Source organism: Occallatibacter gabretensis, from assembly GCF_001449115.1.
Lineage (GTDB): Bacteria > Acidobacteriota > Terriglobia > Terriglobales > Acidobacteriaceae > Telmatobacter > Telmatobacter gabretensis.
Window position 1 is genome coordinate 115,344 of sequence record NZ_LAIJ01000001.1, and the last position, 115,343, is coordinate 230,686.

94 protein-coding genes (2 of these 94 cut by a window edge) are annotated in these 115,343 nt (G+C 58.5%); 42 read left to right on the forward strand and 52 right to left on the reverse strand.

Annotation, left to right across the window (positions count from 1 at the left end; genetic code table 11):
• The 3 genes in view from VO84_RS00460 to VO84_RS00470 are tightly spaced (at most 5 nt apart) and all read right to left on the reverse strand, a layout consistent with a single transcriptional unit that may run on beyond the window.
• On the reverse strand, nucleotides 1-25 hold the 5' end (the start) of the coding sequence (locus VO84_RS00460) for an acyl-CoA dehydrogenase family protein (RefSeq protein WP_058185319.1). It extends 1,154 nt beyond the left edge of the window; 25 of the gene's 1,179 nt are visible here — the first part of the coding sequence; it begins with the start codon at nucleotides 23-25; its stop codon lies off the left edge, out of view.
• A gap of 5 nt (nucleotides 26-30) precedes the next feature.
• Entirely contained in the window at nucleotides 31-864 is an 834-nt protein-coding gene (locus VO84_RS00465) for an ABC transporter ATP-binding protein (RefSeq protein WP_058185320.1), read from the reverse strand.
• Nucleotides 864-1,634: an MlaE family ABC transporter permease gene (locus tag VO84_RS00470; RefSeq protein WP_058185321.1), complete on the reverse strand. Its 771-nt coding sequence runs from the start codon at nucleotides 1,632-1,634 to the stop codon at nucleotides 864-866. The genes VO84_RS00465 and VO84_RS00470 overlap by 1 nt, the downstream gene beginning before the upstream one ends.
• Before the next feature lie 192 nt (nucleotides 1,635-1,826).
• Here VO84_RS00470 and VO84_RS00475 point away from each other — a divergent pair, with 192 nt between their 5' ends.
• Together VO84_RS00475 and otsB are read left to right on the forward strand one after the other, a co-directional pair.
• Entirely contained in the window at nucleotides 1,827-4,160 is a 2,334-nt protein-coding gene (locus tag VO84_RS00475) for an alpha,alpha-trehalose-phosphate synthase (UDP-forming) (protein ID WP_058185322.1), read from the forward strand.
• A 25-nt stretch (nucleotides 4,161-4,185) separates the two neighbouring features.
• The gene (otsB, locus tag VO84_RS00480) at nucleotides 4,186-5,055 is read left to right on the forward strand and encodes a trehalose-phosphatase (protein ID WP_058185323.1); all 870 of its coding nucleotides are present in this window, start codon (nucleotides 4,186-4,188) and stop codon (nucleotides 5,053-5,055) included.
• A 38-nt stretch (nucleotides 5,056-5,093) separates the two neighbouring features.
• On the opposite strand, the gene VO84_RS00485 is transcribed toward otsB, so the two are convergent.
• From VO84_RS00485 to VO84_RS00495, 3 genes are all read right to left on the reverse strand, one after another.
• Nucleotides 5,094-6,530 carry a sigma-54-dependent transcriptional regulator gene (locus VO84_RS00485; protein ID WP_058185324.1) on the reverse strand — a complete coding sequence of 479 codons (1,437 nt, stop codon included), beginning with the start codon at nucleotides 6,528-6,530 and terminating at the stop codon, nucleotides 5,094-5,096.
• Nucleotides 6,523-9,504 (reverse strand): ATP-binding protein, encoded by a 2,982-nt coding sequence (locus VO84_RS00490; RefSeq protein ID WP_058185325.1) that lies wholly within the window; start codon nucleotides 9,502-9,504, stop codon nucleotides 6,523-6,525. The genes VO84_RS00485 and VO84_RS00490 overlap by 8 nt, the downstream gene beginning before the upstream one ends.
• A 684-nt stretch (nucleotides 9,505-10,188) precedes the next feature.
• Entirely contained in the window at nucleotides 10,189-10,773 is a 585-nt protein-coding gene (locus VO84_RS00495; RefSeq protein WP_058185326.1) for a TetR/AcrR family transcriptional regulator, read from the reverse strand.
• A gap of 114 nt (nucleotides 10,774-10,887) precedes the next feature.
• Between VO84_RS00495 and VO84_RS00500 the strand changes: the two genes are divergently transcribed.
• Nucleotides 10,888-11,514, forward strand: a complete 627-nt coding sequence (locus VO84_RS00500; protein WP_058185327.1) for an FMN-dependent NADH-azoreductase — start codon at nucleotides 10,888-10,890, stop codon at nucleotides 11,512-11,514.
• A gap of 11 nt (nucleotides 11,515-11,525) precedes the next feature.
• A complete protein-coding gene (locus tag VO84_RS00505; RefSeq protein WP_058185328.1) occupies nucleotides 11,526-11,918 on the forward strand; it encodes a DoxX family membrane protein in 393 nt (130 codons plus the stop codon).
• Nucleotides 11,919-12,122: 204 nt separating this feature from the next.
• On the opposite strand, the gene araD is transcribed toward VO84_RS00505, so the two are convergent.
• A complete protein-coding gene (araD, locus tag VO84_RS00510; protein WP_058185329.1) occupies nucleotides 12,123-12,827 on the reverse strand; it encodes an L-ribulose-5-phosphate 4-epimerase AraD in 705 nt (234 codons plus the stop codon).
• A gap of 102 nt (nucleotides 12,828-12,929) precedes the next feature.
• On the opposite strand from araD, the gene VO84_RS00515 reads away from it, so the two are divergent.
• The 3 genes from VO84_RS00515 to VO84_RS00525 all read left to right on the forward strand — a co-directional run bounded on the left by VO84_RS00515 (nucleotide 12,930) and on the right by VO84_RS00525 (nucleotide 14,673).
• Entirely contained in the window at nucleotides 12,930-13,505 is a 576-nt protein-coding gene (locus VO84_RS00515) for an RNA polymerase sigma factor (RefSeq protein WP_058185557.1), read from the forward strand.
• Nucleotides 13,506-13,525: 20 nt separating this feature from the next.
• Nucleotides 13,526-13,933 carry a hypothetical protein gene (locus VO84_RS00520; protein ID WP_157439633.1) on the forward strand — a complete coding sequence of 136 codons (408 nt, stop codon included), beginning with the start codon at nucleotides 13,526-13,528 and terminating at the stop codon, nucleotides 13,931-13,933.
• A 143-nt stretch (nucleotides 13,934-14,076) separates the two neighbouring features.
• Nucleotides 14,077-14,673 (forward strand): Spy/CpxP family protein refolding chaperone, encoded by a 597-nt coding sequence (locus VO84_RS00525; protein ID WP_058185331.1) that lies wholly within the window; start codon nucleotides 14,077-14,079, stop codon nucleotides 14,671-14,673.
• Nucleotides 14,674-14,973: 300 nt separating this feature from the next.
• Here VO84_RS00525 and VO84_RS00530 read toward each other — a convergent pair whose 3' ends face one another.
• The 4 genes from VO84_RS00530 to VO84_RS00545 form a co-directional block, all read right to left on the reverse strand.
• Entirely contained in the window at nucleotides 14,974-16,215 is a 1,242-nt protein-coding gene (locus tag VO84_RS00530) for a DEAD/DEAH box helicase (protein WP_058185558.1), read from the reverse strand.
• Nucleotides 16,216-16,858: 643 nt separating this feature from the next.
• On the reverse strand, nucleotides 16,859-19,567 hold the full coding sequence (locus VO84_RS00535) for a glycoside hydrolase family 3 C-terminal domain-containing protein (protein WP_058185332.1): 2,709 nt from the start codon (nucleotides 19,565-19,567) through the stop codon (nucleotides 16,859-16,861).
• A gap of 264 nt (nucleotides 19,568-19,831) precedes the next feature.
• Nucleotides 19,832-21,502 carry a family 20 glycosylhydrolase gene (locus VO84_RS00540; RefSeq protein ID WP_058185333.1) on the reverse strand — a complete coding sequence of 557 codons (1,671 nt, stop codon included), beginning with the start codon at nucleotides 21,500-21,502 and terminating at the stop codon, nucleotides 19,832-19,834.
• 231 nt (nucleotides 21,503-21,733) lie between these two features.
• The gene (locus VO84_RS00545; RefSeq protein ID WP_197413841.1) at nucleotides 21,734-22,942 is read right to left on the reverse strand and encodes a DUF481 domain-containing protein; all 1,209 of its coding nucleotides are present in this window, start codon (nucleotides 22,940-22,942) and stop codon (nucleotides 21,734-21,736) included.
• A 316-nt stretch (nucleotides 22,943-23,258) separates the two neighbouring features.
• On the opposite strand from VO84_RS00545, the gene VO84_RS00550 reads away from it, so the two are divergent.
• Both VO84_RS00550 and VO84_RS00555 read left to right on the forward strand, forming a co-directional pair.
• The gene (locus VO84_RS00550; RefSeq protein ID WP_058185335.1) at nucleotides 23,259-24,590 is read left to right on the forward strand and encodes a sugar porter family MFS transporter; all 1,332 of its coding nucleotides are present in this window, start codon (nucleotides 23,259-23,261) and stop codon (nucleotides 24,588-24,590) included.
• 160 nt (nucleotides 24,591-24,750) lie between these two features.
• Entirely contained in the window at nucleotides 24,751-27,519 is a 2,769-nt protein-coding gene (locus tag VO84_RS00555) for a M48 family metalloprotease (protein WP_058185336.1), read from the forward strand.
• A gap of 175 nt (nucleotides 27,520-27,694) precedes the next feature.
• On the opposite strand, the gene VO84_RS00560 is transcribed toward VO84_RS00555, so the two are convergent.
• Nucleotides 27,695-28,954, reverse strand: a complete 1,260-nt coding sequence (locus VO84_RS00560) for a S53 family peptidase (protein WP_058185337.1) — start codon at nucleotides 28,952-28,954, stop codon at nucleotides 27,695-27,697.
• Between the two features lie 287 nt (nucleotides 28,955-29,241).
• On the opposite strand from VO84_RS00560, the gene VO84_RS00565 reads away from it, so the two are divergent.
• The 3 genes from VO84_RS00565 to VO84_RS22340 all read left to right on the forward strand — a co-directional run bounded on the left by VO84_RS00565 (nucleotide 29,242) and on the right by VO84_RS22340 (nucleotide 33,369).
• Nucleotides 29,242-30,852, forward strand: coding sequence for a UbiD family decarboxylase (locus tag VO84_RS00565; protein ID WP_058185338.1), 1,611 nt, complete (start codon nucleotides 29,242-29,244; stop codon nucleotides 30,850-30,852).
• Between the two features lie 20 nt (nucleotides 30,853-30,872).
• Nucleotides 30,873-31,763, forward strand: a complete 891-nt coding sequence (locus tag VO84_RS00570; RefSeq protein ID WP_157439634.1) for a hypothetical protein — start codon at nucleotides 30,873-30,875, stop codon at nucleotides 31,761-31,763.
• Between the two features lie 130 nt (nucleotides 31,764-31,893).
• Nucleotides 31,894-33,369: a YXWGXW repeat-containing protein gene (locus VO84_RS22340; RefSeq protein ID WP_058185340.1), complete on the forward strand. Its 1,476-nt coding sequence runs from the start codon at nucleotides 31,894-31,896 to the stop codon at nucleotides 33,367-33,369.
• Nucleotides 33,370-33,448: 79 nt separating this feature from the next.
• Here the strand turns inward: VO84_RS22340 and VO84_RS00580 are convergent, their stop codons facing one another.
• On the reverse strand, nucleotides 33,449-34,030 hold the full coding sequence (locus VO84_RS00580) for a molybdopterin-binding protein (RefSeq protein WP_058185341.1): 582 nt from the start codon (nucleotides 34,028-34,030) through the stop codon (nucleotides 33,449-33,451).
• Between the two features lie 37 nt (nucleotides 34,031-34,067).
• On the opposite strand from VO84_RS00580, the gene VO84_RS00585 reads away from it, so the two are divergent.
• The 3 genes from VO84_RS00585 (at nucleotide 34,068) to VO84_RS22345 (ending at nucleotide 35,228) form a co-directional block, all read left to right on the forward strand.
• On the forward strand, nucleotides 34,068-34,535 hold the full coding sequence (locus tag VO84_RS00585) for a NuoI/complex I 23 kDa subunit family protein (protein WP_058185342.1): 468 nt from the start codon (nucleotides 34,068-34,070) through the stop codon (nucleotides 34,533-34,535).
• A gap of 88 nt (nucleotides 34,536-34,623) precedes the next feature.
• The gene (locus VO84_RS00590) at nucleotides 34,624-34,992 is read left to right on the forward strand and encodes a hypothetical protein (RefSeq protein WP_058185343.1); all 369 of its coding nucleotides are present in this window, start codon (nucleotides 34,624-34,626) and stop codon (nucleotides 34,990-34,992) included.
• Nucleotides 34,993-35,081: 89 nt separating this feature from the next.
• The gene (locus VO84_RS22345; protein WP_157439636.1) at nucleotides 35,082-35,228 is read left to right on the forward strand and encodes a hypothetical protein; all 147 of its coding nucleotides are present in this window, start codon (nucleotides 35,082-35,084) and stop codon (nucleotides 35,226-35,228) included.
• Nucleotides 35,229-35,266: 38 nt separating this feature from the next.
• Here the strand turns inward: VO84_RS22345 and VO84_RS00595 are convergent, their stop codons facing one another.
• Both VO84_RS00595 and metH read right to left on the reverse strand, forming a co-directional pair.
• The gene (locus VO84_RS00595; protein ID WP_058185344.1) at nucleotides 35,267-36,187 is read right to left on the reverse strand and encodes a small ribosomal subunit Rsm22 family protein; all 921 of its coding nucleotides are present in this window, start codon (nucleotides 36,185-36,187) and stop codon (nucleotides 35,267-35,269) included.
• Between the two features lie 15 nt (nucleotides 36,188-36,202).
• Nucleotides 36,203-40,096, reverse strand: coding sequence for a methionine synthase (gene metH, locus VO84_RS00600; RefSeq protein WP_082661572.1), 3,894 nt, complete (start codon nucleotides 40,094-40,096; stop codon nucleotides 36,203-36,205).
• Nucleotides 40,097-40,255: 159 nt separating this feature from the next.
• Between metH and VO84_RS00605 the strand changes: the two genes are divergently transcribed.
• The 6 genes from VO84_RS00605 (at nucleotide 40,256) to VO84_RS00630 (ending at nucleotide 46,483) form a co-directional block, all read left to right on the forward strand.
• Nucleotides 40,256-41,683, forward strand: a complete 1,428-nt coding sequence (locus VO84_RS00605; RefSeq protein ID WP_058185345.1) for a RapZ C-terminal domain-containing protein — start codon at nucleotides 40,256-40,258, stop codon at nucleotides 41,681-41,683.
• Complete coding sequence (locus tag VO84_RS00610) at nucleotides 41,680-42,411, forward strand: nucleotidyltransferase family protein (protein ID WP_058185346.1); 732 nt, start codon at nucleotides 41,680-41,682, stop codon at nucleotides 42,409-42,411. The genes VO84_RS00605 and VO84_RS00610 overlap by 4 nt, the downstream gene beginning before the upstream one ends.
• 14 nt (nucleotides 42,412-42,425) lie before the next feature.
• On the forward strand, nucleotides 42,426-43,436 hold the full coding sequence (locus VO84_RS00615) for a HEAT repeat domain-containing protein (protein WP_058185347.1): 1,011 nt from the start codon (nucleotides 42,426-42,428) through the stop codon (nucleotides 43,434-43,436).
• 70 nt (nucleotides 43,437-43,506) lie between these two features.
• Nucleotides 43,507-44,667 carry an FN3 associated domain-containing protein gene (locus tag VO84_RS00620; RefSeq protein ID WP_058185348.1) on the forward strand — a complete coding sequence of 387 codons (1,161 nt, stop codon included), beginning with the start codon at nucleotides 43,507-43,509 and terminating at the stop codon, nucleotides 44,665-44,667.
• Between the two features lie 152 nt (nucleotides 44,668-44,819).
• On the forward strand, nucleotides 44,820-45,728 hold the full coding sequence (locus tag VO84_RS00625; RefSeq protein ID WP_231737724.1) for a GNAT family N-acetyltransferase: 909 nt from the start codon (nucleotides 44,820-44,822) through the stop codon (nucleotides 45,726-45,728).
• Entirely contained in the window at nucleotides 45,725-46,483 is a 759-nt protein-coding gene (locus VO84_RS00630) for a lysophospholipid acyltransferase family protein (RefSeq protein ID WP_058185349.1), read from the forward strand. The genes VO84_RS00625 and VO84_RS00630 overlap by 4 nt, the downstream gene beginning before the upstream one ends.
• Before the next feature lie 225 nt (nucleotides 46,484-46,708).
• On the opposite strand, the gene VO84_RS00635 is transcribed toward VO84_RS00630, so the two are convergent.
• The 8 genes from VO84_RS00635 to VO84_RS00670 all read right to left on the reverse strand — a co-directional run bounded on the left by VO84_RS00635 (nucleotide 46,709) and on the right by VO84_RS00670 (nucleotide 55,724).
• A complete protein-coding gene (locus tag VO84_RS00635; RefSeq protein WP_231737725.1) occupies nucleotides 46,709-48,070 on the reverse strand; it encodes an amino acid permease in 1,362 nt (453 codons plus the stop codon).
• A 43-nt stretch (nucleotides 48,071-48,113) separates the two neighbouring features.
• Nucleotides 48,114-49,397 carry a cysteine desulfurase-like protein gene (locus tag VO84_RS00640; RefSeq protein ID WP_058185351.1) on the reverse strand — a complete coding sequence of 428 codons (1,284 nt, stop codon included), beginning with the start codon at nucleotides 49,395-49,397 and terminating at the stop codon, nucleotides 48,114-48,116.
• Between the two features lie 77 nt (nucleotides 49,398-49,474).
• On the reverse strand, nucleotides 49,475-49,966 hold the full coding sequence (locus tag VO84_RS00645; protein WP_058185352.1) for an ester cyclase: 492 nt from the start codon (nucleotides 49,964-49,966) through the stop codon (nucleotides 49,475-49,477).
• A 184-nt stretch (nucleotides 49,967-50,150) separates the two neighbouring features.
• The gene (locus VO84_RS00650; protein WP_058185353.1) at nucleotides 50,151-50,387 is read right to left on the reverse strand and encodes a PDZ domain-containing protein; all 237 of its coding nucleotides are present in this window, start codon (nucleotides 50,385-50,387) and stop codon (nucleotides 50,151-50,153) included.
• A gap of 60 nt (nucleotides 50,388-50,447) precedes the next feature.
• On the reverse strand, nucleotides 50,448-51,860 hold the full coding sequence (locus VO84_RS21945; RefSeq protein WP_082661573.1) for a SpoIIE family protein phosphatase: 1,413 nt from the start codon (nucleotides 51,858-51,860) through the stop codon (nucleotides 50,448-50,450).
• 540 nt (nucleotides 51,861-52,400) lie between these two features.
• Entirely contained in the window at nucleotides 52,401-53,462 is a 1,062-nt protein-coding gene (locus VO84_RS00660; protein ID WP_058185354.1) for a LacI family DNA-binding transcriptional regulator, read from the reverse strand.
• 103 nt (nucleotides 53,463-53,565) lie between these two features.
• Nucleotides 53,566-55,053, reverse strand: a complete 1,488-nt coding sequence (locus tag VO84_RS00665; RefSeq protein WP_058185355.1) for a glycerate kinase type-2 family protein — start codon at nucleotides 55,051-55,053, stop codon at nucleotides 53,566-53,568.
• Nucleotides 55,050-55,724, reverse strand: coding sequence for an alpha/beta hydrolase (locus tag VO84_RS00670; RefSeq protein ID WP_058185356.1), 675 nt, complete (start codon nucleotides 55,722-55,724; stop codon nucleotides 55,050-55,052). Before VO84_RS00670 ends, VO84_RS00665 begins: the two co-directional genes overlap by 4 nt.
• 68 nt (nucleotides 55,725-55,792) lie before the next feature.
• Between VO84_RS00670 and VO84_RS00675 the strand changes: the two genes are divergently transcribed.
• The 3 genes from VO84_RS00675 (at nucleotide 55,793) to VO84_RS00685 (ending at nucleotide 58,631) form a co-directional block, all read left to right on the forward strand.
• Entirely contained in the window at nucleotides 55,793-56,869 is a 1,077-nt protein-coding gene (locus VO84_RS00675; protein ID WP_082661574.1) for a M20/M25/M40 family metallo-hydrolase, read from the forward strand.
• Nucleotides 56,870-56,994: 125 nt separating this feature from the next.
• A complete protein-coding gene (locus VO84_RS00680; RefSeq protein WP_058185357.1) occupies nucleotides 56,995-58,014 on the forward strand; it encodes a methyltransferase in 1,020 nt (339 codons plus the stop codon).
• Nucleotides 58,015-58,067: 53 nt separating this feature from the next.
• The gene (locus VO84_RS00685) at nucleotides 58,068-58,631 is read left to right on the forward strand and encodes a glutathione peroxidase (protein ID WP_058185358.1); all 564 of its coding nucleotides are present in this window, start codon (nucleotides 58,068-58,070) and stop codon (nucleotides 58,629-58,631) included.
• A gap of 53 nt (nucleotides 58,632-58,684) precedes the next feature.
• Here the strand turns inward: VO84_RS00685 and VO84_RS00690 are convergent, their stop codons facing one another.
• Nucleotides 58,685-59,575, reverse strand: coding sequence for an FkbM family methyltransferase (locus VO84_RS00690; RefSeq protein WP_058185359.1), 891 nt, complete (start codon nucleotides 59,573-59,575; stop codon nucleotides 58,685-58,687).
• A gap of 321 nt (nucleotides 59,576-59,896) precedes the next feature.
• Between VO84_RS00690 and VO84_RS00695 the strand changes: the two genes are divergently transcribed.
• The gene (locus tag VO84_RS00695) at nucleotides 59,897-62,059 is read left to right on the forward strand and encodes a thioredoxin domain-containing protein (protein WP_058185360.1); all 2,163 of its coding nucleotides are present in this window, start codon (nucleotides 59,897-59,899) and stop codon (nucleotides 62,057-62,059) included.
• Nucleotides 62,060-62,084: 25 nt separating this feature from the next.
• Here the strand turns inward: VO84_RS00695 and VO84_RS00700 are convergent, their stop codons facing one another.
• The 4 genes from VO84_RS00700 to VO84_RS00715 form a co-directional block, all read right to left on the reverse strand.
• Nucleotides 62,085-64,751: an ABC transporter permease gene (locus VO84_RS00700; RefSeq protein WP_058185361.1), complete on the reverse strand. Its 2,667-nt coding sequence runs from the start codon at nucleotides 64,749-64,751 to the stop codon at nucleotides 62,085-62,087.
• 8 nt (nucleotides 64,752-64,759) lie between these two features.
• Nucleotides 64,760-67,402, reverse strand: a complete 2,643-nt coding sequence (locus VO84_RS00705; protein WP_058185362.1) for an ABC transporter permease — start codon at nucleotides 67,400-67,402, stop codon at nucleotides 64,760-64,762.
• Between the two features lie 9 nt (nucleotides 67,403-67,411).
• Nucleotides 67,412-67,738 carry a PadR family transcriptional regulator gene (locus VO84_RS00710; protein WP_058185363.1) on the reverse strand — a complete coding sequence of 109 codons (327 nt, stop codon included), beginning with the start codon at nucleotides 67,736-67,738 and terminating at the stop codon, nucleotides 67,412-67,414.
• A 91-nt stretch (nucleotides 67,739-67,829) separates the two neighbouring features.
• Entirely contained in the window at nucleotides 67,830-68,855 is a 1,026-nt protein-coding gene (locus VO84_RS00715) for a mechanosensitive ion channel family protein (protein WP_058185364.1), read from the reverse strand.
• 350 nt (nucleotides 68,856-69,205) lie between these two features.
• Between VO84_RS00715 and VO84_RS22695 the strand changes: the two genes are divergently transcribed.
• The 9 genes from VO84_RS22695 (at nucleotide 69,206) to VO84_RS00760 (ending at nucleotide 78,324) form a co-directional block, all read left to right on the forward strand.
• Nucleotides 69,206-69,439 carry a hypothetical protein gene (locus VO84_RS22695; protein WP_197413842.1) on the forward strand — a complete coding sequence of 78 codons (234 nt, stop codon included), beginning with the start codon at nucleotides 69,206-69,208 and terminating at the stop codon, nucleotides 69,437-69,439.
• Nucleotides 69,440-69,482: 43 nt separating this feature from the next.
• On the forward strand, nucleotides 69,483-69,902 hold the full coding sequence (locus VO84_RS00725; protein WP_157439641.1) for a hypothetical protein: 420 nt from the start codon (nucleotides 69,483-69,485) through the stop codon (nucleotides 69,900-69,902).
• A 114-nt stretch (nucleotides 69,903-70,016) separates the two neighbouring features.
• Nucleotides 70,017-72,191, forward strand: a complete 2,175-nt coding sequence (locus VO84_RS00730; RefSeq protein ID WP_058185367.1) for an alpha-ketoacid dehydrogenase subunit alpha/beta — start codon at nucleotides 70,017-70,019, stop codon at nucleotides 72,189-72,191.
• A gap of 87 nt (nucleotides 72,192-72,278) precedes the next feature.
• A complete protein-coding gene (locus VO84_RS00735; RefSeq protein WP_058185368.1) occupies nucleotides 72,279-74,129 on the forward strand; it encodes an ABC transporter ATP-binding protein in 1,851 nt (616 codons plus the stop codon).
• Between the two features lie 22 nt (nucleotides 74,130-74,151).
• Complete coding sequence (locus VO84_RS00740; protein WP_058185369.1) at nucleotides 74,152-75,051, forward strand: YicC/YloC family endoribonuclease; 900 nt, start codon at nucleotides 74,152-74,154, stop codon at nucleotides 75,049-75,051.
• Between the two features lie 40 nt (nucleotides 75,052-75,091).
• The gene (gene gmk / locus VO84_RS00745) at nucleotides 75,092-75,874 is read left to right on the forward strand and encodes a guanylate kinase (protein WP_082661575.1); all 783 of its coding nucleotides are present in this window, start codon (nucleotides 75,092-75,094) and stop codon (nucleotides 75,872-75,874) included.
• A 10-nt stretch (nucleotides 75,875-75,884) separates the two neighbouring features.
• Entirely contained in the window at nucleotides 75,885-76,112 is a 228-nt protein-coding gene (gene rpoZ, locus VO84_RS00750; protein WP_058185370.1) for a DNA-directed RNA polymerase subunit omega, read from the forward strand.
• An 89-nt stretch (nucleotides 76,113-76,201) separates the two neighbouring features.
• Complete coding sequence (gene coaBC, locus VO84_RS00755; protein ID WP_058185371.1) at nucleotides 76,202-77,458, forward strand: bifunctional phosphopantothenoylcysteine decarboxylase/phosphopantothenate--cysteine ligase CoaBC; 1,257 nt, start codon at nucleotides 76,202-76,204, stop codon at nucleotides 77,456-77,458.
• Between the two features lie 2 nt (nucleotides 77,459-77,460).
• A complete protein-coding gene (locus VO84_RS00760; RefSeq protein ID WP_058185372.1) occupies nucleotides 77,461-78,324 on the forward strand; it encodes a uracil-DNA glycosylase in 864 nt (287 codons plus the stop codon).
• Nucleotides 78,325-78,764: 440 nt separating this feature from the next.
• Here VO84_RS00760 and VO84_RS00765 read toward each other — a convergent pair whose 3' ends face one another.
• The 6 genes from VO84_RS00765 to truA all read right to left on the reverse strand — a co-directional run bounded on the left by VO84_RS00765 (nucleotide 78,765) and on the right by truA (nucleotide 85,289).
• The gene (locus tag VO84_RS00765; protein WP_058185373.1) at nucleotides 78,765-79,676 is read right to left on the reverse strand and encodes a DMT family transporter; all 912 of its coding nucleotides are present in this window, start codon (nucleotides 79,674-79,676) and stop codon (nucleotides 78,765-78,767) included.
• Between the two features lie 43 nt (nucleotides 79,677-79,719).
• The gene (locus VO84_RS00770; protein ID WP_058185374.1) at nucleotides 79,720-81,534 is read right to left on the reverse strand and encodes an amidohydrolase; all 1,815 of its coding nucleotides are present in this window, start codon (nucleotides 81,532-81,534) and stop codon (nucleotides 79,720-79,722) included.
• Nucleotides 81,535-81,571: 37 nt separating this feature from the next.
• Nucleotides 81,572-82,078 (reverse strand): hypothetical protein, encoded by a 507-nt coding sequence (locus tag VO84_RS00775; RefSeq protein WP_058185375.1) that lies wholly within the window; start codon nucleotides 82,076-82,078, stop codon nucleotides 81,572-81,574.
• 18 nt (nucleotides 82,079-82,096) lie between these two features.
• Nucleotides 82,097-82,873, reverse strand: a complete 777-nt coding sequence (locus VO84_RS00780) for a hypothetical protein (RefSeq protein ID WP_058185376.1) — start codon at nucleotides 82,871-82,873, stop codon at nucleotides 82,097-82,099.
• 256 nt (nucleotides 82,874-83,129) lie between these two features.
• Entirely contained in the window at nucleotides 83,130-84,419 is a 1,290-nt protein-coding gene (locus VO84_RS00785; protein WP_058185377.1) for a M20/M25/M40 family metallo-hydrolase, read from the reverse strand.
• A gap of 33 nt (nucleotides 84,420-84,452) precedes the next feature.
• Complete coding sequence (gene truA, locus VO84_RS00790; RefSeq protein ID WP_231737726.1) at nucleotides 84,453-85,289, reverse strand: tRNA pseudouridine(38-40) synthase TruA; 837 nt, start codon at nucleotides 85,287-85,289, stop codon at nucleotides 84,453-84,455.
• A gap of 358 nt (nucleotides 85,290-85,647) precedes the next feature.
• Between truA and VO84_RS00795 the strand changes: the two genes are divergently transcribed.
• The gene (locus VO84_RS00795; protein WP_058185378.1) at nucleotides 85,648-87,732 is read left to right on the forward strand and encodes a TolC family protein; all 2,085 of its coding nucleotides are present in this window, start codon (nucleotides 85,648-85,650) and stop codon (nucleotides 87,730-87,732) included.
• Between the two features lie 65 nt (nucleotides 87,733-87,797).
• On the opposite strand, the gene aroA is transcribed toward VO84_RS00795, so the two are convergent.
• The 11 genes from aroA to VO84_RS00850 form a co-directional block, all read right to left on the reverse strand.
• Nucleotides 87,798-89,099, reverse strand: coding sequence for a 3-phosphoshikimate 1-carboxyvinyltransferase (gene aroA / locus VO84_RS00800; RefSeq protein WP_058185563.1), 1,302 nt, complete (start codon nucleotides 89,097-89,099; stop codon nucleotides 87,798-87,800).
• Between the two features lie 89 nt (nucleotides 89,100-89,188).
• Nucleotides 89,189-90,460 (reverse strand): carboxypeptidase-like regulatory domain-containing protein, encoded by a 1,272-nt coding sequence (locus VO84_RS00805; RefSeq protein ID WP_058185379.1) that lies wholly within the window; start codon nucleotides 90,458-90,460, stop codon nucleotides 89,189-89,191.
• A gap of 72 nt (nucleotides 90,461-90,532) precedes the next feature.
• Complete coding sequence (locus tag VO84_RS00810; protein ID WP_058185380.1) at nucleotides 90,533-90,811, reverse strand: hypothetical protein; 279 nt, start codon at nucleotides 90,809-90,811, stop codon at nucleotides 90,533-90,535.
• Between the two features lie 3 nt (nucleotides 90,812-90,814).
• Nucleotides 90,815-91,315 carry a cytochrome c-type biogenesis protein CcmH gene (locus VO84_RS00815; protein WP_058185381.1) on the reverse strand — a complete coding sequence of 167 codons (501 nt, stop codon included), beginning with the start codon at nucleotides 91,313-91,315 and terminating at the stop codon, nucleotides 90,815-90,817.
• Nucleotides 91,315-93,420, reverse strand: a complete 2,106-nt coding sequence (locus tag VO84_RS00820) for a heme lyase CcmF/NrfE family subunit (protein WP_058185382.1) — start codon at nucleotides 93,418-93,420, stop codon at nucleotides 91,315-91,317. Before VO84_RS00820 ends, VO84_RS00815 begins: the two co-directional genes overlap by 1 nt.
• A gap of 152 nt (nucleotides 93,421-93,572) precedes the next feature.
• Nucleotides 93,573-93,995, reverse strand: coding sequence for a response regulator (locus VO84_RS00825; RefSeq protein ID WP_058185383.1), 423 nt, complete (start codon nucleotides 93,993-93,995; stop codon nucleotides 93,573-93,575).
• A 237-nt stretch (nucleotides 93,996-94,232) separates the two neighbouring features.
• Complete coding sequence (gene uvrB, locus VO84_RS00830; RefSeq protein ID WP_058185384.1) at nucleotides 94,233-96,224, reverse strand: excinuclease ABC subunit UvrB; 1,992 nt, start codon at nucleotides 96,222-96,224, stop codon at nucleotides 94,233-94,235.
• A 65-nt stretch (nucleotides 96,225-96,289) separates the two neighbouring features.
• Nucleotides 96,290-96,529 carry a hypothetical protein gene (locus VO84_RS00835; RefSeq protein WP_157439643.1) on the reverse strand — a complete coding sequence of 80 codons (240 nt, stop codon included), beginning with the start codon at nucleotides 96,527-96,529 and terminating at the stop codon, nucleotides 96,290-96,292.
• 44 nt (nucleotides 96,530-96,573) lie between these two features.
• A complete protein-coding gene (locus VO84_RS00840; RefSeq protein WP_058185386.1) occupies nucleotides 96,574-97,125 on the reverse strand; it encodes a hypothetical protein in 552 nt (183 codons plus the stop codon).
• A gap of 112 nt (nucleotides 97,126-97,237) precedes the next feature.
• Complete coding sequence (locus VO84_RS00845; RefSeq protein ID WP_058185387.1) at nucleotides 97,238-99,958, reverse strand: TonB-dependent receptor; 2,721 nt, start codon at nucleotides 99,956-99,958, stop codon at nucleotides 97,238-97,240.
• Nucleotides 99,959-100,199: 241 nt separating this feature from the next.
• Complete coding sequence (locus VO84_RS00850; protein WP_058185388.1) at nucleotides 100,200-100,910, reverse strand: HAD-IA family hydrolase; 711 nt, start codon at nucleotides 100,908-100,910, stop codon at nucleotides 100,200-100,202.
• An 85-nt stretch (nucleotides 100,911-100,995) separates the two neighbouring features.
• Between VO84_RS00850 and VO84_RS00855 the strand changes: the two genes are divergently transcribed.
• Nucleotides 100,996-101,697, forward strand: coding sequence for an HAD family acid phosphatase (locus VO84_RS00855; protein WP_058185389.1), 702 nt, complete (start codon nucleotides 100,996-100,998; stop codon nucleotides 101,695-101,697).
• A gap of 88 nt (nucleotides 101,698-101,785) precedes the next feature.
• Entirely contained in the window at nucleotides 101,786-103,285 is a 1,500-nt protein-coding gene (locus tag VO84_RS00860; RefSeq protein WP_058185390.1) for a FecR family protein, read from the forward strand.
• Between the two features lie 39 nt (nucleotides 103,286-103,324).
• Here the strand turns inward: VO84_RS00860 and rsmA are convergent, their stop codons facing one another.
• A complete protein-coding gene (rsmA, locus tag VO84_RS00865) occupies nucleotides 103,325-104,131 on the reverse strand; it encodes a 16S rRNA (adenine(1518)-N(6)/adenine(1519)-N(6))-dimethyltransferase RsmA (RefSeq protein WP_058185391.1) in 807 nt (268 codons plus the stop codon).
• A gap of 105 nt (nucleotides 104,132-104,236) precedes the next feature.
• Here rsmA and VO84_RS00870 point away from each other — a divergent pair, with 105 nt between their 5' ends.
• Nucleotides 104,237-104,911: an energy transducer TonB gene (locus VO84_RS00870; RefSeq protein WP_058185392.1), complete on the forward strand. Its 675-nt coding sequence runs from the start codon at nucleotides 104,237-104,239 to the stop codon at nucleotides 104,909-104,911.
• 24 nt (nucleotides 104,912-104,935) lie between these two features.
• Here the strand turns inward: VO84_RS00870 and VO84_RS00875 are convergent, their stop codons facing one another.
• Nucleotides 104,936-105,820, reverse strand: a complete 885-nt coding sequence (locus VO84_RS00875) for a hypothetical protein (RefSeq protein WP_058185393.1) — start codon at nucleotides 105,818-105,820, stop codon at nucleotides 104,936-104,938.
• A 28-nt stretch (nucleotides 105,821-105,848) separates the two neighbouring features.
• Entirely contained in the window at nucleotides 105,849-106,664 is an 816-nt protein-coding gene (locus tag VO84_RS00880; RefSeq protein WP_058185394.1) for a GNAT family N-acetyltransferase, read from the reverse strand.
• Here VO84_RS00880 and glgA point away from each other — a divergent pair.
• A complete protein-coding gene (gene glgA / locus VO84_RS00885; RefSeq protein WP_058185395.1) occupies nucleotides 106,663-108,132 on the forward strand; it encodes a glycogen synthase GlgA in 1,470 nt (489 codons plus the stop codon). The two genes, VO84_RS00880 and glgA, sit on opposite strands and share 2 nt — an antisense overlap.
• Here glgA and VO84_RS00890 read toward each other — a convergent pair.
• On the reverse strand, nucleotides 108,129-109,535 hold the full coding sequence (locus VO84_RS00890) for an APC family permease (RefSeq protein WP_058185396.1): 1,407 nt from the start codon (nucleotides 109,533-109,535) through the stop codon (nucleotides 108,129-108,131). The two genes, glgA and VO84_RS00890, sit on opposite strands and share 4 nt — an antisense overlap.
• A gap of 144 nt (nucleotides 109,536-109,679) precedes the next feature.
• Between VO84_RS00890 and VO84_RS00895 the strand changes: the two genes are divergently transcribed.
• Together VO84_RS00895 and VO84_RS00900 are read left to right on the forward strand one after the other, a co-directional pair.
• A complete protein-coding gene (locus VO84_RS00895) occupies nucleotides 109,680-111,011 on the forward strand; it encodes a tetratricopeptide repeat protein (RefSeq protein WP_157439645.1) in 1,332 nt (443 codons plus the stop codon).
• A gap of 283 nt (nucleotides 111,012-111,294) precedes the next feature.
• On the forward strand, nucleotides 111,295-111,657 hold the full coding sequence (locus VO84_RS00900) for a response regulator (RefSeq protein WP_231737727.1): 363 nt from the start codon (nucleotides 111,295-111,297) through the stop codon (nucleotides 111,655-111,657).
• Between the two features lie 27 nt (nucleotides 111,658-111,684).
• On the opposite strand, the gene uvrC is transcribed toward VO84_RS00900, so the two are convergent.
• On the reverse strand, nucleotides 111,685-113,610 hold the full coding sequence (gene uvrC / locus VO84_RS00905; RefSeq protein ID WP_058185564.1) for an excinuclease ABC subunit UvrC: 1,926 nt from the start codon (nucleotides 113,608-113,610) through the stop codon (nucleotides 111,685-111,687).
• Between the two features lie 326 nt (nucleotides 113,611-113,936).
• Here uvrC and VO84_RS00910 point away from each other — a divergent pair, with 326 nt between their 5' ends.
• Entirely contained in the window at nucleotides 113,937-114,665 is a 729-nt protein-coding gene (locus VO84_RS00910) for an OmpA family protein (protein ID WP_058185399.1), read from the forward strand.
• Between the two features lie 206 nt (nucleotides 114,666-114,871).
• Here the strand turns inward: VO84_RS00910 and VO84_RS00915 are convergent, their stop codons facing one another.
• Entirely contained in the window at nucleotides 114,872-115,225 is a 354-nt protein-coding gene (locus VO84_RS00915; protein WP_058185400.1) for a helix-turn-helix domain-containing protein, read from the reverse strand.
• A 93-nt stretch (nucleotides 115,226-115,318) separates the two neighbouring features.
• On the reverse strand, nucleotides 115,319-115,343 hold the 3' end of the coding sequence (gene phoU / locus VO84_RS00920; RefSeq protein WP_058185401.1) for a phosphate signaling complex protein PhoU. The gene runs 701 nt beyond the window's last position; only the last 25 of its 726 coding nucleotides appear in the window; its start codon lies beyond the right edge, outside the window — the gene reads right to left on this strand; the stop codon is at nucleotides 115,319-115,321.

Genomic DNA, 115,343 nt, shown 5'->3' on the forward strand with positions numbered 1-115,343 from the left:
CCACATTCTGAAACTTGAAACCCATCGTTCTTACTCCAGAAATTCGCGTACAAATTCATTTTCACTATGCACCAGCTCATGCAGCGAGCCATCGAAGATCAGCCCTCCTTCATTGAGCATGAGGAAGGTAGTGCTTGTATGCGTTTCGCCCTCGGGGAGCGGGACCATTACGTTTTTTTCCTCGTCGAAGCGGTGCGTGCACATGGTAAACGCATCCTGCAGGCGATGCGTCACCAGCAGCGACGGTGTTTTGTAAACATCGCGCTGCTTGACGATCAGCTCAATGATCGTAGTGGAAGTGACGGGGTCGAGGCCGCCGGTGGGCGAATCATAAAGCAGCAGCTCGGGATAGTGAATCAGCGCGCGCGCGATGGCAACGCGGCGGCGCATTCCGCCGGACAGGCTGGAGGGAAAGAGGGAAAAGGTTTGTTCGAGGCCGACGAAGCGCAGCGCGACGTGAACGCGCTCGTCGATTTCCTCGTCCGGGGTCCGCTCCTGAACAAGCTGGTAGGCGACATTGTCGCGGACGGTGAGCGAATCAAAGAGCGCGCCCTCCTGAAAGACCATACCGGTACGTGCGCGCATGGGGATGAGCTTGTGTTCCGGCAGGCCGGTGATGGTCTCGCCGAGGATGGCCACGGTGCCGGAGTCAGGCTGGACGAGGCCATTGGCAGTTTTGAGCAGTACGCTTTTGCCGACGCCCGCCGGGCCGAGAAGAATGCGCGTTTCGCCGGGAGCGACGGAAAAGCTGATGTTCTTGAGGACCGGTGGCCCGTCAAAGGAGACCGTTATATCGCGAAACTCGAGAACTGGCCCAATGGCTTCGGGCGCGGATTCGACGGGAGATGCGAGCGGCGCATTCATCAGAAGCTGACCAGAACGATGCTGACAAGCAGGTCCACGAAGATGATGAGAACGGAGGCAAAGACCACGGCCTTGATGGTGGACTGGCCGACACCCTGCGTACCGCCGGTTGTCCTCATGCCATAAAAGCAGCCGATGGTGGCAATGATGAAACCGAAGAAGAGCGGCTTGGCAAGGCCCTGCAGAATGTCGCGGAAGTGCAGGTGCTGGTAAGCCATGGAGAAGTACTGGGTGCCGTTCTGGTCGTTCATGAAGACGGTAACGGCTGCGCCGCCGAGGATGCCGCAGAAGTCCGCAACGATGGTGAGAAAGAAGAGCATGACGGTGCAGGCGACGACGCGCGGCGTGGCCAGTTTTCGCATGGGGTCGACGCCGAGGGCACGCATGGCGTCAATCTGCTCCGTTACGACCATGGAGCCGAGTTCGCTGGCCATGGACGAGGCGTTGCGGCCGGAGACCATGATGCCGGTAAGGACCGGGCCGAGTTCGCGAATCATGGACATGGCGACGAACTGACCGGTGACGGCTGTGGCGCCGAACTGCTCAAGCGTAGCTGAGGACTGGATGGCCAGCACGCCGCCGGTGAAAAAGCCTGCGAAGACGACGATGAGGACAGATCCGACCCCAATGATGTCGCACTGAACGATGATGTCAGACCAATAAATGGGTGAACTGAAGAGATTCAGCGCAGCGCGCGTGGCGAACAGGAAATATTCCTGCAGGGAGAGGACAAATTCTTTGGCTGCTCTATCGATGGATTCGATTGCCATTCAGACGACAGAATAGCGCATTAGTGGGCTACCGCAGGAACCTAATTGCTCCAGTGCACTGATTTTGCGTGGCTTCTCTGCCTAGACAGCAGGAGGAGCGATTGGCGCATCTAACCAGAGAAGGCTGCCGGTGTGTCCGACCCAGACCGGCTCATTATTGTTGTTTTCTTCTATTTATTCCGGAGGGTTGGAATGCGGTCTTTTCGTTTACAGTTGATCCTTTCCCTTGTGGTTTGCGTCACTGTGGTTTCGCTGGCTTCAACTTATTTTGAAGTGCTGGCACATAAACATATCCTTCGTCTGGAGCTGGAGCGACGTGCATCCTCGTTTGGTGAAGTCCTACAGCCTTCGTTTGAGCAGGCTTTAGCCACTGCGCAGGGATCGGAGCAAAGTCCTTCTTATTACACTCCGTTGTTTGGCCGGCATGACGGAGCAGTCGCGGTTGCGCTTTACGATGCGCAGGGAAAGCTGCTGGCTGCCTCCGGTCCGGCGTCGGTTCTTTATGCAATCCATCCCGGTCCGATCCAGTCCACTCTGAAGCGTGGGACCAATTCAGCTCAGTTTAGCCATACAGGAAGCTTTGACTGGCTGGAGGAGGCAGTGCCACTCCATGTGAATGGAAATATTGCCGGTGCGCTGGTGGTCATGCAGGATGCGAATGCGATTCGCGCGGAAAACGCCATGGTGTGGCGCCACACTTTCTGGCGGATTGCAGTGTCGGTGGTTTTGATTGTGGGCATAACGGCGCTGATGGTGAGCTGGTTCCTGATGCGCCCGGCAAAGCAGCTGGCGGAACGACTCCGTCGTTTGCGTCTTGGACACGCGGGAGCCGATGAGCGCACTCATGGAAGAGAGATGAGCTTATTTACGCCGCTGGCGCGTGAGATGGAGACAATCACGGAAAGCCTGATTGAGGCGCGGGCCGCTGCCGCCACAGAAGCACGGCTGCGTGACGCGGGCGAGAGCTTGTGGACCGCGGAACGGCTAACGGCGCATGTGCGGCAGCGTGGCGGCACTGGAAAAGATGTGGGCCGCATCTTCGCGGTCTCCAATCGCGAGCCGTATATGCATGTTCGCCAGGGCAAGGAGACTGTGTGCGTGGTTCCGCCGAGCGGACTGGTGACGGCGATTGAGCCGGTTCTTCGCGCCTGCGACGGCGTGTGGGTGGCATCGGGCAGCGGCAGCGAAGATCGCGCGACGGTGGATGAGTTTGACCGGCTGCGGGTTCCGCCGGACGACCCGCGTTATACACTGCGCCGCGTGTGGCTGACGCCGGAGGAAGAATCGCACTATTACGATGGTTTTGCGAATGAGGGGCTCTGGCCGCTCTGCCATATTGCGCATACGCGGCCTATCTTTCGCGCGGCAGACTGGGAGGCGTACCAGGAGGTAAATCGCAAATTTGCCGATGCACTGCTGCATGAGATGGAAGGCAGCGAAGCTCCGTTCGTTTTTGTGCAGGATTATCACTTTGCGCTGTTGCCGCGAATGATCAAGAATGCGCGTCCCGATGCGCGCGTGGCGATTTTCTGGCATATTCCGTGGCCAAATCCGGAGGCGTTCGGTATTTGCCCGTGGCAGGCAGATTTGATCGACGGATTGCTGGGCGCAGATCTGATCGGGTTTCATATTCCGCTGCACTGCAATAATTTTCTGGATACTGTGGACCGGGTGCTGGAATCGCGTACGGACCGCGAACATATGACGGCACGACGCGGAGGCCACGTGACTACGGTGCGCGCGTATCCGATCAGCGTGGCGTTTGATGGATCCAACAGCGACCGGGTTACTGCAAGTCCAACGCTCGATGAACTGTTGCGGCCTTTAGGCACGCAGGCGGAGCGCGTGATTCTCGGTGTGGACCGCATGGATTACACCAAGGGCATTGTCGAGCGGCTGATGGCGTTTGAGCGGCTGCTGGAAGAGCATCCATGGCACCGGGAGCGCGTGACGATGGTGCAGATCGCCGCGCCGAGCCGCACGCGAATTCCGAGCTATATCGAGTTGACCCACCAGGTGGAGTCGCGCGTGGCGGAGATCAATTCGCGCTTTGGCACGCAGAACTGGAAACCGGTGGTTCTGATGGCGCGGCAGTGCAGCCATGAAGAGGTGTCGCAGTGGTATCGCGTGGCGGATTTATGTCTTGTGACCTCTCTGCATGACGGCATGAACCTGGTGGCGAAGGAATATATTGCGGCGCGCGGGGATGAGGACGGTGTACTGATACTGAGCAAATTTACCGGTGCGGCGGTGGAGTTGCGCGATGCGCTGATTGTGAATCCGTATGACATTGACGGCGTAGCCGAGGCGATGCATCGCGGCCTGGAGATGGAGCATATGGAGCGCCGGCAGCGCATGGTCCGCATGAGACGTCATGTGATGGAGCACAACGTCTATCGCTGGGCCGCGTCTGTACTGGGAGACTTGCGCGAGCTGCACATTGAAAACGCAGAGCCCGCCAGCGGGTTGAAGCATGAGCCCATTGTTGTGCGCGTACGCGATGAGCCGCGCCGCAAGAGCGCATAGATAGAGGAGTGGGTAGAGGAATTTTATGACGAACGAAACGTTATCGAAACTGGATCAGTTCTTCGCAAGCTTTGCGAGCAATCACGTTCCGCTGCTTCTGCTTGACTATGATGGAACGCTTGCGCCCTTCCGCGTAGACCGCTCCAAGGCAAAGCCGTTCAAGGGAGTACGTGAGGCTCTGGGGCGCATCCAGGCTGAAAGGCAGACGCGGATTGTGGTCATCACGGGGCGTCCTGCGTGCGAGATTTCGTTGCTGCTGCGCGGTTATCCGCCGGTGGTGGAGCAGCCTGTGGAAGTCTGGGGACTGCATGGAGCAGAGCGGCTGCATCCGGACGGGAGACGCGAGATCGATGAGCCGGCGCCTGAGACACGGCGGACGCTGGATCAGGTGCGTGAGTATCTGCGGCACCACAACCTGGGCGGCGAGTTTGAAGATAAGCCTAATGCGGCGGTGATGCACTGGCGTGGGGCTTCAGCGCGCACAGCGAAGTTTATTGAGCAGCGCACGCGGGAGATGTTTGAGCCACTGGCAGCGCGCCCGGGGCTGAATCTGCTGGAGTTTGAATCGGGGCTGGAGCTGCGAGCGGGACGAAATAAGGGCGACGCGGTGCGTGCGCTTGCAGCGGAGATGCCTGCGGGAACCCCGATTACCTACCTGGGCGACGATTACACAGACGAGACCGCGTTTCGCGCGGTGAATGAGACTGACGCGCCGCATCTGAGTGTGCTGGTTAAGCCAGCGAAGCGGGAGACATCGGCCGAGGTATGGCTGCGGCCGCCGAGCGAGTTAAGGGGGTTTCTGAAGCGGTGGTGGAAGGCCGCGCCGAAGCTATCCAACGCGCGGAGCGCGCCTGCAGAGTGGGGCGATGAAGAGGAACTGGAGCAGGCGAGTTAGAGTTGATCAGGCGGCGTTAGTGGTGGCGGGACGCGCGGCTACTCGCGGATACGTTTACGGATTTCGATGTTGAGGCGCTTGATCTTCTGGTTGAGCGTGGAGAGCGGAATGCGGAACTGCTCGGCGGCATCGGTCTGATTCCAGTTGCAGCGCTCCAGCTTTTCAACGATGATGCGGCGCTCGATGTCTTCTAGGATGTCGAAGAGCGAGGCGTTGGGGTTGTGCTCAAGGAGCGCATCCTGGAAACTGCGGCCTGTGATGTGGCCTGGAAGCAGTTCCGAGCCGATGAGCTGGTTCGAGGAGAGAACGACGCCGCGCTCGATCGCGTTTTCAAGCTCGCGGACATTGCCGGGCCACTCGTAATCAATGAGTGCACGCATGGCGTCCGACGAAAGCCTGCGTAGGGGAAAGCCGTTTTCATTTGAATAGAGATCAAGGAAGTGCTGCACGAGCGGAGGAATGTCCTCGCGGCGGGCGCGCAGTGGCGGCAGATCCACGGTAATGACGTTGAGGCGGTAATAGAGGTCTTCCCGAAATTTGCCTTCGCGCACGGCCTGGCGCAGATCGACATTGGTGGCGGTAATGATGCGGACGTCGACCTGAATTTCCTGGATGCCGCCGAGGTGCATGAAGCGCTTGTCCTGCAGGGCACGAAGGATCTTAGCCTGCGTGTCAAAGCCCATGGTGGCGATTTCGTCGAGGAAGAGCGTTCCGCCGTTGGCGACTTCAAAGAGGCCTTTCTTGGAAGCGACGGCGGAGGTAAATGCGCCCTTGACGTGGCCGAAGAGGGTGGATTCGAGCAGCTCCGAAGGCATGGCGCCGGTGTTAATGGGCACAAAAGGCTTATCACGGCGCGGCGAGTTGGCGTGAATAGCCTTGGCGATTAGCTCCTTGCCGGTGCCGCTCTCGCCCTGAATGAGCACAGTGGAGCGCGAGGGAGCGATCTGCGCTACAAGATCAAAGATGCGCAGCATGGCGTCGCTTTTGCCGACTATGTTGCTGAAGTTATAGCGCTGCTTGAGGGTGCGCTTGAGCTGGAGGTTTTCTTCCTCGGCGCGGCGGCGCGCTACGGCGGAGCGAATGTCGGCGAGGAGCTTCTCGTTGTCCCATGGCTTCTGGACGAAGTTTTCCGCGCCGGCGCGAATGGCTTCAACGACATTGTCCACGGTGCCGTAGGCGGTGATCATGATGACGGGCGTTTCCGGCTGCCGCTCCTTGATGAGCGGAAGCAGCTCGAGGCCGGTGCGGCCGGGAAGCGCCAGATCGAGGAGGATGAGATCGAAGTTGTCGAGCTCGAGAATGCGCAGTCCCTGGTCGCCGTCGGAGGCCATCTTGACGTTGTAGCCCTCAAGGGTGAGGAGCACTTCGAGCGAATCGCGGATGGCGGCTTCATCGTCGATGACAAGGATGCGGGCCGTGGAGGTGCCAGTAGGCGCTGCAGTGGATGTATTGAACGATAGGTCGACCTCAGGCATGGATAGATTTCCTTAATAAGGGGAACTCGAGATGAAAGGTTGTGCCGGAGCCCATCGCGCTCTCGACGTGAATTTTTCCCGCGTGCTCCTGAATGATGCCGTAGGAGACGCTGAGGCCGAGACCGGTGCCGCGCTTGCCGTCGGCTCTGGGGATGGTTTTGGTGGTGAAGAAAGGATCGTAGATACGCTTGAGATGATCGGGCGAAATACCTGAGCCGGAATCTGAAACGACCGCTTCCACGTGGCCGTTGACGAGCGTAGCGACGCGCAGGCGTCCACCGCCGGGCATGGCGTCACGCGCGTTGAGGAGCAGGTTGAGGAAGACCTGCTGCAGCTTTCCGGCGTTGCCCTGGATTTCGGGGAGTTCATCGACGAGTTCGAGATCGACATCGATCTGCGCGGTCTTGAACTGGTGCTCAAGGAGCGAGAGCGTGTCGCGGATGACGGCGTTGAGATTGGTGGCGCGCATCTCTGTGGTGGAGGTGCGGGAGAAATTCAGCAGGCCGTTGGCGATCTCCGCGGCGCGGAAGCTTTGCTGCGTGATTTTCTCAAGCACCGGGCTGAGGCGCTCATCGCCTTTGAGTTGCTTGGCGAGCATCTGCGCATAACTGGAGATGACGGCGAGCGGGGTGTTGATTTCATGCGCGACGCCGGCGGCGAGAAGGCCGATGGAGCTGAGCTTGTCGGCCTGCGTGAGCTGCGTTTCGAGCGAAATGCGCTCGGTGATGTCATCGACGAGGATGATGCGGCCAACGGAGACGAAGTCGCGCGACATGAGCGGCGCGATGGCGATGTTTACAGTGAGTTGTTCTTCAGCGCGGGTCGTCAGGCGGAACTTGTAGAGATGATGGACGCCGCTCTCATTGCGGAAGGCGCTGAGGGCCTCAATGAATTCGGCGGGGAAGACTTCGTGGATCGGACGGCCAAGGGCTTCGGCGCGGCTGAGCGCGTACATGGCCTCCATCTGCGCGTTCCAGCTTTCGATGCGGTCTTCGAGATCGATGGCGAGGATGCCGACGTTGATGGATTCGACGATGTTTTCGTTGAATTCCTTGAGGCGTTCGAATTCGACGATCTTGGCTTCGAGGCGCGTGTAGAGGCTGGCGTTCTGGAGAGCGATGCCGATGTAGCTGGCGAGGGATTCGAGCAGTTCCACGTCTTCTGAAGAGAGAAAGTCGCCATCGAGGGTGCGGCCGAGGCCGATGACGGCGATGGAACGCGTGGTGGCGCCGGTTTGCGATCCGGATCCGTCCTGAACGCGGCACGGGAGATAGTAGTTGAGGTCAAGGAGTGCGGCGGCGCGACGCTCATCCTCCGGCAGGTGAAGAGCATGCTGCGCATTTTCGAGAAAGATGTGGGTGTGCTGGCTGCGGTCGAAGTTGAGGAAGCCGAGAGCGAGGCGTCCGGGCTCGCGGGCTGTATTTGCCTCTTTTGGGAGGCCGTGACTGGCGGCGAGGCAGAGCTGACTCTGACTGGGGTCCGGGCCGCAGTGGAGGAAGATGGCGACGCGTGAGACGAGAAGGGTGCGCGGAAGCTGTTCGACAATGGAGGCGAGCAGCGCGTTAAGGTCGGTTTCCGAGCTCAAGCCGCGGCCGAATTCGATGAGGGCCTTACGATAGTCGTAGCGGTTCTGGTCGAAGATGCGATCGACCCATCCCTGAATGCGGCGCTTGAGCGGCTCAAAGCAGGCGAGGACGAGAACGATGGCAATGCCTTCGCCGTAGCCACGGACGGCGGCTGGAAGCTGATTGTGCGCGAGGCCGGCGACGAGGGCGATGACTCCAAAATATGCGCCGAGGCTGACGCCGGTGGCGAGCGTGTAAGCTACGCCGCGCTTGAAGATGAGGTCCGTATCCATGAGGCGATAACGGACGATGGCCCAGCTGAAGGTGAGCGGAAGAAAGACGAGCGAGAGGCCGGCGAGACGCGTGACAAGGACCGGCATCCTGAGATCGAGCAGGAAGGGAACTGCGAAGAGCAGCGTGAAGGGGAGCACGGCGAGGAGCGTGCCGCGGGTGAGCCACTTGAGCTGCTGGCGGAGGAGCGGCGTGTTGGCCTTGCGATAGCTCCAGATAAACTGCGTGGCTGCCAGGAGATAGAAGAGGCTGAGGTATGCGTAACTGACCTGATCCAGGCGATGCGCGAGCAGACCGGTGGCCTGCCAGCGGGCGATGGCCCAGATCCATAGGGCGAGGACGGCAGTTCCGGGCGCGTAGATGAGCGGGAGAATCCAGCGGCGGTCGGAGTTGCGGAGACGCTCGTCCGGACTGTTTGAGGCGGCGAAGCTGAGCGCGAAGTGGAGGAAGAGCGCAGGCTGAAGGGCTTCCGCGACGTGATTACCCCAGTAGACACTCCAGTCGAGAGTGTCGAACTTGCCGGTGTACTTGAGGGCGTAGAGCGCGAAAGAGACCAGGCAGAAGAGATAGAAGTGCATGGCCCGCGGCGCGGTCCAGCGGCGAAAGAGAACGTAAAGCCCGATGGCGAGATAGATGAGGCCGATGACGCGCTCGGCCTGCGAGAGGCTGCGGTCGGCAGGCTCGGGAATGACGAGCAATGGCGTTTCGAGCCGGTAGCCATCCCGGGTGATGAAGTAGTGCAGACTTCCGAAGGGGCCAACCCGGTAGAAAGCACTCTCGATGTCGCTCAGCCGGGTGACAGGCGCAGACGACGCGTTCCTTGGAGCGGTTGGATTCGATGAGAACTGCTCGAGCTCTTCGATGTTTGTTACGGGAGCAGTGCTGATGGCGGTCAGCAGGTCATTCTGCTTGAGTCCGGCGCGCGCGCCTGGACTGCCGGGGAGCACACGCTGGGCGATGAGGCCGGAACTGCCTGGCGCCTCACCCCACCAGACGCCGTCATCGGGCTGCGCCCAGACGCCCTCCTGCCGGAAGTTCCAGACCGCCAGCAGGACCAGCCCGGCCGTGAAGACGGCCAGAAGCATGGCTTGCAAACGATTGGAAAGATTGGTCTCCATGGTGAAGTGCTGAGCTTACAAAGGTGTGACTAAGAGTGGAAGCACGTTGTATGCCACGAGGCCGAGTGGCTGCCAGGACTTTCCAGTAGACCCCAATTTGATGAGACTACGCAAGTTAAGGACGTTTGGGCGGCCGGATAGTTTTGCTCGGATGCGGGAAAAGGTCAACAGGAAATACAAAAAATGGTATATATAATACCAAAAATGGAATTTCAGTATAAAAATTAGGACCTTTACGGTTAATTTGCGTGCTTTGCACCGAAGCTGGTGCAGGGGGGATGGGGGAGGGGGGTGGGTGGGTGGCTTATGCAGCGGTTGGTTTTGGGAGTGGTGTTACGGAATTGCAAGGCGTGAAGTTGTTGCTCATGGGAAGTCTCCGGGTAAGGATTTTGAGGAAGAAGAAAACGGCATGACCTGAAGCCATGCCGTTCCGTTTTTCTGCTCTATATCTATTGTCGCAAAAGGGCAGGAAATTATGTGCAAAGTGGACGAAGTTTTTTGATGTTTAGAATCAATGATTTAGAAAATAGTTTTTCAAGAAGGGCTTGACAAGTTTTCCACAAGGGGTCGGTAGAGAGAAGACACACGGAAGATTCCTCGACTCACCGCCCCCAGACTGAAGAAAGCGTCTGGGGCCGTGTTCGCTCAGGGTGACACGCTTGAAGGAAGGCCAAGCGGCAATAATTAGATGGAAGCGGCGAGGAAGATCGGCTTTACCAAGGCTTCTATCTTTGCGGCCATTTCCTCGGCTGGAATGCGATCGGGAGTCTGGTACCAGCGGCTGGCGGCTCCGAAGATGGCCCAGGCTGCGGCGGCTGCAAGGAGCTCGACGTCGGTTCCGGGACGGGCCTCATGGTGGGCCGCACCTTCCCGGAATATGTCCTCCACGGCGGGGATGATGGAACCTTCGAGGGGCAGCTTGGTTAATTGAGATGGACAACCCGCTGTGTCGGCGAGGTAATCCAGAACCCCGAGGGATATGGCGCGCAGGGCATTGTCGCAATCTGTAAAAGTAAGTCCGCGGCGCGTGATAAGGCTGCGGAAGCGTGCGGCTGTCATGGCCTGTAGCAGCGCGTTTTTGTCCGGGTAATGCAGATAGAAGGTGCCCCGGTTGAGGCCAGCTTCATCAGCGATCTCCTGGATGGAGATGTCGTTGAGCTCTTTGCGAGTCAATAACCTGGACAACGACTCCATCAACATACTGCGGCTGCGGAGGACACGGGGGTCCGTGGCTTCCGCTATGTCGCCGGATTGAAGTGTGTCGGTCATTGCACTCAAGCATATCGCCTTCTACAGCAATAGATGCTTTTGCGACAGTTGTTGATTTATTTGAATCGACAAATGTTGCATAAACATCATTTGTTGTATTGGAGGATTTTGCTTATGTCTACGCTTCTTCACGTCGATTCCAGTCCGCTTTATGACAGGTCTGTCTCGCGCCAGCTAACCAGTGCGTTCGTCGCCCAATGGAAGGCTTCTCACCCTGGTGGAACGGTCGTCGACCGCGATCTCAACGCTACCCCGATCCCACCTATCACCGGGGAATGGGTGGGTGCAGTCTACACGCCGGAAGAGGCGCGCGCTCCGCAACAGAAGGAACTGCTTTCGCTTTCGGATTCATTACTCGCCGAGCTGGAGCAGGCTGATGAGTACGTCTTCGGCGTGCCGATGCATAACTTTTCTGTGCCTTCGACGTTGAAGCTCTGGATTGACCAGATTGTGCGCGCGGGCAAGACATTTTCCTATGAAGGCGGAATACCGAAGGGCCTGATTACAGGCAAGAAGGCAACGTTCATCCTGGCAACCGGCGGTAATTACGACGCGGGTACGCAAATGGCGTCATTGAACTTTGTGGAACCGTATTTGCGATCGCTCTTTGGCTTTCTGGGAGTGACGGATGCGACCTTTCTCACGGCAGGTGGAACGATGGCGCTGAATTATGGCCAGGACCGCGATGCATTTCTTGCGCCGCACCTTGAGATTGTGCAAACGTATGCGCAGGCGATTTAAAGGAGACGAAGATGAAGATTGTTTCTGTGATTGCGCGCTATCTGCTGGGACTGATGTTTACGGTCTTTGGCCTGAATGGATTTTTCAATTTCATTCCCCAGGGACCGCCGCCGACAAATCCGCTGGTGATACAGTTTTTTACGGCCGTCAGCACCTCGCATTTTGCGTCGTTCTTCTTTGCGGTGCAATTGATTGGCGGGCTGCTGCTGATTTCGGGCTTCTTTGTGCCCCTGGCTCTGACTCTGCTTGCAGCGGAGCTGTATAACATTCTTGCTTTCCACCTGACGCTTTCGCCGGGCATCGCTCCCGGACTGGTGGCGTGCGTGTTGTGGGTGCTGGTGTTTTTGCAGTACCGCGAGAGCTTCAGGGGGATTCTGGCGGCGAAGCCTGCGGCGCAGGGATAAGTTGGCGTGCTATCCGAGGTCCCGAAATCGGGACCTCGGTTACCTGCGGGAAGGCGCAATGCCTTCCCGTTGACTTTTCGGATCGCCATGGAAAGACACAAGAGCTGGCTTATGTGCTATCCCATCCGTGCGCGATGAAACTGCGCACGGATGGGGCACCCATCGTGGTTGCTGAGTAGACGAGAGGCGCTGCTGGCGCATACTTTATCGCTGGCCGTAGGTGGCTTTGGGGCCGTGCTTGCGGTTGAAGTGAAGCTCGTGGACGTGCGTGGCCAGGCCGGATTCGGGGGCTCCGAGGAGCGTCGAGCGGAAGGCGAGGCGAGCGATGTACTCCATAACATCGGCGTTTTCAAGAGCGGCGGCGGCGGATTTGCCCCACGCGAATGGAGCGTGGCCGGCGCAGAGGACGCCGGGAATCTCGAGGGGATTGAGATTGTGCTGACGGAAGTAGCGGACGATGACAGCGCCGGTGTTGAGCTCGTAGCCTGCGGCGGTTTCTTCGGCGGTGAGCTCGTCAGTGCAGGGGATGGGGCCGTGGAAGTAGTCGGCGTGGGTGGTGCCGAGGCAGGGGATGGGGCGACAGGCCTGCGCCCATGAGGTAGCGAACTCCGAGTGAGTGTGGATAATGCCGCCGATGGTGGGGAATTCGCGATAGAGAAGAAGATGGGTGGCGAGGTCGCTGGAAGGACGGAGCGTGCCTTCCACGATTTTGCCCTGCAGGTCTGTGATGACGAGGTTCTCCGGGCGGAGGGTGGCGTAATCGACGCCGCTGGGCTTGATGACGACGAGAGAGTCGGAACCGGAGCGGTCGATTCCGCTGGCGTTGCCCCAGGTGTGCGGGGCGAGGCCGCGGCGGGAGATTTCCTGGTTGGCGTGGAGGACTTCGTCGCGTAGGGATGAGAGGAGCATGGGGAAAAGTTTACTAGGGGTGAGGGGCAAGGGACTAGAGACTGTGCCGAGATACGCAGAATGGCTGTAAACTTGCAAGGGTTGAACCCGTCTGACAGAGTAATGGCTGCTGGAACTATATTGGAACCGATTACGCCGGCCGCGGCAGGGACGATTGCCACACAGGATTTTGCTGTTGTGGCGACGAATTACCGTGTGCAGATTTACAGGTTCCTGCTGTCAAGTACGCGGGATGTGGACCTGGCGGAGACGCTGACGCAGGAGTGCTTCCTGAAGGCGCACCGGAACTGGGCGGGCTTTCGCGGGGAATCGACTGCGCTGACCTGGCTGATGCGAATCGCCATTAACGTGCTGAAGGACCACTGGCGGAACCGGCGGATGCAGTTCTGGCGGCAGACGCGGACGAACTCGGTGGACGCGGACGAGGCGAGCGACTGGTTGCCGAGCGGGGAGAGTTCTCCGGAGCAGCAACTGCTGGCGCGTGAGCGAGTGAAGCACGTGTGGCATGCGGTAGAGCGGCTGAGCGGCAGGCAGCGAACGGTGTTTCTGCTACGGTACGTGGAAGAGATGGAGATTGCCGATATAGCGGCCTCAACGGGGCTGAGTGACGGCACGGTGAAGGCACATCTTTCAAGGGCTGTGAGCCGGGTGCGGGCTGAGCTGGGAGGGAGACGATGATGGCGGACGAGAGAAACAAAATGCGCGAGGAAATGCTGAATGCCGATGCCGAGCTGGATTCAGCTCTTCGGGACTTCAAGCTGAGCATGCGCGCGTGGAGCGAGGCGGAGTTGAGCAGGCCGCGAACGGTGAAGGCTCCGATGCGGACGGCGGTTTGGCGTATGGCTGCTGGTTGGGCGATGGGCTGCGTTCTGGTGCTGGGCGCGGGTTCTGCCGGGGTGTATGAGCATGGACGCCGAGTGGAAACGGCTCGCGAACAGGCGAAGGTGGCCGCAGAGCAGGAAGCGCAGCGGAAGCTGGCGGCTCAGAATGCGGCTTTGGATGAGGACGCGCTGCTGCTGCATGTGGATTCCGACGTGGCGCGACAGGTTCCGGCAGCTATGGATCCGCTGACCGGGCTGGTGGACGCGGGAGAGATCAAACAGTAGTAAGTGTTGATGGTTTTCATTAGGTTTTGTTCTGCATAATGCTGATGTGCATGGATATATGTGTATCGCGAAAAATTGGCATGGGGTGTTTTCGGGGAAGGTAAGCGATTTTGAACTCGGTTATGGAGTCCAGGAGATTGGCAATGATGAAGGCAAGCTTGGCACGGACAATGACGGTTGCAGCGCTGACGCTGGCTGGAGTGGCGGCAGTGGCGCAGGCGCCGGGTAGTCCTGACGGCCAGGGTTTTGGGCCTGGTTTTGGAGGCCATCGGCCTCCGATGGAGCGGGCACTGGGACCGATGGGATCACCGCAGGGAAAGTTCTGGAACAATCCTGACCTTGTTACGAAGCTGAAGCTGACGGATGACCAGCGCAAGGGCATGGACCAGGTATTGCAGCAGCACATGACAACGTTAGTTGACCTGCACGCGAACCTGGAGAAATCGGAACTGGCGCTGCAACCGATGATGAAGGAAGACCAGCCAAACGAGTCACAGATTCTGGAGCAGATTGACCGGGTTGCACAGGCGAGGGCGGAGCTGGAAAAGGGGAATGCGCGCTTTCTTCTGGCGATTCGCGCGAAGCTGACGCCGGAGCAGTGGAAAAATCTGCAGGAGTTGCGGGCGGAGCGGATGGCGCAGTTCCACCAGCAGAGTGGAGCGCCGGGAATGTCGCGGCATCATGACGGGCCTCCGCAGGGCGGACCCCAGGGTGCGCCACCGACGCCTCCGCAAGAGTAACTCTGATCGAAATTTTTATTGTTGGAGATGTAACCGCGTAAAAAATGAATTCGTCAGACCGTATAGCAGAGAGCAATCTTACGGTTTGAAGCAAGAACCGCTGGCGGCGCGGAGGAGCGATCCTCGCGCCGCCGATTTCTTTGGACTGGCAGTCCAGGCGATTGCGTTTCGCGCCATTCTGGTCGCGGTGGGTTGAGGGCGCGGCGAATTTGATCGCAGTCTTTGCGGAAATTTGGAAATCGCTGTGCGCAAAAAAAGCGGGCAGGCTCGGAATGAGCCTGCCCGCTGTGTTTGGTGAAGTTATCCGTTGTGGCGGCGTGCAACTGGCCTTCCGCCGCGGGAGTTTCTGTTCTTTCCGAAGGGCTGGTAAGGCCGCGAAGGGCGAGATGGCTGGGATGGGCGAGCGGGTTTGGTGGCCACGGATGATTCGGGGGCGTCCTCAATCCGCGGTCCTGATCCTGATCCCGCCAGCATGGCGTGTACCCGGTACTTGGTGGGGGCGATGGAGAGCGTGCGCTCCATCTTGCGGAGTGCCTTGGACTCGTCGGGAGCGGCGAAGGTAGAGGCAACTCCCAAGCTGGAAGCGCGGCCTGTGCGGCCTACGCGATGGACGAAGTCTTCGGCCTCACGGGGCATGTCGTAGTTGACGACATGAGCGACGTCAGCGACATCAATGCCGCGCGCCACAACGTCTGTTGCTACGAGCACGCGATGGCGGCCTTCAGCAAAACCGCGGAGGGCGGAACTGCGCTGTGACTGCGAGCGGTCCCCATGAATGGGAGCTGCTGCGAAGCCCGCGCGGGAGAGGCGGTTGGATACCTTATCCGCTCCATGCTTGGTGCGAACAAAAACCATGAAGCTGCCGTTGTTGGTTTCGAGAAGATGCTCGAGCAGCTCCTGCTTTTTGTCCGTGGGCACCTCGAAGGTCTGGAGCTTCACGTTGGGTGAAGGCTTCAGTTCCGAGGAGATTTCGACGCGCACCGGATTATTGAGGTAAAGAGCGGCCACTTCACGGATGGCTGGGCTCAGGGTGGCGGAGTAGCAGAGGGTCTGCCGATCCGACGACAAGACACCGGCGATCCGCTTGATGGCGGGCTTAAAGCCCATGTCCAACATGCGATCCACTTCGTCGAGCACCAGCATCTTCACGTCACCGAGATTGACGAGGCGGCGCGAAAGATAATCTTCGAGGCGGCCTGGAGTGGCGACGATCAAGCGGGCTCCCATACGAATGGCTTTCAACTGCGGAGCTTCTGCGAGTCCGCCGCAGACGAGGGCAACCCTGCCCTGGTTATTCGTGAGGCTGCGCCAGGCTTCGAGCACCTGCATGGCCAGCTCGCGCGTGGGCAGCATGATGAGTGCCTTAGTTTCCTTGGGCATCGTCGCCATGCGCTCGGCGAGGGGGATCAGGAAGCTGAGCGTTTTGCCCGTTCCGGTCTGCGCTGTCGCGAGAACGTCGCGTCCTTCCAAGGCTGGAGGAAGAGCGGCTGCCTGAACCGGGGTGAGCTGGGTAAAGTTGGAGCGGACAAGCTGATTCTGCATTGCCTGCGAAAGGGGAAGTTCTGTAAAGAGTTTCAATGTATTCCTGTTCTGCATCCTGACCGGGAAATCCTGTTCTCCGGATTGATTCCGAAGTCATCCATGGATCCGCTGCGGCTGATGCAGTCGCTAGTGTCCCGTCTGCTGCGCGAAGAATGCTTGCGCTTGGCGGGAAATTGCCAAAATTATGCAGGAAACCCAGGGGAAGCGCCGATTTAACGCCGATTCAAGATTTGCCACACATATCGCGTCTTGGACTGCGAAACGCTGTAGCGTTGCAGTCTGGTCCGGTCAGTCCTACAAGGAGGAAGAACCTTGACTTCAATGGACCATCACGCTGAGGGCCTGGGGGATGAAAATGGTGGGCGATCTTGCGGATGCATGCGAGAACGGCGCACAACCAAACAACTGAGCGTAGGTTCATGATAACACGAATGGGATTTGCGGTGTGATGGTGGAGTGAGCGAAAGGCAACGGCAAGAACAACCGTAGATCCCTCACTTCTTCACCCCAGCGACGAAGACCTGTCGCCAGGGGCCCCGACTCGCCTGAAGAAAACGGCTACGTTCGGGATAACACGTGAATTTTGGTGGGAAATGGAACGGGCGGGCTCGGAGTGAGCCTGCCCGTTGTGTTTTTGGTGCGGTTATTTGGGGAGTGGGGCGGAGCCGGTGATGGTGAAGGCGGCTTCGGATTTGGATTGGGTCTCCTGGGGCTGGGTGCTGCCGACGGAGATGGTGTATTTGCCGGGTTGGATTGAGCGATTGCCCTGTTCGTCGACGGTGGAGATGGAGCGGGGGTCGATTTTTAGTGTCACGGTGCGGCTTATTCCTGGCTGGAGGGTGATGCGCTCGAATCCGGCGAGGGAGTGGATGGGTGCGCCGGCGGCTGGGGATTTGAGGTAGGCTTCTACGACTTCATCTCCTGCGACTGGGCCGGAGTTGGTGACGGTGACAGTGGCGCTGAGGGGTTCGCCTGCTTTCAAGGTTTCCGCGGAGAGCTTGACCGGGCTGTAGGTGAACTTGGTGTAGCTGAGGCCGTAGCCGAAGCCCCAGAGGGGTTTGCCGGTGAAGTAACGGTAGGTGCGGCCCTTCATGCCGTAGTCGGTGAAGTCGGGCAGATCGTTAAGGCCGTTGTAGAAGGTGACGGGCAGGCGTCCGCCGGGATTGTTGAGTCCGGCGATGGTGCGAGCTATGGCGTTACCGCCTTCGACGCCGGGGTACCAGGCTTCGAGGATGGCGTTGGCGTGCTGGTTGGCCCAGTTGAGGGCGACAGCAGAGCCCGATTGCAGGACTACGATGAGCGGCTTGCCGGTGGCGGCTACGGCTTCGATGAGTTTCTGCTGCGGCGCGGGGAGATCGAGGCTGGTGCGGTCACCGCCGACGAAGCCGTCGATCTTGATGGGCATCTCTTCGCCTTCGAGCTGTGGCGAGAGGCCGACGAAGGCTACTACGACATCAGATTGTTTGGCAGCGGCGACGGCTTCTTCGAGGAGTGCATCTGCGGGGGCTTGCCACTTGAAGGTGACGCCGCCGCCGGCTTGATCGGCGGAGTGGGAGTAAAGAAGTTGGAATTCGTGGGGTTTGGAGTCAGAGAAATCGACTTCGATAGTAGGAGTCGTGCCGAAGGTCTGGACGGGCGGTGCGGTGGGTGAGGCTCCGGGTGCGGAGTGGAAGTTGCCCATCTGCGAGAGATCGTGGCCGGCGCGGAGCGAGCCTTCCATTACTACCTTGCCATCGAGGATGAATCTGTAGCTTTCGGCGGGCGAGTAGGGGAAGCTGTCGCCTACTTCGAGAGTGAAGACATAGTGGCCTGCGGCGGGCGGGGCGAGCGTGCCGCTCCAGCGGACGGAGTAGTTGTTGGTCTGGATTTCGGGGGCGGGTTTGGCGTTTTCCCAGTCGGCCTGGATGGTGGATGAGATGCCGGTGGCGACGGGACGGCCGGTCCAGTCGGGGGTGGCGAAGAATTCTGTTTTAAGCTTGCCGGTTCCGCCGAAGGCTGTGCGCGGTACGGGGACGCCGACGCCGCTGGCGAGGGTTGAGCCCTGAGCGTAGAGGATGGGTGTGGATTTGAATTGCTGGGCCATGCCTTCGAGCGGGGTTACGGGGTTGAGGGGCGTTCCGACGTAGTTGCCGAGGATGGAGATGAGTTGATCGGCTGTAGGGCCGATGACGGCGATCTTTTTCGGCTTATTCAGAGGGAGAATGCCGTCGTTTTTGAGGAGGACGATGGATTTTTCCGCGGCCTTGAGGGACTCTTTGCGGTTGACCTCGCCTGCGGTGACGGAGAAGGCGATCTTGTCGCCGGGATTCGAGCCTTGCGGATCAAAGAGGCCGAGCATAAAGCGCGCGGTGTAGAGGCGTTCGGCGGCCTGGGTGACGAGGTCTTCGGTTACGAGGCCCTGCTTGACGGAGTCGGCGAGGCGGTTGAAGCCGGGGGTCCAGATGGAGCAGGACAGATCGGTGCCGGCTTTGAGGGATTCGGCGGCGGCGTGCTCGATGTCGGGTCCCTGCTTGTGGCCCTGGTAGACGTCGACGATGGCGCCGCAGTCGGAGACGACGAAGCCTTTGAAGCCCCAGGCGTCGCGGAGGTGCTCCTTGAGAAGCATCTGGTTGGTGCAGGCGGCGAACTTGTCGATGGAGTTGTAGGCGCACATGACGGAGTCGACGTGGCCCTGGGTGACCGTGGCGCGGAAGGCGGGAAGGTAGGTGTCTTCGAGATCGTGGTCAGAGGGATTGACATTGAAGCCGTGGCGAAGCTGCTCAGGACCGGAGTGGACGGCGAAGTGCTTGCTGGTGGCGATGGCGCGGGGATGGAGCGGGTCAGGGCCCTGGACGCCGGTGATGAAGGCGATGCCTAGCTGGCCGGTGAGATAAGGGTCTTCGCCGTAGGTTTCCTGGCCACGGCCCCAGCGAGGATCGCGGAAGATGTTGATGTTTGGCGACCAGAACGTTAGCCCATAAAAGATGCGGTGATTGCCTTCACGCTGTGCCTGGTTGTACTTGGCGCGGGCTTCTTCTGAAACGATGTTGCCCATGGAGTGAACCATGTCTTTATCCCACGTGGCGGCCATGCCGATGGCCTGCGGGAAGACGGTGGCGTAACCGGCGCGGGCTACGCCGTGGAGGGCTTCATTCCAGGTCTGGTAATCGGGGATGCCGAGGCGCGGGATGGCGGTGGCCCAGTCCTCAAGCTGCGCGGCTTTTTCTTCCAGGGTCATGCGGGAGACGAGATCGTGTGCGCGCTCGGCTGCGGGGAGCTTGGGGTCGAGGTATTTGGGGGTTTGAGCGGCGGCGGTGCAGGCGAGTGTGGCGGCGAGCAGGGATGTTGCAAAGAGCGAGCGGCGATGCGGCACGGTCTTGATCCTCCGGGAATCTTTGTCGAGACGGCCTGCATTCGTTATCCCACCCCAGGCGCAAGGACAAAGACGCGCCGGGAGTGGGGCACCCATAATGCAGTCGTGAATCGGCAGACGGAAGAACTGTACCGGATCAGGGGTGCTGGTGGCTAGGTTTATCGGTTTACTAAAGAAAATTACAGGGTGTTGGTGCAGCGGCAAGTGTATCGATCCGGCGCTCTTCCCGCTCTGTCATGTCGCTCTACAAAAATTGCAACAGCTTCACTGCTCCGATTTTGCTGTCTGCATCAGTTGATAAAAGCGCTCCGGATGCCTGGCTAATGAAGCCGAATAAGCCGCTGCCTGCTTCCATTGAAAAACCAACTGATCTTTAGGCTCAAGATAGGGCAGAAGCTCCGTCTTCGCTCTCGAAAGCGGAGACCTGCCACGGTCCCAATCCCTGCTCAATGCCTCCGCCAGCGTTTGATCGCGGTCAGCAATGCCCTTGATCAACAAATCCCTTGCCTCTTGTGCCTGCGGTCCTTCGGCGCGATGTTCCAGAATCACCGCTTCACGCCAGAACATCCTCTCCAGGTACTCAACGCTCAGCGCAAATGCCTGAAAATCACCGAGATTTTTCATCACCAGCGGTTCCAGTTCAATCAGCAGGCTGCGCAGCCGCGTAAAGGGATTCGGCTGCCGAGTTCCATCCTTCAGCAACGCGGCAAGCTGTTCGTCGCTGCTCCAGGGAACAGGCAGATGCAGGCCCATCCAGGAAGCTGTCTCGCGGTCTTTTATAGAAGGCGCGGCAGCATAGATGCTCTCGAACGCTTCGCCCCAGCTTTCATTCCACCCTGCGCCGTAATGTTTCTCCACAAAGCGGCGAAATCCGGAAGTCTGTGCAGTCGCCGTTCCCTGCTGGAACGCAACAGCGGCATAAGCAAATCCATCCCAGATTGAGTTCTGAATGTACCGGCTTGGCACCCAGTTCGTCAGGATCACTCCCAGCGACCCGGGAGCATCTTCTTCAAGGTAAGCCTGTGCGTACGCGTCGATATTCCGCAACTGTTCCGCCCCAACACGCGCGCCCCATTTGTAATTCACCAGCGCGGGCGCTCCAATGGCGCGAGAGCCGTTGGCTACCACTTTGAGTAAAGTCTCCCGCACTTGTGCCGAGCTGTTATCCGAGTAGTTCCAATCCATGATGAGAATGTTTTTGTTGAGCAGGCCCAGAATCTCTGGCTCTTTGTGCACAACAAGATCGCCCCACACAATCCATTCCTTCCCTAACCCCTGGGCGATGTGATTCAGCGAATTCAGATACTCCGCCCAGATCTGGGTCCGAGTCTTCAACTGCAGCGCTTTGCGCGAAAGCGGCGAGCCGCCCCAGTTCACCTCATCGCAACCGCCATGGAGATACTTCGATGGAAAGATCGAAGCCACTTCACGATAGAGCTTCTCAAATATCTGCAGCGTCTCCGGATGGACCGGAATGATGCCCGTGAATTCGGAGCTGCCTTGCGGATCGTTATCCAACAGATGGGCGTATGCCGGAGAACGCGTGATGTATCCCGTGTGACCGAATGACTCCAGCTCCGGAATCAAATCCACGCCATGGCTCTGCGCATACTCCGCCAGTCCTCTCAACTGCTCAGGCGCAAGCGCATCCGTATGCGCTGCAAGATCGGGAAGGGAGGTGAAGTGGACCGCGCTTCCCTGATCGTCTGCCAGCCGGAACTGGAGCGCATTCAGTTCCCAATCTGCGCAGAACTCGATCACCCGCCTGTAGTACTCCACGGATTCCGGCACGCGCCCCGCGTCAACCATCAGTCCTCGCATCGTTCCACGGCCCGCAGCCTTGCCTGTATCAGCCAACAGCCGCGAACCCATGGCCAGACTGGTCGTAGCTATGCTGGCCCCGAAGAGAAATTCACGCCTGCTCCTGTTTTTCATCTCTGATTTCAAGCTCCTTCTGGCGAAGCACAGATTCCGATGTAGTGTCTCATTCGGAGGTCTGATGCGCTCGAACCAGTTCCCGCGCTCGCTTCCGGCATACACTGCATTCCATGCAATGCCAGTTGTAGCGCTTCGAGCGCAATACGGCCCGCGAATCCCAAACAATAAAAGCAAAGGCGCGGCTGAAGCCGCGCCTTTCACTGCTCGCTGTTATCGGTTCACTTTTACCTAGTATTTGGACTTGATGGCGTAGGTGAGGCCAAAGGTGAACTGGAAGGAGTTGTTCACAGTGGGCGGCAAGGTAGCGGGAGGGTTGTTGAGGTACGTGTCGAGCGTGCCGATGGAGAAGCTCAGGTTTTTATAGGTCGGGAAGGAGATCTGGTTGACTTCGTTGAAGCTCCAGGCTGTTGTGTCGTTCCAGGCGGGAATGTAGTTGACGCCCTGGGTGTAGCTGAAGAATTTGGTATGGAGCTGATAGGCGCCGGCGAAGGTGGAACCTATGAGGTTGTCGCCGGCGGCGTTGGTGAAGTCCTGCTTTTCGTACTGCACGGTGGCTTTGGCATCGAGCTCCTGTTTGGGAGTCTTGATGACGGTGACGCCGAGTCCGCCGCCGTAGATCTGCTGCAGGTGGAGATCCAGCGAATAGTTATGATCGAGGGCGAACTGGCCGAGGACGAAGAGGCGTGGGGAGACATACTCGTCGCGCTCGCCGTCGAAGTGGATGATGCCTGATTTAATCGTGTTGACGGGGACGGTGGTGGGCGGCGTAGCGGTGTTGTCGGTGTAGGCGGGCTGGGTGATTTCGCCGTATGAGGCGGCAAAGTTGAATGATGTGCGGTTGCGCGTGTTGAGCCAAGACACGTTGGGCACGGTGCGGACGAGGCCGACGCCGGCGGTGTAAGTGAACTGCCTGGTGGAGGAGTTGATGATCGTGGCGCCGAGGGTGGCTGAGCCGTTCCAGGCCTGGAAGAAGTTGGGCTCGTGATAGAGCAGCTTGTCCGCGGAAGGTTTGTCCACGATGAAAGCAACGTTGGCAACGGGGATTGGAGCTGCGGTATTGGCGCCAGTGACTTTGATGGAATTGTCTTCTGCATCAAGGGTGCCGCTGGGAAGGGCGGGAGCCTTCTTTTTGCCCGAAAGCTCGACGCCTTTGGGAATGATAGAGAACTGCTGGCCGGAGTGAAGCTCCTTGACCTTGTCCCATGCGACAGTGACGTCACCGACCATATCGCTATGGAATGTGACATTGCCGCCTACGGAATTAAGCAATTTGCCGTGGAGGGTGTCGCCGTTGGCGAGCACGAGGACGTCTGCAGGGGGTGGTGGTGGCGGAGCGGGTTTGGCCAGAGTTGACTGGGCTCGACCAAATGGGGCGCTGAGAATGCCTGAGCCAAGCAGTGCGAGTGCTGCAAGGCGTAGAAAGGCTGTCTTCCGCATGGAAATCGTAATCATATGGATCTGACCTCACAAATTTTTAAAAACAGCGGTTGTACAACTGAACAAGCGCAAAAATCCCCGTTCGGGGTTAGATGCGGATTTTGCGGGAAGTGTAGCCAAGCAACAAACAATAAAAAGCAGTAACAATCGGCAGGGAATAAGAAAATAATTTCCTTCAGTCCAAAGGTAACAGTGAGCAGGAAAGCAAAGCGTATCATTCGTGCTTCACGGTGACAGTTTTTGTGCTGAGACAGTAGGATGGGTTGGTATCGTTACCAATCTGTTAACGAATATAAAAAATTCTTGAAGGACAGCGATGCGACCCAACCTGAACCTGATGAAGGCTACGCTGACGGGAGCCCTGGGCGGGCTTCTTTTCGGCTTTGACACGGTGGTGATTTCCGGCGCGATTGATGCGCTGGTGAGACTGTACGGCCTGAGCCCGAGCGGCAAGGGCTGGACTGTAGCGATCGCGCTGATCGGGACGGTGATTGGTTCACTTGCCGCGGGGCATATAGGGCAGCGGCTGGGCGGGCGCGAGACGCTGCGGATTACGGCGGTGCTGTATATCGTATCGGCGGTGGGAAGCGCGCTGGCGTGGAACTGGCCGGTGCTGATGGTGTTTCGATTCATCGGCGGGCTTGGGATTGGAGCTTCGAGCGTGCTGGGGCCGGTGTATATTGCCGAGCTTGCGCCGGCGAAGTGGCGCGGGCGACTGGTGGGCGCGTTCCAGTTCAATGTGGTGCTGGGAATTCTGATTGCGTACACGTCGAATTACTACATTCGGACGCTGGGGTTGGGGGCGAATGAGTGGCGGTGGCAGGTGGGCGTGGCGGCGATTCCAGCGCTGGGGTTCCTGATACTGCTGTTCGGAATTCCGAGAAGCCCGCGATGGAGTGTTTCGCGGAACAGGATTGATGAAGCGCTGTCGATTCTGAAGCTGATGGGCGACCCGAATCCTGAGGCGGAGCTAGAAGACATTCGCGCGGCGCTGAAGCAGGAGCATGCTTCAGAACGGGAGCCGGTGTTTCAGTGGAAGTATCGCTATCCGCTGTTTCTGGCGATCACGATTGGATTCTTCAATCAGCTTTCGGGAATCAACTCGATTCTGTATTACCTGCCGAGCATTTTTACGAGCGCGGGATTTACGCAGATCTCGGGTGACAGGCAGGCGATCATGATCGGGTTCACGAATCTTGTGTTCACGGTTGTGGGCATGGGATTCATCGACAAGCTGGGGCGCAAGACTTTGCTGCTGATTGGAGCGGTGGGAACAGCGGCGTGCCTGGCGGCGGTTTCGTGGCTGTTTATCACTGGCGCGCACTCAGGTGCGTTGGTGTGGCTGTTTGTGACGTACATTGCGTTCTTTGCGCTGAGCCAGGGCGCGGTGATCTGGGTGTATATCGGCGAAGTGTTTCCGAACTCGGTGCGCAGCAAGGGGCAGGGCGTGGGAAACGCGAGCCACTGGGTGATGAATACGATTCTGCAGCTGGTGTTCCCGGTTGTTGTGGCGAATGTGAGCAGGAGCGCACCGTTTACGTTCTTTGCGGCCATGACGGTGGTGCAATTCTTCGTGGTGCTGTTTGCCTATCCGGAGACGCGGGGGCAGTCGCTTGAGGAGTTGCAGAGGAAGTTGTTGAAAAGCTAGTGGTTCCTGGTTAGGGATTCGTAGTTAAGGAACGAACCGATTCTGGAAGGGCGGGTTATTCCCGTCCCTTTCTGTTTTTGGTGTGCGCAAAAAGAGAGTGAGAGTGCTGCGGGTTTCATGCTAGGATGGCTCGACCTCCAAGCCATTTCTGGAAGACTTTATGAACATTTCCCGTGTGCTTTTTTGCCTGTGTGTTCTTTCTGTTGCGGGTTCGATTGCGGCTCAGCAGTCTGCCTGCACGTTGCCCGAGCCTCCATACAAGATCAACAAGCCGAATATCTTTACCGAACAGCAGGAGCAGTGGCTCGGCGATGAGCAGGCCGACCAGCTTGAGAGCGAGTATTACCTGCTGCCGGAGCAGGATTCCGCAGAGGTAACGAGGATTGGCCGGAAGCTTCTGGATCAGCTTCCGCCGACGGCGATCCACTTCAAATTTCGTGTGTATCGCTCGAGCGAAGCTAATGCCTTCTCCATAGCCGGTGGATACGTGTATGTGAGCAGCAAGATGATTACCGACGCGCGCAGCGAAGACGAGCTCGCGGTGGTGCTCTCGCACGAGATTGGCCACATCTACACACATGCCGTGGCCATCACCTACACGCGCGAGTTCAAGGCGCTGATGAAGGTGGATTCCTTTGCCGACCGCAAAGATCTGGCTGACAAGATGCAGCTCCTCATCAACGCTCCATGGAAGACCAAGGCTGCGCCGGACGAGGTAGACGCGGAAAAAGATGAGACGATGGCTGATTCCGTGGGTCTGTATGCGATGACTCGCGCCGGATACGCTCCGGCTGCCTTCGCCGAAAACCTGGACCGCATCTCCGATAATCATGGGCGCAGTGTGAGCTTTTTCCGCGCGCTGGCGGGAGACGACACGGATATGATTGTGCGCGTGCGAACGGCGCGGAAGGTAGGGAACGCGCTTTCGGCGGCATGCAAGTCCGAGAAGACGTCTTTATCTTCGAGTTTTGTTGACTTCCAGTCCAAGCTCCGCGGCAGCGGATTTCAATGGCAAGTGCCGGCCACTTCCGGCCTGAAATCCTTCCTGCTGCAGCCGGCGATGCGTCCGGCGCTGGATGAGGTGCGATTCAGTCCGGATGGCAATTACATCCTGGCGCAGGAACAGAGCGCTGTTCACATCCTGAGCCGCTCGCCGCTCAAATACCTTTTCACCATCGACGCCGAGGGGGCCAAGGCGGCGCACTTCTCGCCCGACTCCTCGCGGGTCACGATCCAGTTTCCCACGATGCGCGTGGAGACATGGAATATTGCCTCGCGGCAGCGTGAGTCAGCTCACGAACTGATCGATTACAAGGGCTGCCCTGTGAATAGTCTTTCGCCGGATGGCAGGACCTTTGTCTGCCTCCGCTCAAGTGAATCGGGCATTGGACTGACTTTCATCGATGTGGATTCGGAAAAAGCTTATTACGACAATAAGAAATGGGATGATTTTCCGCCGGTTTGGGAGCGAATCAAGATTTTATATAGCCCGGACGGCCGGACCATGCTGCTGGTGGCGGGCCACAAGGCTATCAGCTATGACCTCGATCATCGCACCACAATCGATATCCACAGCGCGTTCAATTTCACCTCGATCCTGATCTCGTTTGTTGGATCCAACAAGCTAGCCTACGAATGCGGTCCAGGTGAGAAGCAGCAGAGCGGAGGCTATCTCATGCCTGTGTGCGTGGCGAACTTTCCTTCGGGCGGGCGGATCGCGAGATTTATGGTGGGCGATGTGTGGATGGAGAATGTCACCCGGGGCGACAATATTCTCCTGGGCCCTTTCGCAAATCATGCGGCCGCACTCTTTGATCCTGTGACATCGACGCCCTCTATTGGATTCGCGTCGAGTGCGGTGGATGTGTATGACAAGATCTTCGCCAGCGAAACGGCAGGCGGACAAATCGCCTTGAAGACAATCGGAACCGATACCGTGGAGAGGGCGGATATACCCATTCGTCCCCTCAGTCCGCTCTCTTCCGGCGGGTTTAGCAAAGACGGCCAGTACCTTGCTTACTCGCACGGCTCGAGGGGTTCGCTGTGGGACTTAAATCACCAGGCGCAGATTGCGCTGCTGCGGCCATTTACCGCTATGAGCATGGATGATCAGGATCGAATACTTCTGCGATTCAGAAATTCGCATGGCAAGGATGGAATCAACGCTGTTTTTGATCTGAAGACGAAGAAGTCCACGGAAGGCGCGAAGTACGACAAGGAAGACTACATGGCGGGTGGTGTGCTGATCCACACTGTCGGCATGGAGAAGGCCTTTTATGGAACCAGATGGAATACGGAGATGCATGTTCTGGATCCAATTACCGGCGCAGAACTGTGGATGAGAAAGTTCCCTCACAACGCGCCGGATGTCTACGACAGCAGCAGCGGCACTCTACTGATAGTGACCAACCTACTATCGGAAACCGGGGCGTACGAGGAAGGCCATAACGGAGCCAAGCTGGTGAAGACCAGCGATGTGATGAAGGAATGGGTTCAGCGGGGCCTGCTGGTGGAGATTGTCAACGCGAGGACGGGCGAGATTCAGCGTGTGATTCATACGCCGACGCGGCCTGAATTAGTTGACGATGACCGCTGGCCGGTGCTGTATGGCGACTATCTGGCTGTGCACGGCAATGTGAATAACACCGTGGTGTATCGGGTTTCAGATGGCGTGCGGACGGCGGCGTTTTATGGCCGTGTGCTGGCGGGAGACGGCAAGTTGGGGCTGCTGGCAGTGAACAATCGCGACCAGGAGATGATTGTGTACAGCGCACGAAATGGCGCGGAGGTTTTGCGAGTGACGCTGGATCATTTGCCGCGCGCGGCGCGGTTTATTCCTGAGACGAATACCCTGCTGGTGCTGACGGCGACGCAGCGGGTGTATTCGATTCCGCTGACGGATGCGAAGACGATGACGACGGAGCAGTGAAAAGGCAGGGACAAGGGACTAGGGATAAGGGACTTAGGAAAAGTAGCGAGTTCGCTGTACTTCGCGCGATGACGAGTTAGCAAAAAAGCAGCGGTAGGCCCCTTCGGCTTCGCTCAATATGCTAGTTCGATCCCAGGCCCGAGAATTCGGACCTGGGGCACCCATGTTTTGATGCTTATTCGTGGTGATGCTTGTGATGTTTCTCCGGTGGAGTTGGCGGAGCAGGTGGGTCGGGCGGAGTGGGTGGGGTGGGAGAGGTAGAAGTCGAGCTGGTGAATAGCGCGGCGAGGGCGGTGCCGATGGGGACGCCGAGGCCGGTACACGGGTCGGGGCCTGTGGCTGCGTCGTAGTAGCCGTTGTTGCCTTCGGTGATGTCGGTGAAGGCGGACTGGTTTGCCCAGAGTGTTGGTGTTACGAAGCCGAGCTTGGTTCCGAAGGACGCGAAAAGTCCCGCGTAAAGTGGGGCTACGGCTGAGGTGCCACCGACGACCGTGGCTGCTCCGTGGACGTACATCTGATAGCCGGAGTTGGGATCAGCGTCCGCGGAGACGTCGGGGACCATGCGGCCGGTTCCGTATTGTGTGTTGGCCGGAGGGAGCGGCGCGCCGGTCTGCCAGGATTGCACGGGGAAGATGGTGGAGTAGCCGCCGCCAGTGCCTGAGCCGTTGTCGTCGCCGGGATTGTCGTTCCAGACGGTTTCGCTGGTTTGGGTCTTGAAGGTTCCTCCGCATCCGATGACGTGCGGGCAGGAAGCGGGTAGATCGACGTTGGCTGCGTTGGAGCCGCCGTCTGAGGAGTCGTTGTCACCGGCGGCTGCGAAGACGATGATGCCGGCGGCGGTGGCTGCTGTTGCAGCTGACTCCATCTGCTGCGCGGCGGTCGTGCCCCAGGTGGCTTCGTCCGCGCCCCAGGAGATGGTGATGACATCGACGGCGTCAGAGGTGGCTGCCTGGACGGCGGAGGCGATGTCCTGCGACCAGTAGACGCGGATGGTGGCTGCCTGGCCGGTGGCGGCGTAGTAGGAAGCGCCGGCGACCTGGATGTCGAGGGCGACTTCGTAGTCGGGGTCATCGTCGGAACCTACGGACTGGTTGGGGTCATTGTTGGTGCCGTCGACGGAGACGTCGGTAAGGCTGGGGGTTGGCTGGTTGATGGACTGGAAGTAGGCGTCCATGTCGGACTGGACCCATCCGCCGCCGAGTTCGATGATGGCGATGACGCCGCCGCCTGCGATATTTGTAGGCCAGTTGTAGGCGGCGGTTAGGTCCGGGACACTCCAGGTGGTGGTGCTGGACTTGCGGGCATCGCGCGCGCCTGCCGAAAAGATTTTGCGGCGCTTGAAGTACGGGTGGATCGGGTAGTCCTGGGCAGCGTGACGGGTATGAGTGGTATGGACGGCGTGGCGAGAGGAGGGCGATTTTGGGGTAGTGCTCATGACGGTCTCCTTTTGCGGAACTGCTGTTGGACGGGCGGAGAGTTTAGAGGTAGTGAAGCTGCCGAGGCGCTCGTTACGTGAGGCGAAAGTTTCGCACTAGCATATTTGCGATGCAATAGTACCAAGTTTGAGGTGGGATGTGAGTTTTAGTATGGAGGTTGTTAGATGCTGTCTCATATATGCCGCTGGTGCCTCGACCGGAATTTTGCGATCCGCCTTGAAGCGGATCGCACATGAGGCATTCCCGGCGCCAGGTATGTATGAAACAGCTTCGAGGAGATACGGCATTGGCATACGAAGATTTGCGCGACTGGATCAAGACGCTGGAAAAGCACGGTGAGCTGAAGCGCATCAAGGAAGAGGTTTCTCCGGAGTTGGAGATGACGGAGATCACCGACCGCGTGAGCAAAAGCAAAGGCGGAAAGCACGGGGCTGGTGGTCCAGCGCTGCTGTTTGAGAATGTGAAGGGCTTTCCGGGGCAGACGGTGCTGATGAATCAGTTTGGCAGCGAGCGGCGGATGGCGCTGGCGCTGGGCGTGAACAAGGTGGACGAGATTGCCGAGCGCATCAGCGGGCTGATCAACATGAAGCCACCCACGGGCGGCTTTTTGGACAAGCTCAAGATGCTGCCGCAACTTGGGGAACTGACGAATGCGTTTCCGAAGACGGTGAGCGCGAAGGATGCGGCTTGCAAGGAAGTGATTCTGAAGGATGGCTTTGATCTGAATGCGTTTCCGATTTTGAAGTGCTGGCCGCAGGATGGCGGGCGGTTTATTACGCTGCCGTGTGTGATTACGCGCGATCCCAAGACAGGGAAGCGCAATATGGGCATGTACCGGATGCAGGTGTATGACGGCCAGACGACGGGAATGCACTGGCAGCGGCAGAAGGTGGCGGCGGAACACTATCGCAACGCGTTGAGAGCGGTTGCAGCTGCGAATGCGAGCGGAGACGTGCGAACGGCGAGTGTGGCGGCAATGGCGGAGTCTGCGGGTGGAACGGTAACGATTCCAGACGGGCCTATTGGCGGGCTGCGGCAGGTGGCTCTAGGGAATCTGAAGGGTTCGCGGCTAGAAGTGGCAGTTGCGATCGGGACTGATCCGGCAACGACTTTTGCGGCGATTGTGCCTGCTCCGCCGGAAGTGGAGGAGTTTTTGATCGCGGGCTTCCTGCGCGGGAAGCCGCTGGAGATTGTGAAGTGCGAGACCGTTGATCTGGAAGTGCCGGCGCAGGCAGAGATTGTGCTGGAAGGCTACGTTGAGTTGGGTGAGCTGCGGACGGAGGGTCCGTTTGGCGATCACACGGGCTTTTACACGATGGAGGATGAGTACCCGGTCTTTCATCTGACGGCGATTACGCACAGGAAGAATCCGATTTATGCGGCCACGATCGTGGGCAAGCCTCCGATGGAGGATGCGTGGATGGGGAAGGCCGTGGAGCGAATTTTCCTGCCGGCGATGAAGATGCAGATTCCCGAACTGGTGGACATCCATTTGCCGGTGGAGGCCGTCTTTCATAACCTGATGATTGTTTCAATACGGAAGAGCTATCCAGGACAGGCGCGGAAGGTGATGAACGCGATCTGGTCACTGGGGCAGGCGATGTTTACCAAGTGCGTGATTGTGGTGGATGAGGATTGTGATGTGCAGGACCTGGGTGAGGTGACGCTGCGGGTGGCAAATAACATTGACCCGGAGCGCGATGTACAGTTCACGCTGGGGCCTGTGGATTCGCTGGATCATGCGTCGCGTCTGCCGAATTACGGATCGAAGATGGGCATTGATGCAACGCGGAAGTGGAAGGCTGAAGGGTTTGAGCGGCCGTGGCCGGCGATGATCGAGATGGATGCGGCAACGAAGGCACGTGTGGATGGGATTTGGGCGAAGCTGGGAATTTGAGAATCGAGCTGAGGTTGAAGATGCGTCGGTGGGTTCTGATGTTTGCGCTGATGATTTGTGCTGCTATGAGTACGAGCGCGCAGGAGAGCTTTCGCTGGGTGGATTTTCATCCAGATGGCTCGGGTGTGAGCAAGGATCAGGACATTGTTGTGTGGGTGACGCGGGCGCTGCAGGAAGAGAAGTGGACGGCGATTCGTGAGATTGGCGTGCTGTACGACGCGGCGCTGGTGGTGACAGTGGAGCGCGCTGCTCCAGATGCGTCACCGGCGACGGACACGTTTCAAATATGGAGTGTTTCACTCAAGAGTCATCTTTTGACACCGGTGCTGAAGGGCGTGAATCTGCGCTGGCAGGAGCCGATCCAGTTTGCGCCGGGTGTGGCTCGCGAATTGACGGTGATGTATGACGACTGCAGAGAGTGCGCAGTGACTACGTACTTTACTGCTCTCTATTACGATGTGACGCAACACGTCTTTACAGCGCGATGGCTGCGTGGTGCGCAGACGGTGCCGGTTTGGACTACGGTGGTGGCGCCGGGAGTAACAGAGGCACAGGTATATGCGGTGCTGCCGGGAACCGATGGCGGCGAGTTTCTGGGAGCCTGGAGCCATTTCGATTTCGGCACGCAGAAGCCGGCGCAGGATTATGTGTTTCGCTATGATCGTGATCCGTTACGTGGGCTGGAGCGAACGCTGTCGCTGAACGGCAAAGATGCCGAGGCGATGAAGGATAAGCTTTGCAGCGCGCAGGTGGCAGCGGGTGGCATGGCGCGTGGGCAGGAGTCAGAGATGTGTCAACTGAGGCTCCATCCTGATGCTAAACCGGGCATGCAGCGCCGGGTGGTGACGACACCGCCGGCGAATAACCAGGGACGATCATTTCCGCCGGGGGCGAAACAGCCTCACAACTAAGAATTTACGGGTGTGTCTAAGGACTGAAGAACAGATGCGCGTGATACTCAGATACAACAAATAAAAGCACGCGCGCATCCAACGCCTTGGAAAGGTAGATTATATGAACATATTTTGGAAAACAATATTTTTGGTTCCACTTACGGTCGCTCTCGCTATGTGTACCGCTGGTTGCAAGAGCAGCCAGAATCCAGACAACGCAAATACTTCCAATTCTTCCCCGGATCAGCAGACTGCAGATGCGAGCTCGACCGAAGACCCGGCGAATGCGAACGTGGTGCCAGTATCAAACACTACGACCTCAGGACCTGCCTCAGCACCTGCGCCGTCGCAGGCAGCACCTGCTGCTGCGCCAACTGCAATGACGGCAAGTGCGGGAGATACGTATCAGGCTCCGACCGCGAGTTCAGTGGCGAGCACGTATCCCGATTCTGAATACAACGCAGATACAGGGTATGGGCAGGAGGCAGAAACGTACGCGCCCCAGCCGCCACCGGAGCTGCCAACATATCAGCAGCCGCCGTGCCCTGGCGATGGATATATCTGGACGCCGGGCTTCTGGAACTACGCATCAGCGGGCTACTACTGGGTGCCGGGCGCGTGGGTGAATGCTCCGTACCAGGGCGCTCTGTGGACACCGAGTTACTGGGGCTATCGTAGTGGACGATATGCATATTATCCCGGCTACTGGGGCCGCCATGTTGGCTATTATGGCGGAGTGAATTACGGCTTTGGGTATGTGGGATTTGGCTACCAGGGCGGCTATTGGAATGGCAACAACTTTACGTATAACCGCACGGTGAACAACATCAACACGACCGTGGTGCGGAATGTTTACTCCTATAACGTGCGGAATGTGACGGTAAACCGTGTGAGTTACAACGGTGGGCCGGGTGGAGTGGCGTATCGTCCGCATCCGTCGGAACTGGTGGCGATACATGAACGGCATACTCCGCCGATGACGACACAGGTACAAATGGTGCGCGAGGCGCAGGGCAACCGGAATAACTTTGCGACTGTGAATCGCGGACGGCCTGAGATGGTGGTGGCGAGCCGTCCGGTGGAAGCGGATAAGCATGTGGCGCCTCCGCCGGCGGTTCGTTACGCGCCGGTGCGTCCGGAGCAGCGTGTGGCAGCGCCGGCACAACGACCGGCCGAGGCTCAGCAGCGGCCTGAAGCGCAGCGACCTGGTGAACCAGCGCGCCCCGGAGAGCCCGCACAGGCACGGCCTGGAGCGCAGAATCCGCAGCAACGCGCGGAACAGCAGCGCCAGGAGCAGCAGCAGAAGACGGAACAGATGCAGCAGCAACAGCAGCAGCGTGTGAACCAGCAGAAGCAGGTGCAGCAGCAGAAGGCTGAACAGGGTCGCCAGGAACAGCAGCAGAAGACCGAGCAGATGCATCAGCAGCAGCAGCGGGCGGATCAGCAGAAGCAGGTGCAACAGCAACATGCTGAGCAACAGAAGCAAGTGCAACAGCAGCGGACGGAACAACAACACCAGCAACAGCAGAAGCAGGTACAGCAGCAACATCCGCAACAGGAGCGTCAGCCGCAGGAGAAGCCGAAGCAGGAGCCGCAGCGCCCGGAAGAGAAGCATCCGCAGTAAAGTTTTCGATCAAAAAACAGAGGCCTGCCGGGAAGGATTCCGGCAGGCTTTTTTTGCGCTTTTACTGCGCGCGGGTAAGTTATTCGGCGTGCAGTACACGGATGGCGACGAGGTTACGAACCCAGCGGGCGGGGTGCTTTTCGCCCGTAGCCACGAGCTGGAAGGGACCGTTGTCGGCGATGGGTTTGCCGGCGAGGGTGTCCGCTACGATAACGGTGCCGTCATGGATGTAAGGCGTGATTTCAGCGATGGAGTAGACGACGACATAGCCGTCGGAGCCTTCCGCTTCGATGTACAGGCGGAAGTCTTTTCCTTTTGGCTGATCGGTGACGCCGAGGGGCTTCAGTAGATCAATGAGTTGGACGCCGGAGAAGGTCTGACTAGCGTTGGCGTGGCCATTGAAGACAGTAATGGTGGTGTGCGGCAGGGCGGCGAATTTTTCAGGGGTGAATTCAGCAGATTGCGCGCCTATCGTGATTTTGAGTGGGCTGGCGGGTCCTGCGGGCTTGTCGCCATGGTGCATGGGACCCATCTCCTGCGCGGAGCCGGGTGCAGCCTGCGCGGGCGGGTTCTGGGATTGGGACCAAGCAGTAATCGAGACAGAGGCCAGCGCAGCGAAGATTGTAATTTTCTGAGCGAGCCCTGAAGCAGAATGAGACATTACGGAACTCCTTCGGCATTCATCGTATACTGTGAGCATGTCGATCGTGCGGAACATTGCTGCCATTGCCAAAGGCATGAGCATCACCTTCGGGGAGATGCTGCAGCCGACGACCGTGGAGAATTATCCGGATGGGCCGGGGCCGTTGCGGGGCGCGAAGTTCGAACAGCGTTTTCGTGGGGCGCATGTGCTGCAGCGCGATGAGAATGGCCTGGAGAAGTGCGTGGCGTGCTTTCTGTGCGCCGCGGCATGCCCTTCGAACTGCATTTATATCGAAGCGGACGAGAATACGGCGGAGAAGCGGATCTCGTCTTCCGAGCGGTATGCGAAGGTTTATAACATCGACTACAACCGCTGCATCTTCTGCGGCTATTGCGTTGAGGCCTGCCCGACGGATGCGATTACGCACGGGCATGGGTTTGAGCTGGCCACGCTGAATGCTACGAATCTGATTCAGCGCAAGGAAGACATGCTGGTGCCGGTGACTGCGCTGACGGCGAAGTAGAGCATCGTCCGCCCCAGCTTTTAATCATTGCTATTGTGACTGAACTCACGGCGTCACGCGGATCGCGCGTGTAAGTTAAGATTTGCATATGAGACGCACGCTTCCATTTGCGGCGGTGTTGGCAATCGGCCTTCTGATCATTGGGCCTGCATTTGCCGGGGTGCGATGCGTGATGAGCGCAGCAGATGCCGCCTCCGCCTGCCCGATGGACATGAGCAATATGGGAAGCGACTGTCCGATGCCGCGGATGGATGTGCTGGCTTGTGTCAGTGATTGCTGCGCACAACAGGCACCTGCTGTGACAGCAAAGCAATGGGTTGCGGAAAAGGCTTTTACTGTTGCGGAAATGCCTGTGCTGACGGTGACGGAGAAGCTAGTTTGGGACGGCATTGCATTGCGTGTTCCGGAGACAAACTCGCCGCCGGTGTATGTGTTGAACCGGGTTTTTCGGATTTAGAGCGATTCATGACAATCTCTGCAGGCGGTCTCAGGCGCGGTGTGCTGAGGCTGCGAGATTACAACCTCCAACATAGAAGGAGATTGGTTATGAAACGTGTTCTCGTTCTTTTTGCATTCGCGGCAATGATGGCTACTACTGTTTTTGCACTGCCCTCCATTAAGGCCGCCGCCAAGTCATGCTGCGATAACTCCGGTCAGTGCTGCGCTGGCGGCAGTGGAGATTGCTGCAAGTAAACAACTATGTTGAAACCGTGCCCGGGCCGTTTTTTTGCTTAGAACTCGTCGCCCCATTCCATTTTCTTTGCGTGGGTGTAGCTTTGCTTGTCGCGGCGGGAGATGGTCACGAGGTTTGCCGAACTGTCTGGCTGGCAGAGCTTGAGTGTGATGCTGGTCCTGGCTTTTTGCGGGCGGGCGAGGATGCGGGGTTCTGTGGCGGGCATGAAGTATGGCTCGCGGACGAAGATGATGTACGAGAATTCTTCGCCTTCGTATGGAAGATCGGCGGATTTGAGAAAACGATGGCTACGCGGGCGTTCTATGCGCTGCGCGAAGTGGCACCAGTCGGGCGAAAGGATGGGACAGCCCCGCTGATGCGCGCAGGGAGCGAGGATGTGCGCGCCGCCGCCGCCGAGGATGAAGCGGGCGGCGAGGATTTGTCCGAAGCCCGCGGGTGTGCCGGGTTCGACGAGGATGAGCGCGCCGGAGCAGAGCGCCCAGGCGGCGACAAAGAGAGACTGGGCCTGCTCGTACGGCAGCTCAGAGAGGACGTGGCTGAGCACGACGAGATCTGCGGAATTGTCCGGGAGATTGCGGTTGAGGTCGGTGGTGAGCTGCGTGGCGTTGCGCAGCGCCACAGAAGATGCGTGCTGCGCGAGGCTGCGGCTGAGGGTGAGGAGTGGCTGGCTCGGATCAGCCTGGGTGATGGTGGCGATCTGCGGGAAGGTTTCCGCGATGGCCCAACTGGCAGCGCCCGCGCCGGAGCCGAGGTCGAGAGCGCTGTGCGGGGCAAAGTCAGGATTGCGCTGCCGCAAGCGGCTGAGCACGTTGCGGACTGCGCCGTAGGCGGCTGGTGCGCGGTTGATGCCGTCGCGATAAAGCGCGGAGTTATATTCGGCGCGTTCGGCGAGAGGGCCACGCGCGATGCCTTCAAGAGAGGCATTGAGCGCCGCGCGCAGCTCGATGGGAATCTGCATGGGAACCTGAACGGATCAAGCGGGATCGTAGTTGAGATTTGGGCCGAGCCAGCGCTCGGTTTCAGAGAGAGTCATGCCTTTGCGTACGGCATAATCTTCAACCTGGTCGCGATCGATTTTGGCGAGCGAGAAATAGCGCGACTCCGGATGTGCGAAGTATAGACCACTGACGCTGGAGCCGGGCCACATGGCAAAGGATTCCGTGAGCAGGATGCCGGTTTTTGCTTCCACATCCAGAAGATTCCAGAGAGTACCTTTTTCCGTGTGGTCGGGGCTGGCGGGGTAGCCGGGTGCGGGACGGATGCCGCGATAGTTTTCGTGAATGAAGTCCGCAGGGGTGAGATTTTCGCTGCGGCCGTAGCCCCATTCGTCACGCACGCGCTTGTGGAGGCATTCTGCAAAAGCTTCGGCGAGCCGGTCTGCAACGGCTTCAGCCATGATGGCGTTGTAGTCGTCGTGCTCGGCTTTGTATTGAACGACGAGTTCATGGAGACCGACGCCGCTGGTGACGGCGAAGCCGCCGATGTGATCGGCGAGGCCGGTTTCTTTCGGCGCGATGAAATCGGTGAGTGAACGGCAGGGTTCCTTACCGCCGTGATCAATCTGCTGGCGGAGATTGTGGAAGATGGTGAGGACTTCCGTGCGCGATTCGTCCGTGTAGAGCTCGATATCGTCACCGATTGCGTTGGCTGGGAAGAAGCCGTAGATTCCGCGCGCAGTGAGAAGATTTTCCGCGATGAATTTGTCGAGCAGCTTGTTGGCGTCTACGAAGATTTTGCGTGCTTCTTCGCCTTGCTGTGGGTGATCGAAGATGCGCGGATAGACGCCTTTGAGCTCCCACGTATGGAAGAAGGGCGTCCAGTCGATGTACTGGCGGAGTGTGGAGAGAGGGAAGTTGTCGAGTACGCGGACGCCGGTGAATTCGGGCTGAGGAATGTCTTCCGCGCGCCACTCGATGGCTGTGCGGCGGGCGCGTGCTTCCGCGATGGAGAAGAGTTTCTGTCTTGGCGCTGCGTGAGCCCTGCGCAGGGCATCGTAGTCGGCGTTGTGCTTCTCGACGAAGGCGGCTTTGCCGTCTTCACTGAGCAGGCTGGTGGTGACGGGCACCGCGCGGCTGGCGTCGAGGACGTGCACAACGGGCTGGCTGTAGTGCTGCGCAATTTTGACGGCGGTGTGGGCGCGGCTGGTGGTAGCTCCGCCGATGAGCAGAGGAACTTTGAAGCCGGTGCGCTCCATCTCGCGGGCGACATGAACCATTTCGTCGAGCGACGGAGTGATGAGGCCGCTGAGGCCGATGATGTCGGCCTTGATTTCCCTTGCGCGCTCGAGGATTTTGTCGGCAGGAACCATGACGCCCATGTCGATGACTTCGTAGTTATTGCAGGCGAGGACGACGCCAACGATGTTCTTGCCGATGTCATGCACGTCACCTTTGACGGTGGCCAGGACGATCTTTCCCTGCGTCTTGACCTCGTAACCCTGCGAGACGAGCGAGGCTTTCTCGGCTTCCATGAAGGGCGTGAGATAGGCGACGGACTTCTTCATCACGCGGGCGGATTTGACGACCTGCGGAAGGAACATTTTGCCTGCGCCGAAGAGATCGCCGACGACGGACATGCCTGCCATGAGCGGACCTTCAATAACGGCGAGCGGGCGGCCAAGCTTGGCGCGCGCCTCCTCAGTGTCCTGGTTGATGTACTCGTCGATACCTTTGACGAGGGCATGCGAGAGACGCTCTTCGACTGTGCCGTTGCGCCACTCTTCGGCTTTCTTTTCCGCTGCCGCACCAGCGCTGCCGCCTTCGGCCTTGAGCTTTTCGCCGAGTTCGACGAGGCGCTCGGTAGCGTCAGGGCGGCGATTGAGCAGGACGTCTTCGACGAGGACCTTGAGCTCAGGCTCGATCTCCTCGTAAACCTCAAGCATGCCGGCGTTGACGATGCCCATATCCATGCCAGCGCCGATAGCGTGGAAGAGGAATGCCGAGTGCATGGCTTCGCGGACTTTGTTGTTGCCGCGGAAACTAAACGAAATATTGGACACGCCGCCGGAGATCTTGGCGTGAGGCAGGTTCTGCTTGATCCAACGCGTAGCGTTGATGAAATCGACGGCGTAGTTGTTGTGCTCCTCCATGCCCGTGGCAACGGTGAGGATGTTGGGGTCGAAGATGATGTCTTCGGGTGGGAAGCTGACCTCGTTGACGAGTATGTCGTATGCGCGCTTACAGATGCGGATCTTTTCTTCGTAGGAAGCGGCCTGGCCCTGCTCGTCGAACGCCATGACGACGACGGCCGCTCCAAATTTGAGGACGGTTGCAGCGCGGCTGCGAAAGACTTCTTCGCCTTCCTTGAGTGAGATGGAGTTGACGATGCCTTTGCCTTGCAGGCAGCGCAGGCCGGCTTCAATGACCTCCCACTTGGAGGAGTCGACCATGAAGGGGACTTTGGCGACCTCGGGCTCGCTGGCGAGAAGCAGAAGGAAGCGGGTCATGGCGGCGACGCCGTCAATCATGCCTTCGTCCATGCAGATGTCGATAATGTTTGCACCGTTTTCGACCTGCTGGCGGGCGACGGAGACGGCTTCTTCGTACTTGCCTTCCTTGATGAGCTTGGCGAATTTGGGCGAGCCGGCGACGTTGGTGCGCTCGCCAATCATGATGTAGGAACCGGGCTGCTGGGTGAAGGGCTGGGAGCCAGAGAGGCGGAGAGGTTTTACCGCTGTGGTCTGCGGCTGCAGAGCGGCGTGGCGGAGCACGGCCTCCGGCAGCGGACGCGGAGGCAGGTTTTCGAGCGCCTTGGCAATGGCGGCGATGTGCTCCGGCGTATTGCCGCAGCAGCCACCGGCGATGTTGATGAGGCCGCCGTGCGCGAAGTCGCTCAGGTACGTGCCCATGTCGGGCGGCCCGAGATCGAAGCCAGTGGCCGAGAGCGGATTGGGCAGGCCGGCGTTGGGATAGCAGGAGACGGCGGCCTGAGCCTTCTGCGATAGCTCGGAGAGGAACGGGTACATCAGGTCCGGGCCGAGCGAGCAGTTGAGGCCGACGGAGAGCGGACGGACGTGCTCGACGGCGTTCCAGAAGGCTTCGACTGTTTGCGCGGAGATCATGGTTTCTCCGCCGCGACCGACGGCGGCAGAGATCATGACGGGAAGCTCACGCGCTGTGCCGCTCAGGCCGTCTTCATCGAATACCTCACGGATAGCGACGAGAGCGGCTTTGGCGTTGAGAGAATCGAAGATGGTTTCGACGAGGAGGGTATCGACGCCGCCGGCGATGAGGGCGCGGACCTGATGCTTGTAGGCATTGCGGACCTGGTCGAAGGTGACGACGCGGAAGCCGGGGTCGTCGGCGTCGGGCGAGTTAGAGAGCGAGACGGTGAGCGGGCCAATGGCTCCGGCTACGAAGCGCGGACGGCCCGTTTCGGCGGCGACTTTGTCGGCCCAGAAGCGGCACTGGCGGGCGGACTCGAAGTTGATCTCCCAGGCCAGGTCGTTGAGGAATTTGTCGTCGATGATTTTTTGATAGAACGCGGGGTCTTTGCGGCCGCCGTGCTCGCGCGGGTCGTCGACGAAGAACTCGCTTTGCGAGATGGAGGTTGCGCCGAAGGTGTTGGTTTCGATGATGTCCGCACCGGCCTCAAGGAAGCGGCGGTGGATGTCGCCGATCATCTCGGGCTGCGTGAGCGAGAAGATGTCGCCGTTGTTGAGCAGGTCCTTTGGAGCGTCCTTGAAGCGCTCGCCGCGAATGTGGGCTTCCGTCATGTTGTAGGTACGGATGGTGGTGCCCATGGCGCCGTCGATGATGGCAATGCGGGAGGCGAGGAGCTGGATAAGGGGGTGATCCTGTGGGCTGGTTGCCACACGATGTATGGCCGAACTCGCCACTGGTGGGGCTGTGAGCGTCTCAGGCGTCATACCTTCATGATAGCGAAGTGGTCAAATGGACGCGGCGGGAGGTTTGTCATCCGGGTTCTAAGCGAGCGGTTGACGCGGTGTAATACCTTGCGCCGCTTGAGTCTGCGCCGCTATCTTCATGGGAAGCAGCAATCGACTTTTGCCCTGGAAAAAGCAAGCATGGAAGTTCTTAAGCGCCTCTTCGAGCAGCATTTTCATTTCCCGCCGGGCCACATTCGGCCATTGCAGGGACAACTTGGCGGATCGGGCCGTGTGATTTTGCGGCTTGCTGCCGGAGAGACCAGCGCGATTGGCGTGCTGGGCCCTGTGCGCGAGGAGAACCAGGCGTTTCTGGAGTTCTCGAAGCACTTTTACCGGCGCGGGCTGCCGGTGCCAGAGATCTATGCCGAGGATCTTGCGCACGGGGCGTATATTGAAGAGGACCTGGGTGATGTGACGCTGTTCGATTTTCTGAATGCGCACCGCAACGGCGACGTGCTTGCGCCGGAAGCGATGGAGGCGTATCGCAAGGCCGTGGCGGAGTTGCCTCGCTTCCAGGTGGAAGCGGGCCGGGATCTGAATTACAAGGTCTGCTATCCAAGAGCAAGCTTTGACCGGCTGTCAATCAACTGGGATTTGAATTATTTCAAGTATTATTTTTTGCGGCTGGCGGGGATTCCGTTTAATGAGCAGGCGCTGGAGGATGATTTTGGGCGGCTGACGCGGTTTCTGCTGACGGCTCCGCACGATTATTTTCTCTATCGCGATTTTCAGTCGCGGAACATCATGCTGAGCGAGGGCAAGCCGTACTTTCTGGATTACCAGGGCGGGCGCAAGGGCGCGCTGCAGTATGACATTGCTTCGCTGCTCTTTGACGGTAAGGCCGACCTGCCGCCGGCGGCCCGTGAGCAGCTGCTGAACGATTATCTGGATGCGCTGGCGAATTACATTCCGGTGGATCGCGCGGCGTTTCTGCACCATTACTATGCCTATGTGTATGTGCGGATTCTGCAGGCGCTGGGCGCATATGGGTTCCGCGGATTTTATGAACGCAAGCCGCATTTTCTGCAGAGTGTGCCGTATGCGCTGAAGAATCTGCAGTGGCTTGCAGCGAATGTGAAGCTGCCCATTGCGCTACCTGCGCTGCTCGATGCTCTCGGGGGGATGGCGAAATCAGAGAAGCTGAAGGGACTTGGCGAGACGGCGCAAGGGCTGACGGTGCGGGTGTTCAGCTTCAGTTTTCATCGCGAGGCACCGAAGGATGAGTCAGGCAACGGCGGTGGTTTTATTTTTGATGCGCGGAGTTTGCCGAATCCGGGGCGCGAGGAGCGGTTTAAGAGGCTGACGGGCAAGGATGAGCCGGTGATGGAGTACCTGAATGCGCAGGAACCGGTGCATAAGTTTTTTGAGAACGCGGCGGCGCTGGTAGATTCGGCTGTGACGAATTATCGAGAGCGTGATTTCTCAAACCTGATGGTGAGCTTTGGCTGTACTGGTGGGCAGCATAGAAGCGTGTTTCTGGCCGAGGAGCTTGCAAAGCATCTGCGCACACAGGCCGGATTGCAGGTGGCGGTGAAGCACGTGGAGCTGGAGAAGATGGGCCGATGAAGGCCATGGTGCTGGCCGCCGGGCTGGGCACGCGGCTAAGGCCGCTAACGAATGACAGGCCCAAGGCGCTGGTGGAAGTGGCGGGACGGACGCTGCTTGAGATCACATTGACACGGCTGAAGAGCTTCGGCGTAGAAGACGTGATTGTGAATACGCATCATTTTGCGGAGATGGTGGAGAGCTATTTCGCGGCGCATGACAACTTCGGGATGCGGATTGCGATTTCACACGAAGACGTGCTGCTGGATACAGGCGGTGGATTGAAGAAAGCTGCGTGGTTTCTGCGTGAGACAGGCGAACCTTTTTTCTTACACAATGTGGATGTGCTGAGCGGGATTGATCTGGCTGCGATGGTGCGGTTTCATGCGGAGCGGGGTGCGCTGGCTACGCTGGCTGTGCAGGCGCGGGAGACTTCGAGGTCATTGCTCTTTGATGAGCGGGGCGAGTTGTGCGGGCGCGTGCTGAAGGACGGCGAACGCGAGATGGTACGGCAAGTGGATCAGGTAGAGCCGCTGGCGTTTGCGGGGATTCATGTAATTTCGCCGCGGATCTTTGATTTGCTTGATGAGGATGGAGTGTTTTCGATCATTCCTGCATATCTGCGCATGGCTGCGGATGACGAGAAGATTGCGGCGTATCGAGCGGATGGAGCTTATTGGCGCGATATGGGCAGGCCGGAGAGCATTGCGGCGGCGGAACGGGATATGGCGGCGGGGCTGATCGGTTAATAGCGAGGCGAGAGATGGCGCGTTCGGAATCCAACGCGAGTTTGCCGAAGGGCTTTGACGAGCAGATGGCGGCACTGGATGCGCTGAAGGGGCGCGAGCTGGATGCGACCTCGGTGGCGTTCGTCAAGAAGATGCTTGGCAATCGTAGCAACTATCTGGTGGGCAAAGCGGCTCGGCTGGCGGAGGAGAATGATCTTCGCGAGCTGATGCCGGATATGCTGGCTGCTTTCGAGCGATTCTTTGAAAATGGCGAAAAGACTGATCCGCAGTGCTGGGCGAAGAATGCCCTAAGCAGAACACTGGCGAAGCTGGGATGCAGAGAAAAGGATGTGTTTCTGCGCGGGTTGACGTTTCACCAGTATGAGCCGGTATGGGGCGGGCGGAGTGATACGGCCGGCACTCTGCGGGGTAACTGTGCGCTGGCGCTGGTCACGTGTGAGGGGCTGATTACTCCCGACCTGTTGGTGCTGCTGCTGGAGCCGCTGACTGATGCTGATAAAAGCGTGCGTGTAGAGGCTGTGCGGGCGCTGGCCGCGCTGGGTGAGCCTGCCGTGCCGGTGCTAAGGCTGCGGGCGCTTGTGCCGGGCGAGGAGCCAGAGGAGATGCTGGCGGTGTGCTTTCAGGCCCTGCTGGGGATTGAGCGCGAGGATGCGATTCCGTTTGTGGGGCGCTTTCTGGAGTCAGAGGATGATTCCGCATCGGAGGCGGCTTTTGCGCTGGCTGAAACGCATTTACCGGCTGCGCTAGAGACGCTTATTCGAAGCCAAAAGAAGGGTCACGATCCGTGGTTCATGGGCGTCCTGCTGAGTGCGATTGCGTTGACGCGGCTGCCGGAAGGCGTGGATTTTCTGATCGGGTTCATTGAGCGCGAAGAGCGCGAGGCGGAGGCGGCGATTGAGGCACTCGTGCAACTGGGGCCGAACGATGAGTTGCGATCGCGCATTGCGAAAGCCGTGGAGGATACAGGGAGTCCGAGGCTGAAGAAGGCGTTCGAGACGCATGTGGGGAATAAGACTACAGATTGACGCCTCCGACGATGCGGTGATTTGATGGATGGTCAAGCAGAGGGGCACTATGATGCGTAAGGGAGTTTTCATGTTTAGTTTGTTTGTTTTGGCGGGAGCGTTGCTATGCAGCGGATGCGGGGGCACCAGCAGCAGCCATCAAACGCCTCCCCCTGCGACGACGCCGACGGCGGCCACACCCACGGTGGCGACGACGACTGCGCAGAATGGTGCAGTGATTGCCAGCCTGGCGAGCACAACGAGCGGCGCGACAATTTACTACACGCTGGACGGTAGTACGCCGACGACCTCTTCGCAGGTTTATGAGGCCCCATTCCTGGTGGCATCGAACCTGACGGTGAAAGCGCTGGCTGCGGCGAGCGGCTCTAACAATAGCTCGGTTACCACGCAAGCGTTTACGACGAGTATTCCATCGGGAACGCTGGTTTGGAGCGACGAGTTCAACGGGACTGCGGGCACAACCTATGGTCAGCCGAACCCGGCGACGTGGACTTACGACACGGGAACAAACTGCTGCGGGAACAACGAGCAGGAGACCTATTGCGCGTGGGGATCGACCACTGCGCCGTGTTCCACCTCAAGCCCGAATGCATGGGTGGGAACTGATGGGTATCTTCACGTTCAGGCACTGCAGCCCACCGCTGGCGCGACCACGTACACTTCGGCGCGGCTTAAGTCGTCTGGGTTATTCAGCTTTATGTACGGGCGCATTGAGGCGCGGATGCAACTGCCGGAGTCACAGGGAATGTGGCCAGCATTCTGGATGCTGGGGAATAACATTGCCACGGTCAACTGGCCGGCATGCGGCGAACTGGACATTATGGAACACATTGATGGCAGCAATGCGCCAACGTATGTGGGCGGAACACCGCCAGGGTACGACTGGATTGCCGGGTCGATTCACGGTGGCACTGCCAGCAATGAGGGAAACGGGACACAGCAATATCACCCCGCGGGATTTTCCGCGGCAGCCTGGCATACGTACGGCATGATTTGGACGAAGGGGCAGATTCAGTACTACATCGACGACCCATCGAATATCTATGCCACGTTCAATACCTCGAATCTGGTGTACAACAATGGGAGCGTCGCGCCGTGGCCCTTCGATGCGGGCCCGCAGTTTGTGATTCTGAACCTGGCGGTAGGCGGAAGCTGGCCGGGCAACGTGGATTCGACGACTGTCTTTCCTGGAAACATGCTGGTGGATTATGTGCGGATTTATACGCCATAAAACACCCTGAATGCATAAAACGCGTCGAATGCGAGAGGACGTTGAATCAGGACGCGGCTTGATTACTGTTCAGTTACGGATTGGAGAAGAATTTGCACTGCGTTTGCGCCTGATTCATCGTCCTATTACAGAACGAGGAGGATACTACTCCCGTGAATCCGCATACGGCCGAAAAATCCCCGATTAATTCAGGTTATTCCACGGTCCCCACAGTCGATTACGCTCTTCCTCGCCTTACTTCCCAGCCACCGGCAGTTTCTCCTCGTGCTCGCGTTCGCGCTGAGATAGGGCGCTATCGTTTGCGGCTTGCAGAGAGTCTGGAGGATCGCGAGGCGGCGTGCCGGCTGCGTTTCCGGGTCTTCAATATCGAGCTGGGTGAGGGGCTGGAGAGCTCGTACCAGACGGGTCTGGATACGGACGAGTTCGACCTGTGCTGCGAGCACCTGCTGGTGGAAGACAAGCAGGAGGACAATCCGGCGCGGCGGATTGTGGGTACGTACCGGATGCAGAGCGGGGCGATTGCAGCGCGGAATTTCGGATACTACTCGGAACAGGAGTTCGGTTTTGCGCCGTATGAGCTGCTGCGGGCGGGAATTCTGGAGCTGGGTAGGGCCTCAATTGATCGCGATCACCGCTCTCCAGAGGTGTTGACGCTGCTGTGGCGGGGCATCGCCCAGTATGCTAACGATATGGGGCTGCGTTACCTGATTGGGTGCTCGTCGTTGAATTCAAAGGATCCCGCGGAGGGGTGGCAGGTGTATCGCCAGCTGGAGCACTACCGGGTGAGCCCGGAGTTCGCTACGCATCCGACGGCCGCGTATGCCTGCCCCGCCGAGCCGGAGGCGGACGCACAGAACCTGCTTCCTGACGGGGAAGCGAGTGTTGTGCCGCAGGTGAAGGTGCCCAAGCTGCTGAAGACGTACCTGGCGATTGGTGCGCGGATTGCCGCTCCACCTGCCTGGGACCGCGCCTTCGGGACTATCGACTTCCTTACGCTGCTCGATCTCCAGTTGATGTCTTCGGCCGCGCGCAACCGGTTCCTGGCCCCGCTGACTCAGTGAACCTTCGCGCATGGCTTCGCGCTGTGGCGATGGCCTGGGCTCTCACACTTTGCATGGTGGAACTGGTTCTGGCGTGGCTGGCTGCCTGGCGTTCCGGCGAGGGGTTTACGCCGCTTCGTCGCGCACAGTGGCTGCAGACTGCCTGCAGGCAGGTGACGAGGAGTCTGGGCATTCGCTTCCGCGTGGTGGGCACGCCGCCGACGAATGGGCTGCTGGTTTCGAATCATTTGAGCTACCTGGACATTCTTATCTACTCTGCGGCGGTGCCGTGCGTCTTTGTCTCGAAGGCGGAGGTGAACAGCTGGCCGTATTTTGGATTTGCGGCGCGGCAGGGAGGAACAATTTTTATTGATCGCACGCGGCGTGTGAGCGCGCAAGAGGTGGCGCAGGAGATGGCGCGCAGGCTGGCTGATCCGGTGCCGATTCTTGTGTTTCCGGAGGGGACAAGCTCAGATGGTGCGCAGGTGATGCGGTTTCATTCATCGCTCTTTGAGCCGGCGGCTGCGACTGGGGCGCAGGTCACGGCGGCCGCGGTGCGATATGAGAGTGCGGGCGACGCGCCGGAGAGTGACCTGTGCTGGTTTGGAGATGAGTCGTTTTTATCGCATCTGTGGAAGACACTGGGCGGGCCGGGATTTACGGCACAGTTGGTGTTTGGCGAGCCGCGCGTGTATTCGAACCGGCGGGAGGCAGCGCGGGAGACGCATGAGGAAGTGTCGGGGATGCGGGAGCAGCTTTCAACTGTCAGCTCTTAGCTTTTAATGCCATTGTGCGATACGGAAAGCCCGGCAGCGAACCAGATTAAATCATATTGAATGAGAAGCTTGCGCCCCATTTGACCCTGATCGGTCCGAAGTTTGGGGGAGGGGGTGGGGCGGCGATAAGGTGACTTCTCGGTACTTATCCGGCGTGGGTGCGTGCATTGGGGATTTAGCGTCAAGTGAGAAGCACCGCGGCGAATCCATATGACCAGTTAATACCTACCATTGCTTCAGCATCCAGTAAAACGCCGTGATTATCAGCAGGAACGGCAGGAAACCCAGGACCGTGTATTGCAGACCCTCCACGTAGAAGGTACTGATCGTGATAGCGGCGATAGCGATCAACGCAACGATTTGCGAATAAGGCGTGAATGGGAGCCGAATCGGCAGCGCAGCGACCCGTGCCTGGCCCAGCGATCGGCGAAAGGCAAGGTGTGCGAGCAGGATAACGATCCACACAAAGAACATGCCGGCGACCGCGACACCATAGAGCAGCAGAAAGGCTCGTCCGGGAGCAAAAATCGCGAGCAGGATAGCGGCCACCATCCCGCCGGTAGACGCAAGCAAGGCGAAGTAAGGAACGCCGTTCCTGCCCAAACGGCCAAGCCTCGCAGGCACGTAGCCATCGCGTGACAGGGAAAAGAGGGTTCGCGTGATGAGGTAGAGATTTGTATTCGCGCTCGATAGGGCAGCGGTGATGACTACCAGGTTCATGATGCTCGCAGCGAAGGGAATGCCGGCTGCTGCAAAGGCCAATACAAACGGACTACCGGTGATACCGCTGCCCATCCTGTCCCACGGCGTCACCGAGAGCATCACGATCATCGAGAGAACGTAGAAAAGAATAAGCCGAAGCGATACGGTACGCATGGCGCGAGGGATGGTCTTTTCAGGATGCGCAGCCTCGCCGGCGGTGACACCAAGTATCTCCACGCCCATGTAGCTCGTCAGCGTGAGCGTCATAGCCAGCCAGACACCCTTTAGTCCATGCGGAAAAAATCCACCGTGCGCAGTGAGATTTGCAAAGCCTGCAGCATGGACGGGGCCAACGCCGAAGATGAGCCCCAACCCGACGAGGATGAATGCCATGATGGCGGCGACTTTGATAAAAGCAAACCAGTATTCGAATTCGGCGAAGTTGCCGACCTGCATCGCGTTGATGACGATAAGGCCGGCTGACACTCCGACGACCCAGACCCACTGTGGAGCCAAAGGGAACCACATGGAAAAGTAGATGGCGACGGCTGTCACCTCGGCACCGATCGCAATGATCTGGACGAATGCGTAAGTAGCGCGAACCGCAAAGCCCGACCACTCGTTCAGATAAGTCTGCGCATAGACACCGAAAGAACCAGCGACAGGGTGAACAACCGCCATCTCGGCGATGGAATACGCAACAATAACCGCGAGGAGAGCACTTAAAAGATAAGAGAGGATAACTCCGGGGCCTGCCAGCCGAATCGTGAGTGAGCTGCCAAGGAAGAGTCCCACTCCGATCGCGCCGCCAATCGTCAGCATGGTGAGCTGGCGTTGGGTGAGATTGCGCTTGAGCTCCGGGGGGCCCTCGGGCTTCTCCGCCATGGAAGACGCTGAAGCCATAGAAGCCCGGCCCGAAGCGCTTTGCTTACTCACTCCGGACCAGGTCACGGAGCACGGTTCCGAACTCTTGAATCTCCTCGATGGTGTTGTAGTGGAGAATCGAAGCCCGGACCACGCCGGTGTCGAGACTCCGGCCCAGACGCTTCATCAGCCGCGGCGCGTACATGTGTCCGTCGCGAATACCGATGCCGCGACTGGACATGGTTTCTGTAACCACCGCAGGCAATATGTTGGGAAGATTGAAGCAGAACGTAGGGACGCGTTCGGCAATGCGATACATATCGTCTACGCCGTAAATGATAGCTCCCGCAGCCTGCAGCACTTCAAGCATCTCGCGAGACAGCGTCGCTTCGTACTCACGTATCGAAGTCATGGCGCGAACGATGGAGTCCCGGCGCGACGCGGGTTCAGCGTCACCTTCCTCCACGGCCACGCTATTGCCGAGAGTTTCAAGGTAGGTAACAGCAGCTGCCATGCCGGCGACATTTTCATAAATGAAGGTGCCTGCCTCAATCTTGCCCGGCGCAGCGTCTGGAATAAAATCTTCACGAAACGTCGGGAGCTCGTTCAGCAGCTCAAGACGCCCCCACAGGAAGCCCATATGAGGAGCGAAGACCTTGTACCCTGAGCAGACGAGGTAGTCACAATCGAAAGCCCGTACATCGATCAGACCGTGAGGAGAGTAGTGAACGCAGTCAAGAGCGACCTCTGCACCGGCATCATGCGCCAGCCTGGCGACAGCAGCCACATCGACAATCGAACCGAGGGCGTGAGAGGCCACGGTGCAGGCGACAAGACGGGTCTTTGCACTCAGAAGCGGCGCGAGATCGTCCACGTGCAGATTGTTGTCTTCGCGCATCTTCCACCAAACGATCCTTGCGCCCTCGCGTTCAAGTTGCAGCCAGGTGGCGATATTGGCTTCGTGATCAAGGTCGGTGACGATAATCTCGTTACGAACTCCCAGCGTGCGGCCGATCGCGAGACTGAGCAGGCGAAGGAACGAAGTCGCGTTCATGCCGAAAGCAACCTCGTTAGGGTCCCGCGCGTTGATTAAGTGGCCGACACTCTCTCTCGCCCGCGCAATTGTCGCGTCGACTTCCACGCTCTTGGCGTAGCGGCCGCCGCGCTGCACGTTGCAATGCCGCAGGTGACCGTTGATCGCGTCGAAAACAACCTGAGGAATCTGGGCCCCGGCGGCATTATCAAAAAAGATGAACCCCGGCTCCTGATTGAGCGCAGGAAAGAGGGAGCGAATTCGATCACACGGGAAGGGAACCGCTCGGGATGCGACTAGCTGTTGATTGACCACTTGGCTCCTGGGGCTTGGTAAATCCGGCGACTCACGATGGATGGGTGCGACCAGTATACAAAAGGGATATATTGCTCCTAATCAGGATCGAGAACCTTGCGTGCGATCTCGGCTCCGAATACCGGAAGCGATGGATCCGTGAGCAACCCAATTTGTTTGAGCACAGACGCCTGGTCCCAGTAAATGCGCTCATGCGCTAGCTTGCCATCGCGAAAGCCAACGACAACAACCAGGGGAATATCGACATGGCGGTGAGTCGGCGGAACTCCCGGCAGCATCCAGGGCATCTCTTCAGTATGGGTAAAGGAGAAGATGATCTCGTCAACCAGCTGATCCTCACCGAGCGTCCGGGAGACGAGCTGGATCGAAGTATCCGCCGGCATCGGTGCAATGAAGTCCTCCGCATAAAACCTGTGCAGGGCTTCATGGCCGTATCCGCCGGTCATAACCGGAACATGGTTGACGTAGGCGTCCTCGACCATTGTGGCAATGGTCGAAGAGACATCACGAGTTGAAAACTCATAGCCGATGTGCTCGTCCCATCGAGCGATCATCTCTGCTTGATCCATGACTGGAGATTCCTCTAGCAGGATTTTAGCGGATGGATTTGATGAGCAGTCTGCTTTGTCAGGGAGCTCAATTAGAAGATGGTCACTTGGGAAATGGAAAGACGACTGTCCTAAGCCTTTCCGAGAAGCCGCTCCACGTCCGGACTTTGGTCTGCAGCCCATTCGCAGCGGCATATTCACAACGTCATCGGAAGAAGTCCGCAGCAACGATCTTGCGTTCGCCGCCCTGCCCCATCTCGAACGAGAAGGTCTTGCCCGCGTCCGCAAAACGCAGCATCACCGTCTCCATAAATGAGATCCCCATCACTGTCAGCCCATTGACGGAAGCGATCTTATCCCCGAGGTTGAAGCCCGCCTCAGCGGCAGGGCTGCCCTGCGAGACAAACGCCACCGTGAACCCCGGTCCCTCTTTCTGAGCCATCACGATGGCGATGATTCTGCCACAGATGTGTCCGATTGATGTTGAAGAACGGGATGAATCTCAAACTGAGATGCGCAGTACGACCAGCGTCATGTCATCGTGCTGCGGCTCGCAAGCGGCAAAGGCGTCGGCCGCACGAAACAAACGTTGCAACAGTTCCGCGGCGTTCAGTTCCGCGTGCGCCTGCGCCTCGGCGATCATCCGGTCTTCACCCCACTCGTCTTCTGCGGCGTTCATGGCTTCGCTGATGCCATCAGTAAAGGCCAGCAGGATATCGCCGGGGAGCAGGTGAAGCAACTGCTGCTTGTAGGCCGCGCCGGCAAGCAGCCCGACGACGGGGCCACCGTCTCCCAAACGAAACACTTGCCAGGCGCCGTTTTCTTTGCGTAGCACCGCAGGAGGATTGTGTCCGCAATTAACGTAGTGCAATGTGCGGGAGGCGCAGTCCAGTTCGGCGTAGAAGAATGTGGCATAGCGGTTGGTGTCGGACGCGTCGTAGAGAAGGCGGTTGACATTGGCCATCTTGATCCCCAGCCGGCCTGCGCCACTCAGCATTTGACCGCGCAGGCTTGCGTGAAGGCTTGCCATCAACAGGGCGGCGGACATGCCCTTGCCACTGATGTCGCCAATCGCGATACCCAGGCGGTCGCAGCCGTGCTCTGTTGTTCCGCTGGCGGAAGAGATGTTTTCGCCGGGCTCATGTCCTGCTTCTGCCAGCGAGCCATCACGGATGTCTATGAGGTCGTAGTAGTCGCCGCCGACTGCCTGGGCGGGTCTGCAGTGCGCGGCAATCTCTACGCCCGCAACGTTGGGGAACGTCTGCGGGAACAAGCGCTCCTGCACCTCGCGGGCAATCTCGAATTCACGTTCCAGCTTGGCGCGCGACACGGCCTCTTCGGCCAGCGTGGGAATAAGTTTGTAGATGTTGACGAGTATGCCTGATGGCAAAGCCCTGGTGCTGCCGAGCGCAAATCCGCGTGGCAGTGATCCGCCCTCGAAAAAGCGTTTGCCTTTGCCCAGCACAATAGGATTGACCAGCAGAACAACCTCATCCGCCAGTCCGTGATCGAGGAGCACGGAAATCAGCGTCGAGCTGCCCGCGACGACCAGGTCCGGGCCTTTCTTAGCCTTGATGCGTCGAATGCTATCCACGAGGTCCGATCCAATGGCCTCGAATGGACCCCATTCCAAACTCTCCGGCCTGTGAGTTACGACGTACTTCGTCGCCGCATTCAGACGGTCCGTCATGGGAGTCTTCGGTGCTTTCGGCCAGAAACTCGCCAGCAAGTCGTAGGTTCGGCGACCAAACAGCAAGTCGCAGGTCTTGCCGTACATCTCGTTTACTATCTGTAACCCCGCAGGCGAACGATACTGCGCGGTCCAGTCGCCGTATGGGAAATCGTCCTCCGGACCGCTGGTCATCTGGATAACGCCATCGAGCGAGATATGCTCGATGATTTTGAGTTTGCGCATATTGATCTCCTATAAATGCTCGGTTTGCGTCTTCGTGAGGGACTACCAGGCCCGAATGAACGAAGAGCAAGAGCGGCGGACAACAGTTCGACGAAGCTTTCACCGCCAAACGCGGCAAGTGACAGATTGTGCAAACTGGATCCAACGAACAACGAGACAGTAGATTCGACCAGTGATTAAAGTATCGTATTGCCTTGCAACCGATGTACTCGCCGTCTGATTTCTGGACTGGCGTACTCAGCGGCGGTGCATCGACGGACCTATTCGAAGTTTAGAGGCGGTGGTCCAGTGATTTCTCTCATAAACGCGCTTCTGTTGAGTTAGTCGAATGCTACTACGGTGTGCGGCTCGGAAGGAGGACGCCGGGTTTGCGATAAGGCTACAAGAAGCAAGACAGTGCTTGATTGGATTGTGCTATCCCACCCTATGTTGTGCCTGATTGGGGAAAGACAAAAGCAGGTCCTTCTCTCCGTCTGAAAAACGACTCCGTTCAGGATGACGGGCGTTTGTGGGAAGTGGAGCGGCCACGTTTTGGCGGGGTCAGTGGTTTTGGGGTGGGGCGGCTGTGGAGCCGCGGACTACCAGTGTGGTGGAGACGAGGAACTCGCGCTGGGTTTTTGCGCCGGGTTCTGCTTCAGCCTGAAGGCGGAGAGCTTCGAATGCTGCTCGGGCCAGATCGACGCGTGACATGCGAATCGTAGTGAGCGGCGGGAGCGTGTATTCAGCGAATGCGATGTCGTCGAGACCGATGACGGAGAGATCGTGCGGCACGCGGAGGCCCGCCATGTAGGCGGCCCGAAGCACGCCGATGGCGGTCATGTCATTCGAGCAGACGATGGCGGTGGGGCGCTTTGCGAGCTTCTGGAGACGTTCAAAACCGCCAACGCCACCTTTGAGGGTGTGGTCGCACTCGATGATCCATTCTGGATGGATGGGCAGCGCCAGGGCGCTCATGGCTGCGCGAAAGTCGTTTTCACGGGTGATGGCGGAGTGGAGAGTGTGCGGCCCGGCGAGGAAGCCGATTTTACTGTGGCCGAGCGCGGCGAGATGCTCCACTGCGGCGCGGATGCCGGTGGTGTAGTCGAGCAGGATGGTGGAGGATTTCTCGTCGTGCAGCTTGAACTCGGCCAGGACGAGCGGAATGCTGTGCTGCGCAAGCTGATCGAGCTGGTCGAGGACGGACTCCTCTTCGCCGAAGGTGAGCACGGCTACGCCTTCGACTTTGCGCTCGATCATGCGGCGGACGCAGGTGGTGAGCACTGCGGGATCGCTGTTTGAAGAGCTGACGAGAATCTCGTATCCGTTTGCGACTGCGACCTCTTCAAAGCTCTGGATCAGTTCCGGAAAGAAAGGGTTGGTGATGTTTTCAACGATGATGCCGAACAGGCGACTGCGCCCGGAGACGAGTGAACGGGCGTGGGTGTTGGGGAAGTAGTTGAGCTGCTCGATGGCCTGCCAGACACGCTTGCTGAGCCGCTCACTGACGGCGGGTGAGCCGTTGACGGTGCGCGAGACGGTAGCGATAGAGACTTTGGCCAGGGCGGCTACGGTGCGGATGTCTGCGGCCTTTGCAGGCCGGCTGGAGGATCGTTTGCGAGGCACGGAAACATCCTAAATCAATTTAGCAACCGATAAAAAGAGATATCAGAGGGTTGAAGGCTCCCCGGATTTGTGTTCATAAGGTACGGGCTGAAGCCCGTACCCTTCAATTATTGCCGCCGGCGGCGCTGTCTGCGATGAAGAGGCGGAGATCGCGCAGGTTGTGGCCGGTGGGGCCGGTGACGACGGTGTCGCCGAGGGCGGTGAGGAGCGGGCAGGCGTCGAACTCGGCGAGGGCGCGGACAGGATCGTAGCCGAAGACGCGGGCGCGGGCGACGGTGGTGGGGTCGGCGATGGCTCCGGCGGAGCGTGTGTTGCCGTCGATGCCGTCGGTTCCGGCGCTGAGGATGGTAAGCAGGGCGTCAGGATATTTTTCGAGCTCCTGAGCGCAGGCCAGGGCCAACTGCATGTTGCGGCCGCCGGCGCCGGGTGTGCGGTCCATGGTGACGGTGACCTCGCCGGCGGAGATGAGGCAGAGGCGCGGGTGGTCCGCACGCAGCTCATGGAAGCGCGCGAGCAGATAGCGCGCGGCTTCGGCGTAGTCCCAGTCGTCGCAGCTATTGTCCACGGCTACATGGAAGCCGGCTTGCGTGGCTAACATGCGGGCGTTTTCAACCAGATCGTGTGAGGAGAGCAGAATTTCATAGATGGATTTGCGGAAGGCGTCGTCCTCGTCCTTGAGTGCGGCGGTGGAAGTGAGGCGACGCAGGATCATGCCGGGAAATCCGGGGACGGTAAGGCGGGGTAGAAGAGAAGATTTCTCGGGCTTGTTGCCGGGAGATTCGGGCAGGTCTTCGCGCTCAAAGAACTCGCGCACGTTGCGGGGCAGGCGCGGTGCGATGCTGTAGTGGTCGAGGATGGCGCGGACGTCATCCACAGTGGTGTGGTCGGGCGTGGTGGGGCCGCTGGCGAGCGCGTCGAGCGAGCGGACGGGAACGTCGGGCAGGAGGAGCGAGACCTTGCAGGCTTCCGGAGCTGCTATGGCGAGCCGGCCGCCTTTGACGGCGGAAAAATGCTTGCGGAGAGTGTTGATTTCCTGGATGGGAGCGCCGGAGGCAAGCAGCGTTTCATGGAAGGCGACGGTGTCTTCGAGGCTGATCTCCGGATCAAGCGGGAGGTCAATCATGGCGGAGCTGCCGCCGGAGATGAGGAAGAAGATCAGCGTATCTTTTTTCGCTTTTTTGAGCAGGGTAAGCGTGGCGCGTGCCGCAGCGAAGGAATCTTCATTGGGCAGCGGATGACCGCCCTCAAAGTAGCGGATGCGCCAGTTGCGGTGTGTGGGCAGCGGGCTGCCACAACAGATGCCGCGAAGACCCTGGCGGCGTTTCATGCGGTCGAGCAACACGGAGAGCATGGGGCCTGCGGCTTTGCCCATGGCGATGACGAATATGCGTTTGTAGTCGGAGAGATCGATGATGTCCTGACCGCTGCCGTCGGGAATCAGGCGGTGAAGCTGCTGGCCTTCAAAACGCAGGCGACGGTCGAATGCGGACTCGATGCTGCAGGAGGCCAGCGACTCGGTAAATAGCCGCGTCGCGGTGGTGTGCAGGTCTTCGAGGGCCGAGTTGAGAGCTAGATTGCCCGAGAGTGTCATGATTCCAGTTCCTTGAGCCAGGTGGCGAGTTCGCGCTGCATGGCTTCGAGTCTGCCGGTGAAAAAGTGATCGGCGTCCTTCACAAAAATAGTACGCCTGGGCTGGCTGGCCGCCTCTGTGACGGCGAGGAGAGTTTCGCCAGGCGCAAACCGGTCGCGGTCTCCGCTTAAGAAAAGCTTGGGCAAGGTGCAATTGTGCAGGTAAGGATAGTCATAGCTGCGATGATCGGACTGGATGGGCAGGCCGAGAGCGGCGACGGCGCGAATTTCCCCCGAACTACAGCGTGTGCAGCAGGCGGCCAGCGTCATGGCCGCGCCAAAGCTGAAGCCTACGGCTACGATGGGGCGGTGGTACTCGTTTTTGAGCCAGTCGAGCGCGACAGATACGTCTTCGGCTTCATTGCGTCCGTCATAGCTGCCTTCGCTCAAGCCCGTTCCGCGGAAGTTGAAGCGCAGCACTGGCCACTCGAAGCTCCACTCTGGCGCATTCATGGTTTTCATGGCGTGATACACAACCTTGTTGTGCATGGTGCCGCCGCTGGGCGGATGTGGATGAGAGACGAGTGCCGCGAATGGCGCATCCGGCGAGCCTTCATTCAAGATTGCTTCCAGCCTTCCGGCGGGCCCGGCTAGAGGAATGCTGCGCAGAGTGCGTCTTGCAGATGAGATCATGCCTCTCGTTATTGTATGCGCGTGGCTGATGCGAGGTTTTGCAGGCCGTGCGGTATTCTGGCAGAGCTATGCCGAACCCTCCCGCGCCCAGCCCGAATAAGCCCGGTTTGACGAAGCCGGATCTTCCTAAAATCGACCCGCTTGCATTGACGCAGCAACTGGTAGAGATTGATTCGACCACGTATTGCGAAGGTGCTGCGTGTGATTTTCTGGCTGAGTTTCTTGCGGGACGCGGATGGGTTGTGGAGAAGATGGCCGTTCCGCAGGCAGACGAGGGCTGTGATGGGCCGCGGTGGAATGTATATGCCGGACCTGCGGATAGTGTTCCAGAACTGGTTTTTTCTACGCATATCGACACCGTGCCGCCGTATATTCCTTTTCGCGAGGATGAAGAGTTCCTTTATGGACGCGGCGTTTGCGATGCGAAGGGCATCATTGCCGCGCAGGCGGCGGCGGCTGAAGAGCTGCGGGCTGCGGGATTTCAGGTGGGATTATTATTCGTGAGCGGCGAAGAACGCGACTCCGCGGGCGCGAAGGTTGCGAACGAACATCCCAAGGGAAACCGCTTCCTGATTAATGGCGAGCCTACGGACAATCGATTGGCGCTGGCATCGAAAGGCGCGCTGCGCGTGGCTGTGCGGGCAAGCGGCGTGATGGCGCACTCGGCGTATCCGGAACTGGGCGATAGCGCGATTCACAAGCTGGTGCAGGCGTTGGGCAGGATTCTGGAGATTGACCTGCCGGTGACGGAAGACATAGGCCCATCGACGCTCAATATTGGCCAGATTCGCGGCGGACATGCGCCGAATGTGATTGCAGACAAGGCCGAGGCGCACATTCTGGCACGGCTGGTGGGTTCATCGGAGCCGGTCCGCGAAGCTTTTCAGAAAGCTGTGAGTGGATTTGCAGAGGTGGATTTTACGCTCGACATTCCTTTTGTCCGGCTGCGGGCGCTTCAGGGGCTGCCGACGATGATTGCCAAGTTCACTACCGACATTCCGTGGCTTACCAAATGGGGCGAGCCTCTGTTGCTGGGGCCGGGATCGATTCATGTGGCGCACACGCCAAATGAGCGCATCGCCAAGAAAGAGATTCTCGTAGCGGTGGATCTCTACGTCCAGGTAGCAAAGAATCTGCTGGCCTGACGGGCGCGAGAACGTGCGCATTCGCGTTGAGAAAATCTCCGTAAAAATTGACGCAGTGTCCGGATTCCGTCCTGCTATGCTTCGACTGCTGCTCCCCACATTCGAAAGCTCAATATGGAGGAAACATGACAGGGTCCAACTCCGCTACGGTCACGCCGGAACGCATTCTTCAAATGGCCTGGGGCTTTTCCGCGCCACTTATTCTTGAAGCCGCAATCAAGAACCGCGTCTTTGACGTGCTGGACGAAGGGCCAAAGTCGCTAGCGGAAACGGTCCAAACCACGGGCGCTTCTGAGCGCGGGCTTGCGGCGATTATGAACGCGCTGGTTGGGTTTAACTTTCTCGCCAAGGATGTGGATGGGAAATACAGTTTGACCGCGGAGAGCGCGGCGTTTCTGGTGAGCACCAAGCCAAGTTTTCAGGGCGGACTTTTGCGGCATACGAGCGTACAGCTGATTCCGAACTGGCTTGAGCTAAGCGAGGTTGTAAAGACCGGCAAGCCGGCAGAGGCTGTGAATCAGCAGGGAACCGGGACAGAGTTCTTTGAGATATTGGTTCCGGATATTTTTCCACTCAGCTATCCGGGGGCGCAGGATCTGGCGGCGCACTTTGCATGGGCGGGGCATGAAGGAACGGCCAGTGTGCTCGATCTTGGAGCCGGCTCTGGCGTGTGGGGAATTGCGCAAGCGCAGAGCGCACCGAATGTAACCGTAACCGCCGTGGACTGGCCGGGCGTGATCGACGTAACGCGCGCGATCGTGGGAAAGTTTGGGCTGACTGATCGCTTTACGTTTGTTACCGGTGACCTGCAGGATGCGGACTTTGGAAGCGGACACGCGGCTGCAACCGTGGGCCACATTCTGCATAGCGAAGGGGAAGAGCGGAGCAAGAAGCTACTGAAGAGGATATTCGATGCGCTGGCCTCCGGAGGCACGCTCGCCATTCAGGAGTTCCTGGTGAACGCCGAGAGGACTGGGCCGGTCAATGGGTTGATCTTTGCGGTAAACATGCTGGTGAACACAGAAGTGGGCGGAACGTATTCGTTTGAGGAGATTGCAGCATGGCTTTCAGAGGCGGGCTTCACGGATGTGCGCCTGCTGGAGGCACGCGGTCCCTCGCCACTGATTCTTGCTACAAAGCTCTGAGGAATGGCTTGAGCGGGCTGGTTTCGTATGATGGATACTGACAGGAGAAACGCATGTCTTCATCCATTTATGACATTCCGGTCCGCACACTCGAAGGCGCGGATACGTCTCTTGCCCAGTTCAAGGGCAAGGTAGTGCTGGTCGTCAACGTGGCATCGAAATGCGGCCTGACGCCGCAGTACGAGGGGCTGGAGAAGCTCTACAAGGACTTCAAGGACAAGGGCTTTGAGATTGCCGGGTTTCCTTCGAATGATTTCGCTGGCCAGGAGCCGGGGACGAACGAGGAGATTGCGACCTTCTGCACGATGAACTACGGCGTGGATTTTCCGATGTTTGACAAGATTCCCGTGGTGGGGCCTGAGAAGCATCCGCTTTACGCGGCTCTGATTGAGGCGCAGCCCAAGCCAATCAACACCGGGGGAACGGCCTTTGTGGAAGGTCTGACGAAATATCTCGAGAAACATGGGACTTCGCCAAATTCCGCGCCGGAGATTCTGTGGAACTTTGAAAAGTTTCTGGTGAGCAAGACCGGCGAAGTGGTGAGCCGCTACGCGCCGGATACAGATCCGCTGAATCCGACGGTGACGGCGGCCATTGAAGCGGAACTTGCCGCTTAATAGAATGTGCGGCGCGAGATTGCAGCTCGCGCCGCGCAATTATGTTTTTGAAATCAGAATTCGGTCTGGCCTATGGTCATGCGAGGGGCCCGCGCAAATTTTTCCTGGACTGCATCCGCATTGCGAATGAAAAGGGTGTTGCCGTGGCTGTTGTTCTTTCCCTTAAGAGCATGCAGTTCTCTGCGGATCGGATCGTAGAGATAGGTCAGGAAGCCATAGTCGCGCATTGTTTCGAGAATTTTTCCTTCGTCGAAGCCGTAGCGGTTTCCTGAGCCGTTCAGCTCCATGATGATGGAATGAAGCGACGACTTGGAGAGAGTTTCCTTTGCGCCGGCCAGGACCTTTGTTTCAAATCCCTCCACGTCGATCTTGATCATGGATGGAGATTCCGCGGATAAAACCGAGTCCAGTGTGCAGACCGGAACGTGGATGGAAGCCAGGTCGGTTTCATGATCTGCGAGTGCATGATTGCCTGCGTCGTGGTCGCGAGAGAAAAGGATCTCTTCTTCCTGATCGGAGAGTCCCAGATTGAGAGCGGTTACGCGGGACTGAAGCTGATTAATAAAAAGATTGTCGAGCAGCCGGCTATAGGTGGAGGGAACCGGTTCGAAACAATATCCTCGCGATCCGATGAACCCGCAGGCGAGCACAGTATAGGCGCCGGAGTTTGCACCGATATCGATGAAGAGATCCTGCGGCGTCATCGTGTGAAGCACAAATGCCATGTCGGAGAAATCGTGCAGCCCGCAGTAGAGATTCTGGGTCATACCTTTCTCTCCCTGCCGGAGAATGACCCTTACACCGGGCAGCCACTCATACATGACGGGCTTGCCTAATATGCGGCTTCCGATCTGCCAATGAAAATACCGCAGGATAGCCGCGGCTTTGCGGTCCCTGTTCATCGGATGATCCGTAATATATCCCAATGTGCGGAGAAGTGACATGCAGTGCCCCTTCCTATGAGGCCGGAGTGGGTGAAATTCCGGTAGTGGGTTAGTTTGAACTGACCCACTACCGAAATTCCGGAGGGAGAGAAAGCAATTACGTACAGGCCTTTAATATATAGATGCGAATACGGGCAACGAAACAATCGTACGCATAAATAATCCATTCCAGCTTGCAGATGCTAATGAAGCTTAGAATTCCTAATAACTGCTTCATATACTAAGAAATCTTTAACAATTCAATTATTTGGGAGAGTTTTAACGGCGTAGGCTCTCGTACGCCTTTTGGCAATCGCAAGCGACCGCGGTTATTCTCAACCTATGTCTGAGGATACTTCTCCATCTACTGAGCTGAAAAATTCGCTGCAGCATGCAAACTCTTCCTATCTGCGCTCCGCGCAGCACCAGCCTGTGCAGTGGCATGCGTGGGGACAAGATGCGTTTGACCGTGCGCAAGCGGAGGATAAGCCGATTCTGCTCGACATTGGCGCGGTGTGGTGCCACTGGTGCCATGTGATGGATCGCGAATCCTATGAAGATCCCGAGCTGGCGACGATTATTAATGACCATTACATTGCCGTGAAGGTGGACCGCGATGAGCGTCCGGACGTGGACGCGCGCTACCAGGCTGCGGTTTCAGCCATCAGTGGGCAGGGCGGCTGGCCGCTGACGGCATTTCTTACGCCGGATGGGCGTCCGTATTTTGGCGGTACATATTTTCCTCGCGAGGACCGCTACGGGAGGCCCGGTTTTGGCCGCGTGCTGCTGACCATTGCGCAGGTGTGGAAGGATCGTCGCGATGAGGCTCTGGAGTCTGCATCGAGTGTGATGGCTGCGATTGAGCATAACGAGAGCTTTTCGGGTCGTGGCACGGGCCAGTTGACGTTGGCGCTGGTGGATAAGGTTGCGGGTTCGGTGTTGGCGAAGTTCGATTCACGCAATGGCGGCTTTGGCTCGCAGCCAAAGTTTCCGCATCCGGCGGCGCTGGACCTGCTGCTTGAGATTGCCATGAGCCGCGACAATGACGACGCGCGACAGGCATTTCTGGTGACGCTCGAAAAGATGGCCAAGGGCGGCGTCTACGATCATCTGGCCGGCGGATTTCATCGTTACAGCGTGGACGAGCGCTGGGTGGTGCCGCACTTCGAGAAGATGCTCTACGACAACACGGAGCTGTTGCGGAATTATGTACATGGCTTCCAGAGTTTTGTCCGCGAGGATTTTCGCCAGACAGCGCTTGAGATTGTGGGATGGCTGGACTCTACGATGACGGACCGCGAGCGTGGCGGCTTCTATGCCTCGCAGGATGCGGACATTGATCTGGATGACGACGGCGACTACTTTACCTGGACGCTAGATGAAGCCCGCACGGCGCTGGACGCTGACGAGTTGGCGGTAGCTGCGGCGTGGTTCGACATTGGCGACCTAGGCGACATGCATCACAATCCGGCTAAGAATGTGTTGTACATTAAGCTGACGCTGGAGCAGGTGGCGAAGCAGACGGGCAAGATCGAGGCCGAGGTGGAGAAGCTGATTGCTTCTGCCAAGGACAAGCTGCTGGCTGCACGTAAGCTGCGTCCGACGCCGTTTATCGACCGCACGCTCTATACAGCATGGAATGCGATGGCTGTGACTGCGTATCTGGAAGCTGCGCGCGTGCTGCGGCTGGATGCGGCGCGTGACTTTGCGCTGCTGACGCTGCGCCGGTTGCTGGCCGAAGCATGGGATGAGAATGCCGAGTTGGCGCATGTCATTGCTTACCCGGATGGCGCGCCTGCGGAGCGCATCGCCGGAACGCTGGATGACTATGCCTTTACGATTCACGCGTGCATTGATGGATGGTTTGCCAGCGGCAGTATGGAGTTTTACCACGCAGCGATCAAGTTGGCGGATGCGATGATCGAGCGCTTCTACGACCAGACCGGCGGAGCGTTTTATGACGCAGCTCCGCCGAAAAAAGGAACTGTGCCACTGGGCGCGCTCATAGCGCGCCGCAAGCCGCTGCAGGATGCGCCCACGCCTGCCGGCAATTCTACGGCGGCTTCTGCACTGCTGCGATTGGAATCGCTCTCCGGCAAGGAGCAATACCGCGATGTTGCAGAGGATACGCTGACCTCATTTGCGGGCATTGTGGAGCACTTTGGTCTGTATGCCGGAAGCTATGGGCTTGCGCTGGAGCGCCTGCTGCTTGATCCGTTTGAAGTTGTCGTGGTGGGATCCGGCTCAGATGCCGCTCTACTTGAGGCGATGGCCGTGGCTCGGTATGCCGTGAACAAGACGGTTACACGCATCGGCCCGTGGAGGCTTACGCCAGACGGTATTCCAGATGCATTGGCCGAGATGCTGCTGAACGTGCCTGCGCCGGAGAATGCTTCCGTATGGGCGATGGTCTGCCGCGGCCGCACCTGTCTTCCGGCTATCACGGACCCCGAGGAGCTGCTGAAGGTGCTGTCAGAAGACAGAGTTCGAGAGACGCGCCCTTGAAGGTGGCGTCTAGGTTTAGGTCTGTTTATTCCTCGCGCATCAGCGTGGAGGGATTAACGCTGAGCGCACGGCGCGCCGGAATGCAGGTTGCGATGCCGCCGAGCAGAATCATGGTGACGACAACGCCGATAAGCACCAGCGGATCACGCGAGTTGGCGTTCACGACAATGCGGCTCAAGAGCGGCGTGGCTGTCAGTGCTGCAAGAATGCCGAGTACGGAACCGATTGCGAGCAGCGCTAGTGGCCTGCCAACTGCAGAGCGCAACAATTGAGTGCGGCGCGCGCCAAGCGCTACGCGGATTCCCAGTTCTTTCATTCGCTTGCTCACGCTGTAGGCTGCCATACCGAAGATGCCGGTGATGGCGAGCATTGCTGCGAGCATACCCATGATGCTCAATGCTTCGGCGGCGGTGCGGGCTGGAAACATGACGTTGTTGACGGCGTACTGCCATGGCGAAATCTGTACGGGCAGTCCTGGCGCAATGCTGCTCATTGTGCGCTGCAGTGTTGCTGCAATTTCGTTTTGCGGCAGATGAGAGCGTACCACCAGTGATGTGAAGCTCCGAACCATCTGCGCTGAGGATGTGTATAGAGCAGGCTCGGATTCTCCGCCGAGATTTGCATGACGCAGGCCGCCGTATTTGCCGTCTTCGGAGACGCCGACGACGATGTAAAGATCGCCGAACATGGAAAACTTTTGGCCGACAGCGGGAGCACCGTTGAACATCTTCCGCGCGAAGGTTTGATTCACGATCGCCGCGAAGGGCTTGCGTGTGGCGTCGTCGGCCCACGTGAAGCTGCGTCCGGAGAGCAGCCGCGTGCCTGCTGCAGTGAAGTATCCGGTCGAGACGGGATAGATGCGCGTGGACAGCACTTCGTTTCCCAGGTGTTTGTCAGGCGCTTCAGGGCGGTAAATTGGAATTCCCTGCATTCCTCCGCCGGCCAGCGGGGCAAAGTTAACAGTGCCTGCCGCTGTTACGCCAGGAATTTGCATTGCTGCGTCGATCATGGCCTTCTGTTTCAGCAGCGCATCGTTGCCATCGATGCCCATCATGCTCAGGTCCTGATTTGCTAACGTCACACCTTTCGGATCAATGCCCAGAGGCACGGCCAGAAGGCGCTGCATCGATCGCACGGCTACCAGCGATGAGGCCACTAACAGGGTGCAGATGGCAATCTGCGCGCCCAGCAACAGATCGCGAACGGCAAAGCGGCGTAACCCCGAAGTTGCCACGGGCGTGTTCTTTATCGAGCGGATGGGCTGGGCGCTCCATGCCTGCCGTGCCGGAATCAGTCCGAAGAGCAGACCACTAGCCAGGGATAGTCCCGCTGCCACAGCAAAGATTTTCCAATCCAACGTGATGGTGGGCAGCGTCTCTCCGCCGTCGCCTCCGTAGAGCGGGTCGTAGCGATTCAGGAAGTGGAGCAGCAGTCCTGCTCCGCCCATCCCCGCGGCTCCGCCAATCAGCGCTACCAGCACTGACTCTGTGAGCAACTGGCGCAGCAGACGGCCTCGACTCGATCCCAGCGCGGCGCGCAGTGCCAGCTCCCGTGTGCGGTCACTGGCGCGCGCGGCAAAGAGGCTCGCCAGATTGGTACACGCGGCCAGCAGAACCATTCCGGCGAGAGCCATGATGCCGAAGACGAACTTGTAAATCATCTCTGATTCATCGCCTTCGAGACCGGGCCTTACGAGCCGGGCGGACTGGTCCTGATCGGTCTGCGGATACTCGCGGGCCAGATCAGCGGCGATGCGGTTCAGGTCATCAGTGGCCTGCCGCGCGGTGACGCCGGGCCTGATGCGGCCCAGCACGGAAACGGGCGTTACTAGGCGGTCATGATGAAAATCCCAGCCTTCGGCCTGCTCCTCATTCACCATCGGAATCCAGTAATCCGGCCAGTAGAAACGCTCGGTGCCCTGAAACTCAGGCGGAGCTATGCCAATCACGGTGAAGGGATGCTTATTTACCTCGACGGCAGCTCCGAGGATATGCGGGTCTGCGTTAAATACGTTGTGCCAAAGCCGGTCGCTGAGGACGATGTAAGGTGCGGAGTTCGGCCCATGTTCATCGGCTGCGTGAAAAAAGCGCCCCAGCTCCGGTTGAACGCCGAGCATGTCGAAATAATTGCCCGTTACGTCATAGCCCGAGATGCTGTGCAAGGCGTTCTGCCAGCGAAGGCCCACGCCTGACATGCCGTACACCGCAGCCATGTCAGTGAATGTGGTGTTGCGCCGTTTGTAATCCTCGTAGGCCGGGATGGATTGTGCGCTGGCCATCCATTCTTTGTGGTTGATCTGGTAGAGGCTTTCCGGATCGGCTACGTGCAGCGGATCAAGAATGATGGCGTTGAGCACGCCGAAGACAACGATATTTGCGCCGATTCCGAGAGCCAGCGTGATGATTGCTGTCAGCGCAAAGCCGGGCGAGCGGCGCATCTGCCGTAGGGCGTAGCGCACATCACGCCAGAGGCCGCCGATGCCGAGCGCCATATCTGCGCCTGCAGTTCGTTCTTTCATCACGACAGGATTCCCGAAACGGACTAGCGCATCACGGCGCGCCTCCTGCGGCGTCATGCCGCTGGCGATATTGTCTTCTGTCCGCAAGGCGATGTGCGCTTCAAATTCCGCATCCAGCTCGCGGTCCACTTGCGAACGACCGATGAGATTTGCCATGCGACGCAAAAGCCCCATCGGTTTTCTTACCAATCTTCGCGGAGCAGCCGCGACGGATGTATGTGGAGTGCGCGCTGTGCGGGAGCCCATGTTGCTACAAGCCCGACCAGCAACATGACCATAACTGTGCCGGCGAGAACTACGGGATCGAGCGGCGTGGCCTGGTAGACGATGAAGGCGAGCACGCGCGTGGCCGCCATGCCCAGCAGCAGTCCGGCTACCGATCCGATGGCCAGTAAGCGCAAGGCTCCGCCGAGAGCAGAGCGCAGGACTTGTATGCGATCCGCGCCAAGGGCAATGCGAATGCCCATCTCTTTGAATCGCTTGCTCACGGAGTAACTGGCCATGCCGAAGATGCCGGTGATGGCCAGCACCGAGCCGAGCAGGCCCAGTACTCCGAGCGAGACAGCGGCGGCGCGCGCTGCAAATAATGCGCTGTTCAGCGATTCATGCCATGTGGTGAGCGTGAAGAGCAGGCCGTCGTCTAGACCGTGAATGGCTGCGCGCAGGGCTGCCGCGTTGTTTTGCGGGTCGCCCGCAGTGCGGGCCACCAGCCAGGTGGAACTGGTAGGTGACTGGGCCAGCGGCTGGAAGAATGCGGGCTTTGTTTCCTCTGTGAGTGTGATGTATTTTCCGTCTTCCACTACGCCGACGACTTCAAAGCGCTGCTTTCCCGAGTCGTGCAGAAAATGTTTGCCAATGGCCTTGTCAACCGAGCCAAAGAGCTTCTGCGCAAATGTGCGATTGACCACGGCCACAGCAGGCGCATTGTTGCCGTCGTGCCAGGTAATGTCGCGCCCGGCCAGCAACGTAGTGCCCGCGGACTGAAAGTAACCAGGAGAAACGGAGTATTGCACTGGTTCTGCCACCGCATTCGATGCGCGGAAGTCGGTTGCGCCGTCCGCAAAGATGGCGGTTTCGCTAAACCCGAGACCGAGTGGAATATTGCTGATGAGCCCGGCGGATTGCACGCCTGGAACCGTAGCGGCTGTATCCAGCATCCGGCGCTGCATGGCTGCAACGCGATCACCCTCGTAACCGGCCATGCGCAGTTCTGTATCCACCAGCAGGGCACGATCAGGCTGAAAGCCGAAGTTCGAATGCATGGAGCGCTCAAGGCCGCGCACGGCGACAAGCGACGAGGTCATCAGCACAGCGCAGACTGCGACCTGCACGATCAGAAGTACATCGCGTAACCCTGGCAGGCGCTTCCGGCGCGTAACGGCAGCGCCGGTCTTGACCACTTCCCACGGAGCCGTACCGAAGATTTGCCGAATGGGAGCCAGGCCGCAGAGCAGGCCGCTCATCAGCGCCAGCAGAACTGCGACCGTGTAAGTGCCGACATCCGGATTGACCTGTACGCGGATGGGGAAGTTCGGCATGGGCTGCCATACGCTCAGGCCGCGCAGAAGGACGGAGCTTGCAGCGATACCGGCAGTTCCGCCAAAGAGGGCGATCACCAGCGCCTCAGTCAAAATCTGGCGCAGAATGCGGGCTCGCGTTGAGCCAAGCGCCACGCGCATGGCAATCTCTCTCGCGCGATCCGCTGCCCGTGCTGAAAAGAGGCTGCCGAGATTGGCGCATGCGGCTAGCAGAATCAGCCCTGCCAGCAGCATCAGCCCGCTCACAAAAGCGCGTATAGGCCCGCCCAGCATGTTGCCCATCAGCCCCGGCTGAACCAGTGCGAATTGCAATCCGTCATCGTCCTTCGGATAGGTTTTCTGTAAGGCCGCTGCAATGGCATTCAGCTCGCCGGTTGCCTGTGCAGCGGTGACCTGCGGCTTGAGACGGCCGATCATCTCAAGGCTGCGGTCACCGCGGCTCTTCAGATCGTCATCCATTGCAATCAGAGGCGTATCTACTACTGGAACCCAGAAATCTGGCACAAACATCAGCTCAGAGCCGTGAAACTTTGGCGGAGCCACGCCCAGAATGCTGTAGGAGTGCCGGTTTAGCTCGACTGTTCGTCCCACCACAGCCGCATCACTGTGAAAACGCGTGCGCCAGTAGTCGTAGCTCAGCACAATGTATGGAACGGCATCCAGCCCATGCTCGTCCGAGGAATGAAAGAACCGCCCCAGGTAAGGCTGTACGCCCAGCACATCAAAATAATTTCCGCTTGCCTGGTACATCCAGACGTGGCTGGGATTGCTCCCGGTATTCATCGCTGCCTCGCCGATGATGTAGACAGCAATATCCTCGAAGCTATGATTGCGCTGGCGAAGGTCAAGGTAATCCGGGTAAGAATTCATGGGGAAGCCGCGCTGCTCAATCATGTAGAGGCGGCGCGCACCGGGCAGGTCCAGCGGCTTGAGCACCAGCGCATTCAGAATGCTGAAGACCACGGCGTTTGCGCCGATGGCTACCGTCAGCGTGACAATTGCCGTCAGCGCAAAGCCGGGAGAGCGCCGCAGTTGCCGCACCGCGTAGCGCACGTCGCGCCAGAGGCCGTCGATGCCGAGCGCCATATCCGCCCCTGCGGTTCGTTCTTTCATCACTGCAGGATTCCCGAAGCGGACGAGCGCATCGCGGCGTGCTTCGCGCGGCGTCATGCCACCGGCGATGTTGTCTTCAGTCCGCAGGGCGATGTGCGCTTCAAGCTCGGCGTCCATGTCTGATGCGAGGCGCGAGCGGTGAAATAGATTGCCGATTCGACGAAATAATCCCATGACGCCTCCTTATGCGTAGCGCAGCATGGCGCGCACGCCCTTAACCAATAACTCAAAGCTTTCTTCAGCTTCCTTGAGTTGTTTGCGGCCGGCAACGGTGAGCCGATAGTACTTTGCCTTACGGTTGGTCTCGGTCATGGCCCACTCGGAGCCAATCCATCCACTTTGCTCCATACGGTGCAGAGCCGGATAGATCGATCCTTCTTCCACCTGCAGCAACTCGTCAGAGGCAATTTGAATATGCTGCACAACGCCATAGCCATGCAGCTTGCCGCGCTGCGCCAGTGTCTTGAGCACCAGCAGGTCCAGACTTCCCTGCAGATCGTTTCGTGCCATGATGCACCCCTTTACGTCTAGGTATGAAGATACGGTATGCCTAGAAGTAAAGGGTTGTCAAGAGATTGTCATGACTGTATTTTTCGGATGATCAGACTCCTTCACCGGTAAACGGATTTACCTCCTTTGGCTTTAGAGTGGTGGGATCGGGATGCGCAGCTGCTTCCGGCTCCGGATGTTGCGTAGGAGCGACGCCGCTCAAAGTTTTACTATCTCCCCCTCCGAAGGTCTGGAAGACGCGATTCGGATCGCCGGGCAGCATGCGATTTTGCTCGAGAGCGTTGCGGACGCGGCGTTGGAATTCACGCACGGGCCCGTATTGTTGCTGCGCCTTGGTTTTAAAGACTACGGGAAAGATAAGCTGCGAGCCCTTCATGGAATCCACGCCGAGAATCTGCGGATCAGCAAGGAAGAGATTCTTGAATTGCGGATCATTCCGTATGTCGGCGGCAATTGTGTTGAGGAGCTCCATGACTTTGCTGGGATCAGCGGAAAAATCCACGCTGACGGATATGGTGGCGACGGAGAAATCCGCGCTCTGGTTGGCTACGGTGGTGATCTGCGAGTTCGGAATCACATAGAGTGTGCCGTCACCGCCGCGCACGCTGGTCTTTCGCAGCGTCATGGACTCCACGGTGCCGCTGAGCCCGGCTACCGTAACGACATTGCCCACGCTGAACTGGTCTTCGACGAGGATGAGCGTGCCGTTGAGCACGTCCTTCACGATGCTTTGCGCGGCTAGGCCAAGAGCCACTCCGGCGATGCCGGCAGAGGCGAGCAGCGGGCCCAGGTCGATGCCGATCGAAGCGAGAATCTGCAGGACCAGGAAGCCAAGGATAATTGCCATGCCGGTGGCTCGAACGATTCCGGAGAGCGTGCGAACCTGTGACAGGCGTGCGGGGTTGGGATGCTTTTCGGCCATGCGTACGGTGCGGCCAGTGATGAAGCCGAGCAGGCGGCTCAGCGCAAAGGCAATGATGATCATGACGACCAGGTGGGGCAGTCGCCGATGCACGAATTCCTGTGAGTCGACTATCCATTCATCGAGTACCCGGCCCATAAAGCGGCCTTCGGCGAAGATTCCGTTACGAAGGAATAAAAAAGCAAGATCGGGCATGAAGAAAGTTCTCCTTATGGAATATTATTTTCAGGCTGCCTCAAAGACCGATGCGAACAGAGGCTGCGCAGGTGTACAAGATAAGAGAAGGTGTGCGCTGCTACTCTCTCCGATGCGCGGAACCGGCGGGCGGTTTTCGCGCGGCACGCCTTGAGCGGGAGGTTACTGTGCGCTCCAACATCCATCGCATGTCCAGCCCAGGTTTTGACTCAGATTCCAGCTCAACCGTTTCGCGCATTCGATGGAAGTCTATTGCCGCGATAGCGGTTCTGCTTGCGGTCGGAGCGTTGCCCTGCGGCCGAAGCCAGCAAAGCCCCTCTCAGAGCGAGCCAAAGCAAACTCCGGCTGCATTGAAGACTTCCGATTCCACACCAGCTCCGGCAGAAACGCCTGCCAATCAGCAAGAGCAGCGTGCGGCCAAGGAGAGCGCCGATCTTCTGAAGCTGGCTACGGAGCTGAAGGCCGCGGTGGCTAAGAGCTCCAAGGACACGCTTTCATTGGCTGTTATCCGCAAGGCGGACGAGATTGAACGCGTAGCGCGAGGTATGAAGGACAGATACAGGGCAGACGCCGGGGTGAACTGACTGGCGGGTCTGGTGATCCGAAAGGCGACAGGAGGCAGGCGCGATGAATTGTAGTCGATTACTCGCACGGAAAGCTGAGTATGCTCTGGCGCTGCTCATAATGGTCGTCATCGCACTTGCATGCCAGGCGCAGTCGGTGGGCAATAATAACCTAGACCGCTTTCCGAAAATGGATCCCATGGACAACGAGGATATGACGCAGGAGATGCGCCGGATGCACCTGCTGAATGCCGCGCGGCAAAAATCCATGGTCTCTGATGCCGAAAGGCTCCTGGCGCTGGCCCGAGAGTTGAACGCCGGCGTGGGTGCGGGCGGCAATGCGCTTTCAGCCGGGCAGAGAATGAGGATGGCGGCGGATATTGAAAAGCTGGCGCACAACGTAAGGGAGAAGATGAGTTATGTGCCTGGGACCCCTTCGGCTCCGCCGCCGCTCCGTCCGTCCTCGAACTCCTGGCCGCAATAATCCACAGGCAGGCATCCCGGGCGGAAATTCGCTCCCAATAGTACAATCATGGGTGGCTTTGCCTGGCTCGGCGACGAGTCGATGGTTCGATCTGTAACGGGAGAGTAAAAGGGAATGGGACTCGCAGTTTCCGGTATCCGCCTGTCCGAAGGAATTTCGGCTTCCGGCAGCCTCGCTCCAGAGGTTCTTGTGGATATCTATCGGCTGATGTACCTTTCCCGCCGCATAGACGACCGCGAGATTCTGCTGAAGCGCCAGCAGAAAATCTACTTCCAGATCTCAGGCGCCGGACATGAGGCGCTGCAAATAGGTGCTGCGCTGGCGTTGCGCTCCGGATATGACTGGTTCTTTCCCTACTACCGTGATCGCGCGCTGTGCCTCACGCTGGGCGTAACACCGGAAGAGATGTTTCTGCAGGCCGTGGGTGCGGCGACAGACCCGGCCAGCGGCGGACGGCAGATGCCGACGCACTGGGGCGACCGCAAGCTGCACATTGTCAGCACTTCATCCTCTACCACTACACAGCTACTGCATGCCGTTGGCTGCGCGGAGGCCGGCCTCTACTTCAGCCGTCATCCTGAAGCTGCGAAAAAGGTCTCCGGCGATTATCGCGAATTTGCCGATGTTACGTTCCATGGCGACGAGATTGCGCTGGCCTGTGTGGGTGAGGGTTCCACCTCACAGGGCGAGTTCTGGGAGGCGATGAATACCGCTTCCAACAAGAAACTCCCCGTCATCTTTTGCGTGGAAGACAACGGTTATGCCATCAGCGTGCCGGTGGAGGTGAATACTCCCGGTGGCAATATTTCGCGGCTGGTGGCGAACTTCCCGAATTTCTACTTTGCGGAAGTGGATGGCACCGACCCCGAAGTGACGCTGCGGGCTTTTCAGGCAGCTGCAGAGCATTGCCGTGCGGGCAAAGGTCCTGCGCTGGTGCATGGGCACGTTGTGCGGCCGTACTCGCACTCGCTGTCAGACGATGACAAGCTGTACCGTTCTGCCGAGGAACGCGAAGCGGATGCGATGCGCGATCCGCTGACGCGGATGCAGATGCGCCTGCTGCGTGAGGGCGTTCTGACTGCTGAGCAGATTACGGCACTAGAGCATCAACTGGATGTCGAAGTGGCCGAGGCTGCCGAGCGCGCGCTGGTCGCGCCATTGCCGGAGATCGAGAGCATCACGAAGCACGTCTACTCCGAGAATCTCGATCCTACTCGCGCTGCCTTTGCCACAGAGCGGCCGGTGGAAGATACCGAGAAGAAGACTCCGCGTACGATGGCCGACCTGATCAATGCCTGCCTGCATGATGAGATGGCGCGCGATGAGCGCGTGATTATCTACGGCGAAGACGTGGCGGATGCGAGCAGGGAAGAGGCCTTGAAGGAAGCCAAGGGCAAAGGCGGCGTTTTTAAGCTGACCGCGGGACTGCAGACGGCCTTTGGTTCAGAGCGCGTCTTTAATTCGCCGCTGGCTGAAGCGAACATCGTTGGCCGGGCTGTGGGCTATGCCGTGCGCGGCATGAAGCCTGTGGTCGAGATTCAGTTCTTTGACTATATTTGGCCAGCCGTGCACCAGATTCACAACGAACTGGCTGTGATGCGGTGGCGCTCGAATGGCACATTTGCAGCGCCTGCGGTGATTCGTGTGCCCATTGGCGGCTATCTTACCGGCGGAGCTATTTATCACTCGCAGTCCGGCGAGAGCATCTTTACGCACATTCCCGGCCTGCGCGTCATTTTCCCATCAAACGCATTAGACGCGAATGGCCTGCTGCGCACGGCCATCCGTTGTGACGATCCGGTTCTCTTTCTGGAGCACAAGCGGCTTTACCGGGAAACCTACGGCCGCGCGCCGTATCCGGGGCCCGATTTTGCCATTCCGTTCGGCAAGGCGCGCACGGTGCGGCCCGGCAAAGATATGACGATTGTGACTTACGGCGCCGTCGTGCCGCGCGCTTTACAGGCTGCTGAGAAGGCGAAGCGCGAGCACAATATCGATGTGGAACTGATTGATCTGCGGACGCTAAACCCCTACGACTGGGAGGCGATTGCGGAGTCGGTTCGCAAAACCAGCCGCGTGATTGTGGCGCATGAGGACATGCAGAGCTGGGGTTATGGGGCGGAGATCGCGGCGCGCATTGCGGATGAGCTCTTTGAGGATCTGGATGCGCCCGTTAAGCGCGTGGCCGGCATGGATACTTTTGTGGCCTATCAGCCGATTCTGGAGGACGTGATCCTGCCGCAGCCGGAGAAGATTCTCCGGGCTATCGTGGATTTGCGTGCCTATTAGTTCTACACCTATTCATCCGCGCAGCTACAATACTGGGATGGCTCAGCACATGTACCGCGCGCAGCGGCGGAAGGCGGTTCCGGCCGCATGAAGTCATTTTTCCGGCTCCTGCGCTTCGGGCTGCCATACACCCTTTATTGGCTTCCGGGCGTGGTGCTGCTTGCAGCGGTGGGCCTGCTCGATACGCTGCGCGTGGCGTTGTTTGTGCCAATTCTAGGTGCGGTGCTCAAGCCGGGAAATGGGTCCAGTTCATTGGCACTCTTTCCCTTTGCTCCCCCAGGGTGGCAATTCGACATCCATAAGTTTGTTCCTCAGCGAATGCACAATGACTGGGCCGTTGTGGCTTTCGCGCTCATCGGCTCTACGATTCTGAAGGGTCTGTGCGATTACGCCGGTACTTATCTGGTGAATTACGCGGGCTTCGGCACTATTACTGATCTTCGCAACAAGCTTTACGAAGTTACTCTGCGGCGCTCGGCCAGCTTTTTCCAGAAACATCCCACCGGAACCATTCTCTCCACGCTCATCAATGATGTAGACAAGGTGCAGACCGCGGTCAGCACTGTGCTGGGCGATTTTCTGCAGCAGTTCTTCACCTTTCTCTTTACCGCGGGCCTGGTGGTTATGCTGGGCAAACACCTGAGCTGGCTGCTGCTGCTCTTTGTTCCGGTTGTCATCACATCGGCGCGGCGTATTGGCCGCTCTGTGCGCACACGTACGCGCACGGGCCAGGACAAGCTCGCCGAGATCCAGAACATTCTGCATGAGACCGTCACCGGTCACCGCATCGTGAAGGCATTTAACACGGAGCTGCAGGAGATTCTGCGCTTTGAGAACGCGGCCCTGCGCCTGCTGCGCGCCAATCTTCACAGCGTACGCGTCCAGTCGATCAGCTCACCACTGATGGATACGATTGGCGCCATCGCCATTGCGCTGCTGCTCTGGATTGGCCGTAATGAAATCAATCACGGCCACATGACCGCCGAGGTTTTCATCCCCTTCATCATCGCGCTCTTCAAGCTTTACGATCCAGTGCGCCGCTTTGCCTCTTACTACAACAGCTTTCAGCAGGCGCTTGGCGCGTCGACGTCGATCTTTGCTTTCTTTGACACCAAGGATGAAGTGAGAGAACGGCCTCGCGCAGCCACGCTGCGGCAGTTCAAGCAGTCGATTCGCTTTGAAGATGTGGGTTTCTCCTATTCAACGGAAGAAGGCGAGCACCAGATCCTGCATAACGTGGATCTCAAAGTGCAGGCCGGTGAGATGCTGGCGCTGGTTGGTCCCAGCGGCGCGGGCAAGTCCACCCTGGTGAATCTTATTCCGCGATTCTTCGATGTAACCTCCGGACGCATTCTTATTGATGACCACGATCTGCGAGATCTAACGCTTGCTTCACTGCGCAAACAGGTGGCGCAGGTGACGCAGGAGACGATCCTCTTCAATGACACGGTGCGCAACAATATCGCCTACGGCCAGCCGGATGCGAAGCCCGAGGTGGTGGAGCAGGCGGCGCGTAACGCATTCGCACATGATTTCATTCTCAAGATGCCGCAGGGCTACGACACTGTGATTGGAGAAAAGGGCTTTCGCCTCTCCGGTGGCGAGCGTCAGCGTATCGCGATTGCGCGCGCCATTCTGAAGAATGCGCCGATCCTGATTCTTGACGAGGCCACTTCAGCACTTGACGCTGAAAGCGAATCGCTGGTGCAGGTGGCTTTGGCTAACCTGATGCAGAATCGCACTGTGGTGGTCATAGCGCATCGGCTCGGCACTGTGCGGCGCGCCAACCGCATTGCGGTGCTGGAAGAAGGCCGCATTACGGCCATTGGCGCGCATGAGGAGCTGCTGGACGCTTCGCCCACGTATCACCGTTTGTACCAACTGCAGTTTATGGATATGCCGGAATCAAAGCCGGACCAGATGGAGCACGCGCTTTGATAAGACTGAAAGGAACTACGGAATGCCGCTTTATTCGATGACCGGATATGCACGCGCACAGGCGCGGGTGAACGATCAGCTTGGCTACACGCTCAGCGTGAAAAGCGTGAATCATCGCTTTCTGGATGTGCAGCTTCGGCTTCCTTCCGGCCTGGACGCGCTGGAGATGGAATTACGACGCGCGCTCAAGGAACATCTTGTGCGTGGCCACGTGGAGCTGACACTTTCCGTGGAGCGCACCGCACAGCAGACGTCCGGCTTTAATCGCGAAGTTGTCGCTGCTTATGTCGAAGCCTTTCGCGCCGCACAGAAAGAATTCTCGCTTACCGGCGAGCCCGATCTAAACACGATTCTCCGCATGCCGGGTGCTCTCGAATCCAATCACCGCAACTCGGGCGAGGACGAATCCGAGGCACTCACCGCAAGCGTCAGCGCACAGATTGGCGCGTTGCTCCAGCAGTTGAAGGCTATGCGCGCTCGCGAAGGCGAATCGCTTGCGGCCATCCTGCATGGCTCGCTGGACCGGCTTGCGCAGGCTGTGGAAGGCGTGGCGCAGCTTCGTCCGGAGGTGGAGCAGCGTTATCAGGAACGGCTGACGCAGAGGCTCAGCGCGGCGGCGGGTTCGGAGTTCAGCCGCCAGCGCGTACTGGAAGAGGTCGCAGTGCTCGTCGATCGCAGTGACATTGCAGAAGAGCTGGCGCGCATGACTACGCACATTGGCCATTTCCGTGAGTTGCTCGTATCCGGCGGGGAAACGGGCAAGAAGCTCGATTTTCTGCTGCAGGAGATGAACCGCGAGGCCAACACGCTGCTTTCAAAGACTGGCGGGGTGGGCGGCAAAGGCACGCGGATCACGGAACTGGGGCTCGCCATGAAGGCGGAGATCGAAAAGGCACGCGAGCAGATTCAGAACGTAGAGTAGCTGCGGCAGAATTCAGGAAAGGAACCGGCAAGGACTCATCGTGGCAGGCATTCTATTTATCATTTCCGCTCCCTCAGGCTCCGGCAAGAGCACGCTGGTCAGCGAACTTCGCAAGCAGGTCAGCGGCGTGGATTTTTCCATTTCATGGACGACGCGGCCTCCCCGCGGCTCAGAGCAGGACGGCCGCGAATACCACTTCACGGACCGCGCCACCTTTGAGCACATGATTGCGGGGGGCGAGTTCATGGAGCATGCCGAGGTCTTTGGTAACTACTACGGCACAAGCCGAGGGTCGCTGGATGCCGCGCGGCACCAGGGACATGATCTGCTTCTCGACATTGACGTGCAAGGCGCGCTGCAGGTTCGCAGATCCATGCCGGAAGCGGTCAGCATCTTCATCATGCCGCCTAACCCCAAGGTTCTCCGCACGCGGCTCCGCAACCGCTTCCGAGCAGAAGGCCAGGTGAACGAGGCCGATCTTTACCGCCGACTGTCGGAAGCCAGCAAGGAGATTGAGAATTACCGCGAATACGGATATATTCTCGTCAACGACATCCTGGACCGCGCGGTAGCCCAATTGGAAGCGATTGTGCAGGCCGAGCGGTATTATCGCAACAGCGAACCCATTGCACTCCGTGCCAGCAGAGTGTTGGAAGTGGCGGCAGCATGCCGAATGGCCAACTCCACGGAGCGGCTGAAACCAGTGCTTGAGGCCTTCGGGATTCTCAATCCCAACGGCCAACAACAATTGAACTTTGATGCGGGTTCGAATCCAATTGATCCTGTAAAGGATGGTCTGGATGAGGACGAAGATGACGGCTAGGAGAGTTCCCATGCGGATTGAAACCCAGTTTGATTCCAACTATCGCAAGGTGCTTGTTGCGGCCCGCCGGGCGCGCCAGTTGCAGAGCGGGACGCAGGCGCTTGTCAACAGCCCCTCGACCAAGTTCTGCCGCATCGCCCAGGATGAGATCGAAGCGGGCAAGATCTCTTACATCAAGAAAGACATTCCTGTGATGAAGCCGCCGGTGGATGAGTCGGGCCTGCCGATCAGAGCATAAACAAGAGATCAGAGATCGGTTGTCAGAGATCAGCGTTTCGTCTCTCGCGCAGTGAAGCTGATCTCTGACCACTGTTCTACAATCTATTTATGCGAGTCACAGTCGGCGTCTCCGGCGGCATTGCCTCTTATAAAGCCGCAGAACTGGTGCGCGCGCTGCAGCGCCAGGCGCTTGAGGTCCATGTCGTGATGACGGAGGCTGCTATACGCTTCGTCCAGCCGCTTACCTTTCAGGCCCTCTCCGGCAATCGCGTCATTACCAGCCTCTGGGATCAGCAGGGCGCTCCGATGGAGCATATCGACGAAGCTCTGTGGACTGAGGCTCTTGTTGTGGCTCCGGCCACGGCTAACATTCTCGCTAAATTCGCTCACGGCATTGCAGATGATTTCCTTACCACGATGCATCTGGCCACGCGCGCGCCTGTGCTGGTCGCGCCCGCGATGAACGTGAACATGTGGGAGCACCCGGCTACGCAGACGAACCTTGAAATCCTGCGCCAGCGCGGCGTTCGTGTCATTGAGCCGGGCTCGGGCGATCTGGCCTGCGGCATGGTGGGCGCGGGACGCATGGCGGAGCCGGATGCGATTGCTGAAGCCGTGTTGAATATGCTCGGCCATCGCCATGATCTTGCCGGCGAGACTGTCCTCATCACTGCCGGAGGAACGCGTGAGGCGCTCGATCCTGTGCGCTTCCTCGGTAACCGTTCCAGCGGCAAGATGGGCTACGCGCTGGCAGATGCTGCGCACGCCCGCGGCGCAAAGGTCATTCTCATCAGCGGCCCTTCGGCGCTGTATCCTCCCTCTGGGTGCGAGACCGTGCAGGTGACCACTGCCGACCAGATGCGCGAAGCCGTGCTGAACCGCATGGATGAGGCCTCTATCGTAGTGAAGGCCGCTGCCGTGGCCGATTACCGTCCGGTTGTGGTTTCCGAACAGAAGCTCAAGCGTACCGGACCGCTGACACTGGAGCTTGCGCCTACAGAAGACATCCTGGCCGAGGTCGTTCGTCGCCGCCATCCGGGCCAGTTGATTATTGGTTTTGCAGCGGAGACGGAAAACCTTGCGGAAAATGGCCGAGCCAAATTGCTTCGCAAGGGCGCCGACGCAATTGTGGTCAACGATGTCTCCGGAGATCACGCGGGCATCGATTCCGACGTGAATGCTGTGACTTTTCTCACGCTATCCACGGCGATAGAAATGCCGGAGATGCCCAAGCGCAAGCTCGCCGATCGCATTCTGGACGAAATTCTCAGCCTGCGCCGTCCCAAGCAAATGGTGATGGAACTGGAAGACTCGAATGGGCTTGAAGAGTTCGCCGTTCGCCGCCGCCCGGTCATTGTGGAGTAGCCGTGGCCGCTCCGCCGAATGCCAATCTTGACTCCGCTACCCGGCAGGCGCTGGCCACACGTTTGCGGTTTTATCGCGACCTTGGACTGGTCGAATTGTATCGCCGTCCGGTCGATCAGGCTTTGCTTGAAAAGTTCTCACAATCTGTAATATCCGAGCCGGAAGTTGAAGTGCTGCATGAAGCTCAGGCTACCGCCTATATCCCCGTTTCGCACGACCTGGAGGAGACCGCCATTCCGCCCCGCAAGCCTATTGCTGTTCAGCCCGAAATTGCTCCGCCTGTTGCCGCCCAAGACCGCGCCGCTGCTCTCCAAGCCATTCGAGAAGACATCGGCGATTGCACACGCTGCGCGCTTCACAAGGGCCGCAACAAGATTGTCTTTGCGGATGGCTCGCCCGACGCGCGGCTGCTCTTTGTGGGCGAAGGACCGGGTGCCGACGAAGACGCACAGGGACTGCCGTTTGTGGGCAAGGCCGGTCAGTTGCTGAACAACATGATCGGGGCGATGGGACTGAAGCGCGAAGAGGTATACATCTGCAATGTGGTGAAGTGCCGCCCGCCTGGCAATCGCACGCCGGAGCCGGTGGAGGCTAATACCTGCTCGCCGTTCCTGTTTCGCCAGATCGATGTGGTTCGGCCTGAGGTGATTGTTGCGCTTGGTGCTACTGCTGCTACATACCTGCTGGGGCAGCGGCAACCGCTTGCCGGACTGCGCGGCAGGGTGCATGCCTTCCGAGGGTCGAAGCTGATCGTCACGTATCACCCGGCATTTCTGCTGCGCGACCCGCGCCAGAAGAAAGAAGCCTGGGCCGATCTGCAGATTGCCATGCGGGAACTGGGCTTGACGGGACCTCAAAAAGGCTAGGGAGCGCCCACGGAATCTGTGGGGAAAAACTGGTGTGGATCGATGTTATCTGGTTATTTTTCAGATACTTAATGGTATTTTCTTCCACAGATTTACAGAAATTACAGAATCTGTGGGCGAGCGAATTTCTGTGTTTTTCTGTTACCGTTTGGTGCAAGTTATTTATTTACAGATATTTGCGGGTAAAACTTTGCTGAAAAAAGGGCGGAATAATGCGGTCATATGCCAGGAATAATGCCACTTTTTGAGCTCCAAATTTGCAGAGATACTGTCCGAAATTCTCTTTTGCGACAGAAAATACGATGGCCCGGTCGTCGGAGACCGGGCCTTATTTTTGACTGCAAGATAAGTGTGGCACAGATGGGCCTAATTTTGTGCAAACTATCTGGAAGGAATTTGGGTACGAAAGGGCATTGGACGAAGGTAATGTGATTTTAGCTTTAGCCTTCGTGCGCCGTGGCTGGGTGCGTTTGTGGCACCAGTTCGGTTAGCGCAATTCCGGCGAGGATCAGCACTGCTCCAGCGGCGGGGCGCCGGGTGAGCCGCTCACCCAACACTATGAACGAAGTGATCCACGCAAAGACGGGCTCCAGCGTGATCAGCAGGGCTGTGTGCGAAGGCGGCAGGATCGATTGCGCCCAGCTCTGGATGGAAAATGCCGCAGCCGTAGCCAGAACCGCAGCAATCAGCAGTGCGCCAATCAGTCGCGGCGTCAGGTGCAGATGCGGCTGCCCTAAAAAAGGCAGGCTTATGGCCATGAAAACTGCGCAGAAGCCAATCTGCAGAAGCGCCAGCGGGCGAAAGTCCACGCGCGGTGAAACGCGGCCAAGGGCGAGGCAGTGCAGCGCGAAGCCGACCGAGCAGCCGAAGGTGATCAGGTCGCCGCGATTGATGGCTGACCAGTCCGGCAGCAGCGAACCAGTCTCTGCCGGCGTGGTCAGCAACACAATCCCAACCAATGCCACCGCTGCGCCCAGGAAGGCATTCCATCGCGGCATGCGCGCGCCCGGGGGCCGCAGTGCCGGAACGATGCAGAAGAGCGGAACCAGCACGACGACAAGCCCGGTGATAAAGGCCGAGCGCGAAGGAGTGGTGTACAGCAATCCAGCAGTCTGGAACTGGTATCCGGCTGTAAGACAAAGCCCAACTACTGCTCCAGCCGCCACCTGCCACGGCTTGATCTGACGCAGAGACTGCCAGTATGCGGCCAGCAAAACTGCAAAGGCCAGCGTCATGCGCGCCAGGTTGAAGGCAGCGGGCGAGGCATCGGCCAGCGCCGATTTGATCAGCACGAACGTCGATCCCCAGACGGCGACCACGAGGGTCATCAGCAGGTAGGCGCGGGCTTTCATCTCAATTCCATTTTTGCATTGAGGCGGAAGGCTTTCTGATGGCTTATCGGGAAGGCTCCGGGTAGGCCTGTTTGCCTGCCACGATGGTGGTGAGCACACGGGTCTTGAGGATGGCCGACGCGGGGCAGGTGTAGAGGTCGCGATCCACGAGGATCAGGTCAGCTTCATAACCCGGCAGGAGCTTGCCTTTGCGCTTCTCGGCGAACTCGGCGTATGCGGAGCCTTGCGTGTAGGCGTACAAAGCCTGGCCGCGGGTGAGCTTGTTCTCCGGGTAGTAGGTCTTGGTTCCGGCTTCATTCATGCGGGTTACGGCCGCGTACAGGCCGCGGAAGGGCGTGATCGGCTCGACGGGATAATCCGTGCCGAAGGCTAGCGGTACGCCGGCGTCCCAGAAGGCTTTCCATGCGTAGGAGTACGCCGCGCGCTGCGGCCCTAAGCGGCTTTCGGCCCAGTTCATGTCGGTGAGTAGATGATTGGGCTGCATGGAGGCGATTACGCCGAGTTGCTTGAAGCGTGGGATGTCGGCGGGATCGACTACCTGTGCGTGTTCGATGCGGTTGCGGGCTGCTAGCGGCCATTGGGGCCCTGATTGTTGCGGTGTCTTGCTGGATTTTGCGCAGGGCATCTTTTCGTCCATGGGCTGATAGTCCTGGTTCTGCGCGCGGCAGGGCGTAAGCAGTGAGGTCTGGGACTGATAGTCGAGGGATGTTTGTATCGTTGCTTCGGTGAAGGCGTCGAGGGCCATGGAGGCTGCGCGATCGCCGATGGCGTGGAAGCCTAGCTGAAAGCCGGCTTCGGCGCGTTCCACGGCCATCTTGTTCAACTCGTCCTGCTTGAATTGCGGGAGGCCGCTGTTCTTCGGGTCGTCGGAAAATGGCTGCTTCATGGCAGCGGTGCGGGAGCCGAGAGAGCCATCCATGAAGCCCTTCAACATGCCGGTGCGGAGCAGGGGATCGTTGGCGTCATGGTGCGCACGCATGCGCTTGAGCTGGTCTAGCGGAGCAATGAACGGCAGCCATTCATAGATGCGGAGATGCAGGCGGCCTTCTTTTTCCAACTGCTCGAAGGTGAGAAAGTCTTGCCAGTCGGAGAAGTCCTGCACGCTGGTGACGCCGTGGGAGAGCGCATCGGCGATTGCCAGCTCGTCGCCACGGCGGCGTTCTTCCTGCGTTGGCGGCGGAATGATTTTCTCTAGGAGGTCTTTTGCGGATTCGCGGAGAATACCGGTTGGCTCTCCGGCTTTGTCGAGATCGATTGCGCCGCCTTGTGGTGGAACAGTCTTGCCGGTGATGGAGGCGGCCTTGAGGGCCGCAGTGTTGGCGATGGCGATGTGGCCGTCGATACGTTCGAGATACGTGGGGTGATTGCCGGTGAACTTATCGAGGTCCTGCCGTGTGGGCAGAACGGCGTTGGCCCATAGCGTGTGATCCCAGTTGCCGCCGGTGATCCAGTGTCCAGCGGGTGAAGTCTTTGCATAGGTTGCAATCTGCGATTGCATCTCGCTGAGTGAGTGCGTGCCGGTCAGATCGAGATGAATCTTGGTCTGGCCTGCGCCGCCCAAATGCGTGTGGGCGTCATTGATGCCGGGGAAGACGATCGTGCCGGTGCGTGCGGTGTCCAGCGCATGTAGACGCGTCTTCGGGCCTGCGAGGCGTTTTATCTCATCGCTTGAGCCGATGGCCAGCACTTTGCCGCCGCCAATGGCGATGGCTTCCACGGTCTGCGGCTTGTCTTCGGCGAATCCTGCGCCGGTGTAGATGCGGCCGTTGAAGTAGATGTCATCGGGGGGCGCGGATTGAGCGGCAGCGAATGAAGCGCAGAGTGCGGAGCAGGCAAGCAGCAGTCGGATGGAACGCATGTGCGTAGAGTACCAGCCGGAACGCGGCGTGATTCCCTCATCCCGGATTGTTGGGGTTGCCTTTCCCGCTGTCCAGGCTGCCGTCCATGATGAGCGTGCCGGTTGAGGCCACAAAGATTGCGTAGGCGCTTGTGAAGGTTGCCGACTTGGCTTTTGGCGGTCCGGAGAAGACGAATGTTCCGGTAAGAGTGACAAAGGCTACGCTCTCATTGTCATCGAGACCAGTGGGCTCGCCCTGAAGGCGATCTTGAGCCTGTTTGGCGGTGATGAATTCGAGATTCGCAACGTGAATTTGAGAGGCATCTCCTCCGTTGAGAGGAAGGTTGTGAGTGGAGAAGTATGCGGCGACATCGGCCTGGGTGAAGGGTTGCGGGCCGGGCTTGACCGTGAGGGCAGGGATTCCGTGCGGATGTTTGGGCGTGCCCTGCGGCAATGCCATGGCGACGGGCTGCTGCTCTCCAGAATCATGACGACAGCCGGAGCAACCGGAGAGGAAGCATGTTGCGGCGGCGAGAAGAAGGGTTGGATAGGAAATCATGCGCATGGGTGTTCTCCTTTCTGCTCAGCCGCAGCAGCTGGTGGTAAAGATTCCGCCGTTGGACCCGGCGAGGGACGGATCGATGAGCCAGGAGCCGGTGGGCGGTGACTGGCTGGTGTCAGAACCTTTATCGACCTGGGTGTTGTACCAGAAGGTGTAGTCGGAACCGAGGGGTTTGACCGCCCAGATGTTCATCTGAAACTGCGAGGGAGCGGCCGAGGCGCCTGTGGTTCCGGCGAGCTCGGTGCCGATGATGACCGTGTTAGCGCTCATGGTGTTGCTGGTGGAGGTGCCGTTGAAGAGCACGCTCTGGGTGTCGTTATAAATCCAGACCTGGTAGATGCCGGCTGCTCCGCGGGCATCCTGAATGATCATGAAGTGAGTGAAGTCGGCGGCGTCGGCCTGATTGAGGAAGTGGTTGTTGTAGGTGCTCGAGGTGAGCGGGCGGCTGTCTGCCCAGAAGTAGTAGGGATTACCCTCACCAGGAAAGGCATGGTAGCCGGCCTCGACCCAGCAGGCTCCAAAGGCGTTGGAGACGCAGGCCTGGGATAGGTAATCGACGAGCCAGGTTTCATTGTTGACGAAGCCGCCACAGTTGCTGGAGCAGTTCATGCCGATCTGTAGGATGCTGGAGAAAGCGCCGAAGTATTGCGGCTTTTCCTTCCAGACAGCATCGGCGTAGCAATGGCCGACACTGGGGTTTCCACACGAGTAGTTGCTGGCGTGAAGCGGCTTGACTGTGCAGAGAAGGAAAAGGAAGATTGCCGCGGCGGGCCAGAGCCTTGCTATGCGGCCAGACATTGCGTTTCTTATTGTCACTGTGTCCTCCAACCGGCGCACATCTTCGATCTGTGGCCGGAGATGATGACGAATCGGAGGGTCGTCTGTTTCGAGAACCGCTCTCGAGGGCGTGGGGAGCGCTTTTGCGGGCGGGTTGTTGCTGAATCGAGTGAGCGGGGAAATGATTTCCGACTCAGCACCAGGGAACGGGGAAGCGTCCGACGGGAGTATGCTGCGCCTCTTTCGCGGGTGAGTCAAGCGATTTCTTGAATTGTGTTTACTGATCCGCGGCCCACTCTGCCATGGCAAGCATGAGCAGGAGGATGCGTTTTAGGCCTGTTTCGCGGTCGCGTGGTGAATACCACTCCGCCAACGTATGCGCGCCGCCGCTTTCGCCGCCTGCGCCGAGAGAAATAGCTGGAATGCCGATGGAGAGCGGCAGATTTGCATCGGTCGATCCGAGACGCGGTGTGGTCATTAACCCCAGATGGCGATCCACGGCATGCAGAGTTTCAAGTAGTGCGGCTTGTTCCGGCAGGCGGGCGGCTGGGCGATCGCCGATCTTTGTGATGGCGAAGGAGAGTTTTCCATGTGACGAGTGCCGGCTGCGGTTGGTGCGGTCTACGGCGTCTTCCACGGCGCGATGGAGGGCCACCTCCAGACGCAGCAACTCTTCCGCGCTGGTGGAACGGAAGTCGACGGTGGCCTCAGCGTTCTCTGGAATGGAGTTGACGCTGGTGCCTCCTTGCATCGTGCCGATGTTCAACGTAGTGCGCGGCGCTCCCGGTTTGCCGGCATCGCCTGTGGGAGTGCGGGAGAGTTCGGAGAGTGCTTCGGCCAGCGCGACGATGGGATTCGGCGTGCCTGCATCGGTAAAGCTATGGCCGCCGGGGCCTGTAACCGTGGCGCGGAAACGCCTGCTGCCCAGAGCCTGTGTCACTGCGCCGTCTGCACCTGCGCCATCAAGCACGATATGGGCGGCTACGCGCTGGGCCAGCGGGCTGTGCGCGTAAAAATGGCGCACGCCGCGCAGATCGCCTTCGCCCTCCTCACCTACGTTGGCCAGAAACACAAGCGGAGCGGGCGGCTGCACGCCAGAGTGCACAAGCACTGCGGCCAGTGCTAGCAATCCCGCAAGGCCCGCGCCATTATCTCCCGCTCCGGGAATTTCCAGGCGGTCCTGATCATCGACGCGCGTGAGCACGGCATGGAGCGGGGTTCCTGCTGGGAAGACGGTGTCGAGGTGCGCGGAGAGGATGACGATGGGGCCGGTGCTTGCGGGGTCGAGGTGCGGCGTGGGAAGAAATGCGAGCACGTTGCCGATTTCGTCGGGTTGGATAGTGTCGCGTTGAATCGCGGTCAGCCCGATTTCCGTGAATCGCTCGGCGAGCCATGCGGCGCGCGACCGCTCGCCAAAGGGCGGCGCGGGAATTTCGCAGAGCTGGGTCTGCCAGTCGAGGATGGTTTTGGGATTGGCATGGAGCCATGCGAAGGCGGTATGCACGGCGCGCACCGCAGCCAGCGCGGTAACGCGCGCAAAGGCCGAGGTTGCGGAAGGGGAAGGCATGGTCCTGTTGGAAGGTTAGCAGGAGGAGTTAGCTTACTCCGGATACTCGACTGAATGCAGGAAGAGCCCGCGTGCAGGGGCGGTGGGGCCCGCGGCCGCTCGTGCGCGCGCTGTAATCATCTCGGGGATCGCTGCGGCGGGCGTATAGCCGCGGCCCACATCCAGCATGGTGCCGACCAGGTTGCGGACCATGTGGTGCAGAAAGCCGCTGCCGCGCACGCGATAGACGAGCAGATTGCCGTCCGGCGTCTGCTGCTCATGCCAGCTGGAGCTGAAGATGGTGCGAATGGCGTTCTTCTGGGGCTCGCCGTCTTCGTCTTCTATGGTGGTTTCACTGTTGCGCGTGGATTGATCCGGGTCTGTGGCGGCAAAGCTGAGAAAGTCGTGCGTGCCGACAAAGTGCTGTGCAGCATCGTTCAGCACGGCCAGTGAGAGCGGCCAGGGGTAGGAGTAAACGTATCGCGCCAGAAACGGTGGGCAGATGCGGCGAGGCTGGTCCGGGCACCGCTCCACAAAGACATGATATTCGTAGGTTTTGGCGACCGTGGAGTGCCGCGCGTGGAAATCCGGGGGCACGTGCATGGCGGAGATGACGCGAATGGACTCGGGCAGCGTGCGGTTGAGGGCAAGAACCAGGTTTTCCGGAGGAATGCCGGCTTGGAGGGCGACGCTGGCCACCTGCGTCAGCGCGTGTACGCCGGCGTCTGTGCGGCCGGAGCCCTGCGGTAGCGGATTTTCGCCCGTTACTCGGTCCAGCGCAGCCTGCAACTCACCCTGTACGGTCATTTGCTCGGGCTGCACCTGCCAGCCGCGAAAATCTGTGCCGTCATAGGAGACAATGAGCTTCCAATTTTGCGCCGCTGGAATCACTTTTACAGGGTATCCGACAGGAGCAGGGCCCTTTTCCTCATCTCTTTTCGCTCCTCGCTTCGCGACCTGAGGGAAAAGGGCCCTGCCCTGACTTCAAATTGAGAGCGATTCACCCTGCGGTATACTCAACTATCCGCATCTTTTGGCTGGCAGGCCGCGAATTTCCGGGAACGAATCGCGGACGCGGCGCGTATGGATGAGGGAAGTCATACTCGGACAACGGGCCGGATGTGGCGCTGGGGCGTTATGAAAAACGCACACCGGCGAACAGGCAGGAGATTTTTTGCGGCTGGAGACGCCTTCCAGCCATCTTGATGAATGGCACCCCACATGCCTAACTGATTTGTGGAGAGGAATCATGGACTTGCACAGTACAGGTGTGTCTGAACGTCGGCAGCCCCAGGCCAGGCTGCGCGCTTTTGCTCTCATAATGCTAATTCTGGCCTCCAGCATGTCTGGTCTGGCCCAGCAGGGCCAGCAGACTTTGAAGGACAACCAGGACATTCAGAACGTCAAACGGGACAAAGAGGGCTCTCCGCTGCCCAATACGCCGGTTCCCACGCTCACTGAGCCGCTCTGGCTGCGCCCGTCGTCGCGCGACTTCTCGAAGCCGTATGCCGGCTTGTGGGGTGCTCCGTGGAAGCCGTATACGCCCACCACCGTGGACAAGGCGAATTTTTCCAACTCGGTTCGCCTGACCGATCTGCTGAAGAACGGCAAGATTTATCTCAGCCTCTCGGATGCGATTGCGTTGACGCTCGAGAACAACTACGACATCGCCATCAGCCGCTATTACCTGGATATTGCCGATCTCGACTTTGCTCGCGCGAAGGCGGGCGGCCTCCTGCACGGCGTAGGCGCGGCGGTGCTGCAGAACACCATCGGCGGCAGCTCCACAACGCTGAGCACGTCTGGTGCGCCGGGAACCGTTTCCGGTGCCGCTGCCGGTTCGGCAGGCATTGTGATCACCAGTGACGGCGCAGGCCCGGCGCCCACCAATCGCGACCCTATTGTGGCGGGAACCATTGAGCTGCAGCGCGCGGAGTCGCCGAGCACCGGCATTCTGGTGCCCCGCGCCTTCACCAATACGGACCAGTACAACTTTACCTATACCCAGGGATTCAGTCCCGGCACGCAGTTGCAGGTCACCTGGAACAACAGCCGCACCACCACCAACAGTGAGTTCAACTCCTACAGCCCTCAGCTTTACTCGACCTTTCTGGCGACGGTAACACAGCCACTGCTGCAAGGCGCGGGTACGTGGATCAATAACCGCCTCATCTATGAGGCGAAGATCAACCGCCGCATCACGGACTCCACCTTCCGCCAACAGATTCTCCAGACCGTCAATACGGTGGAGAACATCTATTGGGTGGTGGTTTCCGCATATGAGGATGTGCAGGCCAAGCAGCGCGCACTCGATCAGAGCTCCAAGGTTCTGGGCGATACGCAGAAGCAGCTGGATATTGGCACCATGGCGCCACTCGATGTGGTTAACGCACAATCCACCGTGGCCACCGACAAGCAGAGCCTGATCAACTCACAGGTCAACCTTAATTACCAGCAGCTTGTCCTCAAGCAGGCAATCGCGCGCAACCTCGGTGATCCTGCACTCGTTGCCGCGCCTATCATTCCGACGGATCGCGTCAGCCTCGCAGAACTTCCAGAGGAGGGCATGACACCGGAAGATCTGGTACAGGAGGCCTTCAAGAATCGGCCCGAGCTTGAACAGGCTGCGCTCTCCATCAAGAAGGATGAGATTGCGCTCAGAGGCGCGCGCAACGCGCTCCTGCCTACGCTCAATCTCGAGGCCTTCTACGGCGCTGCTGCTGCCGGCGGTGCGCAGAGCCCTTACTGCGAGAATTTCTTCACTGGAGCACCTTGCGGGCCTAATACGGTCCCCCAAGTTGGGTATCCGGACGTGCTTAATGGCCTGGTGAACAGCAGCTCGCCGAACAAGGGTGTTGAATTCACGTTCAGTGTGCCTCTGCGCAATCGCACAGCGCAGGCTGATCAGGCGCGTTCGCTGATTGAGTATCGCCAGGCAGAGATGCATCTGGAGCAGCTCTACACGCAGATTCACATGCAGGTGGTGGCGCAGAAGTACGCGCTTACCAACGACCGCGCGCAGGTGATGGCCGCACAGGCAGCCTCAGACTATGCAAAGCAGAGTCTGGACGCGGAGCAGAAGAAGCTTTCTCTCGGCGCTTCGACCACCACGAATGTGCTGCAATATGAGCGCAACGTGGCCTCGGCGGAGAACACGCTCATCAATGCAAACCTGACCTATGCCAAGGACCGCGCGTTGCTTTACCAGACTCTAGCCACCACGCTGGAGCATTACAACATTAACCTGAGCGAAGCGGCAACGGGCCAGATCGGCGCTGCCCCTGTGATTCCAGGGCTTGAGCCGCCCAAGCAGGGTGGCAGCGCACCGCAGTAAGCTCGCTGTGAGCACAGCAAAAAGCCCGGCCTTGTGCCGGGCTTTTGTTTGCTTGTGACGCGGGGCTATCGCTCCGCGACGAAATCCAGCAGGTTGAAGAACTCCGGGAAGCTGATTGCCGCGGACTCTGCGCCCTGAATCAGCGTGTCGCCTTCCGCGCGCAAGGCCGCAACCGAAAACGCCATTGCGATGCGGTGGTCGCCACCGGAGTCGATTGTGGCTCCATGCAGAGTCTGTCCGCCGGGGACATCAAGGCCGTCTTCGAACTCTTCTACCTCGGCTCCCATAGCGCGCAGGTTCTGCGCGACGAGTGCGATGCGATCCGATTCTTTTACACGAAGCTCTTTTGCATCGCGGATGCGGATGCCGCCGCTTGTGTAGGGCGCGATCGCCGCCAGCACAGGCAGCTCGTCAATGAGCTGTGCGGCGAGGCCACCGCTGATTGTCGTCGAGCGCAGGCCGTCCGGAGGAGCCGTTACCTGCACTGTGCCAACCAGCTCTGCGTTCTTCTCTTCGAGATTCAGCACCGCAATGTGCGCGCCGAGCGCGGTGAGAACGTCGAGCAGCGTGGCTCGGGTCGGGTTCAGGCCGAGCGAATCCAATACCAGGCTGGAGCCGGGAAACAGCGCCGCCGCGCAAAGGAAAAACGCTGCCGAGGAAATATCTCCCGGCACTGCCGCGTCAATGGCTTTCAGCTTTTGCGGGCCGGAGATCGAAACCGAATCAGAGGCGCGTTTTACCTCGGCTCCAAAAGCACGGAGAGCCAGCTCGCTGTGGTCGCGTGTGCGGATGGCTTCGCGCACTGTTGTTATTCCTGCGGTCTGCAGGCCTGCGAGCAGGATGCAGCTCTTGACCTGCGCGCTTGGCACTGGAGTTGTGTAGTCCATGGCGTTGAGCCGCGCGCCTTCAATCATGAGTGGTGCGTGGCCTTCAGTCAGCGTGAGCTTCGCGCCCATCTCAGCCAGCGGCTTGCGGATACGCTCCATGGGGCGGCGCGAAAGGGAAGCGTCACCGATGAGCGTAAATGTGCCCTCCTGCGGCGCAAGCAGGCCGGAGATCATGCGCATGGTGGAACCCGAGTTGCCGCAGTCGAGAGGCTCGCTGCTGGGCGTTACGCGCCCGCCAACGCCTGTAACTTCCACTGCGCCTTCGCCGAGCTTCGTCACCTTCGCCCCCAGCGCCTGCATGCAGGCAAGCGTGGAGGCGCAGTCCGCACCGGTTGAAAAATTCGTAAAGCGCGAAGTGCCTTCGGCAAAGGCCGCAAGCATTCCGTAACGGTGGCTGATGGACTTGTCGCCGGGCAGGCGCAGGCTGCCGAGAATATTGCGCGCCGGCCGGATGATGCGTTCTTCCACTGCTGTATGCACAAATGCTCCGGGTGCTGCGCGCACGGCGAACTGCGCCTGAGGCGCGCATGGTCTATCTCAAGTTTAACAATCAAAGATGCGTCAAAATGTCACGAATTCCGCTTCAACGCCCTCTTCAGCACCGTCTCCAGCGCTGCTTTTTGCGTCTGGTACTCGTCGGCGTCAATCGTGCCCGAGAGCTTTTCGCTTTCGAGTGTGAAGAGTTCTTCCTTGAGCGCGTTCAGCAATGCGGCATTTTTGCCGGCTGGTGTAGTCGGCAAAACGGGATTTATGGCCAGACCCGCAGTTGTCGCCCCCGCTGCAGATGCGCCTTCTATTCCAGCGGGCTTGCGCAGCAGAAATGCGGCTGCAATCCCCAGCGCCAGCACCACGCCGCCCAGGATCCACCACTTGTACTTGCTCAGCGGATCAGGCTGATTGATTGGCTCGCCGATGCCGCCACCCGGGCCGCTATTTTGCGCTGCCTGTGCGCCGCCGCCTGCAGCTCCTGCGCCGCCTTGCTGGCCTTCGCGTGGAATCGATCCCTCGCCGCTTACCGTGAATTGAATTGTTTTGCCTGGGACAGCATTCTTCAGCAGAAAAATCTGGAAGGATGGATCGCGTTGCAGCTGCTGAAAGGCCAGTCCATCGCCCGCGGCAAAGGTCATCGCCTTCGGCAGCTGGATTACGAAGTTGTCTACGGTCATGAGCAGCGTGGGCTTAAACGTATAGGAGCCGGAGTAAGGAAGATGGAACTGGATCTGGAAGATGGTCATCTTATCCGATCCCTGGTCCGGGTCAATAGGCACGGTAAACGTGTAGTGGCCCTTCTCGGGCAGAGCCCGCGGCATCGACATGGTCGGCATGCCGTTGGGCCGCGTGGATTCAGCCGCGTCCATGACCGCGCCCTCTGGCAGAACAAACTCAAATGGCTTATCGCCGAACTGCGTCATCTGCGGCGAGCTGATGTTGTGCACTACGAACTGTTCCGTCACCTGCAGCTGTCCGTTGGCCGTTTCCAGGCCGAAGATCTGGTCTTCGATCGAGACGCCATCCACCTTTGCTCTGGCATCGTAGACGGTCACATCGCCCGAGGGTCCGCCTGCCGCGATAAAGAATGGCGCGCCTTGGTGCGTCACGCGCACCAGATAGGGTCCCGCGCCAGGCATGTTCAGCGTGTAGTGGCCTTTGGCATCGCTGGTGGTTTTTGCCGCAGCGTTCATGTGGGCCTGTACGTCAATCAGCTCTACCGTGTCGCCTGCGGAGGGCTTGCCGGTGGTCTTGTTGTTCACTATGCCGGAAGTGGCGGCGGCGTGCGCCAGCGAGGCAGAAAACAAAATGCTTAGAGCAAAGGCGCCAGTAGCAAATCGAGTCAAATGCATTCGTGTCGTAATCCTTCAATTCTTAATCGGGACCAAATCGGATTTCTGACCCCTGATCGCTGATCTCTGTCTTTATGCCTGCTGCAGCCGCTCAATCTCTGACAGCAGTTGTGCGGTCTCGGTTTCAAGTGACGCACGTTGCGCTTCAAAGTCCTCTTCGGGATATTTTCCTGCGCGATATTCAAAGTTCAAATCGCGCAGGTTTTCGTAAAGCTGTTCCTTGCGCTCCAGCAGGTAATCGAGCTGCGTCTTTTGTTTCTGCGCGGCAAAGGAATTTTCCGGCCAGAAAGTGTAAACAAACGCGCCGATCAGCAGCAGCAATCCGGCAATCAATCCGGTGTTTGAGGTCATTGCTTAAAAACCTCCATCTGCGCCGGTCTCCCGGCGAATCTTGTCTTTAATTGCAGACATCTCTGGCGTCTCGCTTTGCGCAGTGACAGCCTGTGGCCGCGTTGCTGCCCAGTGGCGTGCTACCAGCAGCACTCCAAATAATGCCGCCAGAAATACCGCTCCCGGCGCAATCCACGCCACGAGGTCGAAGCCCTGTGTGGTTGGCGCGGCCAGCACGGTCGGTCCATACTCCGCAGCAAAGGCCGTCAGAATATCCTTGTCGCCCTTGTTGTCGCGGATATAGCTCGCAAGCTGGCTTCTCATGCGGTCGGAGTCCGGACAGCCCACATGATTGCACTCGCCCAGCAGCTGCGCGCAGCCGCATGGGCACACCATGCGGTGTCCCAGATCGTTAAACCGCGAACCCGCGTCTGTTGCGCCGAGCGTAAAGCAGAGCGCAACCATGAGCGCGGCGGCTTGAGCGGCCTTCACCCAGAAGGTCCACTTCGTAAAAGAAAGGCGCATCAATCGCCTCCCTTAAGAGCCGCGGTTGGAACTGTTGCGCGCGCCGGAACCTTCAGTACTACTGTTGAGGGAATGATAGAAGGCACGAGCGCGATGATTGAGCCGATCACGATCACGATCCATCCAAACCAGATCCAGCCGACGAGCGGATTCAGGATGGCTTTGATAATCGGCTGGCCTGAGTCCGGATTGATGCCTTCGTAGACCACATACAGATCCCACTCCGGCACGGAGTGAATGGCCACCATGGTCTGCGGCTGCTGGCTGGCGAGATATACGCGCTTCTCCGGCGTCATCTGGAGATTCGTAAAACCGCTCGTGGTAAGCACCTTTACCGGCTTGCCATTGGAGGTCACATCGAGCAGCGCAAACTCCGAGTTGTAGTTTGCATTCGAGTCCTGCGAGAAACCAATGCATTCAAGATCGTATGGTCCGAGATGGATTTTGGAGTGCAGGCCCATCTCCTGTTCGACGTTGCGGTTGAACGCTGCACCGGCAAAGCCGATGATCGCAATCACCAGGCCGATGTGAATGAGATAGCCGCCGTAGCGCCGCGTGTTGCGCCGCGTGAGCAGCACCAATGCGGCAAAGAGATTCTTGCCCGTCTGCTTTGCAATGACGCCTGCGCCGCGCAGAAATTCACTCACAATGGCTGTGAGAACGGCTGCTGCGAGCGCAAAAGCGATCAGCGCATAGAAGGTGCCGGCCTGAAACTCGCCATCCTTCCACGGCCTGACGCCTGCCACAAGTGCCACAATCACCGTGCCCCAGAGCGCGATGACCGGAATCACAAAGTTGCGGCGAATGGCCTTGAGCGATGCAGAGCGCCATGGCAAGAGCGGGCCCACGCCAGTGAGAAACAGCAGGAACAGGCCGATGGGAATAGCCACGGCGCTGTAATAAGGACCGCTGACTGTTTCTTTTCTGTCCCACACATACTCACTAACAATTGGCCAAAATGTGCCTAGTAGAATCACAAAGCAGCCGAGCAGCAAAACGAGATTATTGAACAAAAAGCTCGACTCGCGGCTGACCAGCGACTCGAGCTGATGGTCGCTCTTGAGGTGGTCCTTCTGCAGGATGAATGTAAAGAGGCAGACGAGCAGCACCAGTCCCAGGAAGACATAAAACCAGGTGCCGATGGAGGATTGCGCAAAGGCGTGGACCGAGCTGACCAGCCCCGCGCGTGTGAGCAGCGTGCCGACGATGGTGAGCATGAACGTGACGAAGATCAGCCACACATTCCAGCTCTTCATCATGCCGCGCTTCTCCTGCATCATCACGGAGTGCAGAAAGGCTGTTGCCGCAAGCCACGGCATGAAGCTTGCGTTCTCTACCGGGTCCCAGCCCCAGTAGCCGCCCCACCCCAGCACTGCATAAGCCCAGTGCATGCCGAGGAAGATGCCGCAGGTGAGGAAGGTCCACGTGACCATTGTCCAGACGCGCGTGATGCGTATCCATTTTTCGCCTGGATAACGCATCATCAGCGCGCCGAGCGCAAAAGCGAAGGGCACCGAGAAGCCCACGTAGCCCAGGTACAGCATGGGTGGGTGGATGACCATTTCCGGATACTGGAGGAGGGGATTGAGACCATTGCCGTCATCCGGCAGCGGACCACCCGGCACATAACCCGGCAGCAGGGAAAACGGCGGTGCGGCAAAGTTGAGCAGCGAGAGGAAGAAGACCTGAATCCCGGCCAGAATCGTTCCCGCATAGGCATACAGCTTTACATCGTTCTTATGCGTCAGCCGCAGCACAAAACCGTAGCCGGCCAGCAGCCATGCCCATAGCAGGAGAGATCCCTCTTGGCCGCTCCACAGAGCTGAAAATTTGTATGCAGCCGGGAGCGCGCGGTTGGAATGCTCCACGATGTAGGCGATTGAAAAATCATTGTGGAAGACGCTCCAGATCAGCGCAAAGGCCGCGCATGAGACCGCCACGAAGCTGGCGATGCCTGCACGCCGCGCCGTATCCGCCAGACGCTCCGGCGAAATACGCGCCTGTGCTCCGGTCGCAATCAGCCGCAAAGCAAAGATGCCGGCCAGCAGGTTGTACGCCGCCAAAGCAAGGGCGGCAATCAGGGCAAAACTGCCAAAGGTTGCCATTGAGACCTCAATCACTATTTTCGCAGACGGACGCGACGCTGCATTGTGAGGGGAAGCACAGCCAGCATGGTCATTCTATGGACGCAAAGAAGATTGCGCCTCGCTCAATAGATGGAGGAAAAAATTGATAGACAGGAAGGGTGAAAGCGGTTTCAGGCAATGCGCAAAATTTTAGGCTGCATGGTCTCGCCGGCGGCGCCCAGCATCTCGCTCATGGAAGAGGAGGCAGGCAGAAGGTGCGCGTTGGGGGATGTGTACTCCGTGTCCGTACAGTCATCATTGCTGCAGATCACTAACACCGGAACCCGCGGCGCGCGGCTGGCCAGCTCGTCCACGAAGACCTGTCCGGAAAGCCCCGGCATATGCAGCGCCACCACTACCAGCGCCAGATCGCGCGCAAATGCAGGCTGATCGACCAGAATAAAAGCTTCTGCAGCGCCGGCGGCGCGCACAACGCGCTGATACACAGACTCAAGGGCGGCTTTTTGAGCGTATGCCTGAAATGGATCGTCATTCACCAGAAGGATTGCCGGTGCGGGTACTGCAAAGGCCCATGACTTAGCGACTGCGCTCAAGCTCTATAACTCTCCAACAAATCCGATGCAGGGTCCGCCGGAACAGGTTGCCCGGATCGTCAACAAAATAAATCGCTTTAGTCATATGGGTCAAGCAAATTCAATCGTTTGAATTATTTAAGACATGAACCTCTCTAATCAAATTAAAACGCAAGAGAGTGAAATAAAAAGGAAGCCGCAGGACAGGTTCCTGCGAAGAAGACAGAGCTCTAATCCCTTCAGGAAATTGAGTTTCGCTCAGCCGAAGAGAAATTCCTTTTCGCGCAGCTCTTTGATCGTATCGCGCAGTTTAGCGGCCCGCTCAAACTCAAATCTCTTGGCTGCTTCACGCATCTCCAGCTCGATGCCGGCAATATACGAATCGACCTCACCTTGCGAAGTAAACTCCGGCATTCCGGCGGTTTCTTCCATGAGCACGTCGCCGTACTCCGATTTAAGAATCATCGCCAGACCCATGTCAATCGCGCTGATCACCGATTGCGGCGTGATGCCGTTCTCCTCGTTGTACGTGCGCTGGATTACCCGCCTGCGGTCGGTTTCGTCAATGGCCCGGCGCATCGAGTCCGTCATCTTGTCGGCATACAGAAGCGCCCGGCCACGCAAGTGCCGCGCTGCCCGGCCAATCGTCTGAATCAGCGATCCGGCGGAACGAAGAAAGCCTTCTTTATCCGCGTCCAGAATGGCTACCAGCGAAACCTCCGGCAGATCCAGGCCCTCGCGCAGCAGGTTGATGCCGATCATCACATCGAACTCGCCCTTGCGCAGCCCGGCCAGCAGCTTTACGCGCTCCAGCGTCTCAATCTCGGAGTGCATGTAGCGGCAGCGCACGCCAACCTCGGTGTAATAGCCCGCCAGGTCCTCCGCCATGCGCTTGGTCAGCGTTGTGACCAGCACGCGCTCGTTGCGCTTGGCGCGATCGCGTATCTCCGCCAGCAGATCGTCAATCTGCCCCTTCACCGGCCGAATCTCGATTTCGGGGTCGACCAGCCCTGTAGGGCGAATCACCTGCTCAACCACCACGCCTGAGGCGCGCGTGAGCTCATATGGCCCCGGCGTGGCAGAGACATAAATGGTTTGGTGGATCCGATTCTCGAACTCGTCAAACTTCAGTGGCCGGTTGTCTACCGCGCTGGGCAGACGGAAGCCATAATCGACGAGATTCTGCTTACGGCTGCGGTCGCCGTGCCACATTCCATGCACCTGTGGAATCGTGGCGTGGCTCTCGTCCACAAACAAGATGAAATCGCGCGGGAAGTAATCGAGCAGCGTTGGCGGAGCCTCACCCGGTAGCCGCCCGGAGAAGTGCCGCGAGTAATTCTCGATTCCGTGGCAGAAGCCCATCGACTTGATCATTTCGAGATCGAAGCGTGTCCGCTGGTTTACACGCTGGGCCTCCACCATCCGTCCCTGCGCTTCCAATTGCGGAACCCACTCGTTCAGCTCGCTCAGAATTGAGTCAATGGCCTGCATCTTCCGCTCCGGCTGCACGACGTAGTGGCTCTTCGGATAAATCGGCAGCCGCGAATACTTCTGCTTCACCGTGCCAAACAGCGGATCGATCTGCGATAACGACTCGATCTCGTCGCCGAAGAGTTCGATACGGAACGCGTTCTCGTCATAGGTCGGATAGACCTCGATCACATCGCCGCGCACGCGGAATGTGCCGCGGCGAAAGTCCACATCATTGCGCTCGTAGAGAATCTCCACCAGCCGCCGTGTAATGTCCTTGCGGCTGATGCGCTGGCCCTTTTCGAGCAGCAGCAGCATTCCGTAATACGCTTCCGGCGAGCCAAGGCCGTAGATGCAGCTGACCGAGCTGACGATGATCGCGTCCCGCCGCTCAAAGAGAGAGCGTGTTGCCGAGAGCCGGAGCTTGTCCAGCTCCTCATTGACCGTCGATTCTTTCTCGATGTACAGGTCGCCCGCGGGAATGTAGGCCTCCGGCTGGTAGTAGTCGTAGTAGCTCACGAAGTACTCGACTGCATTGCCGGGAAAGAACTGCTTGAACTCGTGATACAGCTGCGCAGCCAGTGTCTTGTTGTGCGCCAGAATCAGTGCCGGGCGGTTCGATCGCTCAATCACCTTGGCCATGGTGAAGGTCTTGCCGGACCCCGTCACGCCGAGCAGCACCTGATGCTGCTCACCGCCGGCTAGGCCGCTGACCAGTTCCTCGATTGCTCGCGGCTGATCTCCACGCGGCTTGTATTGGGTGACGAGTTGAAAGTCCATATCGGGAATTAGTATATCGCAAAGGCGAAAATATAGCGAAAATAAGTGACTTTATTGGACCGAACTTAGCCGCGAAGAGGTTTTATAACTAGACGCTGGATCATGAATGCGACAGTAAAAACTCCGAGCATCGTCAGGCCGCAGTTGCGATAGAGTGCCACTTGAGCGCTGTGAACATCTGGGTACGGGTATGGATAAGCTTTGTGAGGACCGAAGTAAAAGTTATTGAAAGAAGTCATTGCAATTTGCGTGATTACCAAATCCGCAGCGATAATTGCGGCGACGGCAGCGATGACTGCTTGCATGACTTTCGACTTCGGCCATCTCACCATCTTCAGCGTCGCGAACCTTATACCCTTGGCCCCATCGCCTGGCTTGCCATCCACTGCCTGCGGTAACGGCGCTCGCGTACTTCCCGCACAATCACGTAAATTACCAGGCCGATTAAAAGTGTGGGAATGCCAAAGATCCAGAAGGGCATGATCACGCGGTTGCCGTCGATGATTGTGGTCGGCGCGAACTCGGTCGCGCCAAACAGCGCCACAATATTCTGGCCGACATGCGCGCCATCGCCCAGGCGCACGTTGCCGAAGATGTTCACCACGTTCTGCTCAATCGAGGCATTTGGCTGCGCCGTTACGCTGCTGAAGATGCTCACGACATTCTGGTGCACTGCGTTGCTAATGTGTGCGCTGCCGAAAAGAACCACCAGGTTGCCGTTGATCTCGCCCTCCGCATGAACAGAACAGAAAAAGCAGACGGCATTCTCCACTGATTTGTTGGGATCGATCCGCAGATCGGTAAAGAACTGCACCGAGTTGCCGTTATCGGCACGAGCCGGTGTTGCCACAAACAGTAGTGCTGCGGCGCAGAGGGTAAGGCAAAGCAAGCGAGCGCGCATAGGCATCCCCTTTGCGCAGAGTATACGCGCGGTCGAAATAAAAAGTTCCCGGCCAAGGTATTTACTCAGCCGGGAACCTATCTTTTCGTCTCTTGTCCTTTGTCACTCGCCACTAGAACTCAAGCCGCATTGCCAGCTGAATCCGGCGGGGCGAGCTCACAGAGGTCGGTTCGGCAAAGGTGGGCGAGTTCTGGACAGAATCCACTCCTCCCACGCTTGGGTGGTTCAGGATATTGAAGCTAGAGGCCGAGAAGCCAAGGTGCGGCGCTTCATCGTCCTTGTCTGCCGTAAGGGCCCAGTCGTGCCCCCAGCGCAGGTCGAGATCGACATACGGCGGCAGGCTTTCACTATACGGAGCCACGCCTTCGGGACGCGCGTTGAAGAGGTCGTCGCCATACGGGTCTGTGCCGGTTGTAACCGTCCAGGGCCTGCCGGAGTTGGCAAAGATGCCGCCGGAGAGATTCATGACACTCTTCGGATTGAACACTCCATAGAAGCCGATCCGGTTCCTGCGGTCCCAGTTTGCCGGACCCCAGTCAGCATCGGGCGCGTACTGGTTCTGCGGATACCATCCGATGCCGCCCGTATTCGATGCGTAGTGCGACCAGGTGTACCGTCCCCAGCCTGAGAACCATTTGTTGTAGCGGCCCTGGTAGGCGATATCCATCCCCTCGCCTTCATAAAAGCCGGCCGGCTGCATCTGGCGAATGCGGAGGTAATTGGGATCGGGCCGAACTGTATAACCGGACTCCGGTGTAGGCGCGTTGATGTCGACGGAGCGGAAGGCTCCGATGTCGCGCATCGCATAGGCGCTTGCTGATAACGTCCCCTTCTCGCCCATCCCGCGCTCAATCGAGAGTCCATATTGCATCTGGTAGGGAAGCCGCGCGCCCGGCTTCAGCTCTACGCGGTTCACCGGCAGCGATGGCACGTCATAGCAGTTTGAAATCGGATAGCAGCCGTTCTCGGGCTGGTCTGCCGGATTCAGTGATAGACTCACCGTCCGCCGGCGCGGTTCCAGGCCGCCATAGCGCGTCAGGTCTAGCATTGGGCCGCCGCCAAAGCGGTCGTAGTAAAGGCCGCCGCCACCGCGCACCACGGTCTTCGATTTCTCATCCAGCACGTATGCAAACGAAAGGCGCGGCGAAAATCCGAGCCGCTTCTGCGCGAGGAAATTCAGCCAGTCGTAGCGCAGTCCCGGTGTGACCGAGAAGCGCGGGGTCACCTTGATCTGGTCCTGGATAAACGCGCCCGCTTCCTGCTGGTGGTAGATGAAGTGGGTTTCGCCATAGCCCTGCGAAAAGCCCGAAGGCAGATTGTTCTCGTAGTTCTGCAACGCCGTCTGCAGCACGGTCACGCCATCGGCAGCCAATGTCGGTCCAAAGCCGTAGCTACTTAATGCGTTCGTGTTGTCGTCCGCTGCCAGGCGTGCGAAATTCGGAATTCCGACGCCGATCTTTACGAAGTGCTTCCCGTGGGTCCATGAGGCCATGTCGTAGAAGCGGAAGTTGTATCCCGTGTACTGAGAGTTATTCTGTCCGGACCCGCCCGTGAAGTATCCGTTTACGTTGATCTTGGGCGCATTCACCGTGTTCGTGTTGATGGTGCTCCAGCGTTCGCCCACGATGGATATCTGGTTAATCAGCACGGCTGAAAGCGCTGAATCGGCATGCAGCGTAATACCGTCCCAGTTGCTCAGGCCGTCCCAGCCCGCTTCTGCCAGCGTCTGTCCTCCCACACCCTGGTTTGTCGAGTGGGATTGCCAGTGGCCATATTGCGCGTAGGCGGAATGCTTATCGCCAAACCTATGCGCGCCGCGAAGGCTGAAGGATGTCTCGCCGGAAGGCGTGGGCACATTTTGCAGCAGCACTCCGGAGGGGTTATCAGGCGTGGGAAGCACGTCCGCATCGATGACCGCGTTTGTATCCTCGGTGTCATGGTTAAACGAGGCTAAAAAGCTTGAGTTCGGCGCAAAGAAGATGGGCCCGGTGACGTGGCCTTCATAGACTCTGCGATCTTCAAAAGGCTTGGAAGGCGCAAGCTCGTTCTGCGCGTTCAAAGCGGCATTGCGGTAGATGAAGTTAAATTCGCCGTGATAGTGATCCTGAGCGGATTTGGTGATGATCTCCATTTGCCCGCGGCCCGGGTAGTAGTACTGTGCCGAATACGGGTCCTGGTTGATGCGCACTTCCTGCACCGCGGAGGCCGAAACCGGCGACCGCGAGCCTTCCACGCCGTCCACAATCAGCCCAGCTCCGCCCGTCGCCGTTGCGCTGTCATCCATAAAGGCGCTCATCGCGGTCGCGTAGTCGTTATCAAAGATGGGCAACTGCTTGAGGTCGCCTGAGGTGATCACCTGGGTATCGCGATTGCTATCGCCGGCCGTCAGGTCTTCATTGCCGTCCGCACTCACGTGCACGTTTGTGGCAAGCGCTGCAATTGGCAGCACAACTTTCAGCGGGACAGGGAACATATTCCCCTGCATGGTGCCGGAACTGGCCGCTTTTACCACGACGGTTGGAACGACAGCCATCACCGGCATACGCGTCGTCTCAAAGCCAGGCTCAGAGATCACCAGCGTATAGCTGCCGGCCTTTGGCGGCTGCATCTGAAAAGAGCCGTCAGCGGCGGAGTGGATTGTGCTGGCGACAGCGCCTGTGGCGTCGATCAGGTCAATCTCCGCTCCGGGAACAATCGCTCCCGTGGGGTCAGCAACCACGCCGGCAATCGGCACGGGAGCGGGCACGGCGGGCGCATTGATGGGAGTATTCGGAGCTGCGGCGACAAGCGCCGGCGCGGCGAGGCACAAAAATAGCGAGAGAGAGCGAATCATGGTTCCACTCCAAGGCAAAATTCTTAACGTTACGATTGTGCGGAGCACAACACTTCGTCCACGCAATCGGGCGCGTTTCATATCTGACTTTTGGCCTTCCGGATTCAAACTGCAATGACGGTTCTCGCATCTTCGTGCGAGGAACCTGAGTTTGCAATGCCTGTGATTTTGTTTTGAACTGCTGTCACCCGTAGACGGATACAAGCCGTAAACGGTTTCAGAGTTTCTTTGGCTCAGGCTGTCAATTTATTTTCGCAGGCTCCAGGGCCGCCGTCCAGCCATTTGCGTGGTCCACCAGAATATCCGGTATCTCTTCGTGCAAATTCTGCGGACCAAAGCCAAACTGGCAGCCCAGGCTCCACGCGCCTGCGTTCCGCGCCGTCTGCACGTCCACCTTGCTGTCGCCGATCATCAACGTCTCATCGGCACGCACTCCGGCTTCGGCGATGATTGCGTTCAAACCCATCGGGTCCGGCTTCTTCAGCGGAAAACTGTCCCCGCCATAGATCACCCTGAAGAACTCCGCTATCCCCAGCCCTTCGCAGATCCTTAGCGCGGGCCTCACCGGCTTGTTGGTCAGCACCGCCATCTCGAATCGGCCATTCAACACTTTCAATGCCTCCATCACGCCTTCATAGGCATAGGTGAAATCCAGATTGTGCGCGCGGTAGTGTTCCAGAAAGTAGTTGTAAGCCGTGGCCAGCTCCTCGTCATGCACTTCGTCCGGTGCAATGTTGTTCTCCGCCGCCAGCGCCTGACGCACCAGCATTGCCGCGCCGTTGCCCACGTAGCTGGCAATCAACTCATCCGGTAGCGGAGGCCGCCCCATGTGCTCCAGCGCGGCGTTCACGCTGTTCGCAAGATCGCGCGCCGAATCAATCAACGTCCCATCCAGGTCAAAGACAAGCAGCTTCAGGCGATCCACAGGTACAGCATTCAAAATGCGCAGCATAAGATTAAGTGTAATCTTGGGTGCTCCTGCTTCTAAAAGCACGGACGCAGGCTTATGTATTCGTCATATTTTGGAGATTCTGCTCATGCGCTATCGTCATGCTTCCGTTTTCCTCGCTCTCATCCTCTCCTGCGGCATGGGAGCCGTCGCGCAGGCCGTTGCTCCTGTCGCGCCCAGCGAAAGCATTCAGAATCTCGACAACGTCAAGGCGCAGCTTAAGGCGTATCACGACTGCACCAAGCCCTCGGTCTGCTATCAGCACGATCTCGACGTGCAGGCTGACCGTGCCATAGCGTTCCTGCATCGCCGCGTCCCGCACGTTTCAACGGACGAGAAGCTCGCCCTTATCCTCGACATTGATGAGACCACGCTCTCGAACTACGACGAGATGGCTGGCGCGGATTTCGCCTACGACTCCGCTCGCTTCAACGCCTGGGTGGATTCCGCACAAGCTCCCGCCATTGCCGGCACCCTGCGCCTCTATAAGGAAGCCCAGCGCCTCGGCGTCGCTGTCTACTTCCTCACCGGGCGCACGGAAAGCCAGCGCGCCGTGACCGAGCAGAACCTTCGCAACGCCGGCTTTGACAACTGGCAGCAGCTGATTCTGCGCCAGACCGATGAGGAATCCACTACCGCTCTCGACTACAAACCTGCAGCCCGCGGCCGCATTGTCGCCTCCGGCTACAAAATCATCCTCAATGTTGGCGATCAGTGGAGCGACCTCCGCGGTAAGCCCCTTGCCGAGTACTCCGTTAAGTATCCCGATCCCTTCTATTTCCTGAAATGAGCGTTTTGCTCCATTCAGGCGTATTTTTATCTGTATACGCAACTTTTTGGGGTAAAGCGCTGTCGGTATGCAGTGGGGGAGACGGGCAATGAAAAGGAATTTCACTACCTGGGCAGCGGCATTGGCGCTGGCAGCGGGGCTATCTGTGCCAGGGGCAGCGCAGGATGCCGGAAACGCGGCAAATCAGAATCCGGCCCAGAATCCCGCGCCAAATCAAAGCCAGAATCGGGCCGTTCGCCTCAGCACCATCGAAGGCCAGGTCCGAATCCTGCAATCCGGACAGTCCATTACCGATCAAGCCGTTGCGAATACGCCGCTTTTTGACGGATTCGGCGTTCAGACTGGCGATGACGGCCGCGCTGAACTGCAGTTTCCGGATGGCACCGTTGGCCGCATTCCGCCCGATAGCTCCGTCAGCCTGGAAGGCATGCAGCAGGGAGCCGGCGACTTTCTTCTCGATCATGGAATGGGCTACTTTGAGCTGCGCGGCGGAGAGAGCGTGCGCTTTGCCGGCTATACCGCCGCCTCCACAGGCGCTGCCGTGATCCGCGTCAAGCTCGACGAGGCTCCCGGAGAGATTGCGGTGTTTGACGGAGCTGTCCATCTTGAGGGTCCTGACGGAATTACCGCAGATCTTCATGGCGGCCAAAGTGTGAGGCTCGCGCCCAGCGACAGCATGCTCCATGTTGCTGAACTCGTTGAGCCCGATTCCTGGGATGCGTGGAACTCAGACCGCGATCAGGCGCTGAATACCGCAGCAGGCAGCGCCACGCCGGCCACGAAGAGCATGGATGACGCAACCAATCCCGCTTGGGGCGATCTGAACCAGAACGGCAACTGGTATGACGTGCCGAATGAGGGCTATGTCTGGTCTCCCTACGATGCCTCAAACGGCTCATGGGACCCGTACGGCATCGGCTACTGGATGGATAGTCCCGGCTACGGCTACACATGGGTCTCCGGCTACTCCTGGGGCTATCTGCCGTACCAATGCGGCCTCTGGAACTGGTATTCAGGCTTTGGCTGGGGCTGGGCTCCAGGAGGCTGCACTCCGTGGTGGGGTGGCGGCGTCTATGCCATCAATGTTGGCCGCGGCCCTGGCGGATGGCATCCACCGGGACGCCCGTTGCCTCCTCGTCGTGGTCCGGCCCGTCCGTACGGCGGAATCCACGCGGCGGCTCCTCAGCCCATCATCGCTGTGCATCGCAATGGTCCGCCTCTTGAGACTGGCCTTCCCCTGCGCGACCGCAGAACTCCGGTCACAATTGCGGGAGCCAGCGTGGTGCCGATGCGGCCCGTCACCGTGCGGCCTGTCTATGACCACCAGCCCGCGCGCACTCAGACGCAGTACAACGGCTCAGGCGGCATGACACCGGGCGCCGGAGCGCCGGGCGCAGGAAATCGTCCGGGCTACGCCCCGGCTCCAGGCCAGTATCCGGGCCAAACCAAGCCCGGTTACACGCCTCCGCCACCGAGCGCATCTCACCCGCGCCCCGCTCCCAGCGCTCCCAGGGCTGCTCCCGCGCCTGCGCCGCGTGCTGCTCCGCCTCCACCGGCAGCTCCGCGTCCTGCTTCTCCCAAAAAGTAGCGGGATGAAAGCTGGATGGCACGAACAGGCCGCTTCGCTTTACAGCGTGGCGGCCTGTTTCCTTTCAAGGTATGCGTGTAGCCTGGCCAGCTCTGAGAGCCCTAACGACTCCGCCCTCGCCTGAGGCGAAATCTCCGTCTCCGCCAATGCCGTCTGCACCGCGGCTGGCTCCAGGCCAGCGGCCCGCAGATTATTCGCGAGCGTCTTCCGCTTCTGCGCAAAGATCTGCTTGGCAAACTGGATGAAGCCCTTTTCGCTCACGCCCAGCTCCGCGAAACGCGGCGCGAATCGCCAGCGAAAGACCGTGGAATGCACCTCCGGCGGCGGTGAAAACGCGCCCGGCGGTAGCGTAAACAGCCTTTCCACCGGCCCATACATCTGCACCGTCACACTCAGCACTCCATAGTCGCGCGAACCGGGTTCAGCTACAACGCGATCGGCCACCTCGCGCTGTACCATCAGCACCGCGCGATCCAGCGACGCATGATTCTCCGCCAGACGCAGCAGAATGGGCGAAGTAATGTAGTACGGCAGATTCCCCACAACAGGAAGCTTATGTCCAGCCTGCGCCGCGGCGGCAGCAAAGTCGAATTGCAGAACGTCCTGCTCTATTACCGTGAACTTCTCTGAAGGCAAATAGGCACGAAGCGCAATGGCCAGCTCGTGGTCCACTTCAATCGCCATCACATGGCCTGCGCGTTCAATCAGTGTCCGCGTAATCGCGCCTTCACCCGGGCCAATTTCTACGACAAGCTGCTCTGAAACGTTGCCGAGCGCAGCTCCGATCCGGGCAATCGCTGCGTCATCGCGCAAAAAATTCTGTCCGAGCTTGGATTTAGGCGGCATGGAGAGAGTCTAAAGATCATGGTATCGGAGCGCCCGCCCATGGCTCAGAGTGAAAGTGTGCGAGAATCGGACCTAACGTGAATGCAATGGACCGGGAGGGACACTATGTCGCCTGAGATCGAACGTCCTCGACGCCTGACCCGCGGAGTTCTGCTCTCCCTCGCCTGCCACGGCGCGCTCTTCGGCAGCCTGCTCCTTGTAGGAATCGCCACCGGCTCACGCCTTCTTCGTCCCGCCAACGTAACCACTTCCTTCGTCTCCGTCAGTCAGATTGAAATTGCAGGCGCGTCCCACGCCATCAAGCTCACGCTGCCGCCTGATCCCATGGCCGCGCATACCAAAACTCCGGACCGCAACACCGATCCATCGGCGAAGACCATCCTGCCCGTTCCTAAAAATCAGCCGAAGAAAAATGGCGGCGGCGCGCCTCCCAACCCGCAAAACAGCAAGGGCTCAGGCCAGACCATGGCGGGCAATGGACCTGATGATCAGGACGCCACGCCGGCCTTCCCGGTCTTCTCGCCCAAGCCTCCCGTTACGGATCGCGGGCTGCTGCCGGGCTCTGAGAAAAAGATTGTTGTGGATGTGAATGTCGATGAGGCCGGCGGCGTAGTCAGCGAAACCCTCGTGACGGGCTTAGGTAACAAGCTCGATCAGATCGTGCTTGAGACCGTAAAGAGCTGGCGTTTCCATCCCGCCACTGTCAACGGAAAACCTGTTGCCACACAGGCCGAACTGGTCTTCCCGTTCAATCCGCAATATCCTATCGCGGATTCATAAGCCCGCTTCAGGCCAGCGCCCTACTTAACTCGATTGGTCTCTTCTTTTGTTGATGCGCTCGACGAGGAGGACCATGATGGCAGTGACTGTAATCATGAGGGCGCCAGTCTCGAGTGCCATTGGATAACTGAGATTAGGAGATTTCACCTGCAAAATAGTCGAAATTAGATAATAGATTGAGCCCGCAAAATTCAATGCAAAGAAAAGCCTGAACAGCAGACCGACCGTACCGCTATCTTGACGCCTGCCCCAGAATTTCATAAATCTCTGCGGCTGAAGATTCCACCAGGCCGTAAAGAATACGGCAGCTATTGCGAATCCGAGATTCATCTGGTTAAAAGCAGGGTCGCTTCTCATTCTTTGTTGCCAATCGGCTTCCGCAGCATTTGCGCGGCTTGCTGAAACTTCAGCGTTATCGCCATCTCCATCAGCTACATCAAGCCGGACAATAGTATTTCCAATGTAAAAAACGCGAGCATAGATCCCCTGTTTGATGGGCCCCCCATGCGAACTTGAGTTATGAAATCCAGCGGTGCTATCGAAATCGGAATAACAGAATCGCTTGAAGCTTACCGAGAAACACTCATCGGTGTGCCCTTCATACGGCATCGGCTTGAAGTCATCCACTTCTCCTTCAACCATTGAATAGCCACCGCTGCGATACGTTGACGCGAGCCTTCGATACTGAGAGTAAGGAAATCCCAAAGTACCCATCAGCCAGATCAGGGAGAACAGAACCAGAAAATAGCCGAGAAGTCTTCTGCTGAATCGCTGCCAATGGTATCTGCGGCTCAGCCATATCACGCCAATTCCCACGACAAACAGTGCGACGCCAACCCTCGCGAAAGACCAGTCGATACTGTTCAAACCGATTTCAAATACGGTGTGATATTGAGGGCCGACAATCATGACAGACAGAATAAAGGCTGAGCTTGACTCATCTCTTTTTCGCGTCGTTCCCCAGCGCGGCAAAGTGAAACTCCTGCCGCTTCTCAAATCCCAGCGCTTCATATAGCCGAATCGCCGGATTCGTGCTGAAGGCATGTAGAAACGCAGTCTTTCCGTCGCGCTCAATCTCATCAATGACAATCTGCATCAGCCGCCGCGCGTATCCCTTGCCCCGCGCTTCAGGATGCGTGCACACGCCGCTGACCTCCACGAGTCCCGGCAAGTGCATTCGTTTGCCCGCCATTGCGACGAGCTCTGGGCCATGAAAGATCCCGTAGAAGTTTCCCAGCTCAAGCGTCCGCATCCGGAACGGTCCCGGCTCGGTCAACTCTGCCAGCGTAACCATCGCAGGCGCATCTGCTGCGGTCAGCCGCCGTGGCGTCAGTGCGCCTGCATCGGGCTCAACACCGCGAGTCTCGCGTACCATCTGGACGATTGGCCCGCTCCGCATCACCTGCAAGCCGCCCACCGGCACAATCGGCTCCACAGAAAACAGCACCACAACGCCGTCTCTAGCCAGCTCGCTCAGCGCTTCATAGCTTTCTTTCGTCTGCGCAGGAATTCCGCTCAGCGGGCCAATCTCCACTGGATAACGCCGCGCCCGCTCGTCACCCAGCGCCAGTCCAAGGTGCTCCGTGCTCAGCGCGCTCCAGATGGGGTTGTCCAGTAGAGTTGTGTCGAGCACCTTTCTTCCCGCATCCAACGAGAATGAAGAATCGGTAATTTCCCCGGATTGAGCGCGATCCTGCATCGTATCCGCTTTCGTGTGCTCTAGACTGACTTGTGGGTGGAGAAAGAGCCTCATGCATATTGTATTTGCTGCCTCGGAGTGTGTTCCTTTCGCAAAAACCGGCGGTCTCGCGGACGTAGTCGGCGCGCTCCCGCCGGAGCTCGTCAAGCTCGGCCATGAGGTCACCGTCTATCTGCCGCTCTATGCCGTCGTCCGCCCGCATCTTGCCGACCGGTGGAAGTACGTCATCCGCTCCATCACCATTCCATTTGAGTACTACAACCGCTTCGTCGGCATTGTGGACGGCGGCAAGCGTAACGACGTCCAGTATTACTTCGTTGATTGCCCGGATCTCTTCGACCGCCAGGGACTCTACGGCACACCAAGTGGCGACTATCCCAACAACTGGGAGCGCTTTGGCCTCTTCTGCCGCGCTATCCTTGAAGCTTCAAAAATTCTCGGCGTTCCGCAGATCTTCCACGTTCATGACTGGCAGGCCGCGATCCTGCCCATCTACCTGCGCACCACCTACGCACAGGATCCGCTTCTCGCCAGTGCCGGCGCTGTTCTCACCATTCACAACGCGGGCTACCAAGGCTGGTTTCCGCCGCAAACCACCGAGCGTCTTCTCCTTCCCTGGGAGATCTTCACCATGGATCGCGTAGAGCAGTTCGACACCTTCAATTTCCTCAAGGGCGGAATTGTCTACAGCGACATGCTCACCACCGTGAGCCGCAAATACGCCGAGGAGATTCAGACAGCCGAGTTCGGCCACAACCTCGAAAGCACGCTCCGCAACCGCGCCGCCGATCTGCGCGGCATCCTCAACGGCGTCGATTACGCGCAGTGGGATCCGGCGACCGATGGCTACCTTGCCGCGCACTACACCGCGAACGTTCTCACCGGCAAGCAGGAATGCCGCGCCGATCTACTCCACGCTTTTGGCCTGGAACCCATCTCGCCCACGACTCCTGTCCTCGGCATCGTCTCTCGCTTCGCCACGCAGAAGGGCTTTGACATTCTCTCTGGTATCGCCGATGAACTCATGCGCCGCGATGTCGCCGTCGTCGTCCTCGGCTCCGGCGAGGCATACTACGAAAACTTCTTTCGCGAGTGGGCCGCGCGCTACCCGGGCCGTGTTGCGCTGCAGGTCAAGTACGACGAAGCACTGGCGCACAAGGTCGAAGCCGGCTCCGACATCTTTCTCATGCCCAGCCGCTATGAGCCCAGCGGCCTGAACCAGATGTATTCGCTGCGTTACGGCGCCGTGCCCGTTGTCCGCGCCACCGGCGGACTTGACGACACGATCGAAGAGTGGAGCCCAGGGACAAATCCGGAGCAGGGAACCGGCACCGGATTCAAGTTCTACGGCTATGCTCCGGGCGATTTCCTCGCCGCCATCGACCGCGCGCTCACTTTATTCCCACAGAAGGCAGCCTGGCATCGTCTGATGCGCAATGGCATGGTCAAGAACTACAGCTGGACCCAGCCTGCGCGCCAATACGTCGAAGTTTATTCGGAAGTGGCCAAGCGGCGAAGCTAATCCATACGCCCTTGTTCCATTGGCGCTGATTTCCCGTATATCTTCCGCACGGCCCACAGCACAGGGAGTCCGAGCAGGATCACCGCCGTTCCCATCAGCGATCCCTTCAGGTTGCTCGTGTAACTCGAGACCAGGACTCCCGCTGCGCAGAGAATGAAGATCGTAGGCAGCACTGGATAGCCCCATACGCGATACGGCCTTGCAAACTCCGGATGCTTCTTGCGGTAATAGAAGATCGTTGTCGCTGTGAGCATGTAGAACAGCCACTCTGCAAAAACCGCCAGATCAAAGAACTGTGCAAATTCAGATAAAAAGATCAGCAGAACAGTTGAAAGCGCTCCCTGAACAATCAGCGAAAACGATGGCGACTGAAACCGCGGATCGATCTCCATAAACCGCGAAAAGAACAGCCGGTCACGCGCTGCGGCAAACGGCACGCGCGCTCCGCTCATCACCGTTCCGTTGAGCGAGACAAAAATGCTCACCGCCATTGCCGCCGCCACAAACCCCGCTCCACGCGGACCGGCTACGACAGATAGCGCAGCCACCGCAGGGCGCTGGCTTCCCGCAATCTGCGCTGCCGGCAGAATGTACTGGATCGCGGCATTCGTTGCCATAAACAGCACGCCCACCACAAACAGCCCGCCAATCAGCGCAATCGGCAGGCTCCGCTCCGGCCGCTTTACTTCGCCTGCTACCATTGTCAGATCGTTCCAGCCGTCATAGGCCCAAAGTGTCGCAATCAGCGCCGTCATAAAGCCATTGATTCCGCCAACAGCTCCCGGCACGCCGGTCGAAAAGTTGCTCCACGAGCCCGTCGCCGAAGAAAAACACAGCGCCGCAACAATCAGAATCAGCACGCCCTTCAGCACCGTGAACACAAGCTGAAAGTCTCCGGCCTTTTTGATGCCCAGGTAATTCAGCCCCGTCATAAACCACGTCACGCCGATCGCAAACACTTGCGACCACAGCAGCGGAGTGCCCGCAACATGATCTCCCAGAAAATGAAATGCCGGAAAAAAGCCCAGCGTCAGCGCCAATCCCGCAGTGGACGCCGCAATCGACGCAGGCTTCGCCACCGCGAACCACGTCCACATATATAGAAACGCCGTCGTGTCTCCGTACGCGCCGCGCAGATACACATACTCGCCGCCCGCATACGGCAGCATCGAGCCAAGCTCGGCATAAGTCATTGCGCCAAAGAGCGAGAGCAGTCCGCCCACGATCCACGCCAGGTATACCAATGAAGACGAGCCAAGGTCCTGCATCATCTCGCGCGGCACAAGAAAAATGCCGCTGCCGATGATCGTTCCAACCACGATGGCGGTGGCCTGCGGCGCACCCAGTACGCGCGGCAAATCAGCCGGACTCAGATGTGTTTTTGAAGTATGCGTATCGCTCATCTAGTGATGTGAGGGTAGCATAGCTGCGGGAACATCTTCGCCTTTGCTGGTGTCTAATTCTGCAAGTACATATCATCGCTTCACGTCCCGCTCGGGCGCAGAGTGATGCTGTATATTGCCAGATCATTTTCTAACGGAGTTTCCATGTCACTACGAGCGCGGTTCGCGCTGATGCTGATGGTGTGCGCATGTGGTGCACATGGGCAAACTACGACTCAGACCGCTCCAACAACCGCGCCTCTGCCTGCCCCCGCTCCCGCCCCATCTCCTGCACCGCCAACCGCACTCACTCCTGCCGAAATCTACAAGCAATCCATGCGTCCGCTCGACCAGGTTCGCGCCTCGCTCGACAACTGGTCAGATGCGGAGCTCGGCGCATTGTCCATCGGCATCGGCAAAGCCCGCGAAGCCTGCACACAGATGAACCAGCAGGATTACTCCGGAGACGATCTCTATGATTACGCGCACCTCTGCGCATTCGGCCAGGTCTGGGGAACCGCAAACACCGCCGCCACGCGTTACATTGCCAGCAATGCCGAGCCACACCGCGCGCAGGCCTACGCACTGAATGCCAATGCCCTCCTGCAGATGGGCCAGTTTGACCAGGCCGCGAACACCGTGCAGGAAATGCTCAACACACTTCCTTACGATGCTGAAGTCGCCTTCACGCTGCGCTACATGAAGGACTCGCTGGAACAGCAAGGCGTTTCCCAGGGGCTTCATCTTGCCGAAGATGAGCACGAAAAAATCATCACCGCTCTGCAACAGGGAACTCCGCTTAAAGCCACAACCGGCGACGCTGTCATAAGCATCGGCGAACTCTACGATTCCGCCATGCAGCTTGCTTTCTTCTATACGCAGAATTTCGGCAATAGCACTGCCGGCAAAGCCATTGCTGCAAGCTGCGATAACGCACTGCCGGATTCGGCAACACTCATTCCGGAAGATCGCCAGCGAATTGAAAACGTGCGCATGCGCTTTCATCTGCTAGGCGAGCAGTTGCCCACGCTCAGCATCACGCGCGCGCTCGCATCGCCCACAACCAAACCCCACCTTCCGCCGTCCTTTGGCGCAGGTACAGTGTTCGTGCTCTTTCCCGATTGGTGCGTGCAGTGCGGCAAGATGATGAAGACTCTGACCGGATTCGCCAAAGTCAACGCAGATACACCGCTCCACGCTTACGGACTCGTCTTTGCGGATACGTCAATGATCACTGACCCCGCCACGCATGAAGGATTTCTTCAGGCACTGCAGGGCACTTCAACGCTGGTTGTCCCCGCCACTACTCCACAGTCCTTCGGTGCGCAGGAATTTCCCCTTACCATTGTCGTAGATAACGCTGGTGCGATCCGCTTCATCGGATCCATTCCGTCAAATGCTTTCAATGGCGATGGCTATATCTCGAAAGTGATTCAACGGATGGCTGCAACTGATTCGGTGAAGAAAGCCGCCAGCGTTCAGATGCACAATCAGTAAGCTGCAGGCTGGCTTCCGCTGACATTATGATTACTCTCGCAACAGCTGCGTACATAGATAAAGTCAATTGATTCTGTCCGAGATGCCATATCTCGACTTAGGGAAGCCCGACATACAAGAAATAAATAACCGCAACTTAGCGTGGCGATTTCGCGTCTTTATTGGGAGCGAGGGAGGACCACGATGCGCTGATGACAATATGTCATCTGAAAGTAGTGAAAGTAGAAATCTTAAAAATAACTAAATCACTAAATTAGCGAACCACCTAGCAAGGAGATAGATTGTGATTTCGAAGATTATATTTGTTGTCGATGATGAAGTGGTGATTGCGGACACGCTCTCTGTGATTCTTAAGCACGCAGGCTTCGTTGCCAAGGCCTTTTACCGTCCGGAAGAAGCTCTTCGCGCAGCGGAATGGATTGCTCCAGACATGCTCATCAGTGATGTGTTCATGCCCGGCATGACCGGAGTTGAGCTCGCAAACCGCGTTCGGGTGCGCTCTCCGGCATGCCATGTCTTTCTTTTCTCTGGTCAGCAAAACGCAGGAACAATATTAGAAAAGGAACACGGACGCTTTGAATTCACGATCATTCCCAAGCCCATCCACCCTACAGAACTTCTAGCGTTGATCCATGAAAATCTCTGACATCTCTCGTCGACTGCGCCTGGAACTTCATTCCGATGGGACAGGCTCTTCTTCGTGAAAGTATCGCCAGATATTCTCAGCCGTTTTCTTTGAAACCACTGCAGCAAGCGACTCCACCGTTGCTTGCTGCACATCCCGCAAGCTGCCGAAGTGCGTAATCAGCCGCTGTCGTGTCTGTGTGCCCACTCCGGGAATCGACAGCAACTCACTTTCGCGATCGCGCATGGCCCGGCGTTGCCTGTGGTAGCCAACGGCAAAGCGATGGCTCTCATCACGAATCAACTGCATCAGATGCAATACCGGTGACCGTCGATCCAGCACCACAGGATCGTCCTCATTGCCGCTTACGTAAATTACTTCTTCCTTCTTCGCAATGGAAGCCAGCGGTTGCGTCGTAAATCCAAGCTCCTCCAGCGCGTCCGCAGCGGCGTGCAGTTGTCCCAGGCCGCCGTCAATCAGCACCAGTGAAGGCATCGGCTTGTCCTCTTCTTTCAGCCGTTTATATCGCCGGTGAACCACCTCGCGCATGGATGCGAAATCATCCACGCCCAGAACCGTCATCACCTTGAACTTGCGATACTCGCTCTTATTCATCTTGCCGTCTTCCCACACCACGAGCGACGCCACGGTCTCCGCACCTTGAATGTGCGAAATATCGAAGCACTCAATCCGCTGCGGCAGATCCGGCAGCATCAGCGCATCGGCCAGCGCCTCCTTGATTGCCTTCTGTGAGGGTTCGAGGACACGGAACCTCTGCACATAGGACTGCTTTGCATTTTGCGCGGCCAGGTCAACAAGCGACCGCTTTTCGCCGCGCTGCGGCACCGCCACTTCAATTCGGTGACCCGCGCGCTCACTCAGCAATCCCGCCAGTAGCTCACGATCCGGAAAATCCGCCGGCACCAGAATGCTGCGTGGCACATACGGCTGATCGATATATAGCTGCTTCAACAGGGCTGAGAAGAGCTCCCCAGGGTTAAAGCCTGTCTCGCTCAGCGTCCCCGGCTCAGTTGCGGTAAATGCTGGTTCCACATGCGCTGCTGCTTCCGTCTCCGGCGCGCTCTCCGCTATCAGACCTTCCAACAGCTCCGGCAGATCCTCCCAGAAGAACTCGCGCCGATCTACAATTGTTCCGCGCCGCATGTGGAACAGGTTCACAGCCAGTGCGCCTGCCTCAAAGTGATATCCAAACACGTCGGCATCATCATTCTGCTCGGCGGTAGCCATGCGCTGTTTCTCCTGCAGCTGCTGCACCGTCGAAAGCTGATCACGCAATCTTGCCGCAGCTTCAAACTGTTCCTTTTCCGCAGCTTCCATCATGCGCCCGGTCAGCGTTTTTTCTAGCTCCGCCGCCTTGCCCTCCAGCAGCATCTGCGTGTCATGCACCGCCTGCTTGTAAGCCTCAGGCGTAGTTAGCCCCTCCACGCATGGCCCCAGGCAGCGGTGAATGAAGTACTGCAGGCAGGCCCGCGGATGGTACCGCGAGAGATCCACTTTGCAGCTCGGAATAAGAAAACTCCGGTGAATCAGCTCCACCACGCGATAGGCCAGGTTTCCTGGAAAGTATGGCCCGTAATAGGCCGCGCCATCCTTCCGCAGACGCCGTGTCACAAAGACCTTCGGAAAGCGGTCCGTTAGCGTCAGTTTTACGTATGGATAGGTTTTGTCATCCCGCAGCAGGATGTTGAACCTCGGCTTGCGCTGCTTGATCAGGTTGTTCTCAAGCGCCAGCGCCTCGCCTTCGTTCCCTACCAGGATGTAGCTGATGTCCACTGCTTCACGCATCAGCGATCCGGTCTTCGCGTTAGCCTGCGCCGCATCCAGAAAATACGATCGCACCCGTGAGCGCAGGTTTTTCGCCTTGCCCACATAGATCACTTCGTCCCGCGCGTTCTTGTACATGTACACGCCAGGCTGCGTCGGTAGCGTACGGATTTTCTCGTGCAGGTCCATATCAGGCAAAAATCGTTGAAGAAAATGCTTCTTCGAAAAACTCAACGTCTCCATTCTTAGATTAGCCGCAAAAGGGAAGGGATTGCGAAAATCGCAGATCTTTCCATGTGTTGTTGGGCGGAAGGCGTCTCTTACGCTGTCAAAAGGTTATAGCGCCGGTAAAAAGTACATGGTTTTGGTTAGGTCGTCAACGAACGTGTATTGGCATAAACCATTGATGATTATGCACTTGCTGAAAATCTTCAGTTTGGCACGGCACATGCTCTATAGAGGGCGTGTAACAAACCCTGCCGGTGTGCTCTTTCACGGCAGCAGGAGGATAAAAAATGAGTATTCGGATGGCAACAGGAGCGGCAGCAATTGCATTATTTGCCGTAACAGGGTGCGCCACCAAGAACTGGGTGAACACGCAGACGGCCCCTATTGTAGATAAAACGAATAACCTGGAAGACCGCACTGCGGAGAACAACCGCAATATTCATGATGTAGACGCACGCGCCACGACCGGTATTCAGCAGGCGCAGAACTCAGCCAACTCCGCTAACCAGAATGCGCAGAACGCGCAGCAAGCCTCAGGCCAGGCAGAAACCGCTGCCAATGATGCCGTGCATCGTGCTGACTCGCTCGGTGCCGTTGTAACGGGTCTCGACAATTATCGCTCGCTCGCGGACGTCTCGGTGAACTTCGGCTTTGACAAGGCCATGCTTACCAAGGACAGCAAGGATCAGCTGGATAGCTTCGCGGCTCAACTCGGCGGCGCCAAGGGCTACATCGTCGAAGTTACCGGTGGAACTGATTCCGCCGGCTCGCAACAGTATAACTATGACCTCAGCAACCGTCGCGCCGATGCAGTGGTGCAGTACCTGGCATCTAAATACAACGTTCCCGCGCACAAGTTTTACCTGATTGGCATCGGCAAGGATCAGGAAGTAGCGCCAAACAATACCGCTGATGGCCGCCACAAGAACCGCCGCGTTCAAATTCGCCTGCTGAGCAACATGGGCGGAGATAACACGCAGCAACAGCCGGCGACTAATCCAGGCGGATCACGTTAACTTAGAAACCAATCCTCCGAGTTATAAGTACATTACATACATGAACATTAAACGGAATATACATTAGATCGACTTATACATTACTTACTTAAACTTAAACATAGATACCTATACATAGATTAGATTACTTTCATACATTACATGCAGGGAGAAAGCAAAAAGCCTCGGTCGCCCCCCGAGGCTTTTTGCTGTCCGCGCATAAATGTCTAATTTGCAGATTTCTTCGCGCTCTGTTTCTTTTCGCTCTTCGCCTTTTTGTCGATCCGATGCTGCAGTCTCTCTTTGGCATGTGGGCCGCGCGGCAACGGCAGCGGCTTTCCCACCGGCATGGGAGCCAGTAATTCCATGCCATCCAGCGCATCGAGAGCTCTGAGTACGCGCAACAGCGTATTCAGCGTGGCTCCGCGCCCCTCTTCCAGGTACAGCACGGTGCGCACGGAAAGCCCGGCTCGTTCCGCTGTTGTGCGCTGATCGAGATTCCGCAACAGCCGTAGCGCATTCATCCGCTTCCCGAGCAGCTGCTGGAGTTCTTCAAGAGACTTGGAATGTAGATTGCTCATAAGCGCATGATATTGCGCTTGAGGCAGAAAATGCGACAGGAAAATATGCGGAATTTTGCACTTTCGGTTGCGGTGAAATCAACTCCCCCGCGTCTAGCTGACAGAGTCCTTTGCCGCC

What these genes read in the sequence shown, in the direction of transcription:
- VO84_RS00465 (WP_058185320.1), bottom strand. Translation starts at nt 864, where the DNA reads ATGAATGCGCCGCTCGCATCTCCCGTCGAATCCGCGCCCGAAGCCATT.
- VO84_RS00470 (WP_058185321.1), bottom strand. Translation starts at nt 1,634, where the DNA reads ATGGCAATCGAATCCATCGATAGAGCAGCCAAAGAATTTGTCCTCTCC.
- VO84_RS00475 (WP_058185322.1), top strand. Translation starts at nt 1,827, where the DNA reads ATGCGGTCTTTTCGTTTACAGTTGATCCTTTCCCTTGTGGTTTGCGTC.
- otsB (WP_058185323.1), top strand. Translation starts at nt 4,186, where the DNA reads ATGACGAACGAAACGTTATCGAAACTGGATCAGTTCTTCGCAAGCTTT.
- VO84_RS00485 (WP_058185324.1), bottom strand. Translation starts at nt 6,530, where the DNA reads ATGCCTGAGGTCGACCTATCGTTCAATACATCCACTGCAGCGCCTACT.
- VO84_RS00490 (WP_058185325.1), bottom strand. Translation starts at nt 9,504, where the DNA reads ATGGAGACCAATCTTTCCAATCGTTTGCAAGCCATGCTTCTGGCCGTC.
- VO84_RS00495 (WP_058185326.1), bottom strand. Translation starts at nt 10,773, where the DNA reads ATGACCGACACACTTCAATCCGGCGACATAGCGGAAGCCACGGACCCC.
- VO84_RS00500 (WP_058185327.1), top strand. Translation starts at nt 10,888, where the DNA reads ATGTCTACGCTTCTTCACGTCGATTCCAGTCCGCTTTATGACAGGTCT.
- VO84_RS00505 (WP_058185328.1), top strand. Translation starts at nt 11,526, where the DNA reads ATGAAGATTGTTTCTGTGATTGCGCGCTATCTGCTGGGACTGATGTTT.
- araD (WP_058185329.1), bottom strand. Translation starts at nt 12,827, where the DNA reads ATGCTCCTCTCATCCCTACGCGACGAAGTCCTCCACGCCAACCAGGAA.
- VO84_RS00515 (WP_058185557.1), top strand. Translation starts at nt 12,930, where the DNA reads ATGGCTGCTGGAACTATATTGGAACCGATTACGCCGGCCGCGGCAGGG.
- VO84_RS00520 (WP_157439633.1), top strand. Translation starts at nt 13,526, where the DNA reads ATGCGCGAGGAAATGCTGAATGCCGATGCCGAGCTGGATTCAGCTCTT.
- VO84_RS00525 (WP_058185331.1), top strand. Translation starts at nt 14,077, where the DNA reads ATGATGAAGGCAAGCTTGGCACGGACAATGACGGTTGCAGCGCTGACG.
- VO84_RS00530 (WP_058185558.1), bottom strand. Translation starts at nt 16,215, where the DNA reads ATGCAGAATCAGCTTGTCCGCTCCAACTTTACCCAGCTCACCCCGGTT.
- VO84_RS00540 (WP_058185333.1), bottom strand. Translation starts at nt 21,502, where the DNA reads ATGAAAAACAGGAGCAGGCGTGAATTTCTCTTCGGGGCCAGCATAGCT.
- VO84_RS00545 (WP_197413841.1), bottom strand. Translation starts at nt 22,942, where the DNA reads ATGCGGAAGACAGCCTTTCTACGCCTTGCAGCACTCGCACTGCTTGGC.
- VO84_RS00550 (WP_058185335.1), top strand. Translation starts at nt 23,259, where the DNA reads ATGCGACCCAACCTGAACCTGATGAAGGCTACGCTGACGGGAGCCCTG.
- VO84_RS00555 (WP_058185336.1), top strand. Translation starts at nt 24,751, where the DNA reads ATGAACATTTCCCGTGTGCTTTTTTGCCTGTGTGTTCTTTCTGTTGCG.
- VO84_RS00560 (WP_058185337.1), bottom strand. Translation starts at nt 28,954, where the DNA reads ATGAGCACTACCCCAAAATCGCCCTCCTCTCGCCACGCCGTCCATACC.
- VO84_RS00570 (WP_157439634.1), top strand. Translation starts at nt 30,873, where the DNA reads ATGCGTCGGTGGGTTCTGATGTTTGCGCTGATGATTTGTGCTGCTATG.
- VO84_RS00580 (WP_058185341.1), bottom strand. Translation starts at nt 34,030, where the DNA reads ATGTCTCATTCTGCTTCAGGGCTCGCTCAGAAAATTACAATCTTCGCT.
- VO84_RS00585 (WP_058185342.1), top strand. Translation starts at nt 34,068, where the DNA reads ATGTCGATCGTGCGGAACATTGCTGCCATTGCCAAAGGCATGAGCATC.
- VO84_RS00590 (WP_058185343.1), top strand. Translation starts at nt 34,624, where the DNA reads ATGAGACGCACGCTTCCATTTGCGGCGGTGTTGGCAATCGGCCTTCTG.
- VO84_RS22345 (WP_157439636.1), top strand. Translation starts at nt 35,082, where the DNA reads ATGAAACGTGTTCTCGTTCTTTTTGCATTCGCGGCAATGATGGCTACT.
- VO84_RS00595 (WP_058185344.1), bottom strand. Translation starts at nt 36,187, where the DNA reads ATGCAGATTCCCATCGAGCTGCGCGCGGCGCTCAATGCCTCTCTTGAA.
- metH (WP_082661572.1), bottom strand. Translation starts at nt 40,096, where the DNA reads ATGACGCCTGAGACGCTCACAGCCCCACCAGTGGCGAGTTCGGCCATA.
- VO84_RS00605 (WP_058185345.1), top strand. Translation starts at nt 40,256, where the DNA reads ATGGAAGTTCTTAAGCGCCTCTTCGAGCAGCATTTTCATTTCCCGCCG.
- VO84_RS00610 (WP_058185346.1), top strand. Translation starts at nt 41,680, where the DNA reads ATGAAGGCCATGGTGCTGGCCGCCGGGCTGGGCACGCGGCTAAGGCCG.
- VO84_RS00615 (WP_058185347.1), top strand. Translation starts at nt 42,426, where the DNA reads ATGGCGCGTTCGGAATCCAACGCGAGTTTGCCGAAGGGCTTTGACGAG.
- VO84_RS00620 (WP_058185348.1), top strand. Translation starts at nt 43,507, where the DNA reads ATGTTTAGTTTGTTTGTTTTGGCGGGAGCGTTGCTATGCAGCGGATGC.
- VO84_RS00635 (WP_231737725.1), bottom strand. Translation starts at nt 48,070, where the DNA reads ATGGCGGAGAAGCCCGAGGGCCCCCCGGAGCTCAAGCGCAATCTCACC.
- VO84_RS00645 (WP_058185352.1), bottom strand. Translation starts at nt 49,966, where the DNA reads ATGGATCAAGCAGAGATGATCGCTCGATGGGACGAGCACATCGGCTAT.
- VO84_RS00650 (WP_058185353.1), bottom strand. Translation starts at nt 50,387, where the DNA reads ATGGCTCAGAAAGAGGGACCGGGGTTCACGGTGGCGTTTGTCTCGCAG.
- VO84_RS21945 (WP_082661573.1), bottom strand. Translation starts at nt 51,860, where the DNA reads ATGCGCAAACTCAAAATCATCGAGCATATCTCGCTCGATGGCGTTATC.
- VO84_RS00665 (WP_058185355.1), bottom strand. Translation starts at nt 55,053, where the DNA reads ATGACACTCTCGGGCAATCTAGCTCTCAACTCGGCCCTCGAAGACCTG.
- VO84_RS00670 (WP_058185356.1), bottom strand. Translation starts at nt 55,724, where the DNA reads ATGATCTCATCTGCAAGACGCACTCTGCGCAGCATTCCTCTAGCCGGG.
- VO84_RS00675 (WP_082661574.1), top strand. Translation starts at nt 55,793, where the DNA reads ATGCCGAACCCTCCCGCGCCCAGCCCGAATAAGCCCGGTTTGACGAAG.
- VO84_RS00680 (WP_058185357.1), top strand. Translation starts at nt 56,995, where the DNA reads ATGACAGGGTCCAACTCCGCTACGGTCACGCCGGAACGCATTCTTCAA.
- VO84_RS00685 (WP_058185358.1), top strand. Translation starts at nt 58,068, where the DNA reads ATGTCTTCATCCATTTATGACATTCCGGTCCGCACACTCGAAGGCGCG.
- VO84_RS00690 (WP_058185359.1), bottom strand. Translation starts at nt 59,575, where the DNA reads ATGTCACTTCTCCGCACATTGGGATATATTACGGATCATCCGATGAAC.
- VO84_RS00695 (WP_058185360.1), top strand. Translation starts at nt 59,897, where the DNA reads ATGTCTGAGGATACTTCTCCATCTACTGAGCTGAAAAATTCGCTGCAG.
- VO84_RS00700 (WP_058185361.1), bottom strand. Translation starts at nt 64,751, where the DNA reads ATGGGGCTTTTGCGTCGCATGGCAAATCTCATCGGTCGTTCGCAAGTG.
- VO84_RS00705 (WP_058185362.1), bottom strand. Translation starts at nt 67,402, where the DNA reads ATGGGATTATTTCGTCGAATCGGCAATCTATTTCACCGCTCGCGCCTC.
- VO84_RS00710 (WP_058185363.1), bottom strand. Translation starts at nt 67,738, where the DNA reads ATGGCACGAAACGATCTGCAGGGAAGTCTGGACCTGCTGGTGCTCAAG.
- VO84_RS00715 (WP_058185364.1), bottom strand. Translation starts at nt 68,855, where the DNA reads ATGCCCGATCTTGCTTTTTTATTCCTTCGTAACGGAATCTTCGCCGAA.
- VO84_RS00725 (WP_157439641.1), top strand. Translation starts at nt 69,483, where the DNA reads ATGAATTGTAGTCGATTACTCGCACGGAAAGCTGAGTATGCTCTGGCG.
- VO84_RS00730 (WP_058185367.1), top strand. Translation starts at nt 70,017, where the DNA reads ATGGGACTCGCAGTTTCCGGTATCCGCCTGTCCGAAGGAATTTCGGCT.
- VO84_RS00735 (WP_058185368.1), top strand. Translation starts at nt 72,279, where the DNA reads ATGAAGTCATTTTTCCGGCTCCTGCGCTTCGGGCTGCCATACACCCTT.
- VO84_RS00740 (WP_058185369.1), top strand. Translation starts at nt 74,152, where the DNA reads ATGCCGCTTTATTCGATGACCGGATATGCACGCGCACAGGCGCGGGTG.
- rpoZ (WP_058185370.1), top strand. Translation starts at nt 75,885, where the DNA reads ATGCGGATTGAAACCCAGTTTGATTCCAACTATCGCAAGGTGCTTGTT.
- coaBC (WP_058185371.1), top strand. Translation starts at nt 76,202, where the DNA reads ATGCGAGTCACAGTCGGCGTCTCCGGCGGCATTGCCTCTTATAAAGCC.
- VO84_RS00765 (WP_058185373.1), bottom strand. Translation starts at nt 79,676, where the DNA reads ATGAAAGCCCGCGCCTACCTGCTGATGACCCTCGTGGTCGCCGTCTGG.
- VO84_RS00770 (WP_058185374.1), bottom strand. Translation starts at nt 81,534, where the DNA reads ATGCGTTCCATCCGACTGCTGCTTGCCTGCTCCGCACTCTGCGCTTCA.
- VO84_RS00775 (WP_058185375.1), bottom strand. Translation starts at nt 82,078, where the DNA reads ATGCGCATGATTTCCTATCCAACCCTTCTTCTCGCCGCCGCAACATGC.
- VO84_RS00780 (WP_058185376.1), bottom strand. Translation starts at nt 82,873, where the DNA reads ATGTCTGGCCGCATAGCAAGGCTCTGGCCCGCCGCGGCAATCTTCCTT.
- VO84_RS00785 (WP_058185377.1), bottom strand. Translation starts at nt 84,419, where the DNA reads ATGCCTTCCCCTTCCGCAACCTCGGCCTTTGCGCGCGTTACCGCGCTG.
- VO84_RS00795 (WP_058185378.1), top strand. Translation starts at nt 85,648, where the DNA reads ATGGACTTGCACAGTACAGGTGTGTCTGAACGTCGGCAGCCCCAGGCC.
- VO84_RS00805 (WP_058185379.1), bottom strand. Translation starts at nt 90,460, where the DNA reads ATGCATTTGACTCGATTTGCTACTGGCGCCTTTGCTCTAAGCATTTTG.
- VO84_RS00810 (WP_058185380.1), bottom strand. Translation starts at nt 90,811, where the DNA reads ATGACCTCAAACACCGGATTGATTGCCGGATTGCTGCTGCTGATCGGC.
- VO84_RS00815 (WP_058185381.1), bottom strand. Translation starts at nt 91,315, where the DNA reads ATGCGCCTTTCTTTTACGAAGTGGACCTTCTGGGTGAAGGCCGCTCAA.
- VO84_RS00820 (WP_058185382.1), bottom strand. Translation starts at nt 93,420, where the DNA reads ATGGCAACCTTTGGCAGTTTTGCCCTGATTGCCGCCCTTGCTTTGGCG.
- uvrB (WP_058185384.1), bottom strand. Translation starts at nt 96,224, where the DNA reads ATGGACTTTCAACTCGTCACCCAATACAAGCCGCGTGGAGATCAGCCG.
- VO84_RS00835 (WP_157439643.1), bottom strand. Translation starts at nt 96,529, where the DNA reads ATGCAAGCAGTCATCGCTGCCGTCGCCGCAATTATCGCTGCGGATTTG.
- VO84_RS00840 (WP_058185386.1), bottom strand. Translation starts at nt 97,125, where the DNA reads ATGCGCGCTCGCTTGCTTTGCCTTACCCTCTGCGCCGCAGCACTACTG.
- VO84_RS00845 (WP_058185387.1), bottom strand. Translation starts at nt 99,958, where the DNA reads ATGATTCGCTCTCTCTCGCTATTTTTGTGCCTCGCCGCGCCGGCGCTT.
- VO84_RS00850 (WP_058185388.1), bottom strand. Translation starts at nt 100,910, where the DNA reads ATGCTGCGCATTTTGAATGCTGTACCTGTGGATCGCCTGAAGCTGCTT.
- VO84_RS00855 (WP_058185389.1), top strand. Translation starts at nt 100,996, where the DNA reads ATGCGCTATCGTCATGCTTCCGTTTTCCTCGCTCTCATCCTCTCCTGC.
- VO84_RS00860 (WP_058185390.1), top strand. Translation starts at nt 101,786, where the DNA reads ATGAAAAGGAATTTCACTACCTGGGCAGCGGCATTGGCGCTGGCAGCG.
- rsmA (WP_058185391.1), bottom strand. Translation starts at nt 104,131, where the DNA reads ATGCCGCCTAAATCCAAGCTCGGACAGAATTTTTTGCGCGATGACGCA.
- VO84_RS00870 (WP_058185392.1), top strand. Translation starts at nt 104,237, where the DNA reads ATGTCGCCTGAGATCGAACGTCCTCGACGCCTGACCCGCGGAGTTCTG.
- VO84_RS00875 (WP_058185393.1), bottom strand. Translation starts at nt 105,820, where the DNA reads ATGATTGTCGGCCCTCAATATCACACCGTATTTGAAATCGGTTTGAAC.
- glgA (WP_058185395.1), top strand. Translation starts at nt 106,663, where the DNA reads ATGCATATTGTATTTGCTGCCTCGGAGTGTGTTCCTTTCGCAAAAACC.
- VO84_RS00880 (WP_058185394.1), bottom strand. Translation starts at nt 106,664, where the DNA reads ATGAGGCTCTTTCTCCACCCACAAGTCAGTCTAGAGCACACGAAAGCG.
- VO84_RS00890 (WP_058185396.1), bottom strand. Translation starts at nt 109,535, where the DNA reads ATGAGCGATACGCATACTTCAAAAACACATCTGAGTCCGGCTGATTTG.
- VO84_RS00895 (WP_157439645.1), top strand. Translation starts at nt 109,680, where the DNA reads ATGTCACTACGAGCGCGGTTCGCGCTGATGCTGATGGTGTGCGCATGT.
- uvrC (WP_058185564.1), bottom strand. Translation starts at nt 113,610, where the DNA reads ATGGACCTGCACGAGAAAATCCGTACGCTACCGACGCAGCCTGGCGTG.
- VO84_RS00910 (WP_058185399.1), top strand. Translation starts at nt 113,937, where the DNA reads ATGAGTATTCGGATGGCAACAGGAGCGGCAGCAATTGCATTATTTGCC.
- VO84_RS00915 (WP_058185400.1), bottom strand. Translation starts at nt 115,225, where the DNA reads ATGAGCAATCTACATTCCAAGTCTCTTGAAGAACTCCAGCAGCTGCTC.